The organism is Pseudoalteromonas porphyrae (assembly GCF_001298125.1).
Classification (GTDB): Bacteria; Pseudomonadota; Gammaproteobacteria; order Enterobacterales; family Alteromonadaceae; genus Pseudoalteromonas; species Pseudoalteromonas neustonica.
This window is the reverse complement of record NZ_LHPH01000013.1, coordinates 1-115,343: the sequence shown is the minus strand read 5'-3', so window position 1 is coordinate 115,343 and position 115,343 is coordinate 1. Positions and strand designations below refer to the sequence as shown.

Sequence of the window (115,343 nt, the reverse complement as noted above, 5' to 3'; positions counted from 1 at the left end):
TGCTGTAGCGACAGTGTTTGGTAAAGATACGCCATGCAGTTCTTCAAAAGGAATGATTGGTCATACATTAGGCGCAGCAGGTGCAACTGAAGTTGGGCTATGTTGGCTATTAATAGGTGGTTCTGATTATGCACCTCATATATGGGATGGCCAACAAGATGAGAGTTTACCCGCAATCAACCTTGTTGCAGTAGGAACTCAACACCCAACTAAAATAACCACGTGCTTGTCAAACTCTTTTGCGTTTGGCGGCAATAACGTTAGTGTATTAATCGGATTATAGTTATGACCGTTCACCAAATTGAAGATGTATTACCGCACACCGCACCGATGATTTTAATTGATAGCTTAGATAGCTACGACGAAGAGAGTGGTCGTTGCTCGGTAACGATTACCCCAGACAGTAATTTTTATAATCCACAATCACAAACAGTGCCAAGTCATGTTGGTATTGAATATATGGCGCAATCGATTGCCGCATATGCTAATGCCAATCAAATAGATAGTGGTGCGACAGTCGAGATAGGCTTTTTAGTGAGTAGTCGCAAATATAAAATACATTGTAATGGTTTTAAACTAGGCAGTAAGCTTACAATTGATGTCACAAAACTTTATAGCGAACCCAATGGTTTAAGCGCGTTTGAATGTGTGATTCGAGAAGGCAATAGCATTTTAGTTGATGCCAAAATAAATGTTTTTCAACCTGAAAATCCAGAACAATTTTTAGCGGAGCAACTGTAATGTCACGACGTGTATTAGTCACAGGTTCAAGTAAAGGTATTGGTAAAGCGGTGGCTTTGCAACTGGCCAAAGATGGCTTTGATATTAGCTTACATTGTCGTTCAGGCATAGAGGCAGCGGAGCAAGTAAAAATTGAGATCAGCGCATTAGGTGTTAATGTTGATATTCTGCAATTCGATGTAGCCGATAGAGCGACTGCAAAAGCGGTACTTGATGATTATGTTGAGAAACATGGTGCTTTTTATGGTGTAGTCTGTAATGCAGGCATTACTGCGGATACGGCCTTTCCAGCAATGACTGATGCTGAATGGGACAGTGTTATCCACACTAACCTAGATGGTTTTTATAATGTGCTTCATCCACTGGTTATGCCAATGGTCCGCACCCGTAAAGGTGGCCGTATTGTTGCTATGTCATCAGTCTCTGGTGTTGCAGGCAATCGTGGGCAAGTCAATTATAGTGCATCAAAAGCGGGCGTGATTGGTGCATCAAAAGCGTTGGCAGTTGAATTAGCAAAACGTAAAATCACCGTAAATTGTGTCGCGCCTGGTTTAATTGATACGGGTATGACTGATGACCTTCCAATTGCAGAAATGACTAAAATGATCCCAGCGAACCGCATGGGTAGCGCTGATGAAGTTGCAGCAGCTGTTGCATTTTTAATGTCTGATGGAGCAAGTTATATTACTCGTCAGGTACTTCAAGTTAATGGTGGAATGGCGTAATGAAACGTGTAGTAGTAACAGGTATGGCGTCAATCACTGCGCTTGGTGATAACTGGGATGAGTTTAAGGCTGCTTTAGTAAAAGGCGAAAATGCCGTTAAGCAGATGAAAAGCTGGGAATACATAGATGGTTTGAATACTAATCTCGCTGCCCCAGTTGAAAATTTTAGTCGCCCTGCACATTATTCACGTAAAAAAGTACGTTCGATGGGGCGAGTATCGTTGATGTCGACCGTTGCGACAGAACGTGCACTTGAACAAGCTAAATTATTAGAACACCCCTCGCTTACTGATGGCTCAACCGGTGTATCGTATGGTTCGTCAATCGGCTCAACTGAACCGCTGGTGTCATTTGGTCGGATGATGGAAACTGGCTCTATGAATGGTGTAACGGCAACCAGTTATATTCAAATGATGGCGCATACGGCTCCAGTGAATGTTGGAGTGTTTTTTGGCCTCAAAGGACGTGTTATCACTACTAGCTCGGCGTGTACCTCTGGTTCACAAGGTATCGGTTATGCCTATGAAGCAATCAAGTTTGGTCGCCAAAAGCTAATGGTTGCCGGTGGTGCTGAAGAACTATGTGTTACTGAAGCTGCTGTATTTGATACACTTTATGCTACCAGTACACAAAATGACACACCGAAAATGACACCACGTCCGTTTGATAAAAACCGTGATGGGTTAGTGATAGGTGAAGGCGCGTCTACGCTTATTTTAGAAGAATATGAACATGCAAAAGCGCGTGGTGCGACAATTTTAGCTGAAATTGTTGGCTTTGGTTGTAACTCTGACGGCCAGCATGTCACACAGCCGACTGCATCTACAATGCAAGTAGCGATTGAAATGGCATTACAGGATGCAGATTTATCTGCGGATGAAATTGGTTATGTAAGTGCCCATGGAACATCAACCGATCGAGGTGACATTGCAGAATCCCATGCAACTTTTAATGCTTTAGGTGCAAAACCAATTAGCTCGCTTAAAAGTTACTTGGGGCATACTTTAGGTGCGTGCGGCGCGATTGAAGCGTGGGCAAGTATTAATATGATGAGCGATAATTGGTTTGCCCCAACGATCAATTTAACAGAGATTGACAGTGAATGTGCCCCGCTTGATTACATCACTGAGCAAGGTCGTGAGATACACACTGATTATGTAATGAGTAATAACTTTGCATTTGGTGGGATTAATACATCACTTATTTTTAAGCGTTTTAGAGGTGAATAAAATGCGCTGGCTACTATTATTGTTTACTCTATTTAGTGGTGCTGTTTTATCTGCTTCTAAGCTGGAAATTGGTGGTGGCGTTTTTGCGGCTGATATTCCCCATTATTTAGGCTCAGATCAAAGTGAGCAATATATATTGCCGGTGCCCTATATCCGTTATCAAAGTGATGAGTTAGATTTAGATCGTAATAACCTAACTGGGTATTTATGGCAACATGATAAATTGCATTTAGATATTTCAGCAGGGGTTAGTTTAGCGGTTGATAGTAAAGATAACCAGGCACGAGAAGGGATGGAAGACCTTGATTGGGTCTTTGAACTCGGTCCTTCATTAAATTACTACTTACTAGGGTCACCTAAAGCCGAAGAACAGTTATATGTTGGTTTATTTACTCGTAAAGCAATGGCGACGGATTTTAGTTCACTGACAAATGCAGGGTGGCGGTATGGGCCGAGTGTTTATTTTGAAACCCTTTTGTTAACGGGTGATAATTATGAAATAACCACCACTATCCGAGCGAATGTAAACTTTGCTGATAGTCGTTATTTAAATTATTTCTATGGTATATCAGCGTTAAATAGCCGTATAAATCGCAGTGAATTTACCGTTGGTTCAGGATATTCAGGTACAGATTTATCTTTAGGGGTAAATTTTGATACTAAAAAATATTGGCTGGGTGGATTTGTGAAATATCACCACTTAGCAGATAGTAAACAGCAACGTAGTCCTTTAATTAAACAAGATAGTAATGTCTCAGTTGGTTTTGGTGTTGCATGGAAATTTTATACTCAACAAGGAAAATAAAGATGAAAATAGTTTATAGCGCTCTGTTATTGGCGACTACTTTAATAACAACAGCTGTTGAAGCGCGTGATGATATAACTAAATACCCAATTCAACAACTGCTAGAAAGCAGTAAAGCAAAGGATGCTTTATTAGATATTCCATTGTATTTTGCAGATCAAAGCTACAGTAAAGAAAGCAGTAAATACGGTGAAGTGATCAGTAATAAAAAAACCAATGCATTTGGTAAATCTGATACTGAAGCATGCGAATGGGTGATGCTTAGTGCGCTAAAAGCACTACAGCAACGTGCTGTGAAAGAGGGGATGAATGCGGTTGTTAATATTCAGTCGTATTATAAAAAACGTAAATTCATTAGTAGCACTGAATATGAATGCGGCGCGGGCACAATTATGGCCGGTGTGGCATTAAAAGGCACTTTAGTTAAGTTATAACTAACTGCTTACTTCAAATTGCTGTATAATTTGCGACCCTTGATAATGTGGCCGCAGGTTATACAGCATGAATTTTAAATCTTTTAGTTTTGCCCCTGAACTTCTTCAGGCGTTAGATGAACTTAACTATCACACCCTTACGCCCATTCAACGTAATGCTATCCCAGCAGTGCGTAAAGGCAAAGATGTTTTAGCCAGTGCCCAAACAGGCACAGGTAAAACAGCTGCATTTGCTCTACCTATTATTCAAAAGTTATCTGAAGTTGAGCATACGCCAACAAATGCACCGCGTGCATTAGTATTAGCACCTACTCGTGAGCTTGCAGAGCAAATAGCCAATAATTTTAAAGATTTTGCTAAGTATACTGCTCTTAAAACCGTTTGCCTTTTCGGCGGTGTTAACATAGCAGGTCAAGCGAATGGTCTAAAAGAGGGGGTAGATGTCGTTGTTGCTACTCCGGGTCGTTTACTTGATCATATTCGCCTTGGTAACTTGAGCCTTGCTCAGGTTAAGCATTTAGTTCTTGATGAAGCTGACCGTATGCTTGATATGGGCTTTATTGGTGATATGCAAACCGTGATCAATGCCTGTGCTGATGAGCGCCAAATATTATTATTTTCGGCTACATTCCCAGCGGCAATTAAGCAGTTTGCAAGTAAAGTGTTAAAGCAAGCGGAAATTGTGCGCGTTGATCAAACAAACAGCACTGCAGCAACTGTACATCACGTTGTTTACCCAGTAGAAGAGCGCCGTAAGCAAGAATTACTATCTGAACTTGTTGGGAAAAAGAACTGGCAGCAAGTGCTTGTGTTTGTAAATATGAAAGACACAGCTGACGAGTTAGTCAAAGAACTTAATCTTGATGGTATTCCTGCGGCTGTATGTCATGGTGATAAGACGCAAGGTAATCGTCGTCGCGCATTAAGTGATTTTAAAGCGGGTAAAGTTCGCGTGCTCGTAGCAACTGAAGTGGCCGCGCGAGGTATCGACATCGATGGTTTACCGCGTGTGATCAATATTGATTTACCATGGCTTGCAGAAGATTACGTACATCGCATTGGCCGTACTGGCCGTGCTGGTAATCAAGGTGAAGCAATTTCGTTTGTAAGCCGTGAAGAAGAAAATACTTTATTCGAAATTGAAACCCTAATAGGTCAAAAAATTGAGCGTGAATACTTACCAGGTTATAAAGTAAGTAACCGTGAAGTACTGATTGATAAAATTGGTAAAAAACCGTCTCATTTACGTCGTTCGCGCAGTAATAAAGTCTCTGGTCAAGCAACGGGTGAAGCTCGTGCAAAAAACCGTTCGCGTATTTCAGGTGTACGTAAAAGCCTTAAAGGCGAAAAGCTTGCTTTGAAAAAGTAATATTAAAAGTACACAAAGTGATAAAAGCCTGAGTTTACTCAGGCTTTTTTGTTACTCTTATACCAATCGACTTAAATATTTAACCATCCTAGCGAGCTAAATAAAGCGCTAACTGCGTTATAAATTATTCATGTACGACTGCATGGATGCAGGAGGTAGAGCAATGCAGGAGCAATTGCCGAGAACAACACCATGTCAAAATTTATGCCTTGTTATCACTCCACTTACCTGTCGCTATAATTGGTCAGTAACTTAACACGATTGGTATTACTTAAAATATGGGCATAAAAAAACCCCAACTTGTGGGGCTTACATCAAATTAAGTCAAAAACTTGGTTATGTGTTTTTCTCAATCATTGATAATGCTAAAGCTTCGGCTGCTTTTATCCCATCAATACCTGCGGAAAGAATACCACCTGCGTAGCCCGCACCCTCACCGGCAGGATATAAGCCTAGGGTATTAATGCTTTGCATACTCTTATCGCGTTTGATGCAAATAGGTGATGAAGTGCGTGTTTCAACACCCGTCAATAATCCATCATTAGTTGAAAAACCACGAATTTGCTTGTTAAATGCAGGGATTGCTTCACGGATGGCGTCAATTGCAAAACGTGGTAGCACTTTTGCCAAATCAGTTAGCTTAATGCCTGGAGTATACGAAGGTTTAACATCACCTAATGTACTTGAGTCTTTCCCTTTTAAGAAGTCACCAATTAATTGTGCAGGTGCGTCATAATTACTGCCACCTAACTCGTATGCTTGTTCTTCGAGTTTGCGCTGCAAATCAATGCCAGCTAGTGGATGCCCTGGAAAATCTTCATCGGGGGAAATGCCCACAACGATAGCGCTGTTTGCATTGCGTTCACTGCGTGAATATTGGCTCATGCCGTTGGTAACAACGCGACCTTCCTCTGATGTTGCAGCAACCACAGTTCCACCCGGGCACATACAAAAGCTGTAAACAGTCCGGCCATTGTCGCAATGATGTACAAGTTTATAATCAGCTGAACCAAGAATTGGATTGCCCGCATTCGTACCAAAACGGCATTCATCAATCATTGATTGCTTATGCTCAATTCTAAAGCCAACAGAAAATGGTTTTGCTTCAACGTAAATACCTTTGTCATGCACCATTTGAAAAGTATCACGGGCACTGTGACCGACAGCAAGCACAACATGGCGAGTATTGAGTTGCTCGCCTGATGAAAGTTTAAGGCCGGTAACTTGACCGTCTTCTAGTAAAATATCATCGACACGGGTGCTAAAACGAATTTCACCGCCAAGCGCTTCAATGCTTGCACGCATTTTTTCAATCATGGTAACGAGTTTAAAGGTACCGATATGAGGTTTGCTTACGTACAAAATCTCCTCTGGTGCACCTGCGGTTACAAATTCAGTAATTACTTTTCGACCATAATGCTTTGGATCTTTTACTTGGCTATATAGTTTGCCATCAGAGAATGTACCTGCGCCGCCTTCACCAAATTGTACATTTGACTCCGTATTTAAAGTACGTTTACGCCAAAAACCAAATGTATCTTTTGTGCGTTCGCGTACTTCTTTACCGCGTTCTAATATAATAGGTTTGAAGCCCATTTGTGCCAATATCAAGCCTGCAAATAAACCACAAGGCCCAAAACCAATAACAACAGGACGCTCTTGGATTGTGGAAGGTGCCTTACCTACAAACTTATAGCTGGTATCAGGTGCGACTTTAACGTGTTGATCTTTTGCAAACTTGTCGAGTAGCTGCTCTTCATTATCAACGACAATATCAAGGGTATAAATGAGTAAGATTGCGGTTTTTTTACGTGCGTCGTAACCACGTTTAAAGACGTTAAAACTGTGAAGTTGATCTGCATTAATGGCAAGCTTGGTAATAATGGCTTGTTCAATTGCGTCTTCGCTATGCTCAAGAGGCAGTTTTATTTCTGTTAAACGTATCATATTTAATCTCTATTAGGTGTCTTAGCAGTCACTTTGGCGAACCGCTCACAATGGCGCGTATTTTACGTTAATTTAAGCTGCGATGGCAGTGATTATTTATTGTATTTTTTCAAGCGTTGGGTATGATCCAGCGCTGTTGTTGAGTAAATATAGGCATAGTAAGAATATGGCATTTGTAGTCACTGAAAATTGCATTAAATGTAAATACACGGACTGTGTATCAGTATGCCCTGCAGATGCGTTTTATGAGGGGCCTAACTTTTTAGCAATTAGTCCAATTGATTGTATTGATTGTGGTTTATGTGTACCTGAGTGTCCTGCTGAAGCAATATATCAAGAAGATGAATTACCCGAATCGCAAAAAGATTTTACCGAACTTAATGCTGAACTTGCACTTGTGTGGCCGAGAATAACTGAAGTTAAACCCGCACCAGATGATGCAGACACCTGGAATGGCGTTGCAAATAAACTAAAATTAATCGAAAGTTAATTTAAATACCATTTCACCTCCAATTTATTAATTATTAATAACATTTATTTAATTAAACTATTAACAAATGACCCTGCTTGAATTAAACTTTACGAATTAATTTACTCCTGATGAGTAATCTGATTCTAAACGGATGTTTATGCAGCTTCTAAAATCGATAAATATAAAAGTATTCTTTGTCGTACTGACAGTATGTAGCTTCTTTAGCGTAGCTGAAAAGCAACAATTCAATCTGGCCCATATTGATAAAAGTATCGATATAGACGGCCAACTCAATGAACCCCATTGGCAACAAGCCACATTAGTTGCTCTGAAATATCAAAATGAACCTAATGAAAAAGGTACGCCACCGGTAAAAACTGATGCCTACCTGTATGAAGATGGCAGCTATCTATATGTTGGTTTTATTGCATACGATAATGATCCGAGTCAAATACGTGCAGCATTAAGAGACCGAGATACTTTATGGTCTGACGATAATGTCGCAATAATGATTGATACATTCAATGATGAACGTACAGGCTATGAGTTTTATGTAAATCCGCTGGGTGCTCAAGGGGATATGCGTATGACTGATACAGATGGCTGGAGTGAAGACCCATCTTGGAATGCAATTTGGGATAGCGCCGGTCAAATTACTGAGCAAGGCTATGTGGTGGAAATGCGAATTCCATTTACCGCATTGCGATTTCCTAAAAATAAAGCGGATATGACATGGAGTTTTGCTGCGTGGCGAAATTATCCTCGTGATGTGACATACCAAATGTCGAACGTCGGATTTGACCGTGACACAAAATGCAGCTTTTGCCAATTTGACAAAATTACTGGCTTTAATGCCATGGAGCCTAGTAAAAATATTCAAGTAACACCAACATTTACAGCACTACGTCATGATGTTAAAGACACAGTGCCGGGCGATTGGGAAAATGGTGATATTGATACTGAAGCTGGTTTAGATTTACGCTGGGGGATCACGCAAGATGCGGTGATCAATGCAACAATTAACCCTGATTTCTCACAAGTGGAAGCAGATGAGTTAGAGCTGGATGTAAACACCACCTATTCAATTTATGTTGCTGAAAAGCGCCCCTTCTTTTTAGATGGCGCATCGTATTTTAAGAGTAGTCTATTTGAATTACTTTATACCCGTACTATTGCAGAGCCTGAAATTGGCGCAAAAATAACAGGTAAAACCAATAACCATAGCTATGGTTTTATGTATGCTGATGATGAAAATACCAGTGTGTTATTACCTACAAATCAAGGTTCAGGTTTTGCTAACTTAGGGGGTAAATCAAAAGCCTCAGTAGGGCGTTATCAATATGATATAGGCGAACAAGGTACCATTGGCGTAATGACTACCCATCGTGAATCAGCTGATTATCATAATACGGTATTGTCTCTTGATGGTAGTTACTGGTTTAACCAAACAGATAGTTTAATGTACCAAGTTGCTACCGCAGACACGAAGAATTCGACTTACCTTGTTGATAAATATAATTTAAAGCAAGATCAATCAGATCAAGCCTATAAAATTGAATTTACACGAGAAAAACGTGATTATGAGTTATATGCAAGTTACGAGCACGTGGGTGAAGATTACCGTACTGATTTAGGTTACCAAGCAAAAGTTGATTACAAAAAAGTAAATCTAGGGGGCGGTCAAACCTGGTATCTCGATGCTGATAACATCATAACAGAATATTCATATGAAGCTGATTGGGATAAATCATGGGCACTTGATGGCCGCTTACTTGAAGAAGAATATGAAGCAGTTGTTGAATTAAATGGACAGTTACAGTCATTTTTACAATTTGGTTTAACCCACCGAAATGAAAATTATTATGATGAGTTTTATAACCAAAACATTGGTTTTGTGTACGGTGGGTTTAATCCAACTAATGACATTCGTTTAACATTATACAGTGAATTTGGCAGTAAAATAGACTATAGCAATGAGCAGCTAGGTGAGTTACTGGCCATTGAACCTGAGTTTACTTGGGATATTAATGACCATTGGCAAGTGCAATTAGAGCATAGCTATAGTCGTTTGAATGCTCAAAATGGCGAGCGAATTTATACTGCTAATCAAACTGATTTACGTATTTACTATAAATTTAATATGCGCTCTATGCTTAAACTGGTTATGCAGTTTGAAGATATTGACCGTAATAAAGAGGCCTATTATTATGCTGTTAATCAGACGAATCGAGAGTTAGGTAATCAGCTAATTTATTCTTACAAGATAAATGCTCAAACACTGTTTTACTTAGGGTATTCTGATAAAGGTTACCAAAATGATTCGCTGAAAAGTTTAGAGCGAAATCAACGTACGTTTTTTACAAAGCTTAGCTATGCATGGCAGCTTTAAAGGAACAGTTACTTTAAGCGTTAACCGTACTTTATTAGAATTTGAAAGCCCTAATGTTAGGGCTTTTTACTTTTGAGCTAGAGATTACGTAAATAGGCTTCAACAAACTGAGCTTGATTTGGGGCTTTTGGTGCTGTTTTAAATTGAATTAACGTATCGGTGTGGCGTAGCTTTAGTTCATCAGCAAACTCACATGAAATTTTTCCAAACTGCTGTGCTTTCGTTTTAAATTCAGGTTGTTTTTTACATTGTTGTGCCAAGCTTGTTGCAATTTGAGCACAATAAGCACCGACAGCGTAGGTCTGCAGTATTTTATCATCAAGTTCTTGCCAATTAACTGTTGTTGTAATGTTTTTACCGCAAAACTTATTAAGTTCTTTGGTTGCAGCAGTTAATGCTATTTGCGATTGTTTAATGCTATTGTCACGATCAAACTTAGCCAATTTTAGTTGTATACCTTGTTCTTGTTGTGCCTGATATTGCGCATATACATCTTCAGAAATAGCGGTTGAGCGTTTATCTTTTAGTTCTGATAAGTAAATACCTTGTCGTGTATTCGGCAAATATAGCGTGTAGTTGCAACAGCTATAGCTTTTTCCTTTTGTGATTAAAGCGCGTTGTTCACCATCAAAAGTGTATTTATAAGCTTCAATACTGCCGTGAGGTTTTAAGTCTGTTAAAAAAACGACTTCATCAATTGGGCTATTAACACCGACCACTTTAATTAAAGCCTGAGACTTATCTCGGCTTTCAATGATCGTTACATGTTCGCCACTGGATGACTCTAAAAGAATAGGGTATTTTTGAAATTCAATTGCTTGAGCTGAGGAACAAAATAGAGCAAGTAAAAGTAGAATTTTTTTCATTTTTAAATCCATTTAAGTAAGTTGGGGTGAGTTTAACAATCGAGATTTATAATTAAAACAACTAATTATTACCCTCCGTTTATTATTTTTGTATTAGCGTGTTTTGATAGCGGGTAACTTCATCTGTGACAACCGATTCTAAACTTTTTAAACCCCATTGCTTACCGATTGCTATTGCTTGCTCAATGGGCAGTTTAAGCTCAGTTGCATGGTATACAGCAACAAGGGCACCGACACGATTGCTGCTGGCACAATGCAATAAAGTTGCCTCAGATGATGTTTCATTTAGCAATTTCTGTAATAAAATAGCGTTTGTAACATTTATATCAGCCTTTGAAGTTATTGGTAATGCCGCGTATTGCAAACCAAGTGTATTTACAACATCTTCTTCATCCCACTGAGTTTCATTTTTACCGCGTAGGTTTATAATATGCTTTACCCCTTTGTCAGCAAGTTGCGAAAGCTGTGCTTGTGTCGGCTGCCCTGAGGTATAAATATTTTCTTGAGGGTTAGCGAAATTGTTTAGCTTTATTAACTCAATTACTTGAGGATTTTTTTGTTCTGCTATGCAAGGTGTACTTAATAAACAGCAAGTAAATAAGATGAGAAAAAGTGCTTTCATAGTTGAGGCCTCATTTGGTAGGTATAAATGTAATAATGCCAGCGGGTGCTGGCATTATTAAAATATTATTAAGGAGTATAATAAATGGGTGAGTCAGGCCCAACAGGTAAGCCTAGAACAAAGACCCACAGATAGAACAAGGCGACCCAACCAACAAAGAATATCATGCTATATGGCAGCATCGTAGCGACGAGTGTACCAATTCCCATGTCTTTTTTATACTTAGTGGCTACCGCGAGTATGAGCCCAAAGTAACTCATCATTGGTGTGATTAAATTAGTAACTGAGTCACCAATACGGTACGCGGCTTGAATTGTCTCTGGTGCATAACCAATTAACATAAGCATTGGTACAAAAATAGGGGCGGTAACGGCCCATTGCGCCGATGAAGAGCCTAAACTTAAATTAACTAAAGCACACATAAAAATAAAGAGTACGAATACCTCGGGGCCAGTCAGATTAAGCGCTTGTAACATAGCAGCGCCATTGATTGCTAAAATAGTGCCTAAATTTGTCCATTTAAAAAATGCGACGAATTGTGCTGCAAAGAATACCAATACAATGTACATGCCCATTGAACTCATGCTTTTGCTCATAGCATCGATGACATCTTTATCATTTTTCATGGTGCCGACAACACGACCATACACAAACCCAGGTATACCAAAAGTAACAAATATAAATACGACAATCCCTTTTAAAAATGGTGATTGTGTTACTAGACCCGTTTCTGGATTACGCAAAATGCCATCAGCAGGCACAATAGTCCACGCTAATAATAGTGATACAACTAATAAAGAAAACCCTGCCCATTTTAAGCCTGACTTTTCAACAGCTGTTAAACCTTGAATATTATTTTGCTCTAAATCTGCACTTGCATCGTCAGGGTTGTATTTACCAAGGCGTGGTTCAACAATTTTTTCGGTGACTAAGGTACCTAGAACTGCGATAAGTAAAACCGAAATCATCATGAAATACCAGTTAGCTTCTGCGCCAACTTGATAAGTAGGATCGATCATTTGTGCTGCAGGAGTAGTGATACCCGCAAGTAATGGATCAATAGTTCCTAATAATAAGTTGGCACTGTAACCACCGGAAACACCGGCAAAAGCGGCAGCAAGGCCCGCTAATGGGTGACGGCCTAAGCTGTGAAATATCATTGCAGCGAGCGGAATTAAAACAACGTAACCAAGCTCTGATGCGGTGTTGGATAAAATAGCCGCAAAAACAACCATAAAAGTAACTAAACGTTTTGAAGCACCCATAACCATGCCGCGCATTGCAGCAGATAAAAGCCCTGAATGCTCAGCAACACTTACACCAAGTAAGGCCACAAGCACAGTCCCTAAAGGGGCAAAGCTTGTAAAATTAGTTACTAACCCGGTCACTATGCGTTGTAAACCTTCAGCACTTAGTAAACTGACCACTTCAATAACACCATCAGGATCACGCCCTGCAGATCCAATTGGACGCGGATCAATCGCACTTAAGCCAAACCAGTCGGCGATGCCACTAAAAACAACGATGGCTACACAAAACATCGCAAATAAGGTGATAGGGTGGGGTAACATATTCCCCATAAACTCAACGGTTGCTAAAAATCGGTTAAATAACCCCGATTGTTTTTCAGGCGGTGTTGAATTCGCAGTGTCGACAACTTTTGACATAGCTGGTTCTCAAAATTTTAAAATTGCCGCAATCTATCATTTTTTACGTTTAGTATCACCTATAAACGGTGACTTACTTACTTAGTACGTTAAATTACCCCTAATGTTAGCGAACACCTTTAAATAACAAAGGGTAACGACGTAATCTGTTGCCTATATAGTCATCAGCTAATATCTGCTCACATATATCATCAACATTATTTGAGGCCTCAAATACCCAATCAAATCTTTCGATAGCTAATAAAAAACCACGTTTGAGAAAACGTTGCTGGCGATATTCATCCAAGTTTTTTCGGATAATATTTAACTTGCTCGGATCTTCACGCAAACGTTCAATTACATGGTTTATGAATACAGTGCCTTTGCTATTATTCTTAGGTCGCGCGCGACGAGGACGATGTAGTGACACAATTATTCCTCATTAAAGATGTTAATGATTTTTTTAAGAAAGTCATCTTTATGCTTGTCGTGCTCATAATCAAGATGGTAAGTATTGTGAAACCCAAATCTCAGCGTTACACCACTGCCTTTTAAATAAACCGTGTACCCATCAATATCAGAAAACGCTGTTAACCCCATATAGTATTTGCCTTCTTCAGTAATCTCACCACGTTGGATAATTCGCTCATATACCGCAAGTACTTGTTTGCCATCAATGTCATTTTTCATTGCTACTCCAAATTATTTGTTGATATATTAATCATTACGTATGGGCATAACATTTAGTTTAAACCATCGAATTAAAGTCACTGAAAATGTCGCAAAATTACAAGTTAGCTCTTAAGTTGCTATGCTAAAGTGTTTTTATTTTAGGGATGACAAAGATGAAATATATATACGTTACAGCGTTATGGTTATTTTTATGTTTAGGCAGTGCAACTACACAGGCAAATGAATCAAGCCTGACTTTAAAAAACCAACAGGGCGAACTCTTTGAACTAAACCAAATTATAGGTAAAAAACCTGTGTATCTAAAATTCTGGGCTACGTGGTGTAAACCGTGTATGGAACAAATGCCGCATTTTCAGCATGCATATGAACAATATGGGGAGTCAGTTGATACGATAGCAATTAATATCGACCTCAATGATGATCCGAGTGCTGTAGAGGCTGTTAAAAAACGCTTTAATTTAACAATGCCGATTATGACTGATGATACCGCTAAAGTCGCGAAACACTATGAGTTTAGAGGTACGCCTTTTCATGTATTACTGGATAAAACGGGGAGAGTGATTTTTCAAGGGCATGATGCTGACAAAGCACTTGATAACACACTACGATTACTATCTCATGATGGTGTTGTTGAAAAGCCACGCTTATTGGATAAAGAGAGTCAAAAAGTAGCGCTTACTCTCACCATTCCAGACAAAGGCTTAAAAGCCGTTTTATATACAGCGACTTGGTGCGACTGGTATTTAGCGGATACTCGCCCAAAGATGGCAAAAAACTGTATTGCAGCACAAGAGCAAATAAATGCCTTAACGGCGCAGGGAATAGATACAGAGGCGAGAGTGAGTCAACTATGGACGGATGAAGCCGCTGTGGCTGAGTACGTAGAAAAATTTAAAGTGCTTCATCCACTTTATATAGATCATGGGAATGACTTATTTATTTCCAATGAAGTGAGTCAAGTTCCTACTTTATTACTCTATAAAGACGCTAAAGTAATACAGCGAGTTACTGACTTTTCAAGCCCAATTAATATGCTAAAGCAGTAATAATTTGCTTTGAATATACGAAAAACTATCCTATGCTCAAGGCTCATACCCCACTGAGCTTAGAGCATGATAGATAAGGCGTTATTACTTAAAACTCGGGAGTTATCAGATCGATTAATCGCGCTGCAAACACCGATACGTATTTTAGATGCCATTAATTGGGATAAAAGCGTAAAAGAAGAGTTTTTCAGACAAAAGTGTCAAAAGAACCCGCTCGTAGATAGAGCCTATTACCAACAACGTGATTTAGGCTTTGTCCCGAGTGATTTACGTCAAGCATTTTCTGATTTAAATCGTAATATTATCAGCCAGCTCGGGCAATTAAACCCGATAGCGCAATACATGAGCAAAATGTGTACTGAATATAAAACAGTACTGAGTATGCTTGAATACAGAGGCACACCTGAGTTCCATGACTTATCTGTCGAGTTGTTTGGGCATCCAAAAGATTTATTTCATGCGGGGGAGCCATCATTATCAGAGCTTGCAAATATGCTCGAGTTGCCTCTTAAAAACTTACTTTCTGCGGACATTTTACCTGATGACCCTAAGAATATTGATGCCGATGAAGCGGTTAAAATTCTTGCTGAACAAGTGAAATTAAGCATGCCAGGTATCGATGTTGAGGTGATGATTAGCGATGGGATCGTCAGTGACGCCGCTGCGGGCGCTAACAATATTAAGCTGAATCAAGACGTGAAGTTTTCACAACGTGAGCTAGATATTTTAGAAGTTCATGAAGGGTGGATCCATGTTGGCACCACACAAAATGGCTTAGCTCAGCCTTATTTAACATGTTTAAGCAAAGGGACACCCAGCTCTACCGTGACCCAAGAAGGGCTTGCTGTTTTAACTGAGATCATCACGCTTAAATCAACACCGCGTCGTTTAGCGAAGCTAGTAAACCGCATTCAAGCGGTGACTAAGGTGATTGATGGCGCTGAGTTTGTTGATATTTATCGAGATTACGTTGCGCAAGGTTTAAGCAAAGATGAAAGCTATACCCTGGCACAACGCGTATTTAGAGGCAGCACAGCGACAGGATTACCCTTTACAAAAGACATCGCATATATAAAAGGGTTTGTACTGGTTTATAATTTAATACGTGTAGCAATACAGCTTGGTCGTATTGATCAATTACCATTATTGTTAGTCGGTAAAATTTCGATAGATGACTTTAGATTGATTTCCCAGTTGCATGATTTAGGCGTAATAGAATCACCTAAGTTTGTGCCACCGCACTTTAAAGATTTAAGAGGTTTGGCAACGTGGCTTAGTTTTGGCCGTTTTATAGGTAACCTGTCATTTGAACAATTAGAGAATGATTATAAACCGCTATTTTTGTGATGAGTTTATTACATCAATCGGTTAAATAATTGAACAACTTAACTAATTAGTATGTATTACAAAAAGGCCTTACAAAAATTGTAGGGCCTTAGTTCAGCTTTTATGTAAATAATTTAGCAAGCCGCATTATTTTATTAACGCGCGTTAGTACTTTCAAATATTTTATCTGCTGAGGCGGCAACAAAGCCGGTATAAAGTTCACCATCAGGCTTAGCATAACGAATAGCAAACTCATAAAAACAACTCGGAACGCTCATTTTTGTGTCACTAAATTCAACCTCAAAGTCATCAGCAAGTGTTGATGATTGCTCTAATAGTACAGCAGGCGAACCTTTTATTTTCCCGCCTGAAGTATTAAGTGCAAAACCTGCGTCTTTAAGTGCTTGGTTTACATCTTCAATGTTATCAAACTTGGCAAGCTCATTGATGTTTACGGTAAAGTGGTTTGCACGGTAACCCCATGCTGACATCCATGCTGCGTATTCACTCTCAGCTAATAATGCCTTGTAGGTATCAGCGTCAACTTGCCAATGAGTACCCGAATATAAAAAATTATCGCCGGTAACTGCGCTTTCGTCGATGTTTGCAACCATCTCGTTGACGATATTTTGCAATTCAGTGGAGCACTTTTCTACTAGCAGCTCAGAGATAAATACTTTTGGCTGTTTTGGATCAGTGTGTTCATAATGTTTGGCGTATAGTTTTTTAGCTTCGAAGTGGTATTCACCGCATTCTTTGTAACCTACCGCTAGAAAATGAGCTGCTAGTTTTTCAAGCCCAATTTTTTCATGGTTAAAGGTACGAAGCGCAATATGATCATTGATCACATCATCTTTTTGCGTTGATCCAAGTAATTCATGTACTTTTACAGCTGAAGGAGTGACTGCAAGGTAGTTTTGCCATAAGTTGTCAAAAAGAGTATTTACATTTGTGTGCATTTTTAATTCCTTAATTTGGTTACTGTGGCCGTTACGCCACAGGCTGATTATTCGATGATTAAGCCCGGCGCAAGGGTTGTAGGTAGATTAACCTGTGATGCTTCAACTGATGCAACAGGATATGAGCAGTAATCTGCTGCATAATAGGCGCTTGCTCTGTGGTTACCGCTGGCACCAATACCACCAAAAGGTGCCGCACTGGATGCACCTGTAATTGGGCGGTTCCAGTTAACAATTCCAGCGCGAATACGCTTTAAAAAATGATCATAGTCATCACGTGAATCACTTAATAGACCAGCAGATAAACCAAATGACGTATTGTTCGCTTCACTAATAGCACTGTCAAAATCGTTATAACGGTAAACTTTAATTAATGGTCCAAAGTGTTCTTCATCAGGAATATCAGCCACGTTGGTTACATCAATAATACCTGGGCTTACAAATCCTGTTCCTGACTTTAAATGAGCAAGTGTAACGAGTGACTTGGCACCCATCGATAATAGCTGCTGCTGAGCGGCCACCATACCTAACGCTGCTTTTTCGCTGATCATAGCGCCCATAAAGGGTTGATCTTCACTAAAACTATCCGCTACATTAATTTGTTTAGTGGCGGTGATCAGTTTTTCTAAAATGGCATCGCCATTTGGTGTGTTTTCAATAAACACACGACGCGCGCAGGTGCAGCGCTGGCCAGAAGTAATAAACCCTGATTGAATGATGTCATGGACTGCGGCACTTACATCAGCTACACCTTTAATAATAAGGGGGTTATTGCCACCCATTTCTAATGCTAAAATCTTGCCAGGGTGACCTGCAAATTGTTTATGCAATAAATGGCCTGTGTTTGAACTACCAGTAAAAAATAAACCGTCAGTATCTTGATGGCTCGCAAGTGCTATACCTGTTTGCACTTCACCTTGGACAAGGTTAATGACACCTGCTGGCAAACCTGCTTTTAACCATAAACTGAGCGTGTATTGCGCGACTAAAGGCGTCAGCTCTGAGGGTTTAAATACCACCGTATTGCCAGCTAAAATGGCTGGAACAATATGGCCGTTTGGTAAATGGCCAGGAAAATTATATGGGCCAAAAATAGCGACTACGCCATGTGGTTTATGACGAATAAATGCTTTGGCACCTGGCATTGAGTTTTCTGTGGTACCCGTACGTTCGTTATGTGCATTGATAGAAATAGCAACTTTACCTGCCATTGCGCCAACTTCAGTGCGCGATTCCCAAAGTGGTTTCCCTGTCTCGCTTGCAATTATGGTAGCAAACTCTTCGCTGTGTTTTTTTAGTTGAGCAACGAAGTTTTCAAGAATTGTAATTCTATTTTCAATTGATGATTCAGCCCATGCTAATTGTGCCAGACGCGCTGACTTTACTGCAGCATCAACTTGCTCTTTACTTGCCGTTTTGCCTTGCCAGATTATCTGACCATTACCAGGGTTAATTGAATTAAAGTCATGACCTAGGCCAGCATGCCATTGGTTATTGATTAACTGTGTACTTTGAGTCTCAATGCTCATTATAAACTCCTACGAGGTTTACAGGCGGAAGAAACGCGCTGCATCCCCTTGTTTTAATTTAAGTGCGGTTGCAACTTCACGGCTAATAATTAAAGTGTGCTTGGCATGGTTATAGTGAGCGTGTTTGGTAAACGTTGCTCTGAAGTCATTCACGCCTTGGTTGCAAATAGCGAGTGTGTCGGAGCTTTGTTCATTAATATGATCCAGCTCACCAATTGATATCGGGCACACTAAGGATTCACGCACACTGCGTATATTTCCTAACTTTGCTTCAACGGTTGGCCCAGCATCAAATAAATCAACGTAGCCACGATGTTCAAAGCCTTCTTTTTCAAGGAGTTTCAGTGCAGGTTTTGTATGCTCATGAACTTTTCCTATCACAGCCTGCGCTTTCTTACTGAGTAAATTGGCATAAATAGGGTATTTAGGCATGAGTTCACTTATAAACGATTTATCGCCTAAACCAACAAGGTGATCAGCTTGAGGAAATTCAATACTAAAAAAGTGTTCTTCAAGCCATTGCCAAAAAGGTGAGTGGCCGTCTTCGTCGCTTACACCGCGCATTTCGGCAATGATCGTGTCAGCAAATCGTTCACTGTGCTGTGCCATAAACAAAAATCGTGAACGTGATAAAAAACGTCCAGCCAAGCCTTTACGGCTGTCTTCGCGTAAAAATAATGTACAAATCTCAGAGCAGCCTGTGTAATCATTACACATGCTTAAAATATCAACTGTGTTATATACTTTCAGGGTTGCAGAGTGGTGAACTGTTTTACCTAGATGGTAATGGTATAATGGCACGTTCAAACCCACCGCAGCCTCAATCGCTGTGGTGCCAACGACTTGCCCTGTTTCACTGTCCTCTAATACGAATAAGTAAGTTTCGTCGTGGGGCTGAGTAATGTTTTTCGCGAAACTTCTTTCTGCGCGTTCAATTTTTTCTAGCAATAAAGCATCATCAACGGGCAATGATGTAAAACCATGGCCAGATTCGATTGCAATTTGCTTTAACGCATCAAAATCGTTGGCGGTGATAGGACGTAATACTTGCATTCAAAGTGCTCCATTAGCACCCATGTAGGGTGCTAAATTAGGTTAAGCGTTTACAACATCTGCCACTGCTTTTTCAAAGCGTGCTAAACCTTCTTTTATATCCTCTAGTGGGATCACGAGCGAAGGTGTAAACCGAATAACGTTTGTACCAGCGACCAAACTCATAAGTCCGTGTTCAGTACTTGCGACGAGAAAGTCCCGTGCACGTCCTTCAAACTTACTGTTAAGTACAGCACCTAATAATAGACCTTTACCACGGACTTCACTAAATACGTCGTATTTTTCGTTGATTTGAGCAAAGCCGGCTCGAAAAAGTTGTTCACGTTCTTTAACGCCAGCAAGTACAGCAGGGGTATTAACGGTATCAAATGCAGCTTCTGCAACGGCGCAAGCTAATGGGTTGCCACCATATGTTGAGCCATGTGTACCAATTTTTAGATGTGTTGCAATGTCGGTTGTTGTGATCATTGCGCCAATTGGAAATCCCCCACCAAGGGCTTTTGCTGTTGTTAAAATATCAGGGGTTACACCTAATTCTTCGTATGCATAAAGAGACCCTGTACGGCCAACACCCGTTTGCACTTCATCAAAGATAAGTAATGCATTGTGTTTGTCGCACAAAGTGCGCACACCTTTAATAAAATCGCTTGTAGGCGAAATAATACCACCTTCACCTTGCAAGGGCTCCATCATAACCGCACATGTCTTGTCGCTAATAAGTGCTTCAAATGCGTTCAAATCATTGTAGTCACAATGATCGATTGCAGCAGGTTTAGGGCCAAATCCATCAGAATAGGCGGCTTGCCCACCTACAGTTACAGTGAAAAATGTACGACCGTGAAAGCCTTTGTTAAATGCGATAATTTGCGTTTTGTCAGCACCATGTATATCCAACGCAAAACGACGAGCAAGTTTAAGTGCCGCTTCGTTTGCTTCTGCTCCTGAGTTCGCAAAATAAACTTTGTCTGCGAATGTTGCATCGGTAATTTTCTTTGCTAAACGCAATGCAGGCTCATTAGTCATAACATTTGATAAATGCCAAATTTTCTCGCCTTGCTCTTTTAAAGCATTTACAAGTGCAGGGTGACAATGCCCTAAACAATTAACCGCTATGCCACCGGCGAAATCAATAAACTCTTTATCGTTTTGATCCCACACTCGTGATCCTTGTCCGCGAACAGGAATAACATCCGACGGGTTGTAGTTTGGAACCATAACATGATTGAATAAGTCTCTATTTACTTGCATTTGACGCACCTAAAATAACGAATATGAGAGGATAAATTATAAAAAAGTTATAAAAACGAATATTTATAAAATATATAGCTGCTTAAAAACAGCTCTTTAGTTGTTGTTTTACTATTATCATGGTTCAGAGATTCAATTTGCAGTGCTATTTTGTTAAAATTGACGATAATAAAAAGCAAAATAACGAAGAGTGTTGCCAAAATGATTAGTCAACAAGATGAAAGATTACTATCTATACTACGTACAAACGCACGTGCGAGTATTTCAGATTTAGCAAGAGCGTTAAATTTGTCACGCTCTACAGTACAAAGTAGGATGCTAAAACTCGAAGAAAGCGGCATTATTAAAGGGTACAGTGTTGATTATGGAGAGGCGTATTTAAATGCCATGGTATCGGCACACGTTTCGATTAAAGTGAAGCAAAAGCTAACAACAAAAACCAATCTTGAACTAAAGCAAATTGACGCTATTTCACAACTTTATGCAATTAGCGGTGAATTTGATTTAATTGCAGTTGTTCAAGCGCAAAATTTAGAAAAGCTAAGTCATTTACTCGATGATATTGGTAATTTAGATGGCGTTGAGCGTACAACCTCATCGGTTATCTTAGAGACCAAATTTAAGCGGTAATATGTAGGGTTACCTCCGTTGAGAAAATAGGATGGGATTAAACTTTACTTAAAATAACTTTACTAATATTTTAAGCTTAAATTGTATTAACACACTATACTATACCCAAGCCACCTCAATATGCAGAGTTCAGCGTTTCACAGGGGCCTAATATCAAGGCGTTACTTTGCAAGAATGGCAGTCCCTTTTAAGAAGCAACAACGATGAGAGTAAGTGCCGGTGAAACGCCCAATGGGTTGGTTTTAAAACGATTTATACTGCGTTACTTTTATAAGGGATTGATTTTAATAATAGAACCACTATTACTTGCAATCAATGCCTTGCCTAAATCGTTTTAAATTCCAACGACGCTCACATATTGAGGTGGTTTGGGTATATTAATTCAGTACTTATTTTATTCTGTAAATTATTATCAATTTGCTAGTTACTCGAATACAGAGGTCATATGCAGGAAAGTTTATTAAATTCTGTTATTAAAATAACTAAAAATAGAGACATTGATTCACTAGAATATAGCCTTATTTCAACAATTAAAGAGTTTGTTGATTGCTCAGAAATTGCTGTTTATAAAGATTTGGATGTCCAAGAAGAATTGACAATTGAACGTAGTTTGTCTTTGCAGACTCTTAACGATAAAGAATTCATCTGGGGGCCAAGACAGATAATAGATGATCCCGAACCTGAACTTGTATCGTGCTTACGCTCTGCATGTATTATCACAGTGAAGTCGAATGATGGAGTTGAAAAACGCTGGTTGCCAATTTCATTTCAAGACAAACCCATAGGCGCAATCTCAATAGTATGTAACGAATTGAAAAGTGCGGATCAAGTATTACTGAACGCTTTTTGTCGAATCTTTGAAAACTATTTATTTATTTTACATGAAAATGAGCGAGATAAGCTAACGGGGTTGCTAAACCGTCAAACTTTTGATAAAAAAATTAAGCAGCTCATTGAAAAACAGGTACTAAAGCAACACAAGTTAACGAAGGTTGATTGCCATAGGAAGTTAAAGCAAAGCTCAACATCTTGGCTTGCAATGATTGATATTGATCACTTTAAAAGTATTAATGACAAGTTCGGACACGTCTGTGGAGACGAGGTGTTACTGGTACTTGCTCAGAGAATGCGTCATTTTTTTCGTTCGACCGATTTGATATTTCGTTTTGGTGGCGAGGAATTTGTTATTGTATTTGAACCAACTAATTTTGAATCAATTAATGAAAAGATGAGTCAATTTCTTGAGATGATAAGAGCAACTCATTTCCCATTTGTAGCAAAGATGACCCTGAGTATCGGTATGTCGCGTATCAGCCCTTATGACTTTCCGATAACGGTATTAGAAAATGCAGATAAGGCACTGTATTACGCAAAAGAAAATGGACGCGATAAACTTTGTTTTTATGAGGAGCTAATTGCTGATAACTTGATTGATTCACCTGATAAGGGTTCAGACATCGATTTATTCTGATCTATTACTTGAGGCAGACCTAATTATTTTATTCTTTTTTACTTCATCAAGCTTGATGATATAAGCATTCCCGCCGATCCCTTTAAATTCCTCGTCTGTGAAGACTATGGTATTTTCATCGTAGAACGTAATAGCTTCTTTTTGAGTAACAATACCTAAATCAATATGCGATACGTCACCGGAAAAAAACTTATCTTCGGAGAAGTTTTCGAATAACCAAATACTGGTTGAATCAAGTAATACAAGTTTTTTTCGATCAGGGCTTAGTGCTGCGGAAGTTATCCAACATAGCTTTTTCATTGTTGTGCAGGTTTTAAAAGATCCGACAAGTTTTGCGTCAAAATTAGCTGCATGATCACCTACTCTGTATACATTAGTTATGCCATCAAAGGGAACAGTGCGATTTTTAGTAAATAGATATAAATGACGACCAAAAGCAACAAATGCTTCTAAATCAAAATTGCGTTTACTTGCAGCAATAGGGCTCCCATCAAGTTCAGGATACGTAAACTTTATGATTTCAGCCTCTGTGGTGTTTGTTTTTATATCAATCGGGTTTTCAATTTTATAAATTGTTAGCCATTTTCGCTCTTGTTTATTATTGCCAAAATCACCTAAAAAGAAGTGCCCAAAGTCATTTTGAGTCATATCCTCCCAATCAATATTTTTTGCGTTTGTGACAAGTACTTCCTTGGCGATAGACCCATCTTCTCTTAGGCGATAAAGTTTAGCTTCGTCACCACCATCGTTTATAGCCCACAGGTGATTACCTTTATCAAACTCAATACCGGAAATTTCTTTTAGTTTAGGATCGACACTCACTGCCTTTTTACTATATAGGGTATAAATTGAAATGCTTATTGAAATAGTTGTAACTAAAAATACGATAGAGATAAGTGAATATAGGCTTTTTTTAAGCATGTATGAGGATGTCTAAGTACTAAATTGCTAACTATTATTATCTATTTTAGCGTAAATTTCTACGTCTAATAAATTTAGAGTCAATATTTAACTTTCCAGATTCCACACGCCGGTCCCCGTCGCTGCGATATGATTAACATTACCTTGTAAAACTTTATTACCAACATTTAGCGATGACTGTGGACGACTTACAAGGTAACCCTGTACGCTGCTAATTCCCATACGTTTTACTAGTTCAAATTGTTCTATTTCTTCAACACCTTCTGCAACAATTTTAAGCCCTAATTTTGTGCCTAGTTCACTGATTGAGTTTAGAATTTCATTATATTTAGGGTTTTCGTTAGCTTGTGCGATGAATAATCGATCTATTTTTATTACATCAATTGGCAAATCAGCTAGAGTACTTAAAGAGCTAAAACCAGTACCAAAATCATCAATGGCGATGGTTACACCTTCTTTTCGCAATTTTTCAAGTTCATTAATTATAGTCTCACTGGCTGTTATCAACGTTGATTCCGTTATTTCTAGCATCAAGGAGCTTGGTGGAAGTCCTGTTTTAGCTAGTTTTTTCATTACCCATTCGTGAATTGGACGATGTTTAAGTTGGATACCTGACACATTGACAGATATTTTTACTTTACGCATACCAGCATTATGCCATGCTGACATTTGTCTACACGACTCGAGCATTATCCAATCACCAAGCTCTAAAATAAGATTTGATTCTTCTGCTATCGGAATAAACTCAACAGGGGATATTGCACCTTCTACAGGGTGATCCCAACGGACTAGAGCTTCAAAGTAATCTATTGCACAGTCTTCTACGTGAACAATGGGCTGAAAAGATAAGTGAAAATTCTGACACGCTATTGCTAAACGTAACTCTTCTAATAAATAATGGTAACGACGCATCTTGTTGCCCATTTCAGGCGAATAGACCTTAAAAATACCACGACCATCTGTTTTTGCCCGATACATAGCCACATCGGCCATTTGTAATAACGCATGGGGTGTTGATGCGCTTTCTGGGTAAACGGCAATACCGACACTGGCACTAATTTTTATAATTTTATTACCGAGTACAAAGTCACGTTCTATTTCATTTAAAACGTGTTGAGCAACATCTAAGGTTTTAGTGTCAGAATCGATTTCATTAATAAAAATTGAGAACTCATCACCACCTAAGCGAGCTAAATTTTGTTCTAATAAACTGGTCGGATTTAAATCATTCAGTTTATGGTGGCGAAGAACATTAGCAAGTCGCTCGGCGACTTGAATGAGTACTTCATCACCAAAGCTATGTCCAAATGAATCATTAACTTGTTTAAAGCCATCCAAATCAATGAACAATAATGCACAGTTAATGTTTTTTATTTCAGCGCCATTTAGCTGACGATCTAAGTGCTCGATGTAAGCATGGCGATCAATCAGTAGCGTGAGCTTATCTTGGCAAATACTTGTTTGAGTTTCTCGTGCGTATGTAGTGACATGGTTATTGAGGGCATTAATTGCTTGGCTCAATTTTGCTACTGATGTGGGATTATCAAGTGGAGGAAGCTGAATATTAAAAGCACTTACCAATTTATGTGTTTGCAGGTGTAATTGGTTAATAACATTATGTTCGCGCTTTATTTGGCGAGCCTTCCCTAAATACCAAGTTAACCATAAGCCCAGCAATATTAATAATATTAAATTGGCAGGGGATAGTAGTGTTGCGTTTAAAACAGATGACGCTTTGGCAGTAATAAACTCGGTCTCTGTAATTTTTATTAATAAATAGTCGTTGTTATTACTGTGTATTAGATGGTGTCCGCTCAATATCGGATTGTACCAAGGCGGCATTTCAAGCTGTGTATTGGCGATTTTAAACGTACGTAGAGCTATGTTTGATTGCTGAGGGTTGATGTTGTTGATTTGTTTTGTAAGCAATACATTTAGGCAATAGCCAAAAACAATAATGGCTATTAAAGCAATACCGAAAGAACGAAAAAAGTTAGTCATTACATTAGCCATAAGGATCCCATTTCAGCTTTGAAGTTATTATTAGGGATTGAAGGTTTTTCTCAGTATATAGTTTGTGACAGCGGGTGACAAAACATTTCGAGTACAATTGTACAGGAGTGATCATTTTTATGATGAAATAGAGTAAATACATAAGGTGTATGGCTTTTTTACTCAAGGAGGACATTAATTTTTTTCACTTTACCTGAGAATAATTCTTAACTACTTTATAGGCTATATTTCGAACATTAACCACAAAGTGGTTTGTTTATTGCTATCTTCATTGCGATGTTTCTTTTTGATGGGTTTTTTATCATTTATTGCACTAAAATTGTGCAATTAAATTTTAATTGCACTGTCATAAAGCATAAACATAACTTTGATTTACTAACAAACAATGTTTTTACGTATAACACCCCTGCATATGTTGAGTAGTTGAACACAGCACGGTGGCAAGGATTAATTAACCAAAAGGTTTAGTTGGAGCCCGCTATGTTAAGCAAACGATTTTTTAAAACCAAAAATGAAGCTGAAGTGACATTTGAATTTCAGCACCCGGAAGCTGAAGAAGTTCAACTTGTTGCTGAGTTTACTGATTGGCAACCCGTTAATATGAAGTTCAACAAGAAAGGGCGCTGTTTTAAATTCAAACAACGATTACCAAGTGATCAACAGTTCCACTTTAGATATTTAGTAAATGGCTGCATTTGGGACAATGATCATCAAGCTGATGGTTACATTGCAAATAGCTTCGGAACAGAAAATAGTATAGTTAATACACAACGTATATAAGGCGCGATTATGGAGTCACTTTCGCAGCTTTTTTACCTGCATGGAATTGGGTATGAGTATACAAAGTACACTGGTGAACACGTTATTTTTAGTGACGAAACTCGCGGTGCGGCATTAAGTTGCTGTGGGATTGATATTACAAATAATGCTGAAGTTGAACATTTAAATGTCACCTTAGATGCAAATAAATGGCTGCAACTAGTGCCTAATTGCAGCATTGTCTGCGAAGAGAAACCAATATTCAAAATACGTATTGATCAACGTTTATTGGCGCAACATTGTGTTATTTCATTCATGGAACTTGAACTAGAAAATATTAATGTCTGTTTGGCTGATTTAATGTGTACTGGCGATTATATATTTAACGGTATTAAATATTTAGAACTTGCTTGTCCATTACCTAAACTACCAATCGGTTATCACCATGTTCGTGTTGACGTTGCTGAAATATCTGGAGTGACCCAATTGTGGGTAACACCAAAGCACAGTTACCAAGTAACAGAAAAAAAACAAAGCGGGCTTTCAATCCAACTTTACAGTTTAAAAAATAAAGCGGGATTAGGAATAGGCGATTTTACTGATTTGCTTGATTTAGTGAAGCAAGCTGCAACACACCAGCTCGATTACATCCTATTAAACCCATTGCACTTACTGTTTTGTGAACAGCCAGAACGAGCAAGCCCTTATAGTCCAAATAGCCGAGCATTATTAAACCCGCTTTATATTGCTGTTGAGTCATGTGAAGATTATCTTGATAATGAATCAGTTGCGATTTTTATGAAAAATGCAGATATTCTGGATTTTAAAGTTACTAATCAGCAGGCGCAATATATTGATTACACAGCTGTAAATTATTTTAAATATGCTGTTTTTAAGTTGCTGTATCAAGGTTTTTGTCAATCTGGAAGTCGTGTCCGTAAGCAGTTATTTGCAGATTTTTGTCTGCAACATAGCGAAACACTCGCGACTTTGAAAGTGGATGATCTTGAGTTTGCGAGCTATCTTCAGTGGCAGGCCCACCAACAATTAAAGCAGTGCCAAGTGGTTGCGCGTGAAAGTGGCATGAGTATAGGTTTAATTAATGATTTAGCTGTTGGCTGTGCTGGTGATGGTAGTGAGTATCTTAATCAGCAACACTTATTTACAGATTCTGCTTATGTTGGCGCGCCACCAGACCCTTGGGCTGAACAAGGTCAAAATTGGGGGCTACCAGCACTTAACCCGATTAAGATTAGCGATAATAACTTTGCTTATTATCGAGCATTGATCCGCGCCAATATGGAAAACGTGGGAGGCTTACGGATTGACCATGTAATGGCTATTCGTCGTTTATGGTGGTGTTTTAACAACCAATACCAGCAAGATGGCTGTTATGTTTATTATCCATTTGAACATTTGCTGGCTGTTTTAACCATTGAATCTCATTTAAATCAATGTATTGTAATTGGTGAAGATTTGGGTGTCGTACCGCCTGAAGTCAAAGCTGCATTAGCTGACAAAGCAATCTTCTCAAATGGCTTATTTTACTTTGAAAAGGATTGTGACGGTGAATTTTTACCTGTTAGTTCTTTTTCAGCGCAATCATTATTGATGGTTGCAAATCATGATGTACCGCCTTTTTTTGGCTGGTGGCAAGGCTGTGATCTGAGTTTAAAATATGACTATGAATTAATTGATGAATCGCAATTAATTCAACAACAACAAGCAAGAGACTTAGAAAGGCAGCGATTACTACGTTTCTTGGCAAACTGTGGAAAATCACTGTGTTTACAAAGCCCAGTGAGTGATGTTTATCAGGCGCTAACATTAAGTTTAGCTCATTCACCCGCACGTTTATTTACTATCCAACTAGACGATTTAGATGATCAAACCCTACCTGTAAATATCCCAGGGACAGATAAGGAATACCCTAATTGGCGTAGAGTGCTCACTTATTCAAGTGAAAGCATTTTCGATCGTCATCGTGAATTCCTGCGTGCTATTAATTCCATAAGGACTAATTAAATGAACAGTATTGTTCGTAAACAATCGACGTTGCAGCACTATGGCCCGCAAGTTGATGCATTACAGCGTGGTTGTTTTAAAGACCCATTTAGCTTTTTAGGAACGCATTCAATTTCTGAAACAAAAAGTGAAGTACGTTGTTACATGCCAGGCGCTGGTAAAGTAAGTTTAAAGCTTGGTGAGCAAAGATTAGAGTGCGCACGATACTCTGAGTCAGATTTATTCATAGCACATGTCAATAGTAAAGATATGGGCACTTATCAATTTGTGGTTGATTATGGTGAATACGAAATTATTTGCGATGACGTTTACAGCTTCGAAAGTAGCCTTGATGATAGCGCGATGTACTTATTTAATGAAGGGACATTAGAGCACGCATATCGACACCTTGGTGCGCATTTTATTGAATTATCAGGTAAACAAGGGGTGCGTTTTAGCGTGTGGGCACCAAATGCGAGTAGTGTTTCTGTTATTGGTGAATTTAACCACTGGCAAAAAAGCCAGCATTTTATGCGTTTTCATCCAGCATCGGGTGTGTGGGATCTATTTATTCCTGAATTAACACAAGGCCAGTGCTACAAATTTGCAATTACAACGTTAAGTGGTGAGGTGCTTGAAAAAGCTGATCCATTTGCTTTTAAAATGCAACAAGCGCCAGGGACAGCATCAGTATTACAAATTCGCCCACCAGCTATAGCGTTGACTAAAGAAATGCAAGCGCAAAGGGTCAAGCGAAATGCAATAGATGCACCCATTAGTATTTATGAAGTCCACTTGGGCTCATGGCAGCGAGAGGCTGGGGATCGTTACTTAAATTATCGAGAATTAGCACAGCGCTTAATTGGGTATGTAATTGAGCAAGGCTTCACGCATATTCAATTAATGCCAATTAGTGAATTCCCATTTGATGGTTCTTGGGGATACCAGCCGGTTGGTTTATTTGCACCGACGAGCCGATTTGGCGGTTTGGATGATTTTAGATATTTTGTAGAGCAATGCCACTTAAAAAATATTGGTTTGCTTATTGACTGGGTTCCCGGTCATTTCCCAAGTGATCCGCATGGCCTACATTGTTTTGATGGCACGCATTTATTTGAACATGCTGACGCGCGCCAGGGTTTTCACCCAGATTGGAATACATACATCTATAACTATGATCGCCCTGAAATTCGTAGTTTTTTAGTTGCTAATGCAATGTATTGGCTTGAAGAATTTGCGATTGATGGCTTACGTGTTGATGCGGTAGCGTCGATGCTCTACCTAGATTACAGCCGTAAAGAAGGTCAATGGATCCCAAATTGCTATGGTGGTCGTGAGAATTTAGGAGCGATTGAATGCCTAAAACAAGTCAACTTACGCAGCTATGCCAATAACCCTGGCATCATGATGGTTGCAGAAGAATCAACAGCGTGGCCTGGAGTTACACGTCAAGTAGATCAAGATGGCTTAGGTTTTGGTTATAAATGGAATATGGGTTGGATGAATGACAGTTTGCATTATATGCAACGTGATCCTTTGTATCGCCAGCATCATCATCATGAATTAACTTTTTCAATGGTGTATGCCTTTAGTGAAAATTATGTTTTACCTTTGAGCCACGATGAAGTGGTACATGGTAAAGGCTCATTACTCGAAAAGATGCCCGGAGATGATTGGCAAAAGTTTGCAAACTTACGTGCTTATTATGCATTTATGTGGGCGCATCCAGGTAAAAAGCTATTGTTTATGGGGGGGGAAATAGCTCAGCGCAGTGAATGGAACCACGATCAATCACTCGATTGGCATTTATTGGAACACATCTCGCATCAAGGTGTACAGCGTACGATTAGTCAACTGAACAAAGTATATACCTCTGAACCAGCGCTACATCAACTAGATAATGATCCAAGAGGTTTTAGTTGGATTGATAGCCAAAATGCACAGCAAAGTATTTTTAGTTTTATTCGATTCGCTAAAAAAGCCAGCGATTATGTTGTCGTGATCAGTAACTTAACACCCACGGTTTATCATGATTATTGTATTGGTGTGCCAAGTGGCGGTGAGTTTAAGGTTATTTTAAATACAGATGAGGAAGCGTTATTTGGTTCAGGAGTGCATGTTGTAGCATTAACTGAGCAAGTAATAAGTACTGTTGCGACTGCAAGTCATGGCCATCAACATAGTATTAAATTGTCTTTGCCTGCGCTTGCGACAATTTATTTAAAAAAGGTGTCTGATGAGCCTATCAATTGAGTTAAATCAAGGTCATATATCTCCGTTGGGGGCAAACGTCGTTGACTCGGGTGTTAATTTTGCTGTTTATGCACCTTTTGCTAAGCAATTATATGTATGTTTGTTTGATGCAAGTGGGCATACCGAAGTACTGAAATTGGCGATGAATAATAATGAAGGTGGAATTTGGAGCTTATATATCAGTCCACTCGCGCCAGGTACGTTATACGGCTATCGAGCTGAAGGCGATTATCAGCCTAAAAAAGGCTTATTCTTTAACAGCCAAAAACTATTGATAGACCCCTACGCAAAAGATTTATTTGGTGAGTTTACATGGAGTGAGCGTCATTATGGTCAAATGCCTATTGGAACATTCAGTGCAGTAAACAACGCAATTGACATGCCTAAATCTAAAGTCACTGAATTACAGCCTTATAAAGGTAAAAAGCCCGCGCATGACTGGAGTAAAACAGTTATTTATGAATGTCATATAAAAGGCGCGACAGCTCGACATCCATCAATTCCAAGTCAGCTCCAAGGTACATATATGGGCTTGAGTCATGCAAGTTTTATAGAACACTTACGAAAGCTAGGGGTAACAACATTAGAGCTTTTACCTGTTCATAGTTTTATCAGTGAACAATTTTTAACAGCGAAAGGTTTGCAAAACTATTGGGGTTATAACTCTTTAAATTTTTTTACCCCGCATAAAGATTACTTAGTAAATGGCGAAGTAGCAGAGTTTCAGCAAATGGTAACTAAGCTACATGAAGCAGATATTGAAGTTATTTTAGATGTTGTATACAACCATACCGCAGAAGCAGGCAGTGATGGTCCAATTTTGTCTTGGCGTGGGTTAAATAACCTCGGTTATTATCGTTCAATTAATAACAACCCAGAAGTTTATATTAACGATACCGGTTGTGGTAATACGTTGAATATAGATGACCCCTATACTTTGAAAATGGTGCTAGACAGTCTGCGTTATTGGGTTGAAGTGATGGGGGTTGATGGTTTTAGATTTGATTTAGCCACTATTCTAGGGCGTACTCCTCATGGTTTTAGTCAAACACATAGCTTTTTACAAGCAATAAACCAAGATCCTGTTTTAAGCCAAGTAAAGCTTATCGCAGAGCCTTGGGACATAGGGCCCGGTGGTTATCAGCTTGGTGCATTTCCTGCTCCTTGGCGTGAATGGAACGATAAATATCGAGATGTTGTCAGACGATTTTGGCAAGGTGAAGGCAATATGTTACCTGAGCTTGCAAAGCGTTTGCATGGTTCATTTGACTTGTTTGAACATAATCTACGAGGCCCGTTAAATAGTATTAACTTTATAACTAGCCACGACGGCTTTACATTAACAGATCTCGTTAGCTATGAGCAAAAACATAACGAAGCTAATGGTGAACAAAACCGTGATGGTCATAGTGCAAATTATTCGTTTAATTGTGGTTTTGAAGGGTTCACTGATGATGTAGAAATTACCAAATTACGCTTACAGCAACAAAAGAACCTACTTCTTACATTATTACTTTCTAAAGGCGTTCCTATGCTGTCGGCCGGCAGCGAAATGGGTCACTCGCAGGGCGGTAATAACAATGCATACTGCCAGAACAATCGTACCAGCTGGTTAGCTTGGAAAGACTCTCAACGTCAACACAGCTTAACCCGTTTTATTGACGACGTGTTGAGTATACGTAAAGAGCATAATGTTTTTAAGCACAGTGTGTTTTTGCATGACAGCGATAATCGATTTTGCGTTGATTGGTATTCTGAAGAAAGTAAAGCGATGGAAGAAAGTGATTGGCATGATGGCTCTAAGCAATTTTTAATGTATAGCCTGCGGGATTTACAGGCCAAAACAGCACTACTCATTATATTGAATGCCAGTAAAGTGAAGGTCAAATGCCAATTACCTGTGAGTAATAGGTTATCTACATGGAGTTTAGCGATATCGAGTGTTGATCAAGCAATGATCAAAAGTACGGATGAATTTGAGGTTGCTGCACAAAGCAGCTGGGTTTTTACAGCCAATTTAGAGGACGAATGTCATGGCTAATAATGGTGAACAAATGTGTGTAGCTAAAGGATGGCAAGATGCTCCTTTAATTGATGAAAGTACGCTTGAAGATGATTTATCACGCCATTTTTACTATACCTTAGGGCGTGATCGAGTCGGTAAATCTCAACTATATTTATATAATGCGTTAGCATTGACAATTCGTGATCGTTTAGTAGCTCGTTGCAGAGCAACGAAGCAACAAATGAATAGCGAAAAACGTCGTAAAACAGCTTATATCTCATTAGAGTTTTTGATGGGCCGTGCACTTGGTAATGCAATTCTAAATTTAGATTTAGATGATCAGGTTAAGGATGCGCTCAATCAGTACTGTGCCAAAATAGAAGATGTGGCAGAAGCCGAGCATGACGCTGGCCTAGGAAATGGCGGCTTAGGGCGTTTAGCTGCATGTTTTTTAGATAGCTGTGCAAGCCTTGCTTTACCTGTAACGGGTTATGGTATTCGTTACGAATACGGCATGTTTAACCAATCAATTGAAAATGGTCATCAAATTGAACAACCAGATAATTGGTTACGTGAAGGGCATCCATGGGAACTCAGCGCGCCAGAACAAGCTAAACGAATTAAATTTTTTGGTCACGTAGAGAGCTATACTGATAAAAAAGGACGTGTTCATCGTCAATGGCTAGACACACATGATGTACTCGCTGTCCCTTATGATGTACCAATTCCTGGTTATAAAAATAACATAGTTAACACATTAAGATTATGGAAGTCCGAAGCCACGGATGAATTTGATTTAAGCGAATTTAATGCGGGTAGTTATTCGGAAGCGGTTGCTCACAAAAATCTTGCTGAACAAATTACGATGGTATTGTATCCCAATGATACCAGTGAAAATGGTAAAGAATTACGCTTAAGGCAACAGTACTTTTTATCGTCAGCCAGCTTGCAAGATATCATCGGTGTATGGGTTTCACAACACGGTGAAGGTTTTAGTGACTTTGCAGACTTTCATGTTTTCCAACTCAACGACACTCACCCAAGTATAGCCGTAGCTGAATTAATGAGGCTGTTAATTGATGATTATGATCTAGATTGGGACGATGCTTGGGAAATAACAACCAAAACAATGGCATATACTAATCATACATTATTACCAGAAGCACTTGAAAAATGGTCGGTGTCACTATTTGCACGTTTATTACCACGCATTTTAGAAATTATTTATGAAATTAACGCACGCTTTCTTGCTCACGTTGCGCTTGCGTGGCCAGGGGATGTGGTAAAACAACAAGCACTTTCTTTAATTGAAGAAGGTCCTGAGCCACAGGTTCGTATGGCTTATTTAGCGATTGTTGGTAGCTTTTCTGTCAATGGTGTTGCAGCACTTCACACAGAACTATTAAAAGAAGGGCTATTTAAAACATTTTATGAGTTATGGCCAGAAAAATTCAACAATAAAACAAACGGTGTCACACCTAGGCGCTGGCTTGCCCATTGTAACCCTAAATTAACCAAACTAATTGGCGAAAAAATAGGAGATAATTGGGTGGGTGATTTTTCACAAATCAGTCAGTTACGTCGTTATTTTGATGACGCTAAATTTCACCAACAATGGCAAGCAGTTAAGCTTGAAAATAAGCAGCGCTTAGTTGATTTAGTTAAAGAGCGATGCGGTGTTGAGTTCGATACGAGTATGATGTTTGATGTGCATGTAAAACGTATTCACGAATACAAACGCCAACTACTTAATGTCCTCCATGTAATTCACCTTTATGACCGCATTCGCCGTGGTGATACTGCTAATTTAGTGCCTCGCTGTGTACTACTTGGTGGTAAAGCAGCACCAGGGTATTACATGGCAAAGCGGATTATCAAACTTATCAATAATGTCGCTGATGTAATAAATAAAGACCCGCTTGCTAAGCCATTTTTAAGAGTTGCCTTTTTACCAAATTATAACGTCACAGCCATGGAAACTATTTGTCCTGCAACCGATCTTTCTGAACAGATATCAACTGCCGGAAAAGAAGCTTCGGGCACTGGTAACATGAAATTTATGATGAATGGTGCATTGACAATTGGTACGTTAGACGGTGCAAATATTGAAATTCGAGATGCTGTTGGCGCTGATAATTTCTTCTTGTTTGGCGCACAAACTGAACAAATTGACGGTATTAAGCAAAGTTATAATCCGTTACATTTAATTCATAATACCCCTGATTTACTTAATGTAATGCAGTTGCTAGAAAGTGGCCACTTCAATTTATTTGAGCCAGGATTATTTGACGACATTATAAATGCAATTAAAAGCCCTCATGATCCATGGCTTGTAGCGCATGATTTTGAGAGCTTTGTACACGCCCAACGTGCCGTTGAGCACGCCTACTTAGATCAACAGCATTGGACACAGATGAGTATTTTAAATACGGCAGCCAGTGGTGTTTTCTCAAGTGATAGAACGATAAGCCAATACAGTAATGATATTTGGCATCTAGAAGCATTAACAACAACTAGTTCGGCCAATCAAGCCGCTAGTAACAGCTTAGATTAATACGGAGATAAATTATGCCAAGTTATGCAAATCGCTATATTAGTAGTTTAACAAGGGAAACTTATGCACTAATTCTGGCGGGCGGCAGAGGTTCACGCCTGCATGAGTTAACAAACTGGCGGGCCAAGCCAGCCGTTTATTTTGGTGGCAAGCATCGAATCATCGATTTTCCACTGTCTAATTGTATTAACTCGGGTATACGACGTGTGGGCATTGCGACGCAATATAAGTCACACTCGTTGATCCGTCATGTTAATCGCGCGTGGGGACACTTCAAAAAAGAGCTTGGTGAGTCTGTTGAAATTTTACCAGCATCACAGCGTTATGGTGACGAATGGTATTGTGGTACTGCGGATGCCGTTTTTCAAAACATGGATATTATCCGCCATGAGTTACCAAAGTATGTCATGATTTTATCTGGGGATCATGTATACCGCATGGATTACGGTGGTTTATTAGCAAAGCATTTGGAAACTGGCGCGGATATGACGGTATGTTGTATTGAAGTTCCTTGTGAAGAAGCTGCAGACACATTCGGCGTTATGACGGTAGATGAAGAAAAGCGTGTTCGTCGCTTCGATGAAAAACCAGCGGCACCAAGTTCAATTCCAGGCAAACCGGGTACATGTTTAGCATCAATGGGGAATTATGTATTTAATACCGAGTTTTTATTTGAGCAATTGAAAAAAGATGCTGAAAATGAAGGGTCTGGACGTGATTTTGGCCACGATATTATCCCTGCAATTATTGAGGAGCATAATGTATTTGCCTTTCCATTTAGAGATCCAGGCCATGAAGGTCAACCTTACTGGCGTGATGTGGGCACCCTTGATTCATTTTGGGAAGCAAATATGGAGCTTGTAATGCCAGAGCCTCAGCTAGACTTATATGACCCTACATGGCCAATTTGGACATACCAAGAGCAACTACCTCCTGCAAAATTCATTTTTGATAATGATGAGCGTCGTGGTATGGCCGTTGATTCTACCGTTTCGGGCGGGTGCATCATCTCGGGTTCGGTTGTGCGAAAATCACTGCTGTTCTCAAATGTACATATACGTTCATATTGTGAAATTGAAGAGTCGGTTATATTACCAGGTGCCATCATACAGCGAAACTGTCGTATTCGCCGTGCCATAATAGATCGCGGGTGCGAGATCCCAGCAGGGGTTGAGATTGGTTTTGACCGTAAAGCAGATGAAGAAAATGGTTTTAGAGTATCTAAAAAGGGTATTGTACTAGTTACCCGTGATATGCTCACTGAACTTGCAAAAAAACTTGAGCGCCAAGAGCGTGATAAAAAGCAATTAGCCTAAGGCGTGTTGACCTTTTGTGATTGATTTTGCAGCAGTCTATTTGGTATTTAGGCAAGGCAGAGCCTATGTCGTGTGGTTGTTCCCCATAAATCGGCGATAACGCAGTATAAATGCCAAACATGCGCTGCCCAAAGGGTTCTTCCTAGGGGCGATTAACTCTTTGTTACCTACACAGATGTAGGTAAGGGGCGTGAGTAGGGCGCACAAGCTTTGCTCGGTTTTTACTTAGCCCGCTCGATTAAATCGCCTCTAGATTGAACGAGTTTTAATCCTGAAAGGTCAAAATACCTTAATAAACCAGTTGTAGGAAATAAAGAAAATATGCATGTATTAATGGTTGCAGCCGAAAATGACACGTTACCAAATGCTAAAGTCGGCGGTGTTGCTGATGTGATTAGAGATAGTCCAAAAGCATTAGCACAAAGAGGGCTAACAGTTGATGTTGTTATACCTGATTATGGTTTTAGCGCATTGAGCAAAGAGCATCTTGGATTATTATATGTGCCATTTGCAGGCTACATTCATGAAATACATGCATGGGAAATTAACTCAGTTGATAATGGGGTAAGGCAATTAATTTTGTCTCACCCTTATTTTAGTCAGCATAATGGCGCGGTATATTGCAATGACGAACCTGGTAGGCCATTCGCTACAGATGCAACTAAGTTTGCACTGTTTAATGCTGGCGTTTGTGAAGCATTATTACAAGGTATATTTATACGCCCTGACGTGTTGCACCTACATGATTGGCATAGTGCCTGCGCGGCATTATTGCTAAAGTTTGATCATCGTTTTACTGCATTTTCACAATTAAAAACAGTGTTTACAGTACATAATATAGCTTTACAGGGGATCCGACCTTTTAAAGGCGATGATTCGAGCCTTGAAGCTTGGTTTCCATCATTAAGTTATGACGGCCATTTATTGTGTGATCCTAGGTACCCGCATTGTTTTAATCCAATGCGTACCGCGATTAATCTTGCAGATAAAGTACATTTAGTATCACCCACTTATGCGCTGGAAGTTTTAGCTGCAAGTTCACCTGAAAATGGTTTCTTCGGTGGTGAAGGCCTTGAGAAAGATTTACAAAAGGGAGCAGAAGAAAATAAAGTCGTTGGTATTTTAAATGGCTGTGAGTACCCAACTCATGAAGCAAATTCAACACTTCAATTAACTGACTTATATGAAGAAATAGAGTCAACTCTCTTTGGTTGGATCGCTCAAAAAACTACATTAGTTAGTAGTTTTTATATTGCTCACCAACGATTAATAGGCTTTCAAAAACAAAAAAATAAAGGACCTTTGATCACCAGTGTAGGCCGATTGACTGATCAAAAGGTATTGTTATTACACCAAACCTATCAAAATAAATATGTAATTGATCATCTTTGTGAAAAATTAGCACAGCACCAAGGCAATATGATTATTTTAGGCTCTGGGGATGAAAAATTAGAGCAGATAATGACAGAAGCCATGGCTCGCAATTGTAATTTGCTGTTCCTTAAAGGGTATGGACATAAAGTGGGGGAGGACCTTTATGAGCTTGGCGATCTATTCTTAATGCCAAGTTCATTCGAGCCATGTGGAATTAGTCAAATGTTAGCTATGCGTGCTGGGCAACCCTGTTTAGTTCATGGCGTTGGCGGCCTTAAAGATACGATAAATCACTTAGAAACGGGTTTCAGTTTTACTGGTAACTCACTTGAAACTCAATGTGAAGGCTTGATTGATTGCTTTTCAGATACCCTTAATTTACGAGCCCACAAGCCAAAGCAATGGCAGAATATAGTGCAACAAGCGAGGGCGGCTCGCTTTACATGGTCGAAAGTCGCTCAGGAGTACATTAGTAAACTTTATTGTTAGTACTGCAATTTGCCACCTTTCTAGTTATAATGTGTTTATATTTCAAGGTGGCCTAGTCTTTTTTTATTGGTTTATAGGCTTGATTAATAAAAAATACTGTAAAAGGCTGACTAGTGGAAGTATTTGTAGCAAGGCAAGCAATTTTTAATCGTCGGCAGTCTGTGGTTGCCTACGAGTTATTATTTCGTAATAGCATTAATAATTGCTTTCCTAATATTGACGAAAGTGTAGCTACAGCCAAATTAATTGTAGAAAATCAACTAAACTTCGGCACTCGCCATATTACATGTGGTAAGAAAGCGCTTATTAATATAGGCCCAGATTCATTAAAAATGGATTTGTGCAGCTTTTTACCCCCCCAAGACGTTGTGCTTGAATTATTAGAAACTATAGAGCCGACAGAAGAAAACTATCAATTATGTAAAGAGTTGTTTAAAAAAGAGTTTACATTAGCTTTAGATGATTTTATCTATGATCCTAAATGGGATCGATTTTTGAAATTTGTTAAGTTGATAAAGTTTGATATTCAAATCACTCCTCTAAACCAAATCGAATCGCTTATAGTGCGCTTTAAAAAATACAAAAATTTAAAACTATTAGCAGAGAAAATAGAAACGCTTGCTGATTTTAAAGTCGCTCATGCAATGGGATTCGACTATTTTCAAGGGTATTTTTTTGCTAAACCACTGTTGATTCAACAAAAAGATATAGATATGAATCATGCGCTGGCATTGTCTATCTATGCTCAAGCGATGAAAGAGAATCCTGATATTAATGCGATAGCAGCTCTTTTTCAGCTTGATACTGCCCTTGCTTTCAAATTATTACGGTTGATAAACAGTGGGGTGTTCCCGGTTCAAAAAGAAATAGAATCATTAAAGCAAGCATTGGTGTATCTGGGTCATGATCATATCAAAAAGTTTATCAGTCTTTTAGTGACGGCCCATGTAGCGCAAAGTAAGCCAAATGAATTAATTAAAATGTGCATAATTCGAGCGCGATTTTGTGAATTGATAGCAAAAAAAGTGGCACCAGCCAATGCGAATAGTGCATTCTTAACAGGGTTATTTTCATTGTTGGATGCCATATTAGATAGGCCGATGGATCAGTTGCTTTTACGTTTACCTTTCCCTGACATAATCAAGTCGGCGTTAATGGAAGAAAAGAATAATCTTTATTATATCCTCGAAATTGTTAAAGCATATGAATCTGGAAGCTGGTGGGCGCTAGAGCAAGCCGTAATATTATTAAATATCCCAAGTGATATACTGCCAAGTTTATATAAAAATGCTTTAGAATGGTCTAACAACCATAAATATAATTAAAAGGATTTAACAATGCGAAATCACAGTATAGATGTTATTCGTGGTATTGCTGTGCTTGGCTTAATGTATATGAATGCATATTCATTCGGGCTATTTGAATTTGGCTATGTTGCTTCAGCGTCACCTCCGTTTTCAGATCATGTTATTAAATTGAGCAGTCTCTTATTTGTCGATGGACGTTTTCGGAGCCTATTTTGTATTCTTTTTGGGGTTGGGTTATATATTCAATGGCAACGAAATAATGATTTATCACGTTTAACTAAGCGTTTAAAAATACTCGCCGTGTTTGGTTTACTTCACGGTTTTTTACTGTGGGCTGGTGATATATTATTCATTTACGCATGCGCAGGTTGGGTCGTAATTAAATACCTCGACGCAGAAAGTAACATGCAATTAAAGCGTGGTTTTCAATTTCTTTTACTCGGTTCAGTTATCACCGTTTTATTAGGTTTATTATCCCCCCCAATCGTTATTACACGTGATTCAGCTGAGTTTTTAGACCATTTTTATACGTATAGTGAATCAGGAAGCTCTGTGTATTTGAGCAACATGGCAATGTTTGGCTTTATGCTTGTGATACTTCCTTTTATTACCGTATGGATGACCGCAGGGCTTATGCTGCTTGGTATTTATGCTTACAAAAATAATGTGTTTGAAAATGGTTTACCTAAAAAAGTGTTAATCATTTCGCTGTTTTGTTCCGGGATTTTAAGCTGCACTAGAATATTACTAGAATCTCAAAATAGCACATTCGATATTGCGATCTTAGAACCTATAACGTGGTTCTCAGCTTTGTTCATGGCTTTAATTATTATACATGTTGTGGTTAAATTAGTAACAGTGAAAGGGATTCTACTTACAGGCTTGCAATCCGTTGGGCGGTTGGCTTTAACCTTGTATATTATGCAAAGTGTTTTGTTAGTGATGTTATTTAAAATGCTTTATCCGGAATGGGTTCTGACATTCGATCGAATTGATTATTGGTTAATTGCTACTTCAATTGCCTTATTTCAGCTCGTTTTTAGTGTACTTTATAGACGTTACTTTGACCAAGGGCCCTTGGAGTTTATTTGGCGTAAATTGGCTAGCTAGTTTATTTGGGACTATTCTCAGAGGTAGTAATAAACTGGAGAAATAGATGAAGCGCTATTTATTTATCATTCTATCGTGTATTTCATTGCACTTAAGTGCTGTTGAGCCTTTTTCTGTACTATTTGTGAACCCTTCAGTTAAAGGGGACCCATTTTGGGAGAAAGTACAAAGTATTGCAGAGGTGGCTGCAAAACAAAACAATATAAGCCTGGATGTGATCTATGGAGAAGGCAATCGTTATATTCAGCTCTCGGAGCTTAATAAATACTTACAATATCGCGCTACGCCTGACTATGTAGTATTGCTGAATTACCCCGGTGGGGCTGAGCAATCAATGAATTTGCTTAAGCAGTACAACGTTAATTTTATTACTCTAGAACAAACAATTACAGGCGATGAACGGGGATCAATTGGCGAACCACAAGCACGTTATAAAAATTGGCTAGGTGAAATTTATCATGATAATTTTAAAGCAGGCCGGGGTTTGGCTGATGCATTAATCACTCATTCTAAAAATCAAGGTCGCCAGCCTCACGTTGTGGCTATAAATGGGCATTATGGTACTGAGTCAGATGCAAGAAGCGATGGTTTAAAAGCCTATTTAGCTGATAACAAATTGCAATTAAGCCAAACAGTCTATGCGGGCTGGTCAAAACTTGAAGCTATCACCAAGACAAAAAAATTAATTCAACGGTATCCAAAAACTAACGTAATTTGGAGTGCATCTGATTTAATGGCATTGGGAGCTTACACAGGGGTTTCTAATGCGAAAAATTATTCAATGGGTGGCTTTGATTGGTTAAAAGATAATTTACGCTTAATAAAGCAGGATAAATTGGCTGCAAGTGTTGGAGGTCACTTTATGATGGCAGGCTGGGCGTTGATAACGTTGGTTGATTTAAGAAACGGCCACGATTACTGGAAAAATAACACCAATATTGAAATAGATCTTGATGTGATCACAAAAGACAATATCAATCAATATGAGTATCTTATCGATGTGAATAATTGGTCTTTTGTAGATTTTAACCGCTATCGCCTTCTCGATAACGAACAACTTAGCTACCGCTTTGATATAAAAAGCCTGCGTAAAGATAACCTTAATCTAGAAAAATAACCGCGCAATATTTTTATCGCTGGTTTAAACTATCGGCCTTTGAAATTAATATGAATATGGCTCATGACAGACTTAAAACGATTAAATAAATTTATTAGCGATACCGGTTTTTGTTCGCGACGAGAGGCTGATAAATATATTGAAGATGGTCGTGTTACTGTTAATGGCATTCGCCCTGAAATGGGCGTTAAAGTTTCAGCGAGTGATAATGTTCTTATTGATGGTAAAGCATTAAAAAAGGTCCCTAAGCGAGCTTATATAGCTTATAACAAGCCTGTAGGGATCACCTGTACAACTGAACGCAAAATTCAAAGTAATATTGTCAAAGCAGTTAACTACCCCGACCGTATATTTCCAATTGGGCGGTTAGATCGTCCTTCAGAAGGTCTGATTTTTTTAACAAACGAAGGTGACATCGTTAATAAAATTCTTCGAGCGGGTAATAACCACGAGAAAGAGTATGTTGTTACCGTTGATAAGCCGCTAAATCGACAATTCGTAAGTAAAATGTCGGGTGGCCTACCAATTTTGGATACTGTTACTAAAAAATGTAAAGTAACTCAAACAGGTGCGCAGCAATTTACCATAGTGCTTACCCAAGGCTTGAATCGACAAATTCGTCGAATGTGTGAATATTTAGGGTATGAAGTTGTTACGCTAAAACGTGTTCGAATTATGAATGTTACTTTAAAGGGCTTAAAGGTTGGGCGGTGGCGCCATCTTAGCGATTTAGAAATGGCAGAGATTAACAACTCAATAATGGATTCAGGGAAAACTCAAGAACATTCAATTGATGAGAATAAAAATAACCTGATTTTCGATAATAAAAAAACCTTTAAAAAACGAGTTACAAACACGCAAAGCGTCGCTAAAAGTACTATAAAAAGAACATCCCCCCGCACAAGTACAAAACGTGTGACCGGCACATTGAGTTTAAAAAAATAATGACATAATTAACACTAAAATTGACGCAGCTTGCGTTACTTTTAGTGTTATTTTTAATTAAGCATTTAGATGGGGGAGTTCTATTACCCATTCAATACCATTTTTTGAACTCGTTATTTGATATTTACCATTAAGTGGGCCTGAAATAATACTTGCAACCATGGGAGCACTCAGCCCGACATGCCCACTATTACCTCTTTTACTCGTATAGAATGGCTTTAGCAGTTGCTCAATCGATAGCCCTTGTAAGCCATTACCATTATCAGAGTAGAGAATGTCAAATCCATCATTTTTTTCAGTAATAATTATATTAATCTGTGTCTTATCCGCTTGTGGTGCGTGGGTAAAAGAGTCTTGGATTAAATTATTAAATACGAGCGCTAATAACTCAGTATCTAGATTAAAATCTGATTGGTGGATATTCAACTGTAAATTAAACGTCAGACCATGGTATAGCTCTTGAGATAGAGTGAGGATATTTTTAATAAAACTCTCTAAGTTAGTATTTTTAAGTTTCCTAGGCCCCTTCGCTCTAGAGATCATTTTTAATAAATTAACGAACTCAGCTACACGCATCAAATTGTTCTCAGATAAAGTTATGCTTTCACTTGCATCTTTTAACTTGGCTTCTAGTTGAGTTGCGGATAAAGTTTTGTGCATATAACTAGACATAAGCGATTCAATGATGCTCTTTAAATGGGTTACAGCAGTAATGCTTGTACCTAAAGGTGTGTTTATTTCATGGGCAACACCAACAACCATTTGATTAATTGCGTGCGATAACTCTTGGCCTACACGTAAATTATGAGCTTCAATTAATTTAATCTGAGTGCTAACGCGCGCGACTATTTCGGCAGGGCGAAATGGTTTTGTTAAATAATCTACGCCACCAGCCTCTAATGCTTGCACTATGTTATCAGTGTCAGTTTGAGCACTTACAAAAATAATGGGGATATGTTTAGATTCGTCTTTGGATTTAAGGGTTTGACATAGCTCTATACCAGACATAACAGGCATTTTTATATCGGTAATAATAATATCTGGTCGTTTTTTTTCAACGAGTTGCAAAGCCAGAGCTGCATTGGTGGCAGCTCTAACAGTATGGTTTTCAGATTTTAAAATTAATTGGAGAACATGTAAATTTTCCACAATATCATCTACAATCAAAATATTAGCCATTTATTACCCCGTTAACATTATCTCATCAAGTATAGCCATAGTTAGAATATTTATTTTTTAATATGAGTTATTATTTCATCAGCAACACATCAAAAAATGCTTATAGTGTATTTAGCTTGTTTATATTTTTAATACGACTATTTTTTATATGAGCATTAAGTAATTCGAGCGTATGAGATGACTGCAAAGAAAGTATTAAATATCCTCTATATCGTGTTTTGTGCCTTTTTACTAATGTCGGTTTTTATTGTTGTTTTATTTCTTCAGCATAACTTGAAGCAAACTAAAAATCTCGTTGCTTTAGAAAAATTGACTGCGATGTCGACTGAATTAAAAACAAGCTCAGATTCATTAACACGGTTTGCAAGAATGTACGTAATAACCATGGATGAAAAGTGGCGCATGTTATTTGATCATGTTGTTGATATACGCACAGGCTTTGCCTCACCAGTTGAAAACCCGACCATATATTGGGAACGTTTATCTTTGGCGCCTAAAAGTACAATTCCCCATCGTACTGTACAAAAGTCATGGCCATCATTACTTGAAATAATTCAAAGTAATGATGCGCGCCGTAATGAAGTTGCCGCTTTTAAAAGTGCGTTGGATAGCTCAAATGTTTTGATTGATATTGAGCAGCAAGCGTTTGATTTAATTGAAATAGGAGGACAAGAGAACGTTGCTAACGCTCGGCTTTTGTTGTTTGGAGAAGTATATATAAAAGAAAAAAGTAAAGTCATGTTTTCAATAAATAGTGTACTTGCTGAAATAGAAGCACGAAAATCCTTAGATTTAAAAAAAGCCGCGGAGCATTTACAGTTAATAAAAGCCCTCGGTATTTTGTGTTTTGGAGGGATAGTAGCCCTGCTGCTTTTTTCATATACGTTATTAAAAGGCAGATATTTTTCACCGATTAAACGGATCCACGATGCTGTATTTACATCTATTAAGCTACATAATCACCAAATTGTTTTACCAAATGATGTTAAAGGGGAGCTGGGTGAGCTTATTGGTGCATTTGAGTTAACGCTTAAAAAGTTAAATTTTAAAATTAGTGCATCTAAACACATTAAAGCTTTTAATCATGCTATTCGTGGAATTCACAAACCTAAAGACATCATCGAAGAGTCATTACAATTTATTTCACTAAACTTTAATTCGCCTAGCTGCGCGATATTTAAAGTAAACGGGAATAACCTAATATTAGATGAATATATAGGTCATATCCCTATTTTTGATGAAAGCAGTGCACAAGCAAAGGCGTTATTAAAAAACCAAAACGTTCAGACGATGACTGCTTTGGAAAATAATTCAATTAAGATCATTGTCAATGGGCAGCAAATCCTAATTCAAGAAGCCCATTTAATGCCTTTAATCGTCAGTGAACAATGTATAGGTGCACTCTACATAGCCTCAACATCTACTTACCATAAAGCGCAAATAGAAACACTTGAAGAAGTATGTAACGACTTAGCGATTGCAATTAAATTAGGAGTCAATATTGAAAAGCAAAATGCAGTTGAGGTTGCCTTATCACAACAGCTAGAGCTTAATCATCATATTATTAATGCGATTCCAAACCCAACATACTACAGAGATAAGCAAGGGTGCTTTATGGGGGTTAATAAAGCCTTTTTAAACTTTATAGATAAATTTGAAGCTGACGTTATTGGCACCACGGTTGACTTTATTTTCGAACAGCAAGCGGCTGCCGTATTTAATGAACAAGCGAATGAAATTATCAAAGATCGAGCGAATGTAGAATATAGCATGGTGACAATGAGCGGTAATGATCAGCCCGTTGAATTAGTGATTTATGAAGCTCCATTTTTTGATAACAAAGGAGTTGTGTCAGGAATTGTTGGGATGTTTCTAGACGTTACAAAACGCAATGAACTTGAGCGAGATCTTGTAGAAGCTAAAGAAACGGCGGACCGTTCTGCAAAAGTAAAAGGTGAGTTTCTTGCCAATATGAGTCATGAAATCCGAACGCCAATGAATGCGATAATTGGCATGGCACATTTAGCGATGGGGGCTCAATTAAATGAAAAACAGGCTAATTATGTTAATAAAATAGACATTGCTGCGAAGCAATTATTAAGATTAATCAATGACATTCTAGATTACTCTAAAATAGAAGCAGGAAAAATAGAGATAGAGCAAACGGCTTTTGGATTGGATAAATTATTAGAAACAGTATCAACAGTTACCAGTATTAAAGCACAAGAAAAAAACTTGGAATTGGTATTCGATATCCCCCCTTCTTTGCCCAATAGTTTTATAGGCGATCCACTAAGATTAAGCCAAGTATTAATCAACTTAGTTGGTAATGCGGTAAAGTTTACAGATTCAGGAAGTGTAACAATTAAGATTGTGGCTGAATCAATTGACGATAAAAATACTGAATTGAAATTCTCTGTCAAAGATACTGGCATAGGTATGGATAGGCAGCAACAAAAAAGGTTGTTCAGTTCGTTTTCCCAAGCTGACTCATCTATCACAAGGAAATATGGTGGCACAGGATTAGGATTAACAATCTCTCAACAGTTAGTAAAACTAATGGGAGGCGAGATTTATTTAGAGAGCACATTAGGTGAGGGATCAGAATTTTACTTTAATGTGAATTTACCCATAAAAGATGAATGTGAATTAAATGGTACTTTACCCAAATCATTTGCAAATTATCAGGTATTGATAGTTGATGATAATGCTCAAGCATTAGATGTTTTGGAAGGTATCCTTGTAAATGCCGGATTACAAATAACGAGACGAGATAATGCAACTGCCGCAATTGAGTTGTTAAGGCACGCTAATGATGATTTCGATCTTTTAATCATGGATTGGCAAATGCCAGAAATGGATGGTTTGAATGCTATAGAGTTACTTAAGAATGAAGACTTATTAGCTAATACAAAGGTTATGTTAACAACAGCGTATGGAAGAGAACTTGAATTAAATGAAGATCAAAAACGCTTATTAGATGCAATTATATTAAAGCCAATAAACCCTTCTTATTTAATAGATTCTTTAGTTGCATGCTTTGGCACATATACATCAGAACAGCCGTTAAAAGAACAAACTTACGCACATGATGCGCTTTTAAACATAAAGCTTCTTTTAGCTGAAGACCAACCTGTAAATCAAGAAATCGCCTATGAGATTTTAACCAGCTTTGGGGCACATGTTGATATTGCAAATAATGGTGAAGAAGCTATAAAGAAAATAGAAAAGGAAAAGTATGACCTTGTTTTAATGGATATGCAGATGCCTGTATTAGATGGGATCAGTGCGACTAAAATCATCAGAGAGGGACTTTCAAATACGGCACTCCCTATTTTAGCGATGACAGCAAATGCTATGCAACAAGATATAAATCGATGCACAAATGCTGGAATGAATGGTCATATAGCAAAACCAATAGATGTAAATATGCTTGTTGAACAAATTTTGCTGCACGTTGCAAAATCCCCTATACAAAAGATGAGGGAGCCAACTTATATTGAGCCTGACTTGACATCTATTGCGAAAACGAAAGTAGTTGAAAAGTATTTAGATGGGGTTAACTTAGATGAAGGAATTGAGCGTGCGGCAGGTAATGAGTTGGCCTATTTCAGCATACTATCAAAATTTTTATCGCAACAAGTGGAAGAGCTAATAAACCTTAAACAGGCAATTACTATAGAAAACTATGAGCTAGCGTCAAATTTATTGCATGCAATTAAAGGTGCCGCTGCGAACTTAGCTGTTTATGTGATCGCAGATAAAATGAAGAACCTAGAACAAAGCTTAAAAGCTAACCTGATCGATGCTCATGATATTGACAGCCTTATTGAATACGTTAAGAAAATAAACCCACAATGTTTAGCAATTATAGAATCAATTAGTTCGAGTAAGCAAAAAATCAACGAAGTTGATAATCAGGGAGGGCTTATCCAAAAACTATCGCAAGCGCTTAAAGATTTTGATACTGAGGCTAGTGAAATCGTCCAATGCTTATCTGTTAGTGATACCCTAGAGCTACAGCAAATAAAAAAACTACAAGAAATGGTGAGTCGTTTTGAATATGTTAAAGCAGATATGTATTTGACTCAGTGCTTGGCCTAGGGCATGTTGACCTTTGTGGATTGAAATTTGTTCAATCTAGGGGCGGTTTAATCGCGGCGCGAGGTTTGGAATCGAGTGGGCTCGATAACTGCTCCTGCGTTATTCTACTGACTCACATCCATGTGAGAATAAGTAAAAACCGAGCAAAGCTTCCGCGCCCTGCTCACCCCCTTACCGACATCCGTGTAGGTAACAAAGAGTTAATCCCCCCTAGGAAGAACCCTTTGGGCAGAGCCTATTATGCGTTTTTAGGTACTTCGATTTTAAACAGTAGAGTATAAAGTACGGGTACGACAATGAGTGTGAGTACAGTTGCAAATCCTAATCCGAACATGATTGTGACGGCCATAGATTGAAAAAATACGTCAAACAGTAAAGGGATCATACCTAAAATAGTTGTAATTGCAGCCATTGCAACAGGGCGGACACGGCTTACCCCAGAGTCAAACACTGCTTGGTATGGGTCTTTTCCACTGGCTAGCTCAAGGTTGATTTGATCAACTAATACAATGCCATTTTTTATTAACATCCCGCTTAAGCTTAATAAGCCTAATAAAGCCATAAAACTAAATGCGGCGTTCATTAATAATAGCCCCGCGCTTACACCAATAATTGCCAGCGGCACCGTTGCCCAAATAACGAGAGGCTGTTTAACCGAGTTAAATAGTAATACAGTCACTGCAAACATAGCTAAATAACCCAGTGGCAGCGAGCCAAATATTGCTTTTTGCGCTTTGCTGGATGACTCAAACTCTCCACCCCATTGTAACTCGTAACCATGGGGTAATGTAATTGCTTCTATATCAGCACGAACCCGGGCGAATAGTTTAGCGGGGGTCTCGTCGCCAATAACGTCATGATCGGCCATAACAGTGATTGTACGCTTTCGGTCACGGCGCATTATTAAACTATCTTCCCACTCAACAATAAAATCATCGACTACTTGAGTAACCGGAACAAATACACCTAAAACAGGGCTGTAGATTTGTAAGTCACGTAAGCTTTCAACATTGAGCCGTTCTTCAGCAGGTGAGCGGGCAATAATAGGCAATAGTTGCGTACCGTCTTTGTATACACCTACCTTTTTACCGGATAAGCTGGTTAACAGTAATTGATCTAAATCTGTTTTTCCGATGCCTAAACGACGTGCTTTTTGCTCGTTTAATTGAGGGCGGATTAATTTAGAGCGTTCACGCCAATCATCACGTACATTAAATGAACCTGCGTCACTACTTAATATGTCTTTAGCTTGTTTTGCTAATTGGCGTAATATGACAGGATCGGCCCCTGAAAAACGAGCTTCAATTTTTGCATCTGTTGAAGGGCCAATTTCCATGCGCTTTACTTTTAATTTAGCATCGAGAACATTATTGTATTCATAATCACGTACTTTTTTGATCATGGTAGCAACGGCTTCTCTATCTTTTACGCGAATAATCAATTGTCCGTATGCGGGATATGACTTTTCAGGTGCGTAAGTAAGCATAAAGCGCGGAGCACCTTGGCCGATGGTCGTTGTTACATCTTCAACGAGGGGATCTTTTTGTAAAAAGGCTTCAAGTTTTGCTACACCATCTAATGTAGTATGAATGTCAGCACCTTGAGCATGCCAGTAATCAACATAAAACATAGGCGTATTTGAAGCTGGAAAGAATGATTGCTTAATAAACTTAAACCCAAATATAGCGCTCATTAACAGCACGACCATAAGGAGTAATGTTGTTTTACGAAATCGCATCGAGTTACTTAGTAAGCTTTTATATAGGTTAAAGATCACTCCTTGATAAGGGTCATCATCGTGGCTATCTTCTTTAACTTCAGACTGCTTAAACATTAAGTCAGCGTAAAAAGGGGTTAACGTTATGGCGGTTATCCAGCTAAGTAATAGTGAAATTAACAACACCCAAAAAAGGCTTCCAGCAAACTCCCCACTGGCATCAGCGCTTAACCCAATAGGAGCAAATGCAGTGATGGCAATAACCGTGGCACCGAGCAGTGGCCACTTCGTTTGCTCTACAATGTTTACTGCCGCTTTAATTTTTGTTTGACCACGCTTTAGGTTTATCAAAATGCCTTCGGTCACAACGATTGCATTATCAACGAGCATGCCAAGCGCAATGATAAGTGCACCTAAAGAAATTCGCTGTAAGTCGATTGCAAATAGTTTCATAAAGATGAAAGTACCCAGAACCGTTAATAATAAAATAGCGCCAATTAACACACCACTTTTAATTCCCATAAAAACTAAAAGTACAACGATAACAATACCAATAGCTTCTAATAAGCTGATAATGAAGCCATCAACTGACTTTTCGACTTCCACGGGCTGGTTATATACGGTGTTAATTTCCATGCCATGGGGGCGTTGATACTCCATTGATGCTAAATGGGCTTTTATATTCTTACCAATATCGACAACATTAACACCAGTACTGAAAGATACGCCAACCAGTAACGTTTGCTGTTGGTTAAAGCGCATAATATTGTTAGGAAGTTCAGCGTACTCTCTATAAACCTTCGCTACGTCACCTAAATAAATTAGCTCGCTAGCACCTGGTTTTGAAATAAGTAAACTCTCAAGTTCTTTAACGTCTTTAAATTCACCTGTTGGGTGCAAGCGAATTGATTCGTCACCAACGCGGACTTTTCCTGCATTAGATACAGTATTTTGTGATTGTAATAATTGATAAATTCTATTTGGTGCTATACCTAACTGAGCGAGTTTTCGAGTTGAAATTTCAACCATTACTTGCGCTTGTTGTTCACCAGCAACAGTAACTTTACTTACGCCATCAACGAGAACGAGTTCACGCTTTAAGTAATCAACGTAATTTTTTAGCTCATCATAAGAGTAACCATCGCCCGTAACAGCATACATAACGCCATAGACATCACCAAAATCATCCATTACGGTACTTGGGTATACACCACTTGGTAAAGCGGAGGCTTGATCGTTTATTTTACGGCGTAATTCATCCCATATTTGTCGCAGGTCTTGTTTGCGGTAAGTACTTTTCATCTCAACCGTAATTTGTGATTTACCAGGGGAGGAAATACTAGTCACATAATCTACGTAAGGTAATTGTTGGATGGCGTTTTCAATAGGAAATGTAACTTCTTCTTCAACTTGTTGCGGTGATGCACCGGGATACAGAGTAATAACCATCGCTTTTTTTAGTGTAAATTCAGGGTCTTCTAATTGCCCTAAGCCTAAATAAGAGACTGCTCCGCCAATTAAAAGCAGCAGTGCGAACATCCAGCTAATTACTTTTCTTTTTATGGTAAGTTCAGCAATACTCATATTATAAGCCTCGCTCTTTTTGCCAAGGACGAACTTGCATACCTTCTTTTAAATAATGCACACCCGCTGCAACAACCTGTTGATCTTTTGTAACACCAGAAAGAACCTCTATTCCGCTTTTATGGAGTTGACCAACTTCTACAGCTTGTTTAGTTACTTTTTCGCTAACAGCGTCGTAAACCCATACGTAACTATTGTTGTTTGAAGACTCCGTTGGTTCTGAAAATACGGCTTCAACAGGCAATAATGCATACTGTGATTGAGAGTGAGTGATTTTACTTAAATCAATATCAACACGACCAGTCATGCCCGCGAGTAAATTGAAGTCTTTTGGCACAGGTAAAGAAAAAACCACTTTATATGACAGTGTAATAGGATCTGCCTGCGTATCAAATTCTTTGATTGTGAGTGTGTATGATTTATTTTGAAAACCATCAAATACCACACTAGGCTGATAGTTTGCGTCTTTATCTATACGTGCAATGAGTTTTTCAGGTACTTGAATAACGACGTCCATGAGATCGCGAGTCTCAAGGCGTAAAATATTTTGTTTCGCTTGGATATTTTCAAAGTTTTTAACAAATACTTTTGCCACAGTGCCGCTAAATGGCGCACGTAATTCACTATTATCTAAATTTGTTTGAGCTATTTTTAATGCAGATTCCGCCACCTGCTTATTAGCAAGTGCCTGATCAAGTTCAGATTGACTGGTAATTGATTTATCAAATAATTTTTTTATGCGGTCAAGTTGAGAGTGTGCTAATTCGTAGCGTGCTTTACGTTCTTCGTATTGCAACTGAAAATCTTCAGGGTCTAATTTAGCTAGTAATTGATCTTTTTCAACATGCTGCCCAGCCAGAACTGGAAACTTAAGTAACTCACCATTTACTCTAAATGCTAAATATGACCCTTGATTAGCCACAACTTCAGCAGGAAAACTTCGAATCGTTTCGTCAGAGTCACTACCAACCTTAAAAAGCTTAACGGGTCGAATTGTAGCTTGCTGATCGACTTGAATTGGATCTTCTTTGCAGGCAATTAAAGTGAGCATTAATGCTGAGAGTAAAAAGGCAGGCACCAGTTTCATTATCTTCTCCGTGTCATAAAACAATATATTACGTGCAGCATACGCCGCAAACATATAAAATAAAAATTATTAAATTTTAAAAAGATCATAAATAAAAATAATGATGTTTTGGTTGAAGTTATTATGAACCTAGTCCAATTAAAAATGCTCGATGCGATAGTGCGCACTCAAAGTTTATCGCAGGCTGCACTTGCGCTGCATAAATCCCAACCCGCTTTGACACTTGCAGTAAAAAAGCTTGAAAATGAAGTGGGTTTTGAATTACTTGACCGTAACTATTATCGTCTCCAATTGACCGAAAAAGGGCGTATTTTTCATCGAGAAGCAGCACTATTATTAGGTGCTGAGTCTCATTTAATGCAATTAGCCAACGAATTGGCACTAGGGAATGAAGCAAATTACAAAATTTGCTATGAGCAACTATGCCATCAACCGTTTTATAACGATATTATTTGTGATGCGTTTGTAAAGTATACAAGCACGGAGTTTAGTGTAACAAGCGGTAAGCGGTTTGCGTCTTTAGAGCAAGTAAATAAGGCACAAGTGGATTTGGGGATTGGTCCTTGGTTTGATTTATTTCATGCAACAGGAGATTTAGAGAGTCTACCTATTGGGAAGTTAGACATAGGCATTGTTAGTGCTAATGGGTTGTTACCAAATAAAGTTGACTATGAACAATTACAGCAGTACCCATGTTTAGCCATGTTTGAAAGTGATATGAGTTTTGATAGTGAACGTCTATCTTATTCGAAAGGGTCTGCGATGATGAAAATAGATGACGTTTCGACATTAAAGTCATTTTTATTATCAGGCGCAGGTTGGGCAATAATAAGCCTTGCTCATTGTCAAAATGAGTTAGATAGTGGTGCATTACAGCAAATAAACATAATCGATAGAGAGCACACTTTTAGTGCTCAAATTCGTGTTTTTAGACAAAACTCAACGCATCATGGACCTGTTGCAAGGGCTATATGGCGTGATTTTAAACGCTTAAGTAAAGAATATTTAGGAAAATGATATGGAGTTAAGCAAAGAAGAAAAGATTTATACTGTGATGGCTAATATTCCATTAGGGAAAGTAGCCAGCTATGGTCAAGTTGCTGCAATGGCTGGGTTGCCTAGCAACGCACGGTTAGTAGGGCGTTTATTAAAACTGATGCCAAAAGATTCTACCATTCCATGGCATCGTGTTATCAATAGTCAGGGTAAAATTTCTTTCCCTGAAGGCTCTTCACAGTATATAACACAACACCAATTGCTCATCTGTGAGGGAGTGACGTTTAAAAATAACCGTGTAAATATGCGAATTTACCGCTGGCTTTAAATTAGCGCGTTAATAAATATCTACTAATTGAAATATAGTGACAAACGCAGCCTGCAATCACAAAAATATGCCAAATAGCATGGCTAAACTGTCGGTGTTTTGCGCTATAAAAGAGTGTTCCTAAGCTATAGAATATGCCACCTGCAAGTAACCACCATAATGCATTAACGTCTACATTTAAGTACATAGGGTAGATGATTGCGACTGCAAACCAACCCATTAATAAGTATGTTGATAGTGAAACTTTTTTACTTTGGTTTTTGACTACTAGTTTATAAACGACTCCGCCAAGTGCTAAAGACCAAATAAATAATAGGGTGGCAACCGACCATATACCTTGTAGTGATAGCACTAAAAATGGGGTATAGGTTCCTGCAATGAGAATGTAAATAGCGCAGTGGTCACATTTTTTATAAAATGCGCGAACTTCACTCCTTGTACTTGCGTGATATAAAGTTGATGATAAAAAAAGTAGAAATAAACTTGTGCCGTAGATCCCCGCACTTATTATTTCTGCATAGTTTTGTGCTTTTGAAAGCAACTCCCACAACACATAAATTGAAAATAGAACGCCAGCCCCGTGAGACACGGTATTAAGTTGCTCTTCCTTTGGGGAATAAGCATGATCAATCGACATATAAAGCTCTAAAAATAATAATCAAAAACGAGTTTCAGTGTACAAGTGTACGCTGAGTTTGGCAATCTAAATTAATGCACTACTTTTTGGTTTTTTTGACTAAAATGATTGGTTAAAAATATCATGCAATGAATGGTATATGAATTTTAATTTATTTATTTCTTTTTAAATCAGTGGTTTATTTTTTATTTTCTAGTTGGCACAACCTTTGATTAAGTAATAGCGACTAACTTAATAACACAACAGGGAATACCATTATGAAAAGCATTATTAAATCAGCAGTAGCAGCACTTTTAATTGTCGGTTCTACACATGCAAGTGCAAATGAAGGTGAGTTTGAGATTACACAAGTATTAACACAAAATATAGCAAGCTATATAAAGACGATGAATAAAGAATTAAGTAACTCACTGAAACAAAGCCTATCAATTAATTCGCAGTTATTGATGACTGAAGTTGTAGAAAACACAAGCCGTACTCAGGGTTCAGATCTAGAAAAAATAGTAAAAACTGAGTTGGTAGCTGTTCAATCTCAATCAAATGAAGGGTAATCTAATGAGCAGTGAACTAGGATTATTAGCCTTAATGTTAGCACCTGTTTTCAGTTTATTAGGTGTATATGCATCGTTTGAGCTTATCCGTAATGTGGGGCAGTGGTTTAATATCTGTTAAACAGGTATAACAACAGTAGGTGAATTGATCTTATTTACTGCAAGGCACGTAGAGTAATGCATAGTTAATTGATGTAGTAGGCCTTATGAAACGTGCAATCTTCCCATTACCTGTTTTTTTATTACCACATGGGTATACACGATTACGCATTTTTGAACAGCGTTACCTTGACATGGTCAAAGAGTCGCTCAAAAGTGGGAGTGGTTTTGTATTATGCCAATATGATATTGATTGTTACCTAAATACACCTACCCGCGGTTGCCTAGTTGAGATCGTCGATTTTACCTTAGATGAAGGAGGGGTTTTAGTTATTGACGTGGCGGCGATGTATGCTGTTGAGATAACAGATGTGGTTCAAGATAAAAATAAACTACGCTATGGTCAAACATCGAAGACGAAAGAACCAAATTGGTTCACAGAGCCCCACACAATTGAACGCAGTGATACATGTTTGGTGAGCGCACTAAAAGATTTATTTGCAGATAATAAGCAACTGCGTAATTTGTACCGAGAAACCCAATTTGATAACTTTAATTGGGTGATTGCACGATGGCTTGAACTTCTTCCTATTTCAATAGATAAAAAACAACAGCTTGCGTATAAATCTGACTTTGCGAATATCCACACTTTCCTACATACTGTCATTAATAACGAATTTACCTAAATATATATGATCCATATGTTCTTCAGATGCGTATTGAAGAATAAGAACATTAAGGGGAATATAAAAATGGTGAGTCAACAACCGTCAATACGTTGTAAACCTAGAACAGGTAACTACACTGCCATGCCAGATACACCAAGCAAAGAACTTGCTGATGCTCTATTCGCCGTTGCTACTAAAAGAGACAAAAAAGCATTTTCTTATTTATTCGCGTATTTTTCACCAAAAATTAAACGTTTCGGTATAAAACAGTTTAATTCTGAAGCACAAGCTATGGAGCTTGTACAGGAAACACTCACTTCAGTATGGCGAAAAGCTCACTTATATAACAACGATAAGGGCGCTGCGACAACGTGGATTTACACTGTTATGCGAAATGCCTCCTTTGATATGCTTCGTAAAATGAAAAGTAACAAAGAGGATAATATCAGTGAAGATATTTGGCCTTTAGTTGAGCAAAATGAAAATGATGCCCATGAGTTTAGTGATCACCTCGAAGATAAGCAGATAAAGGGTTATCTTGATAAATTGCCACAAGCCCAAAGAGATGTTGTACGTGGCGTTTATTTTCAGGATATGTCACAAGAGCAACTTGCAGAGCAACTGAACATTCCAGTTGGAACAGTTAAATCTCGTTTGCGTTTAGCTTTACAAAAGTTACGAAATGAGATGGGAGATAAAAATGATTAAACACCATCCAACTGATGCTTTATTAACTCAGTATTGTAATGGAACATTACCTGCTAGTTTAAGTGTTGCAGTGTCTATCCATATTGATATGTGCTCTTGTTGTAGAGACAAGGTTGAAGCTATTGAAGCGAGTAATGCGAGCGAAGTATTTATTAACAACCAAGAAGATTTTTCCGAACAAATAGATTTAGAAGATGCAGGGCTATTAGAATCTATCATGCTAGATGATGGCATTGATGAAGTGTATGAAGTTAAAAAGCAGGAAGTTTCTGTAAATGAACAATCATATGAGCTACCACGTGCGTTGTCTCGAATTGCTCATAGTAAGTTTATGCAAATGGGCAAACTTTCTAGATCACGTATAGCGTTAGACGATGGCGCCCTTAGATCAAGTTTACTTCATATTGCTGCTGGTGGCGAAATACCAGAGCATACTCACACAGGCTTTGAATTAACTTTATTGCTTGCCGGTGAATTTAGTGATGAATCAGGAGATTATGTTGCAGGAGATTTTATGCTTCTAGATGGTCAGCATCAGCATACACCGGTAACAGAAAATGGCTGTTTATGTTACACAGTTGTCAGTAGTGCTCTACACTTTAATAAAGGTTTGAGTAAACTACTTAATCCAATTGGCAACTTGATCTATTAAGGAAATACATGCAGCAATCGACAATTAAGATAGGAATAAGCGCCTGTCTTGCTGGTGAAAAAGTCCGCTTTGATAGCGGACATAAAAAATCAAATTTTTGTATGGACGAGTTATCTAAACACGTTGAATATACTCGTTTTTGCCCTGAGGTAGCTGTAGGGCTTCCCATACCTAGGCCTACAATCAGGCAAGTTCGAGTTGGTGACACAATAAAAGTATGTCGCCCAGATGGCACAGGAGATGTTGGGCCTAAGTTAACCGAATATGGTAAAAGAATTGCAACAGAGCAGGCTAGTCAATTGAGTGGGTTTGTTTTTTGTGCGAAAAGTCCGAGCTGTGGTATGGAACGGATTAAAATTTACAATGAGGCTGGTACCGGCAATACATCTGAAGGCGTCGGCTTTTTTGCTGAACAAATTATGTTGCATAACCCGCTGCTACCTTGTGAAGAAAATGGCAGGTTAAATGATATGCACTTACGGGAAAACTTCGTAATGCGAGTTTATACTTACAAAAATTGGCAAATTTTACGAGAGCAGCCAGTAAGTGTACATCGTTTAACTCAGTTCCACTCCCAATACAAGTACTTACTAATGGCTCATAATTACCAAGCTTATAAAGACTTAGGTAACTTACTTGGTACTTTTGATGGTGCAGATAGTGAATCACTTGCAGATTCCTATATTTCGGGGCTAATGGCTGCATTAAAGAGGCCTGCATCACGCAAAAATAACAGTAATACTCTTATGCATTTGCAAGGCTATTTTAAAAAGGTACTTTGTAAAGTTGAAAAGCAAGAACTTAGAGATGCGATTGATGAATACAGAGAAGGACTCGTGCCTTTATATGTGCCTTTAACATTAGTAAAGCACCATTTAAAAGTTCACCCTAATGAGTATCTTGATAAGCAAGTTTATTTCAATCCTTATCCTCATGATTTAAAGCTGAGATACGGTATCTAATGAAGACAGTTTTTTGGTTTAGGCGCGATTTGCGCCTTTTTAATAATCTAGCATTATACGATGCGATTGAAAGTGGTTGTAAAAATGCCATTTTTTTTATTACCCCCACGCAATGGCGCCAGCATAATGTTGCACCTATCCAAATAGATTTGATAAAACGTAGAGTTGTATTTCTAGGTGATTTGTTGGCTAAACATGGCATCAAATTGCATGTAATTGATGCAGGAACTTACAACGAATGTGTTTTACTTTTAGATGGTTTTTGCTCGGCTCATAACATCACACAAGTTTTTGCTAATAAAGAATATGAATATAATGAGCAGCAGCGAGACGCCGACTTTATTTCAAGGGCAGACAAGCATCAGATAAAATGCACTTTTTACGATGGCGACGTAATTGCCCCACCTGGTACAGTTGTAACTAAAACAGGTGAAATGTATAAAGTTTTTACACCTTTCAAAAATACATGGCTGAAACTACATCAAGATACACATTTTCATTTTCGTCAATTTCCCCAGTGCTTTGCAGAAATAATTTGGCAACCACCAGCATCACTCGAAAGTGACAATAGCTCTGAAAAATGGCCTGTTGATGATGCCTCCCTCAGTGGTGTTATTGCGCGTTTTATTGATAAAAAATTGGTTAGTTACAAAGACACTCGTGATTTTCCTAGCATAAAAGGAACATCGGGGATCAGTCCATATTTGGCACTGGGTATTGTAAGCGTTCATCAACTTGTCGCGCTTGTTCAACAACAACATGTAGATGTATTGACTAGTGCAAAAAGTAACTTATTCACTTGGGTTAATGAGTTGGTATGGCGAGAGTTTTATCGCCATTTGATTGTTGCTTTTCCAGATTTAAATAAATATAAAAACTTTAATGAAAAGTACGATGCAGTTAAGTGGCGAGCAGACGATAACGATTTTACAGCGTGGTGTGAAGGGCGAACTGGCTATCCGCTTGTCGATGCTGCAATGCGCCAGTTATTAGAAACAGGCTGGATGCATAATCGTTTGCGAATGGTTGTTGCGAGCTTTTTAACTAAACACCTTTTAATTGATTGGCGAAAGGGTGAGCGCTTTTTCATGACACACCTAATAGATGGCGATCTAGCATCTAATAATGGTGGTTGGCAATGGGCAGCGAGTACAGGGTGTGATGCGCAACCATACTTTCGGATCTTTAACCCAATTACTCAAAGCGAAAGATTTGATCCAAAGGGGGAATTTATTCGTAAGTATATACCCGAACTGGAAAATGTGCCGGATAAACAGATTCATTTTCCGCATGAATATTTAGCGAAGATGAATAAGAAAGAGGTATATTGGCCAGCTGTTGTTGATCACAAAGCCGCACGTGAAAGGGCTTTAAACGCTTTCAAGGTATAATTGTTTTAAGGTATAAAATGCGCGAACAAAAAATTGAGAATTTTGTCAATATTTATCAACAGCTAAGTAAAGATAGCCTACATTTACTTGACGATATTTATCATCCATCAATCTGTTTTTCAGACCCATTGCATACTGTTAATGGTTTGGATGATCTTCACAGTTACTTCGCCGATTTATACAGTAATGTAACTGAATGTCGGTTTGATATTTCAAGCTTTCATAGCGTAGATGATAACGCTTTTTTATATTGGACTATGTACTATCGTCACCCTAAATTAGCATCGCACAAAGAAATCGCTGTTCAGGGTCATAGTCATCTGGTTTTCGATGGGAACAAAATAAAATTGCACCGAGATTACTTTGATGTAGGTGAGCTATTGTACCAACAAATCCCATTTATAGGCCCTGTTATTAAACTTATCAATAAGCGAGCGACACAATCATGATTACACTCATTACAGGTGCGACTTCTGGTATTGGTGAGGAGCTTGCAAAGCAATATGCTGCTCTAGGTGATCGCGTTATTGCTTGTGGTCGCAATGAGGAAAAATTAGCTCAATTGTCAGGTTATAACAACATTGAGGCATGTAAATTTGATGCTACCGATGTTGATGCAGTGAAACAGGCTACAGCTCATTACGAACAGTTTGACCGTGTCATATTAAATGCCGGAAATTGTGAATATATTAATGATGCTCGAAACTTCGACAGCGCTTTATTTGCGCGTGTCATTACAACAAATCTACTCTCAATGGGTTATTGCCTTGATGCTTTATTACCAAAAATAAAGTCAGGTGGGCAATTAGTTATAGTTAGTTCAAGTGTTACTTATCTACCACTACCTCGCTCTGAGGCATATGGAGCTTCAAAAGCGGGAGTAAGTTATTTAGCAAAAAGCCTTGCTGTTGATTTAACTGATGTCGATGTATCGCTCGTTCATCCAGGCTTCGTAAAAACCCCACTTACACAGAAGAACGATTTTCCGATGCCTATGGCAGTTACGGCAGAAAAAGCGGCCGATTATATTATTAAAGGCGTTAGCAAACGCCGTAAGGAAATTCATTTTCCGTATCGATTTACTTTAATCTTAAAGTGTTTACGCGTGCTGCCACTCCCTCTGTGGTTAAAGCTTGCAAAAGGATTATCACGTTGAAAAAAATAGCAATAATAGGTTCCGGCGTATCCGGTTTAAGTTGTGCTCATTTGTTACATAAACAGTACGATATCACCGTTTTTGAGAAAAATAATTATATTGGTGGGCATACTGCAACAGTAGATGTTGATGTTAATGGTAAAAATTACGCCATAGATACCGGTTTCATCGTATTTAATGACCGTACATATCCTTACTTTGAAAAACTATTAAAGCGTATTGGCATAGAGCGAAAGCCGACTGAAATGAGTTTCAGTGTTCATAATGAAGAAACAGGCTTTGAATACAATGGCCACACGTTTACCAGCCTATTTGCTCAAAAACGAAATATTTTTCGTCCTCGTTTTTGGAAGCTACTGGCTGATATCGTCCGCTTTAATAAATTATGCAAGGTTCTACACCATGACAATAAATACACGCAGGGTCAAACTCTGGGCAATTTATTAGATGAGCACGGATTTAATGATTTTTTTCGTTATCATTATATCTTGCCTATGGGCGCAGCGATTTGGTCTACCAGCATAAAAGAAATGAGCGGCGTAGGCGTTGAATTTTTTGTAAAGTTCTTTTTTAATCATGGGCTTCTTGATATTACTAATCGCCCTCAATGGTACGTGATACCGGGTGGTTCCAGAGAATACATAGCGCCATTAATAAAAGGTTTTGCTGATAATATAAAGTTAAATAGCGATATAAAGTCAGTGGTAAGGAGGGACCTAGGTGTAACGCTTTCTTTTGCCGATGGTCACAGTGAAGAGTTTGATAAAGTAGTATTTGCATGCCATTCAGATCAAGCTCTTAAATTATTGGATTCGCCTACAGATGATGAAATAAAGGTGCTAGGTGCTATTCCTTACACTGAAAACTCAGTTATATTACATACAGATACGCGACTATTGCCAAAGCGTAAAGCGGCTTGGGCAAGCTGGAATTACCTGCTCAATGATAATGTAGATAAAGCTGCTGTTGTGACATATCAAATGAATATTTTGCAGGGAATTAAAAGTGACACACAGTTTTGTGTGACACTTAATCATAAGCAAGGTATTGATAAAGAAAAAATACTTCGTGAATTTACCTATTATCATCCTGTATTTAATAAAGCGTCAATTGCAGCCCAGCGACAAAAAAAATTAGTTGATGGCGAAAATAATAGCTATTTTTGCGGCGCTTATTGGTATAACGGATTTCATGAAGACGGCGTTAAAAGTGCGGTAGATGTAGCGCGTCAGCTTGGTGTTGAGTTTGACTAGCGCGGTGTATATTGGTGATATAAAACATCGCCGATTTGCTGTTAAATCCCATTATTTTAAACACCCCATCTATATGATGTGGGTGGACCTTATTGATCCTGAATCACTCAATAATATACATAAAGGGTTGGGCACTAAAGGGTTTAAAGCGCTTAAGTTTAATCAAGCAGATTATCTTAATCAAGACGAAAATATACATGAAACTATCTCCGATCGTGCATTTAAAAAAATAGCCGAGTTGGGGGTTTCAGATATATTTGAAAACGTATACATGCTTGGTCAGTTACGGTGTTTTGGTCTTTACTTTAGTCCGGTTAACTTTTTCTTTTATCAAAGCAAGTCCGGTGATTTCACGCATATGGTCGCAGAGGTAAGTAATACTCCTTGGAATGAGCGGCATTATTATTTAGTACCAATAGAAAAAAAAGTGAACTTTAAGAAGGTTTTTTCCGTATCACCTTTCATGGATTTAGATATGAACTATCATTGGAATACGCGTTTTAAGAACGATAATGCAATGATTCATATAGAAAACAAAAAAGATGGCACTGTATTGTTTGATGCGACGCTTAGATTAAAACGCCAATCGTTGAACAATGAGAGTGTATCTGCACTTTTAAAGCAATTTCCAGCAATGACGTGGAGTATTTTCAAAGGGATATACGTCCATGCTTTTAAATTATTTTGTAAACGAGTGCCATTTATTGGGCACTCAGGTAAAGGCAGCTAATCTGCATTAGTAAGAATTTAGGTGATGTTATGGAAAAAGTATCCAGTTTAGAGACTGTGCAATCGAGTGATTGGCTGATAAAAATATATAAAAAACTTGTCTTCGGTGCCTTTAATAGTCTAAAAACCGGGCATGTAATTTTGTTAGAAGGTAACAATGTAACTCATTTTGGTGATAAAAAAAGCGAACTCAATGTAAAGCTTACAGTTCACAGTAATGCTATGTACAAGTCCTTCGCTTTATCAGGCAGTGTAGGTGCGGGTGAATCATATATCCTTGGTCATTGGGATTGTGATGATTTAACCAAATTAATTGAAATATTTGCCATTAATCAAAATGAGCTCGATGCATTTGAGAAGAAATTTGCATTTTTCAGTAATATTTACTTTCGATTAAATCATTTTAAGAACAAAAACTCAGAGCACGGTTCAAAAAAGAATATTGTTGCTCATTACGATCTTGGTAATGAGCTTTATTCATCGTTTTTAAGCACTGAAATGTTGTACTCAAGTGCAGTTTATCCATCAAAAAGCGCTTCTTTAGAAGATGCACAAAAACATAAACTCGATTTAATTTGTCAGCAAATAGATTTACAGCCAGGCGAAAAAGTAGTTGAAATTGGAACCGGCTGGGGAGCATTTGCAATACATGCAGTAACGCATTATGGCTGTCATGTTACAACCACGACAATTTCAGATGAACAATACTCATACGTAGCACAAAAAGTAGCTGAGCTTGGTTTAGAGGATAAAATAACGTTGCTTAAAAAAGACTATCGCTTACTTGAAGGGCGATATGACAAGCTTGTTTCCATAGAGATGATCGAGGCTGTAGGGCATGAATATTTACCGAGTTTTTTCAAAAAGTGCAATGAATTATTGAAAGAGTCTGGTGCGATGCTAATTCAAGCAATAACTATTGCCGACCAACGTTACAAGCACTATTTAAAAAATTCTGATTTCATACAGCAGTATATATTCCCTGGTGGATGCTTACCGTGTATTGATGAAATGAATAAACAAATAAAGCAGCAGTCCGACATGGTAGTCCATAGCATAAAGGACATAGGAGTCCATTACGCGAGAACATTAGCAGATTGGCGTTCTCGCTTTGTCGCAAGTTGGCCTGAAATTGATAAAACTAAGTTTGATCAGCGCTTTTATCGTCTTTGGCTTTTCTATTTAGCCTATTGTGAAGGGGCTTTTCGCACCAGAGCAACCAGCACTGTTCATTTAGTGGCACGTAAACCTCGCTTTAGCCATTCAAGAGACGACATTGCGCTCGGTTATTAATTTTGCATTGTTTCAAGGTGTTTGGTTTATGGCCTTACTCCTTGAAACTAGAGCAATAATTCCAATACTCTGTGTAATTGGTCTAATGGTTTATCTGTCTAAACAGAAAAAACAAGATTTAATACTGATCACATTTGGCTTAGTTATAGCGCTAACATACGAGTATTTAATGGTTTTATCAGGGATGTTGTATTTTAAACAGTCACCTTTCCCGTTTTGGCTTGTATTATTGTGGTGTGCATTATTACTGACTCTGAATACCTCAATGCAGTTTTTAAATAAGCTCCCTTGGTTTTTTTCTTTATTGGTTTGTGCCATTAGCGCACCTGCAAGTTATTGGGCGGGTGCTCGTTTTGGTGTTATTACCATTTCTGTACCATTATTGCAGTTTTGGCTTGTTTACGGGGTGGCTTGGTCATGTATGTTCAATCTCATTATGTATTTGAACAAACGCTTTGCTCAAAACAGCAATCAAAGCTCACCACAAATTTAACCTTCACTATTAAATTAAAGGTATTCATGAACCGTTTTATAGTTAATACAATCTGTGCGGTGTGCTTAGCCTTTGTTGGTCAATGCGTTTCGGCTGATTTTAAAACCGTCGGAACGTCTCGTTTTGAGTACATTTTTTGGGATGTTTATGACGCTACTTTGGCAACGACTACAGGGCAGTACGAGTTTCCTCAGCACCCGACTAAATTATCACTTACTTATCTTCGCGATTTTGCTGCAAAAGACATTGTCAAAGCAACCAACGAGCAGTGGCAGTACCTAGGAAAAAACCAACTGGTTAAAAAGTATGATGATAAGTTATTGGCAATCTGGCCTGACATAAAAGAAGGCGAGACACTTACTTTTATTACGACTGAAACAGGTGTAGGTACTTTTTATCATCAAAATAAAGAGCTAGGCTCGATCAAGGATGTTAATTTTGCGGATGACTTCCTCTCTATATGGCTATCTGAAAACACATCTGAGCCTAAAATGCGCAAGCAATTACTGGGTCGTTAAATACAATTACCATTTGTTACAAACGCTATCAATAGGAAATAATATGAACAATACAATCCGTGGTTTAATTCTATTTATGCTTGTTTTTTTAACGAGCTGTGCAGCGCCCGATGTCGATTATTACAGCCAAAGCCAGCCTGAGTTTAATTTTAAGACATTCTTCAATGGTAAATTGAAAGCCTACGGTGTCGTACAAGATTATAAAGGCGAACTTACCCGTAAGCTAGTTGTTGATATGGATGCGTCTTGGGATGGCAATAAGGGCGTTATAGAAGAAGATTTTGTTTACGATGATGGGGAAACACAGCGCCGCGTTTGGTATATAACTTTAAACGATGATAATACATTAACAGGAACTGCTAGTGATGTCATTGGGATAGCGCAAGGTGCGAGTAATGGAAGTGTTTTTCATTGGACATATTCTTTAGAGTTGTCTGTTGATGGTAGCAGTTATGAAGTTAACTTTGACGATTGGATGTACTTGGTAACAGATTCTCGCTTGATTAACCGTACCGCTATTGATAAATTTGGTATTGAGGTTGGTGAAGTTACTTTGGTGATTGAAAAAATTGAACAGTAGATAGTTTTTTTATAATAGTATTAAAAAGTCATTAAATTCAGTATTCGTTAATGATATAAGCATTATTTTTTAAGACTATTATCCAAATTTTATCCATTTATTAAGAATTTAAACAAAAATGGCAATTTGCTGTTGCCAATACTTAAAAAATGCATAAAGATAGGTTTTGCGAAGGCAAAATAATAACGAATAGGAATTTAACAAATGAATAAAGCTCAATTAGTTGAAAAAATCGCTACTGATGCAGAAATCTCTAAAGCAGCGGCTACACGTGCACTTGACGCGTTTACTGGTGCTGTAACAACATCTTTAAAAGAAGGTGATTCTGTTGCATTAGTTGGTTTTGGTACTTTCTCAGTAAAAGAGCGTGCTGCACGTACTGGCCGTAACCCACAAACAGGTGCAGAAATTCAAATTTCAGCGGCAACTATCCCAAGCTTTAAAGCAGGCAAAGGTCTAAAAGACCAAGTTAATCCTTAATAAGTTAAAGCACTTATTAACAAAAAAAGGGCTGTTTAGCCCTTTTTTTGTGCTTTTTAATTATTATATTCTTAACGCTTTATCACCACGGCCTATGCCTACAGCCCCAGAACGTACCACTTCGATAATATCGGTCTCATGGCGTAAAGTGTCTAAAAATGATTCAATTTTATCTGTACTGCTAACGAGCTGTAATGTATAACTATTGCGGCCCATATCTAAAATAGCGCCGTTAAATACATCGGCTACGCGAGTAACTGCCGAACGTTTAGCCTCATCTTGAGCATGAACTTTCACGAGTAATAACTCACGCTCAATATGTGCTATTTCAGTCAGGTCGATGATTTTTAAAACATCCACAAGTTTATTAACTTGCTTAGTGATTTGTTCAACAATACGGTCATCTCCCATTGTGGTGATGGTGATCCGTGATAATGAATGATCATCAGTAGTGCCTACAGTTAAGCTATCAATATTATAGGCGCGTTGTGAAAACAGACCAACTATACGCGACAAGGCACCTGGCTCATTTTCTAGTAAAATAGATAGTATACGGCGCATTATGCTTTTACTCCTTTACGTAGCCACATCTCATCAATTGACCCAAGTTTAATCTGCATTGGGTAAACGTGTTCTTTTTCATCAACACAAATATCTAAAAATACTAACTTGTCAGTAATCGCCATAGCTTTGTCAATCGCAGGCTGTAACTCATCTAGTGTATTTACCTTAATGCCTACGTGACCATAACTTTCAGCTAATTTTACAAAGTCAGGCAGTGAGTCCATATAAGATGATGAGTGGCGACCGCCATAAACCATATCTTGCCATTGGCGTACCATACCTAATGAGCGATTATTCAAAGAAACAATTTTGACTGCTAAGTTGTATTGCATGCAGGTTGATAATTCTTGAATATTCATTTGAATTGAACCATCTCCAGTCACACAAATTGAATCTTTATCAGGAAATGCCAGCTTCACGCCCATAGCTGCAGGTAAACCGAAACCCATGGTGCCTAAGCCCCCTGAGTTGATCCATTGGCGTGGATTTTTAAACGGATAGTATTGTGCAGCAAACATTTGATGTTGGCCAACATCTGAGCTGATATAAGCGTCACCATTTGTTGCTTTATAGAGGGCTTCAATAACAGCTTGTGGTTTTATTTTTTCGCCATCATTGCTGTAGCTTAAGCACTTTTGCTCGCGCCAGCTGATGATCTGACGCCACCAATCTTCTTGGGCACTTCGGTCTATATTTAAAGGGCTTTTATCTATCGCGGTCTGTAATTGTTCAAGTACCGTTGCAAGGCAACCTACGACAGGAATATGGGCTTTTATTGTTTTCGAAATAGATGTTGGATCGACATCAACATGGACAATAGTTGCATTCGGGCAAAACTTTTTAACATTGTTGGTTACCCTGTCATCAAAACGAGCACCTAAGGCTAAGATTACATCAGCATTGGCCATTGCTTTGTTGGCTTCTAGGCTGCCGTGCATGCCTAGCATGCCAATAAAGTTGGGGTGTACACCACTGATGCCACCTAAACCCATTAGAGTATTGGTAATTGGCGCATTAAGTGACTCTACTAAACGTGTTAGTTGCTCTGAGGTATTTGAAATGATGATACCGCCGCCAGAATAAATAACTAATTTTTTAGCTTCTAATATAGCAGTTACAGCTTTGCGTATTTGTTTTGAATGACCTTTAGTATTAGGGTTGTAGGTTCGTAATTCGGTTGTGGAAGGGAATTCAAAATCAAATTTTAACGCTGGGTTTAACATGTCTTTTGGCAGTTCAACAACGACAGGCCCTGGGCGGCCGCTACTTGCGATATAAAATGCCTTAGCTAAAATTGTTGGAATATCTTTAGCGCTACGACAGTTAAAACTATGTTTAACAATAGGGCGAGAACAGCCAATAATATCGGTTTCCTGAAATGCATCATCACCAATTAAGTTAGTAGGTACTTGACCTGATAATACAACCATTGGAATTGAATCCATGTACGCTGTCGCAATGCCCGTTATGCAGTTTGTAGCACCTGGGCCAGAAGTAGCTAAAACCACCCCAACATCGCCTGTAGCACGCGCATAGCCATCAGCCATGTGCGTTGCTGCTTGTTCATGTCTTACTAAAATATGCTCAACATCATCTTGTTGAAATAAAGCATCATAAAGATCTAATACAGAGCCACCGGGGTAGCCAAATATATATTTAACCTTTAACTCTTTTAATGCCTGAACCACTAGTTCGGAGCCATTATATTGTTTCGTACTCATCCTCATTCCTCACGTACCTGATACTTTTAATTAAGGTTACAAGTAAATAGTTACCTAATAGACTTAATTAAATTAGTATTACAATTTAAATGCATAAAAAAACCCCCGCTGGAGCGAGGGTTTTTAAAAAGCTGTTTCACCTTTTAATACATCCTCGCAGGGCTTAAGACTAAGACCAGTACGAGAACGTTTATTTGGTGAAATTGATGTTTCATAATATTACTTTTCTTCTGTATGTTTGTTATGAAATTTCTAATGAACTATTTAATTACTCGGTGCCTAAGACACAATTAATTCACTTTTTTATTACCTCTATTTTTAAGTGTTTTACTACCTAATGTCAACYGCCAGCAAGACTATCTTGCATTAAAATTCCAAATTAATTGGTTTTTTATTTTAAGCTAGCTTTAAAATGTGTTTTTTTACGAGGTAATTAAAGAATTTATGCTTAAAATGATAGCTGTTGATGGAGCGATGATTTGATCTCAGCTACAGAGTCTAATTGTAGACAAAGACGTTACGATGACAAAGCTTAATAATAGGAATGGTGTTGAGCTCTAATTATGTGAGAGATAAATATTTTTAGATGCTATTTCATACAATTAATTAAAGATTGAACACAGGGTATTCAGCTGATGTTGCAGGTATGAGCATAGGTGATAGCGCTTAATTTATTCATTAAACGTCTATGAATTGAGTACTAATACCAATCGACTTAGATATTTAACCATTCTAGCGGGCTAAATAAAGCGCTAACAGCGTTATAAATTTTTCATGTTCGACTGCATGGATGCAGGAGGTAGAGCAATGCAGGAGCAATTGCCGAGATCAACACCATGTCAAAATTTATGCCTTGTTATCACCGTATTTACCTGTCGCTATGAGTGGTCAGTAACTTAACTCGATTGGTATAAAATTGTTAGTACAAAGGGCCGTTGAATCGAAAATTGACAGGCACAAAAAAACCAGTTTTAACACTGGTTTTTTGTGCTTTTTAACCGTTCAGAAAAAATTATAGACGGTCAATTACAGCTTGAGTGAAATCGGTAGTTCCGTGGTTGCCACCTAGATCACGCGTTGTACGATCACCGGTCTTAATCACATCAGCTACAGCGCTACGGATGCGCTCAGCTGTATCACCCATTTCTAAATGCTCCAGCATTTGAATTGACGCTAGGATCACAGATGTCGGGTTTGCTAAGTTTTTACCAGCGATGTCAGGTGCACTACCATGTACAGCCTCAAAAATCGCTGCATCTTCACCAATATTAGCACCTGGCGCCATACCAAGACCACCAACTAGACCTGCACATAAGTCAGATAAAATATCACCAAAAAGGTTTGTTGTAACAATAACGTCAAACTCTTCTGGGCTCATTACTAATTTCATACAAGTAGCATCAACAATCATTTCTGTTGATTCAATTTCAGGGTAACGCTCTGCAACTTCACGTGCTACTTTTAAGAATAAACCTGATGTTGATTTTAAAATGTTAGCTTTGTGAACAGCTGTTACTTTTTTACGGCCTTCACGTACGGCAAGCTCATATGCAAAAGTAACGATTTTCTCAGCACCGTCACGCGTGATCATTGACATTGCTTGTGCTTCGTTACCATCTTCTGAAGTCACTTGGCCTAAACCTGAATACATACCCTGTGTATTTTCACGTACTGTGATGATATCAATATCATCGTAGCGGGCTTTTGTTCCGACAAATGATTTTACTGGGCGCACGTTTGCGTATAAACCAAATTGCTTACGTAATGTGACGTTGATTGAAGTAAAACCTTCACCAACAGGCGTTGTTAATGGGCCCTTTAAAGTGATTTTATTACGTGCAATAGTGTCAATAGTCTCTTGCGGTAATAATTCACCTGTTTTCTCTAAGGCAGCTAGACCAGCATCAACGAATTCATAATCAAAATCGCATCCTGCGGCTTGTAATATCTCAAGAGCTGAATCAATAATACTTGGACCGATACCGTCGCCTTTGATTACTGTGATGATTTTTTTGGTCATGAACTTTTCCTATTACGAGTTAGAAATACACGTAAATATGTCGCAAAAATAAACTGCGATAACTTGTTAGATAATTTACGTGAATGAGTTTGAAAATTTAAGCGGCTTTTATAGCAATTTATTCAACTTTTTGCCAGTAAAAACCGTGAAAATAGTCAATATGTCTTATAAAATGCGCTGTTTATACACTATTACTTAAACCTAGACTGGTTAATTGTGAATAAAAATTCGCAGTACTAGGCCAGCCAAGTTCTTTTAATACAGAATCTAAAATTTGCTTTTGCCACGGGCTGAGTACGTATTTTGGTTGATATACTTGTGTTGAAATTAACTTAACCGCAACCCATAACTTAGCCGAATCACTGAGTGATTTCTTTTTATGTTGCTCAGCATCCAATAAGGCTTGAGTCCATGGGTTATCACTTAAAACGGTGAGTAAGTACTGGCTGAGGGAGTCAGGGTCTAACTGTCGAACACCAAATAACCATGAGAGTAGGGGGCTTTTATCATTATTTGGTTCTTTACTATGCAATGTTTTTCGGCTTAGATCAGTACTTGCGTGCTCAATCAAATAACTTATATATGCATAAACAGGCAAGGCAAGTTGCTCAAATTGTTGCTCACTATTATGTCTGAAAAACAGTGCTAGAATATTAATTATACCGCGTAAACGACAATGAATATGACGCTGTAAAGGGTGCTTATGGGATGTTACAAGCTGCTCAAATAGTACGTGCTGTATTATTGCGGGGGCATTATCTAGGCCGACCATACACAGGCTATGCCGTAAGTCTTTACCAGGTAAATTTTCTTTATTATAAGGTTTAACTGACTGACATAAATTTTCAATTGTTTGAGTTTGATTCTGTAATAATTTAATCAGTGCCGTGTATGAATATTCATGTTGTACTTTAACTTGGCTTATCAGTATTAAAAGCGCTTGTTGCTGCTCATTAACTTCCTCATTCTTTACAAGGTGCTCACTAAACCAAACACTGAATAAAACTCGCTTATCTATAATAGGCCGTTGTTTAGCATTGGCATCTAGTTGCGCTTTAATACTATGCCAGCGTATTTTTTGCTCTGTATCAATAGAAATAACAAGGTGTTTTTGAGTTTTATCTTCACCGATGTAAACGAGATCCTGTTCACCATGTTTAACAACACTTCCAGGTACAAAGGGGCCTATGTGTGCAATGATGCTTTTTAGTGCGTATTGTGCAAACTGATTGGGTGTACGTAAGTAAATATCAGCCACCGCTTTATAAACGCTGATATGATCATTGTGTTCACGATAAGTTATATTCATCGCGATTATATTTGCAAGGGCGACTAAAATTGTTGCGCCATCGTAAATCATAATTTGTGGTGTGCTAAGTAAGGCTTGTTTGTATTTATTTAGTCGTGCTAAAACTGCTGAGATATTATCCGTTGGCACCTGAGAAGATTGCAAAAGTTTAATAGCAAGTTGATGGCGACATTGCCACTGCTTTTTTTCTTGTAAATTAAGTGGTTGGCGAAGTGCTAACTTGTTACTTTGCGTTTGAACACATAAGTAGTTTGTAAGGCAAACAAAAATGAGTTGTTGTGTAACTTTACTATCATAACCTAAACTTTTGCAAAATGCGGTGATCAATACACATTGATTGACAACTAGGTTCGTCGTATACCCATAGCTTTTTACGTACAAAGTAAGTTGAGCCTGCATAGCATGTGGTGTGTGCTCATAGACTTGATAATAGCGTTCAGCTAATTGACTAAGTAGTGGATAAATATTGGGCCATTGGCTTTTATTATTATAACAGCGCAGCACTTGGTGTGTTTTTTCAAAAAGGGTTACCAGTGATTGTGGATTGACGGTATCCATTATTTAATATTATCCTTCGCGCTGATAGGCATCAAATGCACTTGGGCCCCATAAAACTAATTCACCATTTTTAAATAGTAACCCCGAGCACTCATCCATAGTGGTGATCCCGTCTGACTTTATATGCTGAGTGCGGTAGAAAATAATTTGCCATACTTCTTCTTTATCACGCTTTGCAAAGGTAAGATCTGGACTACCTAAATAATCTAATACGCTGTTCAAATTAACGGGATTTTCTATCGTTAACTTATCAATATAACGCTTATTGAAAGCTTCGCGGTCTTGCCAAATCATTGCTTGAGGGTCATCTTTATAAAAAGTAATAACCAAGGTAGCAATTAAAGCATAGACACCTAAACCTAATATTAGATAGCGAAAAACCTTTTTAAACATCTGACACTCTTACACTGAAACTTAAAATTGAGTATACGCATAGTTGAAATTCAGTGCCATGCTAATGCGATTAATTGAGTCTTAACTGCTTTAAACTAAAGCCTAAGTTTATATCTGTGCGCAAACTAACCAAGTTTTTTGAAATAATATAGTCTTCCATACCAGACGCTAGTTTTTTACGGGTGCCGGGAGAAAGCGATTCATCATTGGCGGCTAACGTAATATCAGCGTGTTTAGCTATCACGTCTTGTGCTGTTTTAGTTCCAACACCTTTTATTCCAGGAATATCATTGGTTTTATCACCAGCCATGGCCCAAAAATCAATCAACCTAGCTTGTTCAACACCAAAGCGTTGGTGTATGGAATTTAAATCTAGATACTCTTTTTTAAAATAGTCGTACACACTAATGTAATTATTTAGGCTAGGTAAAAAGCCCTTGTCGGTAGATACAATAGTCGAATGTAGCTGATTCTTTGCCATCTTATGCGCTAAAGTGGCAATAATATCATCAGCTTCATCATTAACGGGTGCAAAAACAATAATACCAGTTTGCTCTATGGCGTGTTTAAATTTAGCGAGTGAATTTCTTAAAGTTTCAGGCATTGGTGCTCTGCTACTTTTATACTGCTTGTAATAATGATAACGCCAGCTTTTATCGCCATCAAAGACTGCAATAGCATGTGTTGCTTGGGTGATTTTTAGTAATTTTTCACAGGCATGCGCTACACGCGCGCAGCACGTTATAATCATTTGCTCATCGCTGCCTTTATTTTGATTACTATCAACAGCATAGATACGCCTAATTAAATTAAGCGCATCTATTAAAAGTAATTGTCCAGACACTAAATAAAAATCCTCATGCTTTAATTTCGTAACATGGAGTATATTTACTGCCGGGAAGTTTCATTCGTCCTTGTTCAACAAATGCACGTAATAATTTATCCATGGCGTTCATTAATTCAGGTTCACCACTTAAAATAAAGCGACCGTCTTGTTTTATTGCTTGGATCCCTTCATCTTTTACATTGCCGGCAACAATGCCAGAGAATGCACGACGTAGATTAGCTGCAAGCTGTTGCTTAGGTTGATCTAAATGAAGATCAAGTCCCGCCATATTTTTATGCGTTGGGGAAAATGGCTGTTGAAAATCGTTTTCTATTTTCAGTGTCCAGTTAAAGTAGTAAGCATCGCCTTGGCTCTTGCGGTAATCGCGTACATTAGCCATCGCAGATTTTAATTTAATACCCACTAATTCAGGGTTATCAATGATCACTTCAAATTTATCAAGAGCTTCAGTGCCTAACGTCATTTCTACAAATTTGCAGAGTTCAATGAAATAATTTTCGCTTTCTTTAGGCCCAGTTAAAATGACAGGTAACGACTGCTTTTGATTCTCAGGATGTAATAAAATGCCAAGTAAATAAAGCAGCTCTTCGGCCGTTCCCGCACCACCTGGAAAGATAATAATACCGTGAGCCGTTCTAATAAATGCTTCAAGGCGCTTTTCAATATCAGGAAGGATAACGAGTTCGTTAACGATTGGATTAGGTGGCTCTGCGGCAATAATGCTTGGTTCTGTTAAACCTAAATAACGGTTGTTGGGATTACGTTGTTTGGCGTGGCCAATTGTTGCGCCTTTCATTGGACCTTTCATTGCGCCAGGGCCACAACCGGTACAAATGTTTAAGCCTCTTAAGCCCAGTTCATAACCAACTTGTTTGGTATATTTATATTCAACTTCATTGATCGAATGTCCGCCCCAGCAAACTATCATACTCGGATCGCTGTTCACGCGAAGTGCAGCAGCATTACGCAACATATCAAAGACCATATGAGTAATGCTTTTTTGATCTGTTAAGTCTTTTTCGTATTTTTGGCAAATAAACAAGATGTCGCGTATCACAGAGAATATATGTTCGTGGATACCTGTAATAATTTCACCATCAACAAAAGCCGTAGTAGGGGGGTTAATTAATTCAATCTTAATGCCTCGCTCACGACTTACTAAGCGAATGTCAAAGTCTTTATATTTATTATAAATTTCAAGGCTTGAATCTGTATGGCTACCAACATTAAGTACTGCTAACGCGCAATTTCTAAATAATTTATAACGTTCACTCGTGGACGATTGCTCTAATAGGTCTACTTCTAATTGTGACAGTAAATCTAACACACCGGTTGGGTTTAACTGTATTAACATAGGCATTCTCCTTGCTGAAAAGCAGTTCGGTGGTCGTGATTATTTACTGATACATATTCGGTCACGACCTGTATTTTTAGCTTTGTAAAGCGCATCATCAGCGCGATCAAATGCACTTAAAGGGGTATCCCCTTTTTTAAACTGAGTAACACCAAGTGAAATTGTAATTTCGACTTGTTTATTCTTAAATTTAAATGGAATGCCTTTCACAGCCTTACGTAGTTTTTCAAGGGGCTGACTTGCATGTTCAAGTGACATACCTGGCATTAATAAAACAAACTCTTCGCCACCATAACGTGCAATAAAGTCAGATTTACGAATCGACATTTGCAACGCTTTTGCAATTACTTGCAATGTTTTGTCACCAGCACTGTGTCCATACTTATCATTAATTGACTTAAAGTGATCAACATCAATAACCACTAATGTCATATCTGATTCTTGGACTGCAAAAAGGTGAAACTCATGATTAAAGCGTTCATCAAATGCAGCACGATTAGGTAATTTAGTTAAACCATCGAGTAGGCTTTTAAAACGCTGTTCATGTAAACGTTTTTTATACTTGGATAGCTTGCCTTCTAAACTACCAATTCGTTGATTTATTTCGTTAAAACTGGAAATTAACGCTTGACGGTCTTCTTGTTCAAGGCGTTCTTTTTCAATTAAATCTTGGCTAAGCGACTTTAATTCATTATCAACGAGTGCCTTTAACGATGAGATAGACGTTGCATTTTGCGTTTGTGACGTTAAATTATTTATTTTACTTTCGATTCGTTTATTAAGTGCATCAAATTCAGCTCCCATCGATTGTGAGTGTTTGCTGGTTGAGACAATTGAATGATGTAATTCTTCAAGTGTTTGATTTAATGATACTAAAAAGCTTTGAGCGGATTGTCGCTCTTTACTTATATTACCGGCAATAATACGGATAATTTCAATTGCTGAAACTAATAAGTCATCCACAGTATCCGTTTCAGAGATATTATTTTTTATTGTTTTAACTTGTTCCGCAGCTTCATCTTCAAAGACTAAATCATTGGCTAAATTTAAGAGTTCTTTTGCCAATGAGGGTTGTAATGATGCTTGCTTAGAGTCAGTTAATGTAAGTTTTGCATGTAAAGCTTGATGGTAAATAGTAACAAGGCGGTTAAGAATAGGAATGAAATCCCTATTTGATTGGACCTGATTTAATTCATGATCGAGCAAGTGACGTAACGTACGTCTTGCGTCATCAGGCAGCCCTTTTGTTTTTTGCAGCTGTTTACCGGCATCTTGAACACTATTGTAAAGTTCACGCTGATGAGCTGACTGTAGGGCTTCTTGCCCCTTTAATAGAGTAAGAACTTCATCAATAAGCGGCGCGAACATTTCAAAATCGACCCCTTTTGCTAATGCACTACGAAATTTAGCTAAACGGTTATCAAGTTCAATGTCCATACCTTTACAGCTTAATGATAATTTAGCTGAAAAATGGGTTAATGTATCGACCTGTTGTTTGCGCGCATGCTCTATCACCATGCGCGACTCAATGGCTTGTTTAAGTTTTTTATTTAAAACTTCGATCTGTTGTGACACTGATAGCTACCGCCATTGATTAAATCTTTATATTGCCTTAAGTTTACAACAAAATTGGAACAAATGTAGTCGCGAAGTCAAAAACTTAGCATTTGATGGTGATTTTTATTCATCGGGCTTATAACTGTGTCTTTTTGTCGCTTTTAATTCACATTAATAGCCATCATTGTTAGGCTAATTTATAACATAGCAATGATAATTTAGAATAAAGAGTCTATATGAAACGTTTTTTAGCATTATCGGTATTAGCAGCACTCTCTCCGTCAGCATTCGCTGACGTAAATTACTCTCTTGAGATCACTCAACCAGAGCATCATTTAGGGAATGTAAGTGTTGCGTTTCCTCAAACAGCACAAGCTCATTTAGATGTTAAATTACCAGCATGGCGCACGGGTCGTTATGAGATTTTAAATCTGGCTAATGGTGTGCGTTTTTTTCAAGCAAAAGATGATGAAGGTAAAGCGCTTAATTGGGAAAAAATAAATGCCAGTACATGGCGTGTGCACTTAGACGAACCAACTGATGTGCAAATAGATTACCAAGTGTATGCCAATGAATTAGGTAAGCGTGCCCGTCATATCGACGATAGTCATGCATTTATTGATGCATCCGGCTTTTTTATGTTTAGTGAGTCATTTCGTCAAGAGCCTGTGACGGTAACTCTAGATGTTCCAAAAGCGTGGCGTTCTGTGTCAGGAATGGATAACGCAGGCTCAAAACATAGTTTTAAAGCTGCAGATTATGATGTACTGGTCGATTCGCCAATCGAAACAGGTCTTAATGAACATCATACTTTTAAAGTGGGTGGTCGTGACTATGAGCTAGTGATCTGGGGAGAAGGGAACTATGACGTTGACTTAATGTTAAAAGACCTTAAAAAACTAGTCACAACAGGCAATGTGATCTGGGATGATTATCCGTACGAACGCTATGTATTTATGGTGCATGCCACATCAGGTGCTGGTGGTGCAACAGAGCATTTAAACTCAACCATCATTCAACGACCGCGAGATCGTTTTGGTTCGCGCGAAGATTACCTGGCATTTATTAGTACGGCAGCGCATGAATTTATTCATACGTGGAATGTCAAAGCGTACCGCCCAGAAGGGTTAGTACCTTATGATTATACGAATATGAATTTTGACAAGTTACTGTGGATTGCCGAAGGTTCAACTAGTTACTTTGAAGATCATTTAATGGTTCGTTCTGGTATATCAACGACAGATGAGTTTTTTAAAAGTTTAACAAAAACAGTTAACCGCCATTTATTAACGCCGGGTCGGGACGTACAAAGCGCCACTGAAACAAGTTTTGATAAATGGATTAATCAAGGTGGTGACCACGCGCGTAACTATAGCACCAATATATACTTAGAAGGGTCATTAATCTCCATGGCGCTTGATATTGATCTACTTGAGAATAGCCAAGGAAAGCAAAGTTATCGCGATGTTCATCGTGCTCTTTATAATTTACATAAACTCCCACAAGGGTTTAGCGTTGATAATGTGAAAGCGATTTTAAAAGACTTAACTGGGCGTGACTATAGTACGTGGTGGGCTGCAAATGTAGACTCTCCAGCTAAAATTGATTTTGATATTTTACTTAATAAAGTAGGGCTTGTGCTTGAACGCCCTAAAGGTGCTAAAACATTAGCAAGTGTTGATGCGATGGCTAAAAATAGTGGCGAGTTACTTACGCTAACGCATGTTCGTCGTGGTGGTGCTGCGTGGCAAGCGGGCTTAACAACGGCAGATAAAATTGTAGCGATTAACAAAAAGCATGTTGGAAAAGATTTAAAAGCGAGTCTGGAAACATTCAAAGCGGGTGACAAAGTGACGGTTGACTTTATACGCCGTGATGCACTAAAAAGCACGACACTAACTCTTACTGAAGACTTTGATAAAGCTAAAAAAATCGTCGTAAATAAAGAGGCTACTGAACAGCAAATGGCATTGTTTAAAGCATGGATGGGGGTCGATCATCCTAATCTAGTTAAATAATTAACATGACGAATGACTATACCCAAACTACCTCAAGATGAGACGCCCAACGGGTTGGTTTAAAAGCGATTTACACTGCATTATTGATTTTAATAAGGGAACAACCATTATTTTCAATCAATGCCTTGCCTAAATCGCTTTTAATTCCAACTGAAACTGGATCTTGAGATGGCTTGGGTATAAATGGAGCTGCGGCTCCTTTTTTTGTTATTAACCAAACTTTGCTTGAACATGTGATCTACAGATCAACTTACAGTGTTTTAAGCTACATAGAGCTTAAAAATTGAACCAACGAAGTGAAAGGTGCTAAGTTACACGTAGTTCATCAATTAAAAGGAATAATAATGAAATTAGAGTCGTTAGCACTTCATCATGGCTATGAATCAGAAGCCACCACAAAATCTGCCGCGGTGCCTATTTATCATACTTCATCTTATACATTTGATAACACTCAGCATGGCGCTGATTTATTTGACTTAAAAGTACCAGGTAATATTTACACTCGAATCATGAATCCCACCAACGCAGTTCTTGAGCAGCGACTAGCTGCAATGGAGGGCGGAATTGGTGCCTTGGCAGTTGCTTCTGGAATGGCCGCAATTACTTACGCAATACAATGTTTATGTGAAGTGGGCACTAATATTGTTAGCACCAGTCAGGTATACGGTGGCACGTACAACCTATTTGCCCACACATTACCACGCCAAGGTATTGAAGCTCGCATGATCAAAGCTGACGACTTTACTGCTTTTGAAAATGCTATAGATGAAAATACCCGTGCTGTTTTTTGTGAGTCAATAGGGAACCCTGCTGGTAATATTGTTGATATAGCACGCCTTGCAGAAATTGCACACAAAAAGGGTGTACCGTTGATTGTTGATAATACCGTTGCAACGCCTTACTTATGTCGTCCGTTTGAGCACGGTGCAGATATTGTTGTGCATTCATTAACTAAATACATTAATGGCCACGGAACTGCCATTGGCGGCATCATCATTGATTCGGGTAAATTTGATTGGAAAGCAAATGCGACACGTTTTGCTATGATGAACGAGCCCGATCCGTCTTATCATAATGTTGTGTATACAGATGCATTCGCTGAGGCTGCTTTTATAGGCCGTTGCCGTGTTGTGCCATTAAGAAATACCGGCGCAGCATTGGCCCCTAAAAACGCGTCAGACATTCTAATTGGTCTTGAAACACTTGGCTTAAGAATGGAACGTCACTGCGAAAATGCCCAAAAACTCGCTCAGTACCTTGAAGATCATCCTAAAGTGTCTTGGGTTAATTACGCAGGCTTAGCATCAAGCCCTTATAATGAAATGAGTAAAAAAATGACGGATTCAAAAGCATCTGGAATTTTAAGTTTTGGCATTAAAGGCGGGGCCCAAGCAGGCGCTCGCTTTATTGATGCGCTTAATATGGTCTTGCGGCTGGTTAATATAGGCGACGCCAAATCACTTGCTTGTCATCCCGCATCCACAACTCATCGTCAACTCAATGATGATGAGCTTGCAAATGCAGGCGTTAGTCGAGATTTAGTTCGTTTGTCGGTCGGCATTGAAAGTATTGACGATATTATTGCAGATGTAAGCCAAGCCTTAGAGCGTGCTTAACTATAATCTATAAGCCTCTTATAGAGGCATTTTCCCTCTCAAATTTATTAATTAATCAATATATTAGGGCGTGTTGACCTTTGTGGATTGAAATTTGTTCAATCTAGGGGCGATTTAATCGCGGCGCGAGGTTTGTAGCCTAGCGGGCTAAGTCAAAACCGAGCAACAAAGAGTCAATCGCCCCTAGGAAGAACCCTTTGGGCAGCGCATGTTTGGCATTTATACTGCGTTATCGCCTATTTATGGGGAACAACCACACTGCATAGGCGCTGCCTTGCCTAAATACCAAACATACTGCTGCAAAATTAATCACGAAAGGTCAACACGCCCTAATTTCTGACCGTTATAATGTAACAATTCATTGCAGAGCGATTGACCTCAAGTGTACTTCGCGCGTACCCTATTGCGAATAAAATAAAAAGGATTATAAAATGCGTTTAAAACCTCTCATTGCAACACTTGCTGTTGCATTTTCGACGACAGTTATTGCAGATGAAGGAATGTGGCAGCCACATCAACTTCCAGAACTTGAATCAATACTAAAGGCTAAAGGGCTTGAAATTGATGCTAAATCTATTTCTAAGCTTACAGAATTCCCGATGAATGCTGTAATTAGTTTAGGTGGGTGTACGGCATCTTTTGTATCACCAAAAGGCTTAGTCGTTACCAATCATCATTGTGCTTATGGGTCTATTCAATATAACTCAACGCCTGAAAATAACATTTTAGAAAACGGCTTTTTAGCAAAAACACCCGCTGAGGATTTACCTGCGGCACCAGGCTCTCGCGTGTATGTTACAGAAACCGTGACCAACGTAACTGATAAAGTAATCAAAGGCACTGCAAAGTTGAGCGCAAAAGCACGTTACGATGCGCTTGAAAAAAATGAAAAAGCCCTCGTTGCTCAGTGTGAAGCTGATGACAATTACCGTTGCAACGTATATTCATTCCACGGTGGTTTAGAGTTTTACCTTATTAAATCATTAGAAATTAAAGATGTACGTTTAGCATATACGCCGGCAATGGGTGTAGGAAAATACGGCGGCGATATCGATAATTGGATGTGGCCACGTCACACCGGTGATTTTGCATTTTACCGTGCCTATGTTGGTAAAGATGGTAAGCCAGCTGAATTTAGTGAAGACAATGTACCGTACGTACCAGACTCTTACCTAAGTGTAAGTGCCAAAGGCGTTCAAGAAGGCGACTTTGTTATGGTAACAGGTTACCCGGGGCGTACTAATCGCTACCGAATTGCTGCGGAAGTTGATTATGTATTTAACACCAGCTACCCAAAAGCGCGTAAACATAACTCAAAGTATGTGTCTTTGATTGAAGAAAACTCAGAAGATGGTAGTAAAGCGCGAATTGCTTATGAAAGCACAATTGCAGGCTACAACAACTACATTAAAAACTACGGTTCAATGATTGAAAGCTTTAATAAAGGCAGTATGTTTGAGCGTAAAAATCAGTTTGAGCAAGACTTAACAAACTGGATCAATAGCGATCGTAAACGTAAAAATCAATACGGTAAAATCTTAGATGAATTGTCGGCTTTAGTTGCACAGTCTCAAAATCATAATGAACGTGACCGTATGCTTGGCTATGTACATCGTTCGCAAATGATCAGCACTGCACGTGGTTTATATCGTTTAGCATATGAAAAACAAAAGCCAAATGCAGAGCGTGAATCTGGTTATCAAGAACGTGATTTACCGCGTTTTGAAGCGGGCTTAAAGCGTATGACACGTCGTTTTGATGCAACAGTTGATAAAGCAATTTTATTACACTTTTTAGAGTTGTATGCTGCGTTACCAAAAGCAGAACGTTTTGAAGATGTTGATAACGCATTTAAACTACAAAATGGGTTTGATAAAACAAAGCACAGTGAATTACTCTCGCAAATGTACGCAAATTCATCACTTAATGATGAAGCCGCTCGTTTAGCGTTATTTGAACAACCTTTAGCGCAGGTAGAACAAAGCGAAGACCCATTTATGCAATACGCTAAAGCGATATTTGCAGTAATGAAAGCAGAAGAAGATAAAGACAAAGCGCTTGCTGGTAAATTACAAGCTGCACGCCCGCAACTAATGAGTGCAATCATTGCATTTAACAAAGCACAAAATAAACCAGTTTATGCTGATGCTAATAGCACGTTACGGGTGACGTATGGCACGGTTGGTGGTTATTCGCCACAAGATGGTTTGGTTGCAACGCCATTTACCTCACTTGAAGGTTTACTCGCTAAAAACACCAATGTTGACCCATTCAACGCGCCTGAAAATCTACAAAAACAGATTAAAGCTAAGTTATATGGCGATTACACCGGTGGTATGAATACTGTGCCAGTTAACTTCTTATCAAATGTTGACACAACAGGCGGTAATTCAGGCTCACCAACGCTTAACGGCAAAGCTGAGCTTGTTGGTTTATTGTTTGATGGCGTGTACGAAAGTATCATTGGCGATTGGGATTATAACCCTGCACTTAACCGCTCAATCCACGTCGATTCACGCTATATGTTATGGGTGATGGATAAAGTTGATAACGCAGAAAACTTATTAGATGAAATGAAAATCGTAAAATAAGTAATAGCTAAAATAATCAAAAGGCGCTTACCTTAACCGGAAGCGCCTTTTTTTGGTTATTACGTAGGTTGATAGAGTGTAGCGAAACCGAGCAAATTGTTTTTAGTTCCGCTTGAACTACTTTTTATAAATACTTACTCAAATAGTGAAAAAACTCTTTTATTTGAATGAGATAGATAAGCATACTTTAGTTCTAATAAGTGACCAGCTAAATCCATAGAGTTAACATTAGTATTTTCCCATGAGTGTTCATCCGCCCAATCAATGGCAATATTTTTTAATTGCTCATCATCAATTACTGCTAAGTTTTCAGAAAAACTCGTTGGGAGTATCCAAAGATTGTCGCTTAAAGCAGAAGCTGAACATTTAAAGCAGCCAAGCAAATCTCCAATTTGATCCTTGGTAAAACGACCGCCACCTAGTACTGAATTTTCAGGTACTTCATCAAAGCTATTTATATCGCACCCTTCTTTTTCTGCAAAAAATGTAACGTCCACACTCAATCCTTTAGGTATTTATAAAACGCTTTGCTAAGCGGAAAATAATGGTTGGCTATAATCGCGAAGCGATGGCCAACGGTTATTTTTTCGTATAAGCAACTTATGTACGGCCCGACATGGGCATTGACTTATGAGGTGAAAGTCCTCTGTAGGAATAAAAGGAAAACAGTTTTACTTCCGATGAAAATTAAAATGGGTGTCATTTTAAGTTCATTTTAAGTTTCATTATCGCTGATACTAGTCAAGCGTTAGATAAAGCTTAAACATATTCAGATTGGCGTTTTGGCTACCAAAAGCGCCTATTACTTATTATCGTGTCGAACCGTTTCTAAAATCGCTTTTTTTTCACTATTGGATAATATAATCCAATCAAAAATCTCTTCGCTGGTGCGCCCACAGCCTGTGCAGTAGCCCTTTAAGCGGTAGCATTTGCCAATGCAGTCGGTTTTTAGCGGGAGGGTGTTTGATTTAATTGGTGAAGTCATAATGTCTTTTTTAAAGTTGCGTGATATTTAAAGGCCAGTTTAAGTGGGCATATACCCACTCCACCTTCAAAGGGACTACCATTATTGCAAAGTAATACCTGAGATTAAGTTCCTGTGAAACGCTGGGTTCAGCATTGTGAGGTGGTATGGGTTTATATATTAAATTGTCGCTATTTGCTTGATATTGGTTTACCAACTTCTAATGAAGTAGACCACGGTGTGGTGCGCGATAAAGTCTTTGCAGTGTGAATTGAAATTACAGGAGTTTTGTCATCCAATACAAAAGTAGTGCGTAATGAGTCTGCTGATTCTTTTTGCTTTTCAAGCCAGTTTTTTTGTACTAAACATTCACGGGTAAAATCGACCGCTTTTTGGTGTAATGCAACGGCGGTTGTTTGCTCTTTAAAATCGCCTTGGCAACGATATGTAACCGTCTGTGCATCAACGGCTGTTATTTGGCAATCCTCACCAACCAGATCGTATTTTGCAGTCCACGTTTCCATGTACTTAGTATTAACACGTGTGCCCTTTAACTCTTCAAAGCGGTTATCATAGGCATTCAATAACCCGTTGATTTTTTCACAGGGAGTAAGATTATCAATAGTTGTTTGTTGTTTGGTGGTTAAACTTGTGCAGCCAGATAAAATTAGGCCAGTTAACAATACTGATAAAGACTTTTTCATAATGCGCTATCCTTTTGTAATAGCTAATCCTTCGAAGTGATGTTAAGGATACCTAAGGGCTTGAAAAAATGCTATGAAAGAGGTGAAAATAAAAGGGCGGTTTGATTTTTTATCAAATGGGTTATTGATAATTGTTAGGTATATCAGTACTCAGTACTGGAAATTACATGCCCCAGTGCTGAGCACTATCATTACTTAAACAAAGTCATTGCGTAAATAAACGTTAAAGTGTTTGCTTTTGTACATTTTTTATTTTGACACGACCGGAGCCGTCAGCAACTAAAGTGAAGCTTGCTGCTGTATCAACATAAATTCCACCTGATCCATCGGTTACCGACACATCGCCATCCACATTTTCAATATTAATATTGCCAGAGCCATCATGAACCTTTACATCACTAAGGGTATTAGTTAAATCAATACTTCCTGAACCGTCATGTATATCCACCGTGCCGCTGACATTGTTGACAGTAATGCCACCTGATCCATCCTCAATGATTAAGTCACCTTTAATAGTGTCAACATTTATTGCGCCAGAGCCATCATGAATTTTTGTTGCAGCCGTATTCTCAATTAAAATCGCGCCTGAGCCGTCGGTAATATCCAGGCTAAATGTTTTCGGTAATGCCACTGTTAAGTCAATGCGTGTTTGCTGGTCATTATTACTATTACTATTACAATTATTTGCAGTGAGCTGTGCTGTTGTGCCTTTGTTAGCTAAATTAAGGCAGTAATTGTCGTGCGCTTCATATTGGTAAATTTCAGCTTTTACAGTGATTGCAGTTGTATCACTGCCCACTATATTTAAAAAACCTGATCCTGCCTCTACCTTTAATGCCGTTAGCGACTGCGCATCAAGTGTCAGCTGTTTTGTGTTCTGTAATGTCATATCGTTATTCCAAGCAAAAGCTTGAGTTGATACGAGTACGGCACTGATTAGAGTAAGTCGTGTAAATATATTAATCATCATTATTCCCTTTCTATTCTTGTCATGTTTTTAGTTTAGTCGCACAAAGCGCTAGAAAGGTTTAAAGCGAAGTCAATTATTTTTAGTCACTCTTATTTTACCTTTAAATCTGGTAATTAGAATTTAACTGATATTTGTAAATGGAAGATGAGCAGGTGCTGAGCAGTTTAAAGGTCTCTCTAGTGCTAGCTTATTTAAATGTGCTTAGCTAAAGCTTTATTTTGAAACTTTCCCGTTGCTTTTTTGGGTAAATTAATTTATAGATAGCTGGATTTTTATACTGTATATACATGTAGGGGAATCATACTGAACAATATAACCGATAGTAAATGTGCAATACTCAGAGCGGCACTTACTCTATAAAGTATATGATTATTGCTAAAATTTTAAGGATGAATCAATGAATTTAATCAAGATGGTATTAATATTACTATGTCTATCCATCTGCAATATCTTTGCAAGTCAACTTCCGAATGATTGTCTGTCTGAAAAAAACTATAAAAGTGGGGACATTTGCCAATTCGAAAATAGGTTGTTTATCGCAAAGCATTGGGTAAAAGGGTTTGATATAGCTAACAGTGCTTGGTTTGAAATACCAGTAGATACCGCAATGGACTGGCAAATTAAAACAGCTTATCAATTTGGCGATGTAGTCATGTTTGAGAAGCACTACTTTGTCGCTACACAGTGGAATATAAATAATTGTCCATTGAATTTAATTACCTGCCCTAAAGGTTCAACACACTATGAAAGCTGGCAAAGCTTTACCTATGGTATACCCAAAAATAATGATGTTAAACTATCATTTAAAACTGTTTATGATCATGATAGTGCAATGCCATATGCTGAAATACCTATCTTAATTGATAATGTTTATGTAGGTGCAACTAATGAAAAAGGGTTGCTTAATACAACATTTAAACTTAGCTCTGGCGCTAAAGAGGTAATCATTGCTTATAAGGGCTATGCATTCAAAACGGCTATGGAGCAAGGTCAACACTATGACTATATATTTGAGTTAAATGAATCGAACCTGCATTATGAAGATTCACAACTAATAGGGTTTCCTCAGCATTTAAACGATAGCCAGCCATTGGAACTATATTTTGAGGACTCTTTAGGTCACCAACTCAGGTCTCAGTACCTTGAAAGTGTAATATTGAGCAAACCTGCGAATTATTTACTTGGCACGCACGATGTTACTGAGTATTTTAGTTTGAAAGATAATGTGATTCGTATTAATAAAACAAATGAATTTTACACCAAACTCAAAGAGCTTGATCAGGGGCCGTTGGAAATATGCTTCACAACATCAAATGATTATCACCAGTTTCCGTCACGATGTGTCTCTTTCTTTTACCAATCAGCACAATTAACGTTGAAGATAACTATCCCAGTGAATCTAAGTCAACTTATCAATATTGAAGATATCACACTAGCAGTCACAAACGAAAACAAAGTTGTCATTAAGCCCTGATTCGCAAGGTAATATTGTTATTCCAGAATTGGAACTAGGGTTGTGGCAAGTGAATGGTAAAATAGAACACCCTACAGGGGATTATTATCGAACGTTCGCTCAATTTGAATTAAATGAAAATACAATGGTGAGCTTACGATATTTTTCATATGCGAAAAATGCAACATTATCCGATTATTTTGACGTCTTAATACCGTTGACTAAGAAAATAAATAGTTCAGAAATAAATAACCAATCTTTTTCAGATGCAACTACTCTTGATGATTATCAATTAGCTCAAGATTTATTTTTGAAAAATATTGAAGGTCAAAACATACTGGCTACTGATACTAGCAATAATAAAAATGCAAAAATGATTGGTGTTTCTACTCGATATCAGCTTTGGGATAAAGAATATGAGTTTACCCTTCCGGATGGCGTTGAGTCATTTAATCTAACTTACAGCGTCTCGACAAATATGTGACAATATTTTGGACATGATGTTTGTTTAGGGCAATGGAATGATTCATGGGAACTATCTTTGCAAAACAATAATGGATCATTTTATTATGCGCAGAAAAGAGGAATATACTCACAACTTTATCTTGGCCCTATTTTAAAACCTAATCCTGATGGTGCTTCTAGGGCTATTATTTCTGAGGTTTTTAATGTTTCACACATTAATCCTAAAAATAGAACGTTCAAAATAAAAGTGGATATAGGAAGGAGTGGAAGTTATGGCTCAAATTGTAGGTGGAGTATGGTCCTTGCTTCTATTAATTACCCGAAAATTAAGTTAGTAAAAGTCAAAAGCATTTCATCAAGTGGTAAGATAAAGTACCCAAGTGAAATAGTGTCAATTCCTAAGTTAGGAAACCCGAATGTATTTAACAGGAGTTATGATTTAACGATCTCTAAAGCAGAAAATACTGTTCTGTCTTCCATTGACGTTTATCTAATGCCACCAGAATCTATTAGCACTCCAATTCTAGTTAATTCTTATGATTTTATGTCTAAAGAAGTTATAAATTTAGGTGGTGATGTATACAGAGTACCAGTAACATTCAAACTAGAAGGGAATAAAAGTAACTTAACAGAAGCACGATTTCGAAATTTTAAATATCAATTTATAGTCAATGGCTTTCATGATAATCAAGAAGTAAATTCTCAGTTATTGTCAGGAGCACATACAGCACTTTGGGCGATGCCTGAAAAAGTTAAACGTTTTGGTTGGACTCGTGACAAAGGCGGAGACGATTGGTCATCAAAAGGAGCTTATGCTTGGCTGGAAAATAACTTCAGTCTTATTACACGAGTAAACGATATATCAGGTGAGCATGGGCGTAACATCGGCCATAAAAGTCATAAATATGGTACAGATATAGACACCTTTCAATTTACGGAGTTGGATAATAAAAGTGGTCAGGAAAACTACAATCGTTTGCAAAGGGCTGTGAGTAATTATTTTGTTGGAAACACAATGGTGTCGGATGAACAAAAGCACTTAGATATAGTTAAAATATGGGTAAGTAATCAAAGGGCTGGCTTAGATGCACTATCAACAGTGTCAGAGGTGCAACGTTTATATTCTGGTTATGGTTCTAAATATGGCGAACTGTCAGCCGGTTGGTTATATAGCCTTATGATAAATGGTAATTTAACGATTGCTACAAAGGTACTCGAAACTGGCTTAGGGAGCTGGGAACCAAGTAATAAAATGAAGTTTAATAATGTTCATAATAACCATGATCATATTACCTTAGATCCAAAGGCTTTAATTTTAATACCTTAGATAAATTACGCTTTAAACTTAATTATCTAAAACCTACAGAAATTATTATTTATTTGTAGCTAAAGCATGAAAAGTGATTTTTTAATTTCACAACCTCCGGCTTCATTTTATTGATATATAAAGCGGAGCCAAGAGGTTGATCAAATCAAATTTTACGTCAAACTAGTTAAGAGAACAATAAATAATTGAGTCAAAATATGAACTCAGTTAATGCGACTTAAGCATTTAGCAAGTCAATGTATTTGGATTGAGTAAAGAATGCTAATATCTGTGTGTTTTTATCCTTTGTTAAAAACTCATAGCTTAATAAACAACTATAGATAAACTTATTTATGACGGCCTTGTAGGCATTCTACCACGTCTTTCAGCTCAAGGCCTTGACGCTGTAGTAACACGATTAAGTGATACAACAAATCGGCTGATTCATTCGTTAGCTCGTCGTTGTCGTGTTTCATTGCGGCTAGAGCAACTTCTACACCTTCTTCACCGACTTTTTGGCAGCTACGGCTTAAGTCTTTAGCAAAAAGTGACGCTGTGTAGCTTTTTTCAGGGTCGTCGTTTTTACGCTCTACAATCACTTGTTCAAGTTGTGCTAAAAAGCTCAAGCTTGGTTTAGCGGCATCACCAAAACAACTTTGCGTGCCTAAATGACAGGTTGGGCCAAGTGGGTTGGCGAGCACTAATATTGAATCGTAATCGCAATCTGTATGGACCGACACTACTTCTAAGTAATTCTCAGAGGTTTCACCCTTCGTCCATAAACGGTTTTTTGAACGTGAATAAAAGGTCACTTTTTGCTTTTCAAAGGTGACCTCAAGGGACTCTTGATTCATAAACCCTTGCATTAAAATAACCCCAGTACGAGCATCTTGAATTATGGCTGGGATCAGCTCGCTTTTCGCGAAGTCGACTTGAGTGAGGTTTTCTTTAGTTAGTTGCATAAACGCGCCGCCACTTGGTTATCTGTTAAATACTGTTTTAATTCGCCAATGTTGATCACGTTTTTGTGAAAAACACTCGCAGCGAGTGCGCCATCTACTTGGCTTTGTTTAAATACATCAACAAAATCTTGCATGCTGCCCGCGCCGCCAGAGGCAATCAGTGGAATATCACACAAAGCGCGCATTTTAGATAGTTGCTCGTTATCGTAGCCGTTACGCACGCCATCTTGGTTCATGCAGTTGAGTACAATTTCGCCTGCGCCTAAGTCCTGCACGCGTTTAACCCATTCCTGCGTTTTGTAGCGTGTACGGCTTGATGCATTGGGATCGCCAGTTAGCTGATACACTAAATACTCGCCAGTTACGTCATCATAAAAGCTATCAATACCGACGACCACACATTGCTTACCAAACTCATCATGTAACTCTTTGATAAGTTCAGGGCGTGCTATAGCAGGGCTGTTGATACTGATTTTATCTGCGCCGCGCTCTAGCACGCGTGCAGCATCGGCGACCGATTTAATACCACCGGCTACACAAAATGGAATGTCGATATGACGGGCAATGCTTTCGACCCAATTTACATCGAGTAGGCGTTTTTCAACACTTGCGCTAATTTCATAAAATACGAGTTCGTCAGCACCGGCTTCGCTATACGCTTTAGCCATTGTTAATATATCACCAACGACTTCGTGACCTTTAAATTTAACGCCTTTAACGACTTGGCCGTCTTTAACGTCTAAACACGGGATTATGCGTTTTGATAACATGCCAACGCCTCCTCAACATTAAATGCGCCATCGAGCAATGACTTACCTAAAATAACACCGCCTACGCCTAGCTCTTTAAGCTTTTTAATGTCATCGAGTGAACTTACGCCGCCAGAGGCTTGTACTTTAATGTCGCTGTTGTGCTTTGCTAAATCTTGGTACAAAGCAAATGAAGGGCCGGTCATAGTGCCGTCCTTGCTGATGTCCGTACACAAAAAATCAATAACGCCAAGTGCAACATAAAAGTCCACTAGCTCAAATAAGCCAAATTCAGATTCACTTAACCAACCGTGAGTGGCAGGGGCCCAGCCGCTGTCTGTTTTATTTACATCAAGGGCGATAACAAAATGCTGTGCGCCAAATTTTTCAATCCAGCCTTTTACTTCATCGCGCTTTTCAACTGCCATAGAGCCAATTACAACTTGGTTGGCACCGGCTTTAAGCCAGTCGCTTACGTCTTGTTCAGTACGAATGCCGCCGCCAACTTGATACGGCACATTTAGTGCTTTAGTGGCTGCTTGAATGTGTTGCCATTGTTTTTTGTCTGGATCCCGTGCGCCTTCTAAATCAACAAGGTGTAATTTACCTGCGCCGCTTTGTGCGTATTCTTGTAAGCGAGCGCCAAGCTCAAACGGGTAAAACTGTGCGGTATCGTATTTACCTTGATATAAGCGCACGATTTGATTTTGTAATACATCTAATGCTGGAATAATCACGTTAAATTCTCTTTATAATTTGTTGACTAAACTTGCCAGTCTAAAAAGTTTTGTAATAAACGGGTGCCGACTTTTGCGCTGCGCTCTGGGTGAAATTGCATACCCGCATAGTTATCGTTGGCAACAATGGCTGAAAAAGTTTGCCCGTATTCGCCGCTTACTAGCGTGGCATCATTCACTGTATGTGCAAAACTGTGCACAAAATACACTTGGTCGTTTATATCAAGGCCTTTGGTTAAGGCATGCCCGCGGTGAACCATAAGATGATTCCAACCCATGTGTGGTGAGGTTAAGCTGCCTACATCAAGGGCTTTTACTTGCCCAGGGATTTTACCTAAGCATTGAACATTACCTTCTTCAGTGCTCTCACAGAGTAATTGCATGCCTAAACAAATCCCCATCAATGGACGTTGGTAGTCGTTAATAGCTTCTTGCCAACCACCTTCAATAAGGCGTTTCATAGCAACTGACGCATGACCAACACCGGGTAAAATAGCGCGTTCAAAGTTTTTAAGCTGCTCAGGGGATGTGATCACCTCGGGTGTTTGGCCAAGGCGTTCAAACGCAAAGCGTACCGAGTTTATATTGGCACAACCGGTATTAATTATGGCAATCATAAGCATCCTTTAGAGCTGGCAGTTTGTTGACTGGCGTCGGCCGCAACAGCCATGCGCAAGGCACGAGAGAATGCTTTAAATAAACCTTCCACTTGGTGATGACAGTTACCGTCGCTTACTGACAATATTAAGCTAATTGCAGCATTGTCACTTAAGCTTTTGAAAAAGTGCTCAACCATTTGTACGTCTAAATCACCGGCTTTTTCACGGCTAAAGTTCGCGTTTAAAACAAAAGACGCACGCCCTGATAAATCATATCAAGGCCAATATTGGCGTGCGTGCGAATTTGGTCAAGCATGTGATCAAAAAAGCCAAGGCCGGTGCTGATCTCACCATTTTTGTTTTGATCTAAATTGATTTTTACATCAATTTGCGTCTCTTTGGTGTTACGAGTAATACGGCCTTTACGATCTGCTGTCGTCAGCTTGGTAACAATCGCGTTCCAATCACCGTCGTACAAAATACCTTCGCAACATAAGTTTTGCGCAAGGCCAATATCAGTTTGACGGTCACCAATCACAAATGAACGGCCTAAATCAACGTTGCCTGAACGCATAAGCTGTGTTAACAAGCCTGTTTTAGGTTTACGGCAATCACAGTTTTGCTCATCAAAGTGAGGGCAAATTAATACCTCGTCAAATTTAATGCCTTGGCTAGACAAAATATCGATCATTTTATCTTGGGCAATATCAAAGTCAGCTGTTGGAAAGCTGTCAGTGCCTAAACCATCTTGGTTCGACACCATTACTAAACGGTAACCCGCACCTTGCAACTGCAATAGGGCAGGGATCACATTGGGTAAAAACTCTAATTTTTCTAGGCTGTCTACTTGCTTGTCGGTAATTGGCTCGGCAATGATAGTGCCGTCACGGTCGATAAATAAATAAGGGTTGCTCATGATACTTCCTGCTCTTTTAGCGTGGCTGATTGGCTAAGCCCATCTAACCAACTTTTTACTTGTTCTAATTCTTGTTCACTACCGATTGAAATGCGCAGCCAGTCGTTTTCGCCGTACAAAGTAAATGAACGCATCACTAGGCCTTGCTCAAGGGCAATATTAAAGCTGTTTTTGTTAGCTAGTTTTAGCGTTACAAAGTTACCTTCGCCGCTTAATACTTTTAATACAGCAGGGGATGCTTCTAACCACTGCTTTAGTTTTATTTTGAGCGCATTTAGAATACTTACTTGGCGACGCATTGAAGTAATTGCATCTGGGCTTAGAGCACTCGCAGCAATGCTTGCGACGACCGTTGATACCGGATACGGCGCAATGACTTTGCGAATAGGTGCTAGTACTGACTCTTGTGCAAGGGTAAAGCCTGTTCGCAGGCCAGCTAACGCAAAGGCTTTAGAAAGTGTACGCAATACAACCACGTTGGCAAATTCATTAATAAGGCTGCTTGCGGTTTGCTCTGGGCAAAACTCAATATAGGCTTCATCAATAATAACCAATGCTTTATTTGCAAGTGCTGTGGCAATAGCTTTGATTTTATCAAGCGGCGTTATGCTGCCTGTTGGGTTATTGGGGTTACAAATAAACACTAGTTTACTGTTACCAACAGCTGTGATTATTTCATCAACTGAGCCTTCTAATAGCAGTGCTTGGCTTAATCCATTAATCGCGACATTATGGGTATCGGCGGTTACTTTATACATACCATAAGTTGGTAAAAATAAAGCAACTGAATCTGTCGCTGGTTGGCAATAAGTGCGAACCAGCAACTCAATGCCTTCATCTGCTCCACGGGTCATTAATACTTGATCGGCGTTGAGCTTTGCATACTCGCCATAGCGATTGATAACGCTTGTTGGTTGTGGATCTGGATAGCGATTTAAGTCACTAATAGTAATATCAATATTTTTAACATATGGGCTTTCGTTAGCATTTAACCACGTTGTGCCGGTTAGTTTTTCGCTTTTTGCCGAGCTATACGCTGCTAATGCATCGATATTTGCGGGTAATAAAGGGTTACTACTCATTATTCATTGCCTCTATTCATAGCCTCTAAACGCACCTTTACAGCACTTGCGTGGGCATCAAGTCCTTCTGCATCTGCAAGCGGTAATATTGCTTTTGATAAGTTTTTCAAACCATTTTCGGTGATTGTTTGCACCGTATAAGTACGAAAAAAATCAAGCAGATTTAAGCTCGAATACGTTGCACTATAACCGTAAGTCGGTAATACGTGATTAGTACCCGACGCATAATCACCCGCAGACTCTGGGGTGTAATCACCGACAAACACTGAGCCGGCATTTTTAACTTTAGCTAAATATGGATTGGCATCGGCAAGTTGCAAAATTAAGTGCTCAGGGCCGTATTGCGCTGATACATCAAATGCTTGTTCGATAGAATCAACCAAAATAAACGATGAATTTGCTAATGCTTGAGCGGCTATATCACGGCGTGATAATGCTGTAAGTTGGCGTTCAATAGCTTGCTCTGTCTGTGCAATAATTAGCGCGCAATTAGAGAGTAAAATTACTTGTGAATCTGTTCCATGCTCTGCTTGTGAGAGTAAATCAGCGGCAATAAATTCAGGGTTGGCACGTTCGTCTGCAATGACTAATACCTCTGACGGGCCTGCAGGCATATCAATCGCCATGCCAGGAATTGTTTGTGCGACAAGCTGTTTAGCCATAGTGACAAAGCTGTTACCAGGGCCAAAGATCTTATTCACTTTGGGCACTGAGTCTGTACCATAAGCCATGGCGGCGATTGCACCGGCGCCGCCACTTTCTACGATTGTTTTGATACCGCATAGTTTAGCCGCATATAAAATTGCTGGATTTATTGGTAAGTCGCCTTGTACTGGCGTTGTTAAAACCACTGTTTTTGCGCCACTAAGCTGCGCAAGCACACCTTGCATGATCACCGATGAAGGTAATGGCGCACTGCCGCCGGGTACATAAATGCCTACGGCTTCAATGGCTTGATATTTTAGTTCGCATAGCACGCCAGGCTGAGTCGACAATTTAATATCTTTAGGTAACTGTGCTTGGTGAAAACGTTTTACATTAGCGTAGGCAGTATCAATTGCGTATTTAAGCTCACTGCTAAGTTGTTGCTCAGCATCATTAATCTCACTAAGAGGTACTAATAAACGAGGTGTTTCACGGTTATCATATTGCTTAGCCATGTTTAGTAAGGCTGTATCGCCTTGCTCTTTTACGTTTGCCATAATTGCTTGGCAAATTGCTTCTACTTCCGCACTTGCACTAACCGCTGGGCGCATTAGCGCCGCAGCTTGTGCGTCAGTGGATACCTCATTCCAGCGCAACATTGACTTACTCCATCATTTTTTCAATTGGCATAACGAGGATGGAGTTCGCGCCTAACGCTTTTAATTGCTCCATGGTTTCCCAAAATAATGTTTCGCTGCTTACCATGTGCAGGGCAACGTATTCATCTGAGCCTGCTAGTGCTAATACGGTTGGTTGACCTGAGCCTGGTAAAATATCGCAGATTTCATCCAGCTTATTTTTTGGCGCGTGTAACATGATGTATTTACTTTCTTTAGCTTGTCTCACACCACGTAAGCGAGGCATAAGCTTATTAATAAGCGCTAGTTTGTCAGCATCTTGTAAGTCTTTATTTTGGATAAGGCAGGCGTTTGATTCTAAAATAGTATCGCCTTGCATTAGACCGTTAGCTTCAAGTGTTGCACCAGTAGAGACTAAATCGCAAATTGCATCAGCAAGTCCTGCACGAGGCGCCACTTCTACTGAGCCTGTAAGCATTACTGTGCTGGCATTGATCCCTTCACGCTTTAGGTATTGAGTTAAAATTTCAGGGTAGGTTGTTGCAATACGCTTGCCTTCAAACCAGCTTTTTTCTTGTTTTCCAAGCTCTGAAGGCCATGCAAGTGCAAGGCGGCAATAACCAAAATCAAGTTTTGAAAGTTTAGTTACTTCGCTTGGTACGCCTTGGCGTTCACGTTCTGCTTGCACTTCAACAAGTACGTTTTCGCCAACAATACCTAAATCACATACGCCGTCCATGACTAAACCTGGAATATCGTCATCGCGCACACGCAGTACGTCAATCGGCATATTAGTTGAGTGAGCAATTAAACGTTGCTCACGTAAATTAAGCTTAACACCTAATTGTTTTAGTAAATCTTGGCAATCTTTAGAAAGGCGGCCACCTTTTTGGATGGCGATACGTAGACGGTTGCTGTTACTCATTATTCATTTTCCTTTAATTTAAAAACTAAAAACCCCGAGGGAACCTCAGGGCGAAAATGAATCATTGTATTTTGACTCGCCAGAGGTTCCTTTTAGGAATAACCTCTCAGCGAAAGACCTGACAGGTTATTCCGGTGAATGGTGGTGATGATGTACTGTTGTCAGGTTTAAGCGCATTATAATATTTCCTATAAATCTTCGTTTAATATATGTAAACAAAGAAATTGAATCTGTTAAATAAATTTCACATATAGAAAAACATATTTTTATATAGTGAGGCAAGTTTTTTTTCTACAAATTAAAGAATAAGCTATAACTGTCGATAATAAGAGTAACAAAAGGAGGAACGTATGGACATCATGATCCCTTATTTAGGGCAAATAACTAAATTGCAACTTCAATCAAAAGGCGCGTTTCATATTGCGGGTCTAAAAGAGTCGAACGTGATGGTAGTTGAACGTGAAAAACGTAAAAAACGTGACATAGAACGAAAAGATAAGATTAATAAAAAACAGCTCGAAACGACTCAAAATCAGAAAAAAACAGAAGACGATGAAGCTCACTTAGATACATGGGCATAACCTTTAAGCACTGTAATTTTTACTGTGCTGTGAAAACTGTTGCACTTTACTTGGTTTAATTTTATTCAATATGAAGGGGGAATTGCAATGAGAGGTTTGTGAATTCGTGGATAAGTAAAAATCGAGGACTAAGCAGTAAACTTCTTTTTTGCTGCATTATCGATTTTCTATGAGGCATCAGCATCGTAATACAGTTAACTACAAACTAAATACAAAGTACAAAGCAGTAAATTTAATCTTCTGGAAGGCGCAGCCTTGATAAGAAACTCCGTTGTTTAATAAATAATTATATTCGTATTAAAGGCTTGCCAAAATACCTAAAAATGTTAATTTGATATAATATCACATATCATTATGGTTTTAGTTCTATGCATGCGTTACTTTCACAAGAACAAACAGTTTCACCTGTTTATTCTATTGATACACAGGCAAATGTTTTATCTCAAATTTATAATTTAAATACTGTACTTGCGTGTTATTGCTGTAAGTCTAGCTGGGCACTTTCGACTGCGGCTAAAAAATATGCACAACATAGTCAGGGAGAATTAATTCGCTATCAAGGTGGAATAAACCCTAAGTTATACACTGAAGTTGAGCAGCTTTTTAATAAGGCAGCACACGGTGATTTAATCTCAGCGCATATAAAGCAAATGTTAAGTATGTTTGAGGTGTTATTTGAACCAAAAGAGATTGGTATCCGTGTTATTAGTTGTGACCATGCGATTAGCCCTGCTTTTCATAAAAACACAATGATTACCCGTATGGCCTCATCCGTAGGCGGTACCGGTGAACAATGGATTGAACACAGTAATGCAACGTTTTTACCTTTAGTCGACGGGCAACTAACGCACCAAATTAAACCTCCTGAGGATCATGTTATTAATCACTTTTGTGACGGCGACATTGCAATTTACAAAGGGACAAACTGGTTGGCTCAAGAACATAATGCGTTGATCACGTCATCACCAGCATTTATTAACCAAGACCCTCGGATATGTATTTATATTGATTATATTTGTTAGTTTTTAATTAAAGTTAAAAACGGGTTATTTCAAAACCATTGGTTTCTTTTCTTGCTCTGACTCTATGGCTTACGTAAAATCCTGCTATTAGATTTAGTTAAGCGAACGAGATTATCAAAGAGCTTTTTAGTGCAACCGGGCCGTTAGCGTTATCACTTGATGGATATACGCCACGTCAACCACAAATAGATATGGCTGTAGCGGTGAGTGATGCACTTAAAAATCGCTCGCAGCTGGTGGTTGAAGCCGGTACTGGTACTGGTAAAACCTATGCCTACTTAGCCCCAGCCCTTAAATCTAAGGGAAAAACGATTATATCTACCGGGACTAAAGCTCTGCAAGAGCAGCTATATCATCGTGATTTGCCACAATTGGTTAAAGCATTAAGTGCAAGTAAAAAAACAGCTCTGTTAAAAGGGCGCAGTAATTACTTGTGTACTTATCGCCTAAATCAACATGTTGCACATGTGCCTACGGATGATTCTGATGTAATGCATCAGCTAGCTATGGTAGCTAAATTTGCCAGTGAAACACGTACCGGTGACTTAGCTGACTGTATTGGCATTGAAGAAGATGCCAAAGTATTGCCTTACGTAAGCTCCACTGCGGATAACTGTTTAGGTAAAGAATGTCCTGATTTTCAAGATTGCTATATCCGCAAAGCCCGTTTAACCGCAATGGATGCAGATATTGTGGTGGTTAATCATCATTTGTTTTTTGCAGACATGGCAGTTAAAGATACCGGCTTTGCTGAACTTATCCCTACAGCTGACGCGTATATATTTGATGAAGCACACCAATTAAGTGAAATTGCCAGTGACTACTTTGGTGAAAGTATTAGCACCAAAAAGCTGGTGGACTTAATTAATGATTTACGTGCAATTTACCGTTCCGACATTCCAGATATGCTGCAGTTAGGTAAAACACTTAATAAACTTGAAACCAGCGTGGCTGATCTACGTTTACAATTTGGTTTAGACGGTAGCCGAGGCGATTGGCGACAAATGCTGGCAAATAAGGACATATGCGCAGCATTACACAGAGTAATTAGTGATCTCGATTTTTTATATCAAGTACTCAAACATTGTTTAGATCGTAGCGACAAAATAGAGCATCCATTTGAACGCACCTTAGCCTTTAAAGGTCAATTAGAACGGGTATTTGATATTAGCCAAACGGGTAATAGTTATTGGTATGAAACAACGCGTCGATATTTAACGGTACATATAACCCCCCTTAATGTATCCGTTAAATTTGCTAAAATGATGGCCGACACTGGCGCGGGCTTTGTATTTACCTCGGCAACATTATCGGTTGATAATGAGCTTACACACTTTAACGCCAGTCTTGGGTTAAAACCGGCACAGAGTATGATGGTTGATAGCCCGTTTGATTATTATAAGCAGGCTTTATTGTGTTTACCGCGCTATTTACCTGAAACGCATGCTGTAAACATGCCGCATGCAATTGTAAAGCTCACCCTTGATTTAATTAAAGCTGCAAAAGGGCGGTGTTTTGTATTATTCACAAGTTACCGCATGATGCATTTAGTCGCGGAAGGTTTGAGTACGCAGATTGATTATCCCATATATATGCAAGGACAAATGTCAAAACGGATCATACTCGAAAAGTTCACCCGCCACGGCAATGCAGTCCTTTTAGGCACTGCTTCTTTTTGGGAAGGGGTTGATGTTAGAGGCAGCACATTAAGTTGTGTTATTATTGATAAATTACCGTTTGCAGCGCCAGATGATCCATTGTTACAAGCAAAGATGCAAGACGCGCAATTACAAGGCCATGATCCGTTCGCCTATATTCAATTACCTCAGGCTGTTATTGCGCTTAAGCAAGGGGTTGGGCGGCTCATTAGAGATAATAAAGATAAAGGCGTACTTGTCATTTGTGATAACCGTTTAGTGACGCGCCAGTATGGACAAGTTTTTTTGAAAAGCTTACCCCCAATGCGCCGTACTCGAAGCCTTGAAGCTGCAAGCGAATTTTTAGAACAAATTAATTAGAGAAATACATTCCATGAGTAACCAAATGAATGCTACACCAATCAACTTCTTAGCTTTAGATGCATCTACAGAAGCATTATCTTTAGTGCTTAATTACAACGGCCAAACATTTCATCACTTTGAAGAGTGTCCGCAACAGCATAGTCAAAAAATACTCCCTTTAGTTGATGAGTTACTTAGTAAAGCAAATTGCCGTTTAAATGACTTAGATGTCATTGGTTTTGGTCAAGGCCCTGGTAGCTTTACTGGCGTTCGAATTAGTGTCGCCATAGCACAAGGTTTAGCGTATGCGTGTAAGTTGCCATTAGTAGGGGTGTCCACATTACAAATGATGGCACAGCAGACACATCAGCAAACGGGTGATAAGTCTGTCTATTGCGCGATAGATGCACGCATGGGAGAGATTTATTTTGCTCATTATATGCTAAATGATGAGAGTCTAATGGTGTTACAAGGTGAAGAGCAAGTGCTGAAACCAGATGCACTAATACTGGACAATCCAGAAGGCACAGCAGTAGGAACAGGCTGGAAAACATACCCTAACGCCCTTGATAATTATACAAATATAACAATCAATAACGCTATTACACTACCTGATGCAGGGTTTATGGTCGCACATATTGATTATGCATTCGCAAATCAGCACACCGTGTCGCCAGCACAAGCTCAACCTAAGTATGTTCGTGACACTGTTACATGGAAAAAGCTACCCGGTCGCGAGTAAGTTGCAACAATGTATATTTTGGCTCATAATTAACCTGATAGTTTAAAAGAGTATCTATTATGGCTTTACCGATTGGTTCTGGTTTTTATACGGGGGATATTCCCGGTAGAATTATCCCTAAAAAAAATGTGCCTAATGTATCTACTGATACGTTAAGTAATGCCATTGCCAATCAAAAACCTGCTGAGTTTGTTAAGTCAAGCCCCGCAGGTGTTGACCTTGCCGCTAAGCTGTCTTTACATACCAATAATACTCAAACCCAATATACACAAACAATTTATGATCAACCTTCACCAAAAGTGAGCAGAGCAATTTCTACTTATACTGAATTTGCAAATTTAGATCGTCGCGCCGAGGTGCAAAGCCTCATTGGTGTTGATATTTATGCTTAAATACTGAATTTATAATTTTTCCCATGCAATATTATCACTTGTATATTTCCCTTAATTCGGTATTGTAGAAAAAAAATAAAAAGAATAAACCGTTTTGCTGGCTAAGATATTTAATCAATTTAATCAAAGTGCTGTGAAGCTATCTTCAAACACATTGATCCTTTCATTGCGTGAAAGTTATATCGCTCTTATTCCTTTTTTCATTGTTGCTTCAGTGATCACATTACTCAATCAATGGTTTGATATTGCGGATAAAGGGGGAAGTCATGAATTTTTAAATACGTTCAATACTTTGGTTTGGGCGTTATTTCCATTAATAACACTCTTGTCATTTAGCTATTATTTATCAAAAAATCTAAAACTACACTCAATTGCAAGCCCTGTGCTGGTGATGGTGTGTTTTGCTGCAAGTACAGGATACATCATAGTAAATGAAGCAGGGATACATATAGATAGTAAAGGTGGGGTTCTTTACTCTATTTTAATGCCGATATTTTGTTGTTACATACTGCATTATTTTGCGTCAATAAATGCACTCAAGTTAGTAGGTATAAGCACTATAAGCTTATTCTTAAGAAAGCATTTAAACCTAATATTTCCTTACTTGCTAACAAGTTTGATAACGTTAATTTGTATTCCCTTCATAAGTGATTTTGGCAATAAAATACTCGCATTCCTTATGAATTATCACCAAGATGCAAGTGTGTTTGATAAAGTTAGTTTCCAAATGATTACGGCTCATATGCTATGGTTTTTTGGTGTTCATGGGGATAATACCTATCATATTTTAGCGCCAGCTGCGTACACTGATTATCAAGTTCTTGAAGGCCTGTCGAGTTATAACTTCTTCTCTATTTTTGTGTTACTAGGTGGGACAGGGTGCTTATGGGGATTAATAATTGCCTGTTATTTACTTAAAAATGCAGAGCATGAACGCAGCATCGCTCGTATTTCAGCGCCATTGGCTGTGTTTAATATAAGTGAGGTAATGATTTATGCATTACCTATTGTATTTAACCCTTATTTTTTAATTCCGTTTTTACTTGCCCCTATTGTTAATGGTTTCATTGCATATCAATTGATAGATCATGGACTTATTGTGCTTAGTGCCAGTGAGAATATACCTTGGTTTACACCCGTTTTATTGAGTGGGTGGATGATCACCCATAGTTGGACAGGCATTGCTCTGCAATTAGTGTTAATCGCTTTAAATGTAGCCATTTATTATCCCTTTGTACTTGCAAACCAACGTCACAACATCACAGGTAAAGCGCTAGATATGCTTGTAAAACGCTACAGCGCAGGTCATGTTATTGAAGATAAAGCGGAAGAAAGCTTTGCGAAATCACATTCCGAACAGCATATTGAACAATATAGTCTTAAAACAGTCACTGATGCACTCAATAGTGGCGCATTGGCATTGTATTATCAGCCAAAAATGGATCCCTTAAGTCAGCAGATTGTTGGTTTTGAAGCATTATTACGTTTAATAAAAAATGATGGCGAAGTAATGGGCCCTTGGTTTTTGGCTACACTTGAGCAGCATAAACTAATGCATGTAATTGATAGCTTTGTTATTGATCAATTAGAAGTTGATTTAGACAATTTTGCGCGACAGGGTTTTCATCCAAAAATTAGCTTTAATATATCGCCACAAAATTTGCTTGCTGATGGCTATAAACGTGTAGTTAAAGCTTTCTCTCGATTCCCAAATCAGGTTGAAGTCGAGATTTTAGAGTCAAGTTATATTGAAGATTTTGAATCAACAATTGAATTAGTTAAATATTTAAATAAGCATAATATTCAATGTGCAATGGATGATTTTGGTACTGGGTATTCTTGTTTATCTGTTTTATCTAAGCTTAATATCAATACGATAAAACTGGATCGTAGTTTATTACCAATCGATGGCAATATTAAATCAGCCGTACTTTATCAGCATTTAGCTAAGATATGCGATGAGCTGGGCTTTAAAATAGTTGCTGAGGGGGTAGAGAGTAAGTTACACGAAGATGTTGTAAAAAAAGCCCATATACAATGTGCACAGGGCTTTTTATATAATAAAGCGTTACCTTATAATGTTGCTGTTGAATTACTCAAAAAACAACATCATAGATAGCCATTATTTTTTCTGGATAAAGTTAATTAGTTTGTTTGCTATGTCGGTGTTGTTTTGCGACCCTACAAATTGTGTAGAACTTGGCCCGTAAGCAAAAACTTGAACATCGATTGCGGTATGGCCGCCGGTTGTCCAGCCAGTAAAGCTTGCTTTACTAATAATATCTTTTATAGCAAGGTTGAGTGTTTTACTTCCCATTTTCTTTGCTTGCTCAAGCTTAACTTGATTTTCACTGGTGTACTCAATCGTTGTATTTGCTGTCCAAATTGCTTTTAAGTCATCAGCTTCTAACATTAACTTGGTTAATTTAGTCGCTGTAGCTTTAACGCCTTTTACAACTTCAGCCTCCCACTTGTATTGACCATGCGCTCCAAGAGTTAAACCTCCCGTTGAATGATCTGCAGTAATAACAAGTAACGTATCTGGGTTCTTGTCAACATACGCCTTAGCGTGCTCGATTGATTTGGCAAAGTCGTCCATTTCGGCCATCGCACATGCGATATCATTGGCATGACCACACCAATCGATTTGACTGCCTTCGATCATTACAAAAAAGCCATCTTTTTTATTTTTATCAAGTAGTTTAAGGGCTTTGTCGGTCATTTTAGCTAAACGAGTTGGGTTCTCATCAAGGGCTGATGGCATCCCTTTAGGGGCAAATAAGCCAATAGCAGGGATCTGATTAATTTGCTTTAAACTATTAAAATCATCACTATATTGGTAACCAGCCGCTTTAAACTCAGCAACCAAATTACGATCGTCACGAATATAATATGCAGTACCACCGCCTAGCATTAAATCGACAGGTAACTTTCCTGCAATTTTATTATCGATGTAATCATTAGCAATTTCATTATAGTTGCGACGCGATTCATTGTGTGATGCAAAACTTGCCGGAGTTGCATGATTAATTTGCGATGTGGCAACAAGTGCAGTGATCATCCCGCGTTCTTTTGCTATTTCAAGCATTGTTTTAACAGGCTTTTTATCAGTGTCTACTGCTATAGCCCCATTATAGCTTTTATGGCCGCTACTAAGGGCTGTAGCGCTTGCAGCACTGTCAGTTACATACGTATGATCATCAGGGTATGTATGCGCCATTCCTGTTAATATAGTGTCAAAGACCGTGCTTTCAATTTCTTTGGTCGCTGGGTCATCTTTGAAGTAGCGGTAAGCAGTGGTATAAGCAGGGCCCATTCCATCACCAATCATATAAATAATGTTCTTTGGAGTCTGCTCTGCGTATGCATAGCTAGAGCACGCTAATGCCAATAGGCTTATTTGTTTTATCATTTTAGGATCCCATATATTTTGTGGTGTTATTGTATACACAATGTATGATAATTAAATGTCTTTTACGGTAAACAAAGCCAAAAAAATGAGGAACGATCCTTTGCAGCCTTTTTTAATTCAAAGTGGCACTTTAGCGTTACATGGCCTAACCTTTGGCGAAGGTGATGAAATTGTTATTGGATTACATGGGTGGCTGGATAATTGCCATAGTTTTATACCAATGTTAAAAAACACTCAGTTAGAAGGTAAATGGTACTGCCTTGATTTTCCTGGGCATGGTCACTCAGATTGGCGAAGTGGCGATGCGCATTACTATTTTGTAGATTATATAGATGATATTTATAATTTCATTACCAAAATCACTGATAAAAAAGTGCATTTAGTGGGGCATTCGATGGGAGCGATGGCTGCGGGGCTATTTGCCAGCTGTTTTGCCGAAAAGGTAAAATCGGTCACTATGATAGAAGGATTTGGCGTGATCACAACGCCCAGTAATGATGTTGTGCAGCAATTACGTCAAGCAATTTTAAATAGACGCCGAACCAACAAAAAAGCCCCTAGAAGCTACGAGTCAAAGCAAACGATTTATCAAGCTCGGGCATTAATGAGTGATTTACCAATTGATTTAATCGCATTATTAATGGATCGAAATATCGCCCAAAGTGGTGGTAAATGGGTACTTACTACCGACCCTAAGCTCAAAAATCATTCAGGTTTTAGATTTGATGAGCAACAATGCATAGCCATTATAAATGAAATAAATGTGCCGTGTCAGTTAATATTAGGCACTGTAGGGTACCCATTTGTACGTGATAACATAAATGATTATAGTAGATATTACAAAGACCTAACAGTAACTGAACTCGAAGGAGGACATCACTGTCATATGCAAAATCCAGTTAAGTGTTTACAGCAAATTCAGGGGTTTATGCTGCAAAATGGTGCATGCTAATTGTATCTTTGCGCCAAATGTGGGATTATTTACCCATTAGAGTATTTGCTCAATTGTGAAGTTGCCTTAGTTAGTTTAAGGTTTAATAAAAATAAATTATAAATAGAACAGGAGCTAAGAGTGGAAAAAATCTGGCTTAAGCGCTACCCAGAGGGTATGCCTGAAACAATCGATCCTGAACACTACAACTCGTTGTTAGAAGTGTTTGAAAAGAGCTTCACTGATTACAAAGATCTGCCTGCTTTTACTAACATGGGTAAAACGCTCAGTTATGATGAAATAGATAGTGCAACTAAACGTGTCGCTTCTTATATTCAAAATGATCTTGGGCTGAAAAAAGGCGACAAAGTCGCTGTTATGATGCCAAACTTATTGCAAACACCAGTTTCAATATTGGGCATTTTACGTGCTGGATGTGTGGTGGTTAATGTAAACCCTCTGTATACAGTGCGTGAGCTTGAACATCAGTTGAATGATTCACAAACATCAGCTATTTTTATACTCGCAAATTTTGCTGACACGCTTGAAAAAGCATTACCACATACAAAAGTAAAACATATTGTTGTCACACAAGTAGGCGATATGGTTGGAGGCTTGAAAAAACATGTAGTTAACTTTGTTGTTAAGCGCATAAAGAAAATGGTACCAAGTTACTCATTACCTAACCCTATCAAGTTTGAGTCTTTACTTACTGCAAACGAAAACGCGTATAAAAAGCCTGATATATGTTTATCTGATATTGCATTTTTACAATATACAGGTGGAACTACAGGTGTTTCTAAAGGCGCAATGTTAACTCATGGCAACATGGTTGGTAATTTAGAGCAAGTATCTGGTTGTTTAGACAAAGTGCTTAACCGTGGTACAGAAGTGGTTGTGACTGCATTGCCGCTGTACCATATTTTTGCATTAACAGCCAATTGCTTAACATTTATGAAGTATGGTGGTTTAAACTTATTAATCACTAACCCACGAGATATGCAAGGGTTTGTAAAAGAATTAAGCCAACATAAGTTCACAGCAATCACAGGTGTAAATACTTTATTTAATGGTTTATTAAATACTCCAGGTTTTGCGGATTTAGATTTTAGTCATTTAAAAATGTCACTTGGCGGCGGAATGGCCGTTCAGCGTCCCGTTGCTGAAAAATGGCAGGCAGTCACTAAAAGTAAGCTAATGGAAGGTTATGGTTTAACTGAGTGTTCACCTTTGGTAACTATTAGTCCGTATGACTTAGGCTCTTATAATGGCTCTATTGGTTTACCTGCACCAAATACTGACATTAAACTAATGTTAGATAATGGTGAAGAAGCAGCCAAAGGTGAACCGGGTGAGTTATGGGTTAAAGGCCCACAAGTAATGTTAGGGTATTATAATCGCCCTGATGCAACAGCTGAATGCCTGCAAGATGGTTGGTTTGCAACGGGTGATATTGCAACTTACGATGATGATGGTTTCTTTTTTATTGTTGATCGTAAGAAGGATATGATTATTGTTTCTGGCTTTAATGTTTATCCAAATGAGATAGAAGAAGTTGTTGCAATGCATGATGGCGTGCTTGAAGTTGCTGCAATTGGTATCCCTCACGATGTCAGTGGTGAACAAGTTAAAGTTTTTGTTGTTAAAAAAGACCCATCTTTAACTGAAAAAGATATAATAAAGCACTGTCGTGATAATTTAACTAATTATAAGGTCCCTAAGCTCGTAGAATTTAGGGATGAGTTGCCAAAAACAAATGTTGGCAAAATCCTCAGAAGAGCCTTAAAAGATTAGCAAGCTAAAAAAGCCGACATAAGTCGGCTTTTTTATTGTAGGAGTTTAAGTGCAATACCAACTGATCAAAACACAAAATCAACTAAATGAGTTTGTAGAGCAAATTAGCAATAAACCAATATTAGCAATTGATACAGAGTTTATGCGTCGACGTACTTTATATCCAGAAGTCGCACTGATCCAAGTGTATGATGGCGAACATTTAGCTTTGATAGATCCACTTGCAGAACTTTCACTATTTGATTTTTGGCAAATATTGCGAGATCCAAAAGTATTAAAAGTACTGCACTCACCATCAGAAGATATTGAAGTATTTCAAAAATACGCGGGGTTTGTTCCTGCGCCATTATTTGATACCCAATTTGCACTCCAGCTTTTAGGAAATGGTAATTGCATGGGGTTTGCGCATATGGTTAAAAATTTACTTGATATTGAAATTGATAAAAGTGAATCACGCACAAATTGGTTACAACGACCATTAACAAACAGCCAGTTAGATTATGCTGCCGCAGATGTATTTCATCTACTCCCGTGCTTTGAGATTATTATTAAGCAAATTAACGATGCCAATTTTTTTGATATTGTTATCGCAGAAAGTGAGTTGATAGCGCAAAAACGAGCTTATCAAATTCCAGATGAACTTTTGTATAAAGATATTAAAAATGCGTGGCAGTTAAAACCTGCTGACTTAGTGATTTTACGAGAGCTTGCTGCATGGCGACGTAATAAAGCAATTCGCAAAAACTTGGCGCTTAACTTTGTTTTAAAAGAACATAATTTGGTAGAGATTGTAAAACGTAAACCTACAAGCTTAAATGCGATGCGAAATATTCCAGACATTGAAAGCAGTGAAGTGAATCGCTCAGGGGTTGAAATTTTAAAATGTTTAGAACAAGCTAAACGAGTTGAAATACAGGATCACCCGCCAACTTTGCGCCGTTTAATCGATTTCCCTGATTATAAGAAAGTAGCTAAAGACATTAAGCAAAAAATTACGGCTGTGGCTAAAAAACAGGCCATTCCGGAAGATGTGTTTGCTTCAAAAAAGCAAATCAATCAATTAATCAGTTGGAATTGGAAGCTAGACAGTGAGACACGTAAAACAACACCAAAACCAGATTTACTAAGATCATGGCGTTATAACTATATAAAAGACGCGCTAAAAGAATGGGATGTTTAACGAGTTTATAAAAGCTGAACAACAGGCTTTAACACGAGTATCTGGTTGTTATACACAGCCAGTTTACTTGATTTATGGAAATTGCACCGCTTGGTCGAAGCGATTTATTTAACCAATCCTGCTACTGAATGCCTTTTAGGCCAATAATGATAGAACAAGGTTTCCCTGCGGCTACATAAAGAAATGGAAAAATGCTGTTGGTGAGGTTATTGTTTTATTTGTGTTTATGATTCAAAAATTGCAATGCTATTTATCTTAAACTCGGCGCGAGGCAAGGGGGGAAACACTTTTAAACTGTGCCATTACGCAACTGGATGCAAATAAAGTTGATGTAAACGAACAAAATGCACAGGCTGTTCGTTTTAACCAGCATTGTGGATTTAATATTATTTCGCGTTCGTCACTTGACGCTATGGGTAAACCATTTTCAATCTTTCATATGGCACTTGAAAGTAAAAGCACAACTTTAAATTGATCCCAAAAAAGGTACTTAACTTATGTCATTAGGCGCAGTATGTAGGTATACTCTTACTTAAGTAGGTAAGCGGATGCTAAATAGCACCCGCAGTTTATTACTTTTTTTCTTCGTCAGGCAACGTGACATTTAGCTCTAAAACGGCTAAATCATCTTCATTTTGATCAAACTGTACCTGTACAGCATCAGAATTAATGTTGACGTACTTACGTATTACATCAAGTATATCCTGCTTCAACTGTGGTAAATAATCAGGCGTACCACGTTGTGAACGTTCGTGTGCGACAATGATCTGCAATCGCTCTTTTGCTAATGACGCTGTGTTTTTCTTTTCTGAGCGGAAGTAGTCAAGTAGTGACACATTAACCTCCAAATATCCGTTTAAATAACCCTTTCTTTTCTACATCTAAGAAACGAAAATCGACTGTTTCACCGAGTAGGCGATCAATGGCATCAGCATAAGCTTGGCCTGCATCTGATTCAGTGTCCAAAATGACAGGTTGGCCAGAGTTTGATGCACTTAATACGGCTTGTGATTCAGGGATTACACCTAAAAGTTCAATAGACAGAATATCTTGTACATCTTCTACAGAAAGCATTTCGCCTTTTAATACACGCTCTGGATTATAACGAGTCAGTAATAAATGTTCTTTTATGTTTTCTAACCCTTCTTCAGCGCGTTTAGATTTGCTATGCAAAATACCTAAAATGCGATCTGAATCGCGTACTGATGATACTTCAGGGTTCGTTGTAACAATTGCTTCATCAGCAAAGTACATCGCCATCATCGCACCGGCTTCAATGCCCGCCGGAGAATCACAAACAATATAATCGAAGTCTTTCTTTAACTCATTTAAAACACGCTCAACACCGTCACGCGTTAGTGCATCTTTATCTCGCGTTTGAGATGCCGGAAGTAAAAACAACTTATCTACACGCTTATCTTTTATTAACGCTTGGTTTAATTTAGCTTCACCATTAATTACGTTTACAAAATCATAAACTACGCGACGCTCACAGCCCATGATTAAATCAAGGTTACGTAAACCAATATCAAAATCAATAATAACTGTTTTATACCCTTTAAGGGCTAAACCTGTGCCAATTGCAGCACTTGACGTAGTTTTACCTACACCACCTTTACCCGATGTAACGACAATAACTTTTGCCATAAGATTTATCCTTTAACCAAAGCTGAAATTTCTAATGATTCATTTTTTTGCTGGATTTGTGCAGCACTACCCCAGTGTTCGCCTTGTAGAGAGTCGCTAATCCAATAGTTGCCATTAATTGAAACAAGCTCTGCTTCTAGCTTTTGACAAAATATTCGCGCTTCATTATCACCTTGTGCACCGGCAATAGCACGTCCGCGTAATGCGCCATAAATGTGCACATTACCGTCAGCAATCACTTCTGCACCATGGCTAACGGCACCAATCACGATTAAATCGCGATCTTTGGCATAAACTTGCTGGCCAGAACGAACAGTGCCGTGAATTACTTGTGCCGGTAAGTGAACTGTTTTTTCAACAATTGAAGTATTCGCTTCTTGTATAACAGGTTCACTCTTAACGTCTTGTGAATAATTTAAAACAGAAAGGCCTGCTAACTTAGCTTGCGCATGTTGCTCATCAGAGCCATTACATACACCAACCGCATTAAAATGCATGCGTTCGATTAGCGATTTTAAATGTACAAAATCAAGCGTACTGTTTTTTATTTCAATTAAGTTCACAACAATAGGTGCCCCTTCAAAAAAGCGAGGGGCTTGGGCTATTTTTATATACAGTTGTTCTGCTAAAAGGGTTATATCAGTACTATAAAGATGTAATACTGATAAGGTAAAAAGATTCCCTTTTAGCTCAAAAATTTGGTCCGACATACACGCTCATTTGAATTGTTGAATCAGAAATTAATATTAGATAAACCTAGGCTGAATAGGCCCTTAATTGAAATTTCCGATCTAATTATTCTAACTTATTATTAGTCTCATGTTATAGTGTGCGGCACTGTTAAGCAAGATTTTATAGGGTCATAATGCTAACTGCGGTATATAAAAGTAAGAAAAAAGCGGATACCTTCCTCTATGTAGAAAAAAGAGATGATTTTAGTAAGGTTCCGGAACCTTTAATGGCTATGTTTGGTCAACCACATTACGTAATGATTATTAATTTAGCAAAACGTGAGCATTTAGGTGGAGCCGATCTTAATTTAGTGAAAGAAGCATTGTCTGATAAAGGCTTTTATCTTCAGCTTCCACCACCTGAAGCAAACTTATTAGCTGAACTTAGAAAGCAAAATGGAGCTGATAGTGACTAAAAAAGTAATGAAAAATTTGTCTGCTATTTTATGTAGTGCTTTTATTTGTACAACTAGCACATCTGTACTCGCCAATACACAGGCTAAATTTGATGAATATGTTGCCAATCTAAAGCAGGAAGCGGCGCAAAAAGGGTATGACAACACGTTAATTGAACAAGCCTTTGCGACTGCAAAGTTCAAAAAAAAGGTTATTTCGGCAGATAAAAGCCAGCCAGAAGTAAAAGAAACTCTGGAAGGCTATTTACCCAAACGCGTTCCACAATGGAAAATCGACCGAGCCCGTAAGTTATATGCACAAAACAAAGAGCTGCTAGAACAAGTTGCAGCCGAGTTTGGCGTGCAAGCGCGATTCATAGTAGCGTTATGGGGACTTGAAAGTAACTTTGGTAAAATTCAAGGTGGGCACGGTGTTATTTCATCTGTTGTCACACTCGCCTTTGATGGCCGCCGTGAAACCATGTATAAAAATCAACTTTGGGCAGCGCTAGATATTCTAAAAGAAGGGCATATCACTTTAGATAAATTTAAAGGGTCTTGGGCAGGCGCTATGGGGCAAACACAGTTTATGCCAACATCGTTTAATGCCTACGCCGTAGATTATGACAATGATGGCCGCAAAGATATTTGGACAACCCAAGCAGATGCATTTGCTTCAATCGCTAATTACTTAAAACAAGCCGGTTGGAATGACGATTTAACGTGGGGCCGCCAAGTTAAATTACCAGAAGGCTTTGATAAAAATTATATATTAAAACGAGGAACACGAACGCGTAAACAGTGGCTTGAATATTGGGCTGATTCTGAGCGTTCATTGGCTGATTGGCAAGCACTTGGTTTACGTAAAATGGACGGCACTGACTTGCCAAATGTAGATGTAACCGCGGCGCTAGTTATGCCTGATGACATGGGCGGTCGTATGTATCTTGCCTATGACAACTACAAAGCACTGATGCATTGGAACCGTTCATACTACTTCGCCACCAGCGTTGGCTATTTATCTGATCGCATTGGGTATCCAGCGATTTAGTGAGTTATTGAGTGATAGGTTACTAGGTTCTAGGTAACTAGGTTCTAGGGTGTTTTTAGAAAGCGCGAGTATATCTCGCGCTTTTGTTTATAAAGAATATATAAGCTTTAAGTTGTAAGCTCGGTGTTAAATTTGGCTACGTAGGTTGGGTAGAGTGCAACGAAACCCAACGAAAAAAGACCCTATCAGTCTGCATCTTTGCTCAGTATTAACAAGCCTTTCATTGTTCTTTTTGGCTTTAATTTATTTACGGTGATTTATTTGCTTCGAATGATAAAAGTAAAATTTGCCGAGTATCGCAAAACAAATAACACCTAAACAGATTAGTAACCAAAATAAAGCTAATGGAAATTGGCTTTTAGAGATAATAATAACTGTAAGGTAAAATACAGTTACCAATACTAATAATATTAGACCAAGCTTTCCCATAAAAGTTTTTAACTTTGACATTTGTATTGCAACCCACTTTCAGATATTAAGAGTACATTCATCTTAACAAGATGATTTAGGTGGTTTTGAATTGCTACTTCGTTACCTTTAACATGCATATGAGATGCTATATGATTTTTTAAACTAGACACTTTTTGCGGCCGTTTTTCTTTAGGTTTGGATTTAAGGCTATGGATTAACTTAGTTATTTCATTTGAAGAGTTAACTATTTTAATTTGCTTACAACAGCGACCGTTCGATTTAATATGAGAAATTAATGGGGTAAAACCATTGTCATTGGTTATAACTTCAAAGCTCACGTTAGGTGCTGCTTCTTGTGTATATTTACCTAAGTAATAAGACAAGTGAAAATCTAAGTTATTAGATTGTATAGCTTTAATTTGAATAAGAACAATATTGACCGGTGACTCGTATTTTTTATCACCAAAATCAAGTTTTGGCTGTTTAGCACCAACAAAAACAATGACTTTTTCGTAGATAGATAAATTGACTTTGCTTAGACAACCAATATTTTCGTAATCTATAAATGCCCACTTCATGTGATTAATGCTCCTTGAATACTAATGAGCTTGTAGCTTAATTTGTTTTTTATTGATGCATTAACCATAGCCGAGTTGCTATTTTGATTCAATCGATAACTGAGTTTAATGTGAAATATAAAAAGAAGACTTGGTGTTGTTTTAATTGGTATTTTGGAAGGTGTTACAGGTATTTGAGTGGGTAAGAGCTCAAAAAAAGAATTAACATTGCACTAGGCAATGAGTACTTAGCTTCACAAGGTTTAGTGTCATTGAAAGATATTTGGATCAATATTCATTACGGGAGATGAACCGCCCATTGCGCTTCCTGTTAATAAAAAGCGCATGATGGGTGGTGTGGGGGCTGGAGATTAGAGACCTCCGGCTTACCCGATTAGGTTTAAAGTGCAGTAGCTGTAAAATAGCCAGCCGCTACGCCTAAGCAGCCCATTGAAACCGCTCTAATTAATTTTAAAATTTTTGAAATTCTATATATATCTTTTCCCTTGAGTAATGAATCAACAATATGGTCTTGCCCGACAATAGAAACGAAAATAGATAAACCTAAAAGCCCCAAAGTAATATAAATATTGTTCCCCATTTCAACAGCCTTTAATTGTACAAGAACAATAATTGCACCAATTACGGCAGATGAAAGCCACGCATACTGTTTTAGTAGTTCAAAGTGGAGCTCTGTAGTGAGAGTTTGATTCTTCTCTTTATTTTCGTTAACTGAGTCTACTTCGATGTTTTCTTCTTTTACTGCTTCCATAATTAACACAGAACTCCGATGTATGGTTTAAACCTAACGAGGCTGTAGAATTACTCTAACAGCCAAATTCAATTAAAAAACGAGCTCCTATAATTAACTCTAAGCGCTTTTAAAGCACTAGGCAATGCATTTAGGACCCAAAAAACTGGCTGTTTTTCTTAAAAAAGAGTAATTATACAGCCACAACGAGGCTGTAGAATAACTCTAACAGCCAAATTCAATTAAAAAACGAGCTCCTGTAATTAACTCTAAGCGTTTTTAAAGCATTAGGTAATGCAATTTGGAACCCATAAAACAAGCTGTTTTTCTAAAAAAAGAGTAATTCTACAGCCACAACGCCGCGTTAAGCGGACTAAAATAGTGGGTTGAAATGTGTAGCGAAGCGAAACGTAACCCACTGTTTTTGTAGCGTTTAAACGCCTTGTGTACGCCCGGCATGGGCATTAACTTATGAGGTGAAAGTCCTCTGTAGGAAGATCACCGTTTAAATAACACACTGTTATTAAACGATAGACACTCGCAAATGGCAAGGGCTAAATCGCGAGAGATAGTCTGGAGGAAGCCGCTCGCTAGAGTGACTTATCAGAAGTCAGAAGTCAGCAGACGGCATACGACTGCATGGATGCAGAAGGTAGAGCAACGCAGGAGCAGTTGCCGAGTAGCCAAACGCCCATCGTAATGGAGGGGACACGGTGAAGGCCTGAACATCTTAACCAGAGGAGACACTACAAATGAACTTGAATTCACATAGATCACCGTGTTGTGATAGTGATGAACAGCGTTCTGCTGTGAATAATACCTCGAATGAATATAACCAAACAGATCATGACCTGATGACAAGAGTACTAAGCAACCACAATATTGGCGTAGCATGGCAACATGTTAAGCGCAATAAAGGGGCTGCGGGTATTGATAATATGAATATTGAAGAGTTTAATCACTTCGCTAAGTTACATTGGTTAGGTATTGAACAACAATTACTTAACGGCACTTATCAACCCTTGCCAGTCAAACGCGTGATGATACCCAAACCTGATGGCGGTGAGCGAATGCTTGGGATCCCTGCTGTTATCGACAGAGTGATCCAACAAGCCATTGCTCAAGTAATTAGCCCTTATTTTGAGCCTCAATTTTCACCACATAGTTATGGTTATCGCCCTCATAAAAGAGCCAGTCAAGCAGTGAACCATGTTCAATCTTGTGTTAAACAAGGTTATAAAACAGCGGTTGATATCGACTTGTCTAAGTTCTTTGATGAAGTAGACCAYGACATGCTGATGAATCGTGTTGGYCGTAAAATMAAAGACAAAGCACTCATGCGCCTACTYGGTAAATACYTMCGAGCGGGAGTAGCAGAGCGCGAAACAGGTCTGTGGTTTGAGTCAACCAAAGGCGTCCCTCAAGGTGGGCCATTATCCCCTTTACTTTCCAATATTTTACTCGATGAATTAGATAAGAAGCTAACCTACAAACGCCTTAAGTTTGCACGTTACGCTGATGACATAATCATTTTAGTAAAAACGAAAAGCG

General features: G+C 38.5%; 101 protein-coding genes and 1 pseudogene (1 of these 102 running past the window's edge). 60 read left to right on the top strand and 42 right to left on the bottom strand.

All coding sequences use genetic code 11. The features are described 5' to 3' along the window. The 7 genes from ADS77_RS12485 to ADS77_RS12455 all read left to right on the top strand — a co-directional run. Positions 1–283: the 3' end of a beta-ketoacyl-ACP synthase gene (locus ADS77_RS12485; protein WP_054203825.1), read on the top strand. It extends 887 nt beyond the left edge of the window; the window shows 283 of its 1,170 coding nt (coding positions 888–1,170); the start codon falls outside the window, past its left edge; it ends in the stop codon at positions 281–283. Positions 284–285: 2 nt separating this feature from the next. Further along, positions 286–741 carry a hotdog family protein gene (locus ADS77_RS12480; RefSeq protein ID WP_054203824.1) on the top strand — a complete coding sequence of 152 codons (456 nt, stop codon included), beginning with the start codon at positions 286–288 and terminating at the stop codon, positions 739–741. Beyond that, positions 741–1,466, top strand: a complete 726-nt coding sequence (fabG, locus tag ADS77_RS12475) for a 3-oxoacyl-ACP reductase FabG (RefSeq protein ID WP_054454697.1) — start codon at positions 741–743, stop codon at positions 1,464–1,466. Before ADS77_RS12480 ends, fabG begins: the two co-directional genes overlap by 1 nt. Next, positions 1,466–2,695: a beta-ketoacyl-ACP synthase gene (locus ADS77_RS12470; RefSeq protein WP_054454696.1), complete on the top strand. Its 1,230-nt coding sequence runs from the start codon at positions 1,466–1,468 to the stop codon at positions 2,693–2,695. Before fabG ends, ADS77_RS12470 begins: the two co-directional genes overlap by 1 nt. Position 2,696: 1 nt before the next feature. Continuing rightward, entirely contained in the window at positions 2,697–3,500 is an 804-nt protein-coding gene (locus ADS77_RS12465; protein WP_212760594.1) for a MipA/OmpV family protein, read from the top strand. Between the two features lie 2 nt (positions 3,501–3,502). Then, a complete protein-coding gene (locus ADS77_RS12460; RefSeq protein WP_054454694.1) occupies positions 3,503–3,934 on the top strand; it encodes a hypothetical protein in 432 nt (143 codons plus the stop codon). Positions 3,935–4,001: 67 nt separating this feature from the next. Beyond that, entirely contained in the window at positions 4,002–5,303 is a 1,302-nt protein-coding gene (locus ADS77_RS12455; RefSeq protein WP_054454692.1) for a DEAD/DEAH box helicase, read from the top strand. 336 nt (positions 5,304–5,639) lie between these two features. On the opposite strand, the gene ADS77_RS12450 is transcribed toward ADS77_RS12455, so the two are convergent. Then, entirely contained in the window at positions 5,640–7,250 is a 1,611-nt protein-coding gene (locus tag ADS77_RS12450) for an NAD(P)/FAD-dependent oxidoreductase (protein WP_054203818.1), read from the bottom strand. Positions 7,251–7,416: 166 nt separating this feature from the next. Between ADS77_RS12450 and fdxA the strand changes: the two genes are divergently transcribed. After that, the gene (fdxA, locus tag ADS77_RS12445; protein ID WP_054203897.1) at positions 7,417–7,740 is read left to right on the top strand and encodes a ferredoxin FdxA; all 324 of its coding nucleotides are present in this window, start codon (positions 7,417–7,419) and stop codon (positions 7,738–7,740) included. Between the two features lie 133 nt (positions 7,741–7,873). Beyond that, positions 7,874–10,111 carry a carbohydrate binding family 9 domain-containing protein gene (locus tag ADS77_RS12440; protein ID WP_099458977.1) on the top strand — a complete coding sequence of 746 codons (2,238 nt, stop codon included), beginning with the start codon at positions 7,874–7,876 and terminating at the stop codon, positions 10,109–10,111. A 77-nt stretch (positions 10,112–10,188) separates the two neighbouring features. On the opposite strand, the gene ADS77_RS12435 is transcribed toward ADS77_RS12440, so the two are convergent. From ADS77_RS12435 to ADS77_RS12415, 5 genes are all read right to left on the bottom strand, one after another. Next, positions 10,189–10,977: a hypothetical protein gene (locus ADS77_RS12435; protein ID WP_054454689.1), complete on the bottom strand. Its 789-nt coding sequence runs from the start codon at positions 10,975–10,977 to the stop codon at positions 10,189–10,191. A gap of 82 nt (positions 10,978–11,059) precedes the next feature. Further along, entirely contained in the window at positions 11,060–11,599 is a 540-nt protein-coding gene (locus ADS77_RS12430) for a fused DSP-PTPase phosphatase/NAD kinase-like protein (protein ID WP_054454688.1), read from the bottom strand. A gap of 68 nt (positions 11,600–11,667) precedes the next feature. After that, positions 11,668–13,266, bottom strand: a complete 1,599-nt coding sequence (locus tag ADS77_RS12425; protein ID WP_054203814.1) for an AbgT family transporter — start codon at positions 13,264–13,266, stop codon at positions 11,668–11,670. A gap of 106 nt (positions 13,267–13,372) precedes the next feature. After that, positions 13,373–13,675, bottom strand: coding sequence for a hypothetical protein (locus tag ADS77_RS12420; RefSeq protein ID WP_152960618.1), 303 nt, complete (start codon positions 13,673–13,675; stop codon positions 13,373–13,375). 2 nt (positions 13,676–13,677) lie between these two features. Further along, on the bottom strand, positions 13,678–13,935 hold the full coding sequence (locus ADS77_RS12415; protein ID WP_054203812.1) for a DUF3081 domain-containing protein: 258 nt from the start codon (positions 13,933–13,935) through the stop codon (positions 13,678–13,680). Positions 13,936–14,090: 155 nt separating this feature from the next. On the opposite strand from ADS77_RS12415, the gene ADS77_RS12410 reads away from it, so the two are divergent. Next, positions 14,091–14,984: a TlpA family protein disulfide reductase gene (locus ADS77_RS12410; RefSeq protein ID WP_054454685.1), complete on the top strand. Its 894-nt coding sequence runs from the start codon at positions 14,091–14,093 to the stop codon at positions 14,982–14,984. Positions 14,985–15,050: 66 nt separating this feature from the next. Then, positions 15,051–16,331, top strand: coding sequence for a flavohemoglobin expression-modulating QEGLA motif protein (locus ADS77_RS12405; protein WP_054203810.1), 1,281 nt, complete (start codon positions 15,051–15,053; stop codon positions 16,329–16,331). 134 nt (positions 16,332–16,465) lie between these two features. Here ADS77_RS12405 and ADS77_RS12400 read toward each other — a convergent pair whose 3' ends face one another. From ADS77_RS12400 to ADS77_RS12385, 4 genes are read right to left on the bottom strand one after another with little or no spacing between them, the layout of a single operon-like run. Next, entirely contained in the window at positions 16,466–17,269 is an 804-nt protein-coding gene (locus tag ADS77_RS12400) for a DUF1338 domain-containing protein (RefSeq protein ID WP_054454684.1), read from the bottom strand. 47 nt (positions 17,270–17,316) lie between these two features. Then, on the bottom strand, positions 17,317–18,798 hold the full coding sequence (gene astD / locus ADS77_RS12395; RefSeq protein WP_054454683.1) for a succinylglutamate-semialdehyde dehydrogenase: 1,482 nt from the start codon (positions 18,796–18,798) through the stop codon (positions 17,317–17,319). 18 nt (positions 18,799–18,816) lie between these two features. Then, positions 18,817–19,851, bottom strand: coding sequence for an arginine N-succinyltransferase (astA, locus tag ADS77_RS12390; RefSeq protein WP_054203807.1), 1,035 nt, complete (start codon positions 19,849–19,851; stop codon positions 18,817–18,819). A 42-nt stretch (positions 19,852–19,893) separates the two neighbouring features. Next, positions 19,894–21,099 carry an aspartate aminotransferase family protein gene (locus ADS77_RS12385; RefSeq protein WP_054454682.1) on the bottom strand — a complete coding sequence of 402 codons (1,206 nt, stop codon included), beginning with the start codon at positions 21,097–21,099 and terminating at the stop codon, positions 19,894–19,896. Between the two features lie 201 nt (positions 21,100–21,300). On the opposite strand from ADS77_RS12385, the gene ADS77_RS12380 reads away from it, so the two are divergent. Then, the gene (locus ADS77_RS12380) at positions 21,301–21,729 is read left to right on the top strand and encodes an Lrp/AsnC family transcriptional regulator (protein ID WP_054203805.1); all 429 of its coding nucleotides are present in this window, start codon (positions 21,301–21,303) and stop codon (positions 21,727–21,729) included. A 445-nt stretch (positions 21,730–22,174) separates the two neighbouring features. Further along, a complete protein-coding gene (locus ADS77_RS12375) occupies positions 22,175–23,200 on the top strand; it encodes a GGDEF domain-containing protein (protein ID WP_054454680.1) in 1,026 nt (341 codons plus the stop codon). Here ADS77_RS12375 and ADS77_RS12370 read toward each other — a convergent pair. Together ADS77_RS12370 and ADS77_RS12365 are read right to left on the bottom strand one after the other, a co-directional pair. Next, positions 23,192–24,121, bottom strand: a complete 930-nt coding sequence (locus ADS77_RS12370) for a hypothetical protein (protein ID WP_054454678.1) — start codon at positions 24,119–24,121, stop codon at positions 23,192–23,194. The two genes, ADS77_RS12375 and ADS77_RS12370, sit on opposite strands and share 9 nt — an antisense overlap. An 87-nt stretch (positions 24,122–24,208) precedes the next feature. Continuing rightward, positions 24,209–26,122, bottom strand: a complete 1,914-nt coding sequence (locus tag ADS77_RS12365; RefSeq protein ID WP_054203896.1) for a putative bifunctional diguanylate cyclase/phosphodiesterase — start codon at positions 26,120–26,122, stop codon at positions 24,209–24,211. Positions 26,123–26,614: 492 nt separating this feature from the next. On the opposite strand from ADS77_RS12365, the gene ADS77_RS12360 reads away from it, so the two are divergent. From ADS77_RS12360 to rluF, 11 genes are all read left to right on the top strand, one after another. Next, positions 26,615–26,914: an isoamylase early set domain-containing protein gene (locus tag ADS77_RS12360; RefSeq protein WP_054203802.1), complete on the top strand. Its 300-nt coding sequence runs from the start codon at positions 26,615–26,617 to the stop codon at positions 26,912–26,914. A 9-nt stretch (positions 26,915–26,923) separates the two neighbouring features. Further along, a complete protein-coding gene (gene malQ / locus ADS77_RS12355) occupies positions 26,924–28,918 on the top strand; it encodes a 4-alpha-glucanotransferase (RefSeq protein WP_054454676.1) in 1,995 nt (664 codons plus the stop codon). Then, positions 28,919–31,150, top strand: a complete 2,232-nt coding sequence (gene glgB, locus ADS77_RS12350) for a 1,4-alpha-glucan branching protein GlgB (protein ID WP_054454675.1) — start codon at positions 28,919–28,921, stop codon at positions 31,148–31,150. Next, complete coding sequence (gene glgX, locus ADS77_RS12345) at positions 31,134–33,191, top strand: glycogen debranching protein GlgX (RefSeq protein ID WP_054454671.1); 2,058 nt, start codon at positions 31,134–31,136, stop codon at positions 33,189–33,191. Before glgB ends, glgX begins: the two co-directional genes overlap by 17 nt. Further along, positions 33,184–35,709 carry a glycogen/starch/alpha-glucan phosphorylase gene (locus ADS77_RS12340; protein WP_054454668.1) on the top strand — a complete coding sequence of 842 codons (2,526 nt, stop codon included), beginning with the start codon at positions 33,184–33,186 and terminating at the stop codon, positions 35,707–35,709. The genes glgX and ADS77_RS12340 overlap by 8 nt, the downstream gene beginning before the upstream one ends. A gap of 14 nt (positions 35,710–35,723) precedes the next feature. Then, complete coding sequence (gene glgC, locus ADS77_RS12335) at positions 35,724–37,025, top strand: glucose-1-phosphate adenylyltransferase (protein ID WP_054203797.1); 1,302 nt, start codon at positions 35,724–35,726, stop codon at positions 37,023–37,025. Positions 37,026–37,346: 321 nt separating this feature from the next. Further along, positions 37,347–38,888: a glycogen synthase gene (locus ADS77_RS12330; protein WP_054203796.1), complete on the top strand. Its 1,542-nt coding sequence runs from the start codon at positions 37,347–37,349 to the stop codon at positions 38,886–38,888. A 113-nt stretch (positions 38,889–39,001) separates the two neighbouring features. Next, positions 39,002–40,213, top strand: a complete 1,212-nt coding sequence (locus tag ADS77_RS12325) for an EAL and HDOD domain-containing protein (RefSeq protein WP_054203795.1) — start codon at positions 39,002–39,004, stop codon at positions 40,211–40,213. A gap of 12 nt (positions 40,214–40,225) precedes the next feature. Continuing rightward, positions 40,226–41,305 carry a DUF418 domain-containing protein gene (locus ADS77_RS12320; protein ID WP_212760595.1) on the top strand — a complete coding sequence of 360 codons (1,080 nt, stop codon included), beginning with the start codon at positions 40,226–40,228 and terminating at the stop codon, positions 41,303–41,305. 46 nt (positions 41,306–41,351) lie between these two features. Next, positions 41,352–42,422 carry an ABC transporter substrate-binding protein gene (locus ADS77_RS12315; protein WP_054203794.1) on the top strand — a complete coding sequence of 357 codons (1,071 nt, stop codon included), beginning with the start codon at positions 41,352–41,354 and terminating at the stop codon, positions 42,420–42,422. A gap of 63 nt (positions 42,423–42,485) precedes the next feature. Beyond that, positions 42,486–43,367 (top strand): 23S rRNA pseudouridine(2604) synthase RluF, encoded by an 882-nt coding sequence (rluF, locus tag ADS77_RS12310; RefSeq protein ID WP_054454666.1) that lies wholly within the window; start codon positions 42,486–42,488, stop codon positions 43,365–43,367. 57 nt (positions 43,368–43,424) lie between these two features. On the opposite strand, the gene ADS77_RS12305 is transcribed toward rluF, so the two are convergent. Beyond that, positions 43,425–44,546 carry a response regulator gene (locus ADS77_RS12305; protein ID WP_054454664.1) on the bottom strand — a complete coding sequence of 374 codons (1,122 nt, stop codon included), beginning with the start codon at positions 44,544–44,546 and terminating at the stop codon, positions 43,425–43,427. A 177-nt stretch (positions 44,547–44,723) separates the two neighbouring features. Here ADS77_RS12305 and ADS77_RS12300 point away from each other — a divergent pair, with 177 nt between their 5' ends. Beyond that, complete coding sequence (locus ADS77_RS12300) at positions 44,724–48,650, top strand: response regulator (protein ID WP_054454662.1); 3,927 nt, start codon at positions 44,724–44,726, stop codon at positions 48,648–48,650. Between the two features lie 238 nt (positions 48,651–48,888). On the opposite strand, the gene ADS77_RS12295 is transcribed toward ADS77_RS12300, so the two are convergent. Continuing rightward, on the bottom strand, positions 48,889–51,951 hold the full coding sequence (locus ADS77_RS12295) for an efflux RND transporter permease subunit (RefSeq protein ID WP_054454661.1): 3,063 nt from the start codon (positions 51,949–51,951) through the stop codon (positions 48,889–48,891). A 1-nt stretch (position 51,952) separates the two neighbouring features. Next, entirely contained in the window at positions 51,953–53,038 is a 1,086-nt protein-coding gene (locus ADS77_RS12290) for an efflux RND transporter periplasmic adaptor subunit (protein WP_054203789.1), read from the bottom strand. 123 nt (positions 53,039–53,161) lie between these two features. On the opposite strand from ADS77_RS12290, the gene ADS77_RS12285 reads away from it, so the two are divergent. Together ADS77_RS12285 and ADS77_RS12280 are read left to right on the top strand one after the other, a co-directional pair. Next, positions 53,162–54,055 carry a LysR family transcriptional regulator gene (locus ADS77_RS12285; RefSeq protein ID WP_054203788.1) on the top strand — a complete coding sequence of 298 codons (894 nt, stop codon included), beginning with the start codon at positions 53,162–53,164 and terminating at the stop codon, positions 54,053–54,055. 1 nt (position 54,056) lies between these two features. After that, complete coding sequence (locus ADS77_RS12280; protein WP_054203787.1) at positions 54,057–54,362, top strand: MGMT family protein; 306 nt, start codon at positions 54,057–54,059, stop codon at positions 54,360–54,362. 1 nt (position 54,363) lies between these two features. On the opposite strand, the gene trhA is transcribed toward ADS77_RS12280, so the two are convergent. Then, positions 54,364–54,999, bottom strand: coding sequence for a PAQR family membrane homeostasis protein TrhA (trhA, locus tag ADS77_RS12275; RefSeq protein ID WP_054454660.1), 636 nt, complete (start codon positions 54,997–54,999; stop codon positions 54,364–54,366). Positions 55,000–55,256: 257 nt separating this feature from the next. Between trhA and ADS77_RS12270 the strand changes: the two genes are divergently transcribed. The 15 genes from ADS77_RS12270 (at position 55,257) to ADS77_RS12200 (ending at position 66,532) form a co-directional block, all read left to right on the top strand. Next, positions 55,257–55,550, top strand: coding sequence for a hypothetical protein (locus ADS77_RS12270; RefSeq protein ID WP_054454659.1), 294 nt, complete (start codon positions 55,257–55,259; stop codon positions 55,548–55,550). Between the two features lie 206 nt (positions 55,551–55,756). After that, positions 55,757–56,335 (top strand): LON peptidase substrate-binding domain-containing protein, encoded by a 579-nt coding sequence (locus tag ADS77_RS12265; protein ID WP_054203784.1) that lies wholly within the window; start codon positions 55,757–55,759, stop codon positions 56,333–56,335. A 66-nt stretch (positions 56,336–56,401) separates the two neighbouring features. Continuing rightward, entirely contained in the window at positions 56,402–57,025 is a 624-nt protein-coding gene (locus ADS77_RS12260) for a sigma-70 family RNA polymerase sigma factor (RefSeq protein WP_054203783.1), read from the top strand. Then, complete coding sequence (locus ADS77_RS12255) at positions 57,018–57,677, top strand: ChrR family anti-sigma-E factor (protein WP_054203782.1); 660 nt, start codon at positions 57,018–57,020, stop codon at positions 57,675–57,677. The genes ADS77_RS12260 and ADS77_RS12255 overlap by 8 nt, the downstream gene beginning before the upstream one ends. Before the next feature lie 8 nt (positions 57,678–57,685). Then, positions 57,686–58,639: a YbgA family protein gene (locus ADS77_RS12250; protein ID WP_054203781.1), complete on the top strand. Its 954-nt coding sequence runs from the start codon at positions 57,686–57,688 to the stop codon at positions 58,637–58,639. Further along, positions 58,639–60,030: a deoxyribodipyrimidine photo-lyase gene (phrB, locus tag ADS77_RS12245; RefSeq protein ID WP_054203780.1), complete on the top strand. Its 1,392-nt coding sequence runs from the start codon at positions 58,639–58,641 to the stop codon at positions 60,028–60,030. Before ADS77_RS12250 ends, phrB begins: the two co-directional genes overlap by 1 nt. A gap of 17 nt (positions 60,031–60,047) precedes the next feature. After that, positions 60,048–60,479: a nuclear transport factor 2 family protein gene (locus ADS77_RS12240; RefSeq protein ID WP_054454658.1), complete on the top strand. Its 432-nt coding sequence runs from the start codon at positions 60,048–60,050 to the stop codon at positions 60,477–60,479. Next, positions 60,476–61,186: an SDR family NAD(P)-dependent oxidoreductase gene (locus ADS77_RS12235; protein WP_054454657.1), complete on the top strand. Its 711-nt coding sequence runs from the start codon at positions 60,476–60,478 to the stop codon at positions 61,184–61,186. Before ADS77_RS12240 ends, ADS77_RS12235 begins: the two co-directional genes overlap by 4 nt. Beyond that, positions 61,183–62,439 carry an NAD(P)/FAD-dependent oxidoreductase gene (locus ADS77_RS12230; protein ID WP_054454652.1) on the top strand — a complete coding sequence of 419 codons (1,257 nt, stop codon included), beginning with the start codon at positions 61,183–61,185 and terminating at the stop codon, positions 62,437–62,439. Before ADS77_RS12235 ends, ADS77_RS12230 begins: the two co-directional genes overlap by 4 nt. Further along, positions 62,432–63,169 (top strand): DUF1365 domain-containing protein, encoded by a 738-nt coding sequence (locus tag ADS77_RS12225; protein ID WP_054203776.1) that lies wholly within the window; start codon positions 62,432–62,434, stop codon positions 63,167–63,169. The genes ADS77_RS12230 and ADS77_RS12225 overlap by 8 nt, the downstream gene beginning before the upstream one ends. Positions 63,170–63,198: 29 nt before the next feature. Further along, positions 63,199–64,461: an SAM-dependent methyltransferase gene (locus ADS77_RS12220; RefSeq protein ID WP_054203775.1), complete on the top strand. Its 1,263-nt coding sequence runs from the start codon at positions 63,199–63,201 to the stop codon at positions 64,459–64,461. 28 nt (positions 64,462–64,489) lie between these two features. Further along, the gene (locus tag ADS77_RS12215) at positions 64,490–64,954 is read left to right on the top strand and encodes a DUF2878 domain-containing protein (protein ID WP_054203894.1); all 465 of its coding nucleotides are present in this window, start codon (positions 64,490–64,492) and stop codon (positions 64,952–64,954) included. Between the two features lie 26 nt (positions 64,955–64,980). Continuing rightward, complete coding sequence (locus tag ADS77_RS12210; protein WP_082355678.1) at positions 64,981–65,472, top strand: chalcone isomerase family protein; 492 nt, start codon at positions 64,981–64,983, stop codon at positions 65,470–65,472. Positions 65,473–65,515: 43 nt separating this feature from the next. Next, positions 65,516–66,052, top strand: a complete 537-nt coding sequence (locus ADS77_RS12205; RefSeq protein WP_054454651.1) for a DUF3833 domain-containing protein — start codon at positions 65,516–65,518, stop codon at positions 66,050–66,052. Between the two features lie 204 nt (positions 66,053–66,256). After that, complete coding sequence (locus tag ADS77_RS12200) at positions 66,257–66,532, top strand: HU family DNA-binding protein (protein WP_054203773.1); 276 nt, start codon at positions 66,257–66,259, stop codon at positions 66,530–66,532. Positions 66,533–66,595: 63 nt separating this feature from the next. On the opposite strand, the gene ilvN is transcribed toward ADS77_RS12200, so the two are convergent. The 8 genes from ilvN to ADS77_RS12160 all read right to left on the bottom strand — a co-directional run bounded on the left by ilvN (position 66,596) and on the right by ADS77_RS12160 (position 76,816). Then, a complete protein-coding gene (gene ilvN, locus ADS77_RS12195) occupies positions 66,596–67,093 on the bottom strand; it encodes an acetolactate synthase small subunit (protein ID WP_054203772.1) in 498 nt (165 codons plus the stop codon). Next, the gene (locus tag ADS77_RS12190) at positions 67,093–68,817 is read right to left on the bottom strand and encodes an acetolactate synthase 3 large subunit (RefSeq protein ID WP_054454650.1); all 1,725 of its coding nucleotides are present in this window, start codon (positions 68,815–68,817) and stop codon (positions 67,093–67,095) included. The genes ilvN and ADS77_RS12190 overlap by 1 nt, the downstream gene beginning before the upstream one ends. A 1,012-nt stretch (positions 68,818–69,829) precedes the next feature. Beyond that, a complete protein-coding gene (locus tag ADS77_RS12185; protein WP_054203770.1) occupies positions 69,830–70,837 on the bottom strand; it encodes an isocitrate dehydrogenase in 1,008 nt (335 codons plus the stop codon). A gap of 181 nt (positions 70,838–71,018) precedes the next feature. Next, entirely contained in the window at positions 71,019–72,704 is a 1,686-nt protein-coding gene (locus ADS77_RS12180; RefSeq protein WP_054203769.1) for a hypothetical protein, read from the bottom strand. Positions 72,705–72,713: 9 nt separating this feature from the next. Then, positions 72,714–73,097 carry a DUF3192 domain-containing protein gene (locus ADS77_RS12175; RefSeq protein ID WP_054203768.1) on the bottom strand — a complete coding sequence of 128 codons (384 nt, stop codon included), beginning with the start codon at positions 73,095–73,097 and terminating at the stop codon, positions 72,714–72,716. Positions 73,098–73,167: 70 nt separating this feature from the next. Then, positions 73,168–73,941 carry a flap endonuclease Xni gene (gene xni / locus ADS77_RS12170; RefSeq protein WP_054454648.1) on the bottom strand — a complete coding sequence of 258 codons (774 nt, stop codon included), beginning with the start codon at positions 73,939–73,941 and terminating at the stop codon, positions 73,168–73,170. A 13-nt stretch (positions 73,942–73,954) separates the two neighbouring features. Beyond that, positions 73,955–75,298, bottom strand: a complete 1,344-nt coding sequence (gene ppnN, locus ADS77_RS12165; protein ID WP_054454644.1) for a nucleotide 5'-monophosphate nucleosidase PpnN — start codon at positions 75,296–75,298, stop codon at positions 73,955–73,957. 39 nt (positions 75,299–75,337) lie between these two features. Next, positions 75,338–76,816, bottom strand: a complete 1,479-nt coding sequence (locus ADS77_RS12160; protein WP_054203892.1) for a GGDEF domain-containing protein — start codon at positions 76,814–76,816, stop codon at positions 75,338–75,340. A gap of 275 nt (positions 76,817–77,091) precedes the next feature. Between ADS77_RS12160 and ADS77_RS12155 the strand changes: the two genes are divergently transcribed. The 3 genes from ADS77_RS12155 to ADS77_RS12145 all read left to right on the top strand — a co-directional run bounded on the left by ADS77_RS12155 (position 77,092) and on the right by ADS77_RS12145 (position 83,080). Beyond that, a complete protein-coding gene (locus tag ADS77_RS12155; protein WP_054454642.1) occupies positions 77,092–78,873 on the top strand; it encodes a M61 family metallopeptidase in 1,782 nt (593 codons plus the stop codon). Between the two features lie 344 nt (positions 78,874–79,217). Next, entirely contained in the window at positions 79,218–80,489 is a 1,272-nt protein-coding gene (locus ADS77_RS12150; protein ID WP_054203764.1) for an O-acetylhomoserine aminocarboxypropyltransferase/cysteine synthase family protein, read from the top strand. 431 nt (positions 80,490–80,920) lie between these two features. Next, complete coding sequence (locus ADS77_RS12145) at positions 80,921–83,080, top strand: S46 family peptidase (RefSeq protein WP_054454640.1); 2,160 nt, start codon at positions 80,921–80,923, stop codon at positions 83,078–83,080. A gap of 134 nt (positions 83,081–83,214) precedes the next feature. Here the strand turns inward: ADS77_RS12145 and ADS77_RS12140 are convergent, their stop codons facing one another. From ADS77_RS12140 to ADS77_RS12125, 4 genes are all read right to left on the bottom strand, one after another. Beyond that, complete coding sequence (locus ADS77_RS12140) at positions 83,215–83,577, bottom strand: hypothetical protein (protein ID WP_054454639.1); 363 nt, start codon at positions 83,575–83,577, stop codon at positions 83,215–83,217. Between the two features lie 305 nt (positions 83,578–83,882). Beyond that, the gene (locus ADS77_RS12135; RefSeq protein WP_054203761.1) at positions 83,883–84,065 is read right to left on the bottom strand and encodes a DUF1289 domain-containing protein; all 183 of its coding nucleotides are present in this window, start codon (positions 84,063–84,065) and stop codon (positions 83,883–83,885) included. 170 nt (positions 84,066–84,235) lie between these two features. Further along, positions 84,236–84,748 (bottom strand): hypothetical protein, encoded by a 513-nt coding sequence (locus tag ADS77_RS12130; protein ID WP_054454638.1) that lies wholly within the window; start codon positions 84,746–84,748, stop codon positions 84,236–84,238. Positions 84,749–84,971: 223 nt separating this feature from the next. Then, positions 84,972–85,718 (bottom strand): hypothetical protein, encoded by a 747-nt coding sequence (locus ADS77_RS12125; protein ID WP_152960617.1) that lies wholly within the window; start codon positions 85,716–85,718, stop codon positions 84,972–84,974. A gap of 397 nt (positions 85,719–86,115) precedes the next feature. On the opposite strand from ADS77_RS12125, the gene ADS77_RS12120 reads away from it, so the two are divergent. From ADS77_RS12120 to ADS77_RS12110, 3 genes are read left to right on the top strand one after another with little or no spacing between them, the layout of a single operon-like run. Further along, on the top strand, positions 86,116–87,192 hold the full coding sequence (locus ADS77_RS12120; RefSeq protein ID WP_152960616.1) for a hypothetical protein: 1,077 nt from the start codon (positions 86,116–86,118) through the stop codon (positions 87,190–87,192). Beyond that, positions 87,176–87,655, top strand: a complete 480-nt coding sequence (locus ADS77_RS12115; RefSeq protein WP_054454636.1) for a hypothetical protein — start codon at positions 87,176–87,178, stop codon at positions 87,653–87,655. The genes ADS77_RS12120 and ADS77_RS12115 overlap by 17 nt, the downstream gene beginning before the upstream one ends. A gap of 57 nt (positions 87,656–87,712) precedes the next feature. Further along, entirely contained in the window at positions 87,713–88,963 is a 1,251-nt protein-coding gene (locus ADS77_RS12110) for a hypothetical protein (RefSeq protein WP_152960615.1), read from the top strand. A gap of 326 nt (positions 88,964–89,289) precedes the next feature. On the opposite strand, the gene hisIE is transcribed toward ADS77_RS12110, so the two are convergent. The 8 genes and pseudogenes from hisIE to hisG all read right to left on the bottom strand — a co-directional run bounded on the left by hisIE (position 89,290) and on the right by hisG (position 96,195). Continuing rightward, the gene (gene hisIE / locus ADS77_RS12105; RefSeq protein ID WP_054203756.1) at positions 89,290–89,904 is read right to left on the bottom strand and encodes a bifunctional phosphoribosyl-AMP cyclohydrolase/phosphoribosyl-ATP diphosphatase HisIE; all 615 of its coding nucleotides are present in this window, start codon (positions 89,902–89,904) and stop codon (positions 89,290–89,292) included. Then, positions 89,895–90,674, bottom strand: coding sequence for an imidazole glycerol phosphate synthase subunit HisF (hisF, locus tag ADS77_RS12100; protein ID WP_054203755.1), 780 nt, complete (start codon positions 90,672–90,674; stop codon positions 89,895–89,897). The genes hisIE and hisF overlap by 10 nt, the downstream gene beginning before the upstream one ends. Then, positions 90,656–91,390 carry a 1-(5-phosphoribosyl)-5-[(5-phosphoribosylamino)methylideneamino] imidazole-4-carboxamide isomerase gene (locus tag ADS77_RS12095; protein WP_054203754.1) on the bottom strand — a complete coding sequence of 245 codons (735 nt, stop codon included), beginning with the start codon at positions 91,388–91,390 and terminating at the stop codon, positions 90,656–90,658. Before ADS77_RS12095 ends, hisF begins: the two co-directional genes overlap by 19 nt. A gap of 26 nt (positions 91,391–91,416) precedes the next feature. Continuing rightward, positions 91,417–92,007: an imidazole glycerol phosphate synthase subunit HisH gene (gene hisH, locus ADS77_RS12090; protein ID WP_054454634.1), complete on the bottom strand. Its 591-nt coding sequence runs from the start codon at positions 92,005–92,007 to the stop codon at positions 91,417–91,419. After that, a pseudogene (gene hisB, locus ADS77_RS12085) lies at positions 92,004–92,905 on the bottom strand (histidinol-phosphatase). The gene hisH and the pseudogene hisB overlap by 4 nt, the downstream one beginning before the upstream one ends. After that, positions 92,902–93,987 carry a histidinol-phosphate transaminase gene (gene hisC / locus ADS77_RS12080; RefSeq protein ID WP_054203751.1) on the bottom strand — a complete coding sequence of 362 codons (1,086 nt, stop codon included), beginning with the start codon at positions 93,985–93,987 and terminating at the stop codon, positions 92,902–92,904. Before hisC ends, hisB begins: the two are co-directional and overlap by 4 nt. Continuing rightward, positions 93,987–95,291, bottom strand: a complete 1,305-nt coding sequence (gene hisD / locus ADS77_RS12075; protein ID WP_054203750.1) for a histidinol dehydrogenase — start codon at positions 95,289–95,291, stop codon at positions 93,987–93,989. Before hisD ends, hisC begins: the two co-directional genes overlap by 1 nt. 4 nt (positions 95,292–95,295) lie before the next feature. After that, on the bottom strand, positions 95,296–96,195 hold the full coding sequence (gene hisG, locus ADS77_RS12070; protein ID WP_054203749.1) for an ATP phosphoribosyltransferase: 900 nt from the start codon (positions 96,193–96,195) through the stop codon (positions 95,296–95,298). 350 nt (positions 96,196–96,545) lie between these two features. On the opposite strand from hisG, the gene ADS77_RS12065 reads away from it, so the two are divergent. The 6 genes from ADS77_RS12065 to ADS77_RS12040 all read left to right on the top strand — a co-directional run bounded on the left by ADS77_RS12065 (position 96,546) and on the right by ADS77_RS12040 (position 103,051). Then, positions 96,546–96,776, top strand: a complete 231-nt coding sequence (locus ADS77_RS12065; protein ID WP_054203748.1) for a hypothetical protein — start codon at positions 96,546–96,548, stop codon at positions 96,774–96,776. Positions 96,777–97,144: 368 nt separating this feature from the next. Continuing rightward, entirely contained in the window at positions 97,145–97,798 is a 654-nt protein-coding gene (locus tag ADS77_RS12060; RefSeq protein WP_054203747.1) for a DUF1826 domain-containing protein, read from the top strand. A 191-nt stretch (positions 97,799–97,989) separates the two neighbouring features. Continuing rightward, positions 97,990–99,816 (top strand): ATP-dependent DNA helicase, encoded by a 1,827-nt coding sequence (locus tag ADS77_RS12055; RefSeq protein WP_231658972.1) that lies wholly within the window; start codon positions 97,990–97,992, stop codon positions 99,814–99,816. A 13-nt stretch (positions 99,817–99,829) separates the two neighbouring features. Next, positions 99,830–100,540, top strand: a complete 711-nt coding sequence (tsaB, locus tag ADS77_RS12050) for a tRNA (adenosine(37)-N6)-threonylcarbamoyltransferase complex dimerization subunit type 1 TsaB (RefSeq protein ID WP_082355677.1) — start codon at positions 99,830–99,832, stop codon at positions 100,538–100,540. Between the two features lie 59 nt (positions 100,541–100,599). Further along, positions 100,600–100,932 (top strand): hypothetical protein, encoded by a 333-nt coding sequence (locus ADS77_RS12045; RefSeq protein WP_054454633.1) that lies wholly within the window; start codon positions 100,600–100,602, stop codon positions 100,930–100,932. A 94-nt stretch (positions 100,933–101,026) separates the two neighbouring features. Continuing rightward, the gene (locus tag ADS77_RS12040) at positions 101,027–103,051 is read left to right on the top strand and encodes an EAL domain-containing protein (RefSeq protein ID WP_054454628.1); all 2,025 of its coding nucleotides are present in this window, start codon (positions 101,027–101,029) and stop codon (positions 103,049–103,051) included. Between the two features lie 3 nt (positions 103,052–103,054). Here the strand turns inward: ADS77_RS12040 and ADS77_RS12035 are convergent, their stop codons facing one another. Further along, positions 103,055–104,344 (bottom strand): alkaline phosphatase, encoded by a 1,290-nt coding sequence (locus ADS77_RS12035; RefSeq protein WP_054203742.1) that lies wholly within the window; start codon positions 104,342–104,344, stop codon positions 103,055–103,057. A gap of 100 nt (positions 104,345–104,444) precedes the next feature. On the opposite strand from ADS77_RS12035, the gene ADS77_RS12030 reads away from it, so the two are divergent. The 3 genes from ADS77_RS12030 (at position 104,445) to rnd (ending at position 108,249) form a co-directional block, all read left to right on the top strand. Beyond that, a complete protein-coding gene (locus tag ADS77_RS12030) occupies positions 104,445–105,296 on the top strand; it encodes an alpha/beta fold hydrolase (RefSeq protein ID WP_054454730.1) in 852 nt (283 codons plus the stop codon). A gap of 120 nt (positions 105,297–105,416) precedes the next feature. Next, positions 105,417–107,069 carry a long-chain-fatty-acid--CoA ligase FadD gene (gene fadD / locus ADS77_RS12025; protein ID WP_054454626.1) on the top strand — a complete coding sequence of 551 codons (1,653 nt, stop codon included), beginning with the start codon at positions 105,417–105,419 and terminating at the stop codon, positions 107,067–107,069. 49 nt (positions 107,070–107,118) lie between these two features. Then, positions 107,119–108,249 carry a ribonuclease D gene (gene rnd, locus ADS77_RS12020; RefSeq protein ID WP_054454622.1) on the top strand — a complete coding sequence of 377 codons (1,131 nt, stop codon included), beginning with the start codon at positions 107,119–107,121 and terminating at the stop codon, positions 108,247–108,249. A gap of 572 nt (positions 108,250–108,821) precedes the next feature. Here rnd and minE read toward each other — a convergent pair. The 3 genes from minE to minC are packed head-to-tail and all read right to left on the bottom strand — an operon-like array spanning position 108,822 to position 110,606. Next, positions 108,822–109,085, bottom strand: coding sequence for a cell division topological specificity factor MinE (minE, locus tag ADS77_RS12015; RefSeq protein ID WP_054203739.1), 264 nt, complete (start codon positions 109,083–109,085; stop codon positions 108,822–108,824). 1 nt (position 109,086) lies between these two features. Continuing rightward, positions 109,087–109,896, bottom strand: coding sequence for a septum site-determining protein MinD (gene minD, locus ADS77_RS12010; RefSeq protein WP_054203738.1), 810 nt, complete (start codon positions 109,894–109,896; stop codon positions 109,087–109,089). 5 nt (positions 109,897–109,901) lie between these two features. Further along, complete coding sequence (gene minC, locus ADS77_RS12005) at positions 109,902–110,606, bottom strand: septum site-determining protein MinC (protein ID WP_054203737.1); 705 nt, start codon at positions 110,604–110,606, stop codon at positions 109,902–109,904. 155 nt (positions 110,607–110,761) lie between these two features. On the opposite strand from minC, the gene ADS77_RS12000 reads away from it, so the two are divergent. Continuing rightward, the gene (locus ADS77_RS12000) at positions 110,762–111,043 is read left to right on the top strand and encodes a YcgL domain-containing protein (protein ID WP_054203736.1); all 282 of its coding nucleotides are present in this window, start codon (positions 110,762–110,764) and stop codon (positions 111,041–111,043) included. Positions 111,044–111,050: 7 nt separating this feature from the next. Continuing rightward, positions 111,051–112,073: a lytic transglycosylase domain-containing protein gene (locus tag ADS77_RS11995; RefSeq protein WP_410054816.1), complete on the top strand. Its 1,023-nt coding sequence runs from the start codon at positions 111,051–111,053 to the stop codon at positions 112,071–112,073. A 437-nt stretch (positions 112,074–112,510) separates the two neighbouring features. On the opposite strand, the gene ADS77_RS11985 is transcribed toward ADS77_RS11995, so the two are convergent. Continuing rightward, positions 112,511–113,062: a PIN domain-containing protein gene (locus ADS77_RS11985; RefSeq protein ID WP_054454621.1), complete on the bottom strand. Its 552-nt coding sequence runs from the start codon at positions 113,060–113,062 to the stop codon at positions 112,511–112,513. A 379-nt stretch (positions 113,063–113,441) separates the two neighbouring features. Beyond that, positions 113,442–113,813, bottom strand: coding sequence for a hypothetical protein (locus ADS77_RS11980; RefSeq protein ID WP_054203732.1), 372 nt, complete (start codon positions 113,811–113,813; stop codon positions 113,442–113,444). 731 nt (positions 113,814–114,544) lie between these two features. Between ADS77_RS11980 and ADS77_RS11975 the strand changes: the two genes are divergently transcribed. Next, the coding region (locus ADS77_RS11975) for a reverse transcriptase domain-containing protein (RefSeq protein WP_268794904.1) at positions 114,545–115,343 on the top strand (799 nt) is incomplete at its 3' end.

Bases quoted from the DNA above. Each gene is read 5' to 3' on its own strand.
- ADS77_RS12480 (WP_054203824.1), top strand. From the start codon at position 286: ATGACCGTTCACCAAATTGAAGATGTATTACCGCACACCGCACCGATG.
- fabG (WP_054454697.1), top strand. From the start codon at position 741: ATGTCACGACGTGTATTAGTCACAGGTTCAAGTAAAGGTATTGGTAAA.
- ADS77_RS12470 (WP_054454696.1), top strand. From the start codon at position 1,466: ATGAAACGTGTAGTAGTAACAGGTATGGCGTCAATCACTGCGCTTGGT.
- ADS77_RS12465 (WP_212760594.1), top strand. From the start codon at position 2,697: ATGCGCTGGCTACTATTATTGTTTACTCTATTTAGTGGTGCTGTTTTA.
- ADS77_RS12460 (WP_054454694.1), top strand. From the start codon at position 3,503: ATGAAAATAGTTTATAGCGCTCTGTTATTGGCGACTACTTTAATAACA.
- ADS77_RS12455 (WP_054454692.1), top strand. From the start codon at position 4,002: ATGAATTTTAAATCTTTTAGTTTTGCCCCTGAACTTCTTCAGGCGTTA.
- ADS77_RS12450 (WP_054203818.1), bottom strand. From the start codon at position 7,250: ATGATACGTTTAACAGAAATAAAACTGCCTCTTGAGCATAGCGAAGAC.
- fdxA (WP_054203897.1), top strand. From the start codon at position 7,417: ATGGCATTTGTAGTCACTGAAAATTGCATTAAATGTAAATACACGGAC.
- ADS77_RS12440 (WP_099458977.1), top strand. From the start codon at position 7,874: ATGTTTATGCAGCTTCTAAAATCGATAAATATAAAAGTATTCTTTGTC.
- ADS77_RS12435 (WP_054454689.1), bottom strand. From the start codon at position 10,977: ATGAAAAAAATTCTACTTTTACTTGCTCTATTTTGTTCCTCAGCTCAA.
- ADS77_RS12430 (WP_054454688.1), bottom strand. From the start codon at position 11,599: ATGAAAGCACTTTTTCTCATCTTATTTACTTGCTGTTTATTAAGTACA.
- ADS77_RS12425 (WP_054203814.1), bottom strand. From the start codon at position 13,266: ATGTCAAAAGTTGTCGACACTGCGAATTCAACACCGCCTGAAAAACAA.
- ADS77_RS12415 (WP_054203812.1), bottom strand. From the start codon at position 13,935: ATGAAAAATGACATTGATGGCAAACAAGTACTTGCGGTATATGAGCGA.
- ADS77_RS12410 (WP_054454685.1), top strand. From the start codon at position 14,091: ATGAAATATATATACGTTACAGCGTTATGGTTATTTTTATGTTTAGGC.
- ADS77_RS12405 (WP_054203810.1), top strand. From the start codon at position 15,051: ATGATAGATAAGGCGTTATTACTTAAAACTCGGGAGTTATCAGATCGA.
- ADS77_RS12400 (WP_054454684.1), bottom strand. From the start codon at position 17,269: ATGCACACAAATGTAAATACTCTTTTTGACAACTTATGGCAAAACTAC.
- astD (WP_054454683.1), bottom strand. From the start codon at position 18,798: ATGAGCATTGAGACTCAAAGTACACAGTTAATCAATAACCAATGGCAT.
- astA (WP_054203807.1), bottom strand. From the start codon at position 19,851: ATGCAAGTATTACGTCCTATCACCGCCAACGATTTTGATGCGTTAAAG.
- ADS77_RS12385 (WP_054454682.1), bottom strand. From the start codon at position 21,099: ATGCAAGTAAATAGAGACTTATTCAATCATGTTATGGTTCCAAACTAC.
- ADS77_RS12380 (WP_054203805.1), top strand. From the start codon at position 21,301: ATGATTAGTCAACAAGATGAAAGATTACTATCTATACTACGTACAAAC.
- ADS77_RS12375 (WP_054454680.1), top strand. From the start codon at position 22,175: ATGCAGGAAAGTTTATTAAATTCTGTTATTAAAATAACTAAAAATAGA.
- ADS77_RS12370 (WP_054454678.1), bottom strand. From the start codon at position 24,121: ATGCTTAAAAAAAGCCTATATTCACTTATCTCTATCGTATTTTTAGTT.
- ADS77_RS12365 (WP_054203896.1), bottom strand. From the start codon at position 26,122: ATGACTAACTTTTTTCGTTCTTTCGGTATTGCTTTAATAGCCATTATT.
- ADS77_RS12360 (WP_054203802.1), top strand. From the start codon at position 26,615: ATGTTAAGCAAACGATTTTTTAAAACCAAAAATGAAGCTGAAGTGACA.
- malQ (WP_054454676.1), top strand. From the start codon at position 26,924: ATGGAGTCACTTTCGCAGCTTTTTTACCTGCATGGAATTGGGTATGAG.
- glgB (WP_054454675.1), top strand. From the start codon at position 28,919: ATGAACAGTATTGTTCGTAAACAATCGACGTTGCAGCACTATGGCCCG.
- glgX (WP_054454671.1), top strand. From the start codon at position 31,134: ATGAGCCTATCAATTGAGTTAAATCAAGGTCATATATCTCCGTTGGGG.
- ADS77_RS12340 (WP_054454668.1), top strand. From the start codon at position 33,184: ATGGCTAATAATGGTGAACAAATGTGTGTAGCTAAAGGATGGCAAGAT.
- glgC (WP_054203797.1), top strand. From the start codon at position 35,724: ATGCCAAGTTATGCAAATCGCTATATTAGTAGTTTAACAAGGGAAACT.
- ADS77_RS12330 (WP_054203796.1), top strand. From the start codon at position 37,347: ATGCATGTATTAATGGTTGCAGCCGAAAATGACACGTTACCAAATGCT.
- ADS77_RS12320 (WP_212760595.1), top strand. From the start codon at position 40,226: ATGCGAAATCACAGTATAGATGTTATTCGTGGTATTGCTGTGCTTGGC.
- ADS77_RS12315 (WP_054203794.1), top strand. From the start codon at position 41,352: ATGAAGCGCTATTTATTTATCATTCTATCGTGTATTTCATTGCACTTA.
- rluF (WP_054454666.1), top strand. From the start codon at position 42,486: ATGACAGACTTAAAACGATTAAATAAATTTATTAGCGATACCGGTTTT.
- ADS77_RS12305 (WP_054454664.1), bottom strand. From the start codon at position 44,546: ATGGCTAATATTTTGATTGTAGATGATATTGTGGAAAATTTACATGTT.
- ADS77_RS12300 (WP_054454662.1), top strand. From the start codon at position 44,724: ATGACTGCAAAGAAAGTATTAAATATCCTCTATATCGTGTTTTGTGCC.
- ADS77_RS12295 (WP_054454661.1), bottom strand. From the start codon at position 51,951: ATGAGTATTGCTGAACTTACCATAAAAAGAAAAGTAATTAGCTGGATG.
- ADS77_RS12290 (WP_054203789.1), bottom strand. From the start codon at position 53,038: ATGAAACTGGTGCCTGCCTTTTTACTCTCAGCATTAATGCTCACTTTA.
- ADS77_RS12285 (WP_054203788.1), top strand. From the start codon at position 53,162: ATGAACCTAGTCCAATTAAAAATGCTCGATGCGATAGTGCGCACTCAA.
- ADS77_RS12280 (WP_054203787.1), top strand. From the start codon at position 54,057: ATGGAGTTAAGCAAAGAAGAAAAGATTTATACTGTGATGGCTAATATT.
- trhA (WP_054454660.1), bottom strand. From the start codon at position 54,999: ATGTCGATTGATCATGCTTATTCCCCAAAGGAAGAGCAACTTAATACC.
- ADS77_RS12270 (WP_054454659.1), top strand. From the start codon at position 55,257: ATGAAAAGCATTATTAAATCAGCAGTAGCAGCACTTTTAATTGTCGGT.
- ADS77_RS12265 (WP_054203784.1), top strand. From the start codon at position 55,757: ATGAAACGTGCAATCTTCCCATTACCTGTTTTTTTATTACCACATGGG.
- ADS77_RS12260 (WP_054203783.1), top strand. From the start codon at position 56,402: ATGGTGAGTCAACAACCGTCAATACGTTGTAAACCTAGAACAGGTAAC.
- ADS77_RS12255 (WP_054203782.1), top strand. From the start codon at position 57,018: ATGATTAAACACCATCCAACTGATGCTTTATTAACTCAGTATTGTAAT.
- ADS77_RS12250 (WP_054203781.1), top strand. From the start codon at position 57,686: ATGCAGCAATCGACAATTAAGATAGGAATAAGCGCCTGTCTTGCTGGT.
- phrB (WP_054203780.1), top strand. From the start codon at position 58,639: ATGAAGACAGTTTTTTGGTTTAGGCGCGATTTGCGCCTTTTTAATAAT.
- ADS77_RS12240 (WP_054454658.1), top strand. From the start codon at position 60,048: ATGCGCGAACAAAAAATTGAGAATTTTGTCAATATTTATCAACAGCTA.
- ADS77_RS12235 (WP_054454657.1), top strand. From the start codon at position 60,476: ATGATTACACTCATTACAGGTGCGACTTCTGGTATTGGTGAGGAGCTT.
- ADS77_RS12220 (WP_054203775.1), top strand. From the start codon at position 63,199: ATGGAAAAAGTATCCAGTTTAGAGACTGTGCAATCGAGTGATTGGCTG.
- ADS77_RS12215 (WP_054203894.1), top strand. From the start codon at position 64,490: ATGGCCTTACTCCTTGAAACTAGAGCAATAATTCCAATACTCTGTGTA.
- ADS77_RS12210 (WP_082355678.1), top strand. From the start codon at position 64,981: ATGAACCGTTTTATAGTTAATACAATCTGTGCGGTGTGCTTAGCCTTT.
- ADS77_RS12205 (WP_054454651.1), top strand. From the start codon at position 65,516: ATGAACAATACAATCCGTGGTTTAATTCTATTTATGCTTGTTTTTTTA.
- ADS77_RS12200 (WP_054203773.1), top strand. From the start codon at position 66,257: ATGAATAAAGCTCAATTAGTTGAAAAAATCGCTACTGATGCAGAAATC.
- ilvN (WP_054203772.1), bottom strand. From the start codon at position 67,093: ATGCGCCGTATACTATCTATTTTACTAGAAAATGAGCCAGGTGCCTTG.
- ADS77_RS12190 (WP_054454650.1), bottom strand. From the start codon at position 68,817: ATGAGTACGAAACAATATAATGGCTCCGAACTAGTGGTTCAGGCATTA.
- ADS77_RS12185 (WP_054203770.1), bottom strand. From the start codon at position 70,837: ATGACCAAAAAAATCATCACAGTAATCAAAGGCGACGGTATCGGTCCA.
- ADS77_RS12180 (WP_054203769.1), bottom strand. From the start codon at position 72,704: ATGGATACCGTCAATCCACAATCACTGGTAACCCTTTTTGAAAAAACA.
- ADS77_RS12175 (WP_054203768.1), bottom strand. From the start codon at position 73,097: ATGTTTAAAAAGGTTTTTCGCTATCTAATATTAGGTTTAGGTGTCTAT.
- ppnN (WP_054454644.1), bottom strand. From the start codon at position 75,298: ATGTTAATACAGTTAAACCCAACCGGTGTGTTAGATTTACTGTCACAA.
- ADS77_RS12160 (WP_054203892.1), bottom strand. From the start codon at position 76,816: ATGGTGATAGAGCATGCGCGCAAACAACAGGTCGATACATTAACCCAT.
- ADS77_RS12155 (WP_054454642.1), top strand. From the start codon at position 77,092: ATGAAACGTTTTTTAGCATTATCGGTATTAGCAGCACTCTCTCCGTCA.
- ADS77_RS12150 (WP_054203764.1), top strand. From the start codon at position 79,218: ATGAAATTAGAGTCGTTAGCACTTCATCATGGCTATGAATCAGAAGCC.
- ADS77_RS12145 (WP_054454640.1), top strand. From the start codon at position 80,921: ATGCGTTTAAAACCTCTCATTGCAACACTTGCTGTTGCATTTTCGACG.
- ADS77_RS12135 (WP_054203761.1), bottom strand. From the start codon at position 84,065: ATGACTTCACCAATTAAATCAAACACCCTCCCGCTAAAAACCGACTGC.
- ADS77_RS12130 (WP_054454638.1), bottom strand. From the start codon at position 84,748: ATGAAAAAGTCTTTATCAGTATTGTTAACTGGCCTAATTTTATCTGGC.
- ADS77_RS12125 (WP_152960617.1), bottom strand. From the start codon at position 85,718: ATGATGATTAATATATTTACACGACTTACTCTAATCAGTGCCGTACTC.
- ADS77_RS12120 (WP_152960616.1), top strand. From the start codon at position 86,116: ATGAATTTAATCAAGATGGTATTAATATTACTATGTCTATCCATCTGC.
- hisIE (WP_054203756.1), bottom strand. From the start codon at position 89,904: ATGCAACTAACTAAAGAAAACCTCACTCAAGTCGACTTCGCGAAAAGC.
- hisF (WP_054203755.1), bottom strand. From the start codon at position 90,674: ATGTTATCAAAACGCATAATCCCGTGTTTAGACGTTAAAGACGGCCAA.
- hisH (WP_054454634.1), bottom strand. From the start codon at position 92,007: ATGATTGCCATAATTAATACCGGTTGTGCCAATATAAACTCGGTACGC.
- hisC (WP_054203751.1), bottom strand. From the start codon at position 93,987: ATGAGTAGTAACCCTTTATTACCCGCAAATATCGATGCATTAGCAGCG.
- hisD (WP_054203750.1), bottom strand. From the start codon at position 95,291: ATGTTGCGCTGGAATGAGGTATCCACTGACGCACAAGCTGCGGCGCTA.
- hisG (WP_054203749.1), bottom strand. From the start codon at position 96,195: ATGAGTAACAGCAACCGTCTACGTATCGCCATCCAAAAAGGTGGCCGC.
- ADS77_RS12065 (WP_054203748.1), top strand. From the start codon at position 96,546: ATGGACATCATGATCCCTTATTTAGGGCAAATAACTAAATTGCAACTT.
- ADS77_RS12060 (WP_054203747.1), top strand. From the start codon at position 97,145: ATGCATGCGTTACTTTCACAAGAACAAACAGTTTCACCTGTTTATTCT.
- ADS77_RS12055 (WP_231658972.1), top strand. From the start codon at position 97,990: ATGGCTGTAGCGGTGAGTGATGCACTTAAAAATCGCTCGCAGCTGGTG.
- tsaB (WP_082355677.1), top strand. From the start codon at position 99,830: ATGAGTAACCAAATGAATGCTACACCAATCAACTTCTTAGCTTTAGAT.
- ADS77_RS12045 (WP_054454633.1), top strand. From the start codon at position 100,600: ATGGCTTTACCGATTGGTTCTGGTTTTTATACGGGGGATATTCCCGGT.
- ADS77_RS12035 (WP_054203742.1), bottom strand. From the start codon at position 104,344: ATGATAAAACAAATAAGCCTATTGGCATTAGCGTGCTCTAGCTATGCA.
- minD (WP_054203738.1), bottom strand. From the start codon at position 109,896: ATGGCAAAAGTTATTGTCGTTACATCGGGTAAAGGTGGTGTAGGTAAA.
- minC (WP_054203737.1), bottom strand. From the start codon at position 110,606: ATGTCGGACCAAATTTTTGAGCTAAAAGGGAATCTTTTTACCTTATCA.
- ADS77_RS12000 (WP_054203736.1), top strand. From the start codon at position 110,762: ATGCTAACTGCGGTATATAAAAGTAAGAAAAAAGCGGATACCTTCCTC.
- ADS77_RS11995 (WP_410054816.1), top strand. From the start codon at position 111,051: ATGAAAAATTTGTCTGCTATTTTATGTAGTGCTTTTATTTGTACAACT.
- ADS77_RS11985 (WP_054454621.1), bottom strand. From the start codon at position 113,062: ATGAAGTGGGCATTTATAGATTACGAAAATATTGGTTGTCTAAGCAAA.
- ADS77_RS11980 (WP_054203732.1), bottom strand. From the start codon at position 113,813: ATGGAAGCAGTAAAAGAAGAAAACATCGAAGTAGACTCAGTTAACGAA.